The organism is Pseudomonas sp. LBUM1651 (assembly GCF_059716135.1).
Genome location: NZ_CP166805.1, coordinates 3,776,810 through 3,890,316 on the forward strand (window position 1 = coordinate 3,776,810; position 113,507 = coordinate 3,890,316).

Consider the following 113,507-nt stretch of genomic DNA (forward strand, 5'->3'; position numbering starts at 1 on the left):
ACGGCTGCCTGCGGAATTACACCTATTAGCTGTTGCGCCGCGAGTGCAAACGGCTTTTTAAGAGGGGCCAGCCATGCACAAACAGTCGAGCACCCGATCCGAACTGGCCGACGCGCTCTTTCGACTTCGCCGCAGTTTTTACTCATTGGCAGGATTCAGCGGCGTCATCAACGTCATGATGTTGACGCCAGCCATTTACATGCTGCAGGTTTATGATCGGGCCTTGGTCAGTCGAAACGTCACAACGTTGACGATGTTGACCTTTCTGGTGATAGGCCTGTTCTTGCTGATGGCCACGCTGGAAATGTTCCGCACCCGCGTGCTGATCCGGGTCGGCAACTGCCTGGACATGGACCTCAATCGACGTATTTTCACCGCGGCATTCGAGCGTAACCTGAGCCGCGCCGGTGGTAATCCGGCCCAGGCCCTGCAGGATCTCGCGCAGGTGCGTCAATTTATTACCGGCAATAGCCTGTTCGCTTTCTTTGATGCGCCATGGACGCCGATCTACCTGCTGGTCGCCTATCTGATCCACCCGCTGCTCGGACTGGTCACGCTAATCGGCTCGTTGATTCTGGTGGGCCTGGCTTATCTCACCGAGAAGGCGACGCAAAAGCCGCTGGCCGAAGCCAATCAGGCCGCCCTCTCCTCCGCCAGCTACGCCAACAACAACCTGCGCAACGCTGAGGTCATCGAAGCCATGGGCATGCTGCCGTCGATCGGCAAGCGCTGGTACCAAAGCCATTTGCGCATTCTGGAAATGCAGACCCTGGCCTCCGACCGTGCCGCCATGATCAGCAGCACCGGGCGCTTCGTGCGGATCACTTTGCAGTCGCTGATCCTCGGCGCCGGCGCGCTGCTGGCGATCGAAGGCAAGATCACCCCCGGGATGATGATTGCTTGCTCGATCCTCACCGGCCGCGCGCTGGCCCCGGTGGAACAAGTCATCGCGTCGTGGAAGCAACTGCTCGGTTGCCGTTCGGCTTGGGGCCGCTTGAACGAAATGCTGAACGACTATCCGCGCCGGCCACCGAGCATGTCGCTGCAGCGGCCGTTGGGCATGCTGGCGGTGGAAAATGTGTATGCCGGCGCCCCCGGCACCAGCAACACGATTCTGCGCGGGGTGAGCTTCAACCTTTCCCCCGGGGAAAGCCTTGGCATTATCGGACCATCCGCCTCGGGCAAATCCACCCTCGCCCGCCTGTTGGTCGGCGTCTGGCCGGCACAGGCCGGCAAGGTGCGCCTGGACGGCGCGGACATATTCACCTGGAACAAGGGCGAACTTGGCCCCTGGCTCGGTTACCTGCCACAGGACGTGGAGCTGTTCGAGGGCACCATCGCCGACAACATTGCGCGCTTTGGCGAAGTGGACAGCGACGCAGTCATCCGCGCCGCCAGAACGACTGGAGTGCACGAGATGATCCTGCGTTTCCCGCAGGGTTATGAGACTCGTCTGGGCACCGATGGCAGCCCGCTTTCCGGTGGCCAGAAGCAGCGCATCGCCTTGGCCCGCGCGCTGTATGGAGACCCCAATCTGATTGTGCTGGATGAACCGAACGCCAACCTCGACGACGTCGGTGAAAAGGCCTTGGTCGATGCGCTGGCTCAATTAAAAACCCGCGGCGCCACCGTCATTCTGATTTCCCACCGTCCCAATGTGCTCTGCGCCGTCGATAAGGTGCTGATGCTGCGCGACGGCGGTGTGCAGATGCTCGGGACTCGCGATGAAGTATTCGCAGAGCTGCGCAAGGCCAGGGTGATGCCGACAGGCCCATCGACTCCGCTGGCCTCCGTCAAAGCACGGGAGTGACCGATCATGCAAATGAACCAACACACCGACATGATTCTCACCGACCCCAGGCACCTCGTGGATCTGGACGTCGGCAAACCCATGCGCTGGGGCATGTGGCTGGTGCTCGCCGGCTTCGGCGGCTTCCTACTGTGGTCCTGGCTGGCACCGCTGGATGCCGGCGTGGTCGCGACAGGCACGGTCAAAGTCACCAGCAATCGCAAAGCCGTGCAGCATTTGAGCGGCGGCACCGTGGAGGCCATTCTTGTTCGCGAAGGCGATGCAGTAAAAAAAGGCCAGGAGGTGGTCCGCCTCGACTCGCTGCGTGCCCTTGCCGAACAGGGTGCGGTCAGCGCTCAGTACATCGTCAGCAAAACGGTGGAAAACCGCCTGGAAGCGGAACGTGACGGCCACGATGTGGTGATCTACGATCCCGAACTGCTCAAGCGCTTCGGGAATGACCACCGCCTGGTGGCCGCCATGAATCTGCAACAACGCCTGCTGGACACCCGGCGCGCCGGCCTCGCTGGCGAAATCAGCATCCTGCAGGAAAACCTCGCGGCATCGGCGGTGCAGCTCAAGGGCCTGCAGCAGGTCTATGGCGCCCGCGCCTCTCAGATCAACTTCCTCAACCAGGAACTAAAAGGTACCCGCGTGCTGGCGGCCGAAGGCTATGTGCCGCGCAACCGCCTGCTTGAGCTGGAACGCAGCAATGCCGACCTCTCCGCCGGCCAGGCCGAGAACCTCAACAATATCGCTCGCGTGCGTAGCCAGACCACCGAAATCAAGCTGCGCATCCTGCAGCGCCAACACGATTACCAGAAGGAAGTCGAATCGCAGCTCACCGACACCGCCAAGGAAAACACCACCCTGGCCGACCGCTTGCGTGCGCTGGACTATGAAGTGACCCACACGGTGATTCGGTCGCCCATCGATGGCATGGTCCAGTCCCTGGCCATTGCTACCGTCGGCGGGATCATTCAGCCCGGCTTCAAGATCATGGAAATCGTGCCGGACAACGAACCACTGCAGGTCGACGCGATGATTCCCGTGCAGGCCATCGACAAGATGGTCCCCGGCCTGGCCGTGGACATTGCCTTCCCGGCCTTCAACCATGCCCAGACGCCCAACATACCCGGCCGCGTGAAGACCGTCTCCGCCGACCGCCTGCTCGACGAGGAAAGCAAGCAACCGTTCTACCTGGCTCAGGTAGAAGTCACGCCTGATGGCATGAGCCTTCTTGGCAGCAATCACATTCGTCCCGGCATGCCCGCCAGCGTCACCATCAAGACTGGCGAGCGCAACATGATGAGCTATCTTCTCAAACCAATGCTCGAACGTGTCGACAGCTCCTTCAAGGAACAATGAAATGGACCGTCATTGCCTGTTCTTCTGCCTGCTAGCGGTGTCCCTCCCGGCCAGCGCCATGGACCTCAAACAAGCCTGGGATCTGTTGCAGTACCAGGGCCCCATCTACCGCGCCGCTGTGCATGAAAAAGAGGCCGGCCTGGAAAACCGCGCCATCGGCCAGGCCGGCCTGCTACCGCAGATCAGTGCCTCGGCCTACGACAACAAAGTCAATGGCACCCAGCGCCAGAGCGGCGTCGAAAGGGATCTCGACTACGACTCCAAGGGCGCTAACGTGCGCTTGCGGCAGCCGCTGTTCAACAAACAGAAAATGGCCGAGTACCGCCAAGGTAAACAGCGTGCCGACTACAGCGTCGCGGTGTTCGATGCCAAGAGTCAGGACGCCGCGGTGCGCCTCGCCGAAAGCTATTTCGACGTGCTTTTGGCCAGCGAAACCATCGTCCTCGCCAAGTCCAAGCTGAGCGCCTTCGATGAGCAACTCGCCTCGGCGAAACGGCGCATGGAACTGGGGGCCGGCACCGTCACCGACATCGACGAGTCGATCGCTCGCCGCGACCTCGCCGAAGCCGAACTGATCGAAGCGCAGGACAACCTGATCAATGCGCGCCGCAAGCTTGAGGAATACATCGGAGAAACCCCCGAATCGCTGACCACCTTACGTCCGAGCTTCGATACGCCACCGCTGCTACCGGGCAACCTGCAGGACTGGTTGGTCAAGGCTCAGGCCGATAGCCCGCTGATCCATGCACGCCGTCATAGCAGCGACCTCGCTGAAGAAGAAGTGAAGCGCGCCAGGGCGGGTCACTGGCCGACACTGGATTTCGTTGCCGGCTACACCGCGGGCGAGAGCCAATCAATCTCCGAGCTGAATCAACGCAACCGCTACGCCTCAATCGGGCTGGAAGTCAATGTCCCGCTGTACAACGGTGGCGGTACCAGCGCGCTGACACGCCAGGCCAGCGCCAATAGTTTCAAGGCCCTGGACGAACTCGACGCCACGCGACAGGAAGTCATCTCCGGCACCACCCGCGAGTATGCCGGCGTACAGAGCGGCGCCAGACGTATTCAAGCACTGGAGCGGGCCGTGGAGTCCAACGAACGCTCACTGACTTCGACACGCAAGGGCTTCAAGGAAGGAGGCACCAGCACCAACTCGGACGTCCTCAATGCCGAAGAGCTGCTCTTCGTTGCGCGTCACGACCTGTTCGAGGCGAAGCTGCGTTACTTGATGTCGCGCCTGCGCCTGGCCTCTTCGGTGGGCAGTCTGGGCGACGACGACATCGACCACATCAACAACTACCTCGGCCCGGAACTGTTGGTCACCAACTGACGTTCACTCCCACAGGGATTTGCGGTGTTTTTACGACGAGTTTGAGCACGGTTGCCTCATGCTCACTCGTTCAAGTCCTTGATCAGGTAGCTGTCGGCAATTTGCGCAATGCCCGTCAATGCAGTCCGTAGCAGCTCCGGTTCAGTGCGATAGCGCAACGGCTCGTAGCCATAGGTGTTGGCGCCGTTGAAGGCGGTGATGGGCTCATTGCGTTGCCAGATCAGTTCATCGCCGCGCTTCATGACACCGCTCACTGCAATCGTTGGGTACACCACGCTGCTGAAGCCTTGAGTCAGGGCGAAACCCCAGTTGAGGACGGTCAACTGAATGTCCGCATCGGCCTGTTCGTTTTCACCGACGATCTTGAAACGGCCGGTAGCCGCCAGTTGTTCCTCGAAACTCTTTTTGACCAACCTGGCCAGATCGATATCAGCCGTTTCCATGTTGTAAAGAATCGCGTCGACCGTCGACATTGAAGCCAGGTCACCGGCCTTCAGGCCTGCGGCAAATCCGGCCCCACCCAACGCGGCCTTGCCCAGGCTCGATGCGCCGGCCGCCATACCTACACCGGCGCCAACACCGGCGCCCAATGCCGCGCCCCATGCTTGTTCACGGCCCATGTAACTCATTTCCCGGGGTTTCCACGAAACCGGGAGAATCTTCACGGTGTGTATCTGCGCACGGTATTCGGGCTTGAACTTCTGGTTGGCACATCCAGCGAGGAAAAGAACGGCAAACAACAGGACAGCGATCTTTTTCATGAACGACTCACGACACGAAAGGAATGTGCTTACGTTGTCGTCCCTGTCGGGAAAATCTGAAGAACGAAAACAGACGCTGCCACTCCGGTTTTCTATCGTCGGTCGTGACGCTTATCTCTGCCTTTACCTGAGCAGCCGCTAATCGTAGAACGACTCAACCGACGTCCGACTCCCAACAAAAAAGCTATCTGCAACCAATCGCAGCGGCTGGAGATCCAGGTCACTGGCCTTGTCGCCAACCAGCTGTTGAAAATGTCGATAGACCGCGGCGTACTCGCCCTCCTCCGATACGGTCTGGCGCACGCCGTCGATACTCAACAGTGCGCCGCCGTTGTCCAGTCGCAGGATGCCTTCGGCGCAGCGAATCTCGATGCTCCAGAGCTCGTCATGACCGTGGTCGAAATCGAACTCCGCACGGACATCGAGGTGGCGCGCGTCAGACATTTTGATGGAAGCGGCGATAGGTGACTGGCAGTTGCCGGGGACCCGCAGTTCGGCAGACTCGACAAACAGCGGCAGCGCCAGCAGATGGGTGGCAATCGACAAGGCATTGATGCCGGGATCGAAGACGCCCAGGCCTCCGGGTTGCCAGATCCATGCCTGGCCGGGGTGCCACTTGCGCACGTCTTCCTTCCAGTCGATCTGTACGCTTTGCAGGGTGCGGGTGGCCAGCCAGTCACGGGCGGCTTCGATGCCGGGCGCGTAGCGTGAATGCCAGGCGAACAGACCGCTGACGCCTTGCTCACCGGCCTGATTCACCAACGCCATTGCTTCGCCCAACGTGGCGCACGGCGGTTTTTCAACCAGCACGTGCTTGCCTGCGGCCAGCGCTTGTTGCACCAGTGCGAATCGTCCTTGCGGCGGTGTGCAAAACGCAATCGCATCCACAGGCGGGCCGTTTTCGAGCAGCTCACCCAAGGACTGAAAGTTCTCTACCCCGGCACAGGGCTGCCCTTGCGTTGCGACAGCGACCAACTGGAATGCGGGGTTGGCGTTGATAGCGGGGACGTGTTGATCCTGGGCAATCTTGCCGTAGCCCACCAGACCGAGACGGATCGGTTGCATCAATGACTCCTGGTTTTGTTCTTGTCTTGGGAAGCGAATCAACAAGACTACGTTTGTCTGCCGGGGAAGTCATTGATGACGTGCCGGGGTTTCGTGATCAGTCCCTTCGCGCACAAACCGTCTGACCTCAGCCTGTATGGCATAAGCCGGCGCCTCCACCACATTGAAATCCTGTGTATAGCGCTGGGCAAATCCTTCTACCCCCCATTCCTGAAACTGCTGCACATGCTTCAGTTCGTGAGCCCAGAGCGCGACGTTCTGTTCTGCGGTTTGGGCGTCCCGAAAAAGGATGATGTCGATCAGCGTCACGGCACCGACATCGGGGTTTTGCAGCATGGCAGTGGCGGCGCTGAACTGGCCGTTGTCGCTGACTTTGTAGTGCGCGGCATCGAGGACGCCGGGGTCGTACCAGCGCAGCAGTTGCTCCCGGATGTGCGGTGGAATGGGTTGAATGCCGGCGTTGGCTGCTTCAGCTCGGGCTTGGGTCAGCCACAGCGCCAGGGCAGGTGCCGCGATCTGATAGATGCCATCAGGCACGGGGCCGAGCACCTGTCCGAGGTCTGGCAGGCAGATGCAGCTGTCCAGGCACACTTGTTTCTCGCCAGCCGGGCAGGCGCTGTTCTGGGCTGGCACTTCAAGCGTCAGGCAAAGAACCAACAGCGCCACCAGGCGCGTGGTGATGGGCGGCATTCGGACCTCCAGGAACGGAAGCGGCGCGAACAGTGGACCACAATTGATCGACGACCCGCATCGCTTTAGCGTATCCCTATCGGCCGCTTCGCGATGACCGCTTTGGGTCGAACAAATGGCAGGCAACCGCAGAACCCACCCATTTGCGTGCCCCTAAACAACAGCTTTCAGATGCAAATGTATCCAGACCGCCATCGCCGCCACGGCCATCAGAACCAGGATGCCTTCGCGCTTGAGCATGTGCCAGGGCAACCGCTCGACCTTCAGTTTGATTGCTCGCAATGCCCTAGCCCCCATCGAGACCTTACCGCCACTCAGCGCTGAATTCGTGAAATAAATCGTGCCGAGGAACACCACCACCGGGCTGACCCACCGCAGCCACGGCACAGTATCGGACCATGCGCACGCTACGGCTGCGGGCACTGCACTGGGGAGTATGTGGCGGAGCACCAGGAGCCCGGCGCCCTGCCGGTACCAACGGCGCGGGAGTAACCATCGGCTGAGCAGCACATCCAGCTGCCCCGCCGCCACGGCCACCATGGCCCAAACCTGGTAGGCCTTCATGCCGAACCACATCAATACCGGCATCATCAGCGGCAATACCACCACGGCGCCCAGCCCATTCCTTTTCGTCGGCACAGCAAGCAACGAAGAAACAACCAAAGCAGACAGCGCCAGCCACAGGAAAAGGTAGACCCCTCGATAGCTTGAGGCCGGCAACCAGTCCCGCCAGTTGTCGAGTGGCTGCAGCCCAAGACGTTGGGGCAACTCGGGGTATTGGTATTCGATGGATTGAGCGAGCTGTGTAAAGCGTTGCCAGTCGAGGCCGGTAAAGTAGTCGGCCATTCCACGACGACGGCGATCACTCATTGGTTTGAGCAGCAAGGCGGCTGCCTGCCCATGGATTTTATCGGCGTCGAATCTGGCCAGATCGCCGCGTACGGACTCCTCCATGGCTTGCACCTCGCACCGCCGGATCAGGCTGTCCCAACGCCAATACTCGCAAGGAAGAGTGCCCTGGGTTTCGTCCCATCCCATGGCCTTGCACACGCCATCGAAGAAGGCTGGCGTCCATTGCGGAGCGGATTCGAGCCAATCCAATACGCTCTGCTCGAACTGCTGGCGTCGCTCGAAGGGCATTAGCCAGTCGCTGGCCATCCAAACGCGCAGCGCGTCCACGACCTGACGATCCTTACCCTCGGCCAACCACTGCTGCATCTGCCCCAGGGACGGTTCTGGAGGGCTGATGGCGGTTGGGATATCGACGTGTTCCAGGGGGATGACCAGCGGGGAGACTCCCGCTGGCTGGGGGCATTCCGGGGTTGGCGCGCTTACGGCTAACGGGGCATCAACAACTTTCTCATCAGCCTGCGCGCGCCAACGAGCCTCGGCCAGCGAGGCTTCATAGGCTTCACGCAGGCGCTGGAACTCATCGGGGTTTTCGTCCGGGCGGTGGGTTTTGAGCAGCCGCGCATAGGCGCGCTTGATGCTGCGTTCGTCCGCGTCCGGGGTAAGGCTGAGCAATTGCCAGTGGTTCATGGTGGCTTAACCCTCTCGCTCGAAATGAGCAAGGCGCTGCGTAATGTCGCTGCGGGCTTCGCGTATCTGACGTTCGTCCTGAGTGTCGAGCATTTGCTGGAAATGGTTCGCCAGCCCGGCAATATAATGCCGACCATCGCCGAGGCTTTCCTGATACAAGCGGTCCAGTCGGGCCAGCAGCAGGGTGTTGATCTGCTGATCGCGGGGGTGCACTTTCAGCGCTTCGAGGGCGGCCAGCCGCTGGGCGATTTCTTCTGGAGCCAGTACACCCGGGTTGTTCTCGATGACCAGCCGGCGGGTTTCGCCGTTGATCGGCAGGTGCACCTGGGCTTCGAGCAAACCGTTGTTGTCGTAGGTGAAGCGGACATCCAGGGTGACTTCACCGGCCTTGCGCGGCGGCACGGAGATTTCCAGCTCACCCAGGAAAATATTGTGGCTCACCAAGCGGTTTTCGCCCTGATAGATACCCAGGTGGACCACCTTCTGGTTGTCACTGAGGGTGGAAACCGTACGGGAGCGGCTCACCGGCACCACGGTGTTGCGCTCGATGATCGGCAGGTAGTGACCGCTTTGGAAACCGGCACCTAGCGGTACCGACGTCTCGATTCCCAAGGTGTAAGGACATACATCGGTGAGCACCACTTCTTCAAGGGAGGCATGGCGCGCCAGTAGCGCCGCCTGAATGGCCGCACCCTGCGCGACCACTTCGTCCGGGTTGAGCTGCATCGCCGGGATTCGCCCGAACAGGGCCGCGACCAGCTTGCGCACCAGCGGCATGCGCGTTGTGCCGCCCACCAGCAAAATTTCGTTCAGGTCCGCGACCTTGATCCGGGCGTCGCGGAGTGCGCGTTCGATCGGAGCGCGCAAGCGGTCCAGCAAGGGACGGAAGATGTCCGCAAGGTCGGCCTGGGTCAGTTCAATGCTCCACTCACGCGTTTGCTCGCGAAGGGTAAAGCGTGCGATCTGCGCCTGCCCCAGGGCGTGGCGAACCCGCTGTGCTTCACGCCGCAACCGCTGCGCCATGGCAGGGAGGGCCGTGTCTGGCAGGTCAGCGGCGCCGATTTTAGCGATGAAGTGCTCCACGAGCAGGTCATCGAAGTCTTCACCGCCAAGGAAGTTGTCCCCCGCGCTGGCGCGAACTTCCATGACGCCTTCGAACAGCTCCATTACGGACACGTCAAAGGTGCCACCGCCGAGATCGAACACCAGAAAGGTCGCTTCGTTTCGCTGTTGAAGGCCATAGGCCAAGGCTGCAGCGGTGGGTTCGTTGATCAGTTTTTCAACTTTCAGCCCAGCCAGTTCGCCAGCGATACGCGTAGCCTTGCGCTGAGCATCGCTGAAATACGCAGGCACGCTGATCACCGCTTCGTGAACAGGCTCGCCCAAGGCACGCTCGGCGTCGGCCTTGAGACTGCGCAGCAGCATCGCCGAGAGTTCTTCCGCGCGGTAGGCGCGCCCGCCGAGTAGCGTTTCACGGGCGCTGCCCATGTAGCGCTTGAACAGAGACGCGGTGAGGTGCGGGTGGGTGTGCAACCGCTCGCGGGCGATATCCCCGACGACCAGTTGACCATGGTCGTCGAGGCCAACGACGCTAGGCGTGAGTAGGTTGCCCAAGGCATTGGGGAGTATTCGGGCATGTTCGCCATCCCAGGCAGCCACGAGGCTGTTGGTGGTGCCCAGGTCGATACCAATGATCACAGTCACTTTTCCTTAAATGACGCGGCCGGGCAGCAGAGCGCATGGGTCGCAAGGTCAGTCATTACAGGCGTACCGGCGGTACGCAAGTCTATGGCTGGGAATATCGGCAGCGCTGGCGGTAGCTTTAACATGCTCGAAGATACAGTGAAGCCCTGTCACTACCTGGGCTTCGTGCGCAAACCTCTGTCATCATTGAAGAACTGACAAGCCGAGTAAAAAACATGAATCGTCAAAAAAAAATAAAGCAGTTACTAAAGGCGCACGCGAAAAAGGCCAGCGCCAAATTGGCACCGCAAAACAAGTCTAAATACATTAGTAAGGCTGACCGATTGAAACTGGCTGCTGAACCCGATCCAGACTCAATCATTTCCCCTGAGAGCTGATCTACATAGCCTGAACACCACCAGCGCTATGGCAATGCTTTGCCGCTCCCGGCAAGCGTATGCCACCGACTCACCTCAGTGCCCCGTCAACGCCCTGAAGGACAAGACACTCAGTGAATGGCCCGACTTTTGCTCTGCTACTCGGTTACCAACCAGGGAGTGTCAAAATGATCGGAAGCAACTTACCTCCGCTGCCTTACGTAGATGGCCTCAGAAGGTCTTTGGAGAGTGGCAAGGTGACCGCCGGCAGGATCGAGGTCGCCAATGCGACACCGGAAATCCAGGCAAAGCTCGATGAAAGTTTTCGCGAGTCAGAACGCGATCTGGAACAGCTGATAGCCCGCTATAAAACTGATCCAGGCCGGGCGACGTTCGACGCGAAAAGCAACCCTATTGAACTGCCCGATGTGCAGTCCCTCAGCAAAAGTGACGCTTCACATGCGCCGGAAGCCCTCCAGCCTCTGATCGAGACCGGACGCCTTGAAGAGCAAACCATCAACGCTACCAATAGCGACTTATCGATCACCAGCACTGCGGTCTATCAGGAGTGGCTGCTGACTCGTGTGGGTGTTGATGTATCTGTGTAGGCCGTAACCGTAAATGTGAGGGGCGCTTGAGTAACCCTGTGAATGCATAATTGGTACTGCACGTAAGTGTTTGCCACACAGCTTGCCCCTCCTGAACCAATGCCTCACCTGATATAAATCATGCGAAACAAGCCTGGCGATTGCCCATAAGACATTTATCGATAGGCCGGTGAGAAGCGGCCCGCATGGCATGTCTCGAAGGTGAGTTCTCCTCTTCTCTGTCAGCATTCATTTGCCGAAAGCAGGACCCCTTGACCTGTTAAAACGCAATACATCGGCAACGACTAAGCTTTTTTGAATGAACCTCGTCTCTCAAGGTGATCGCCATGAGCGCCGCGCCCCTGTCCGAACTCGATGCCGCCCTGCCCGGTCTGGCCCGCAAGATCCGCGTGTTAGATGCCCTGGCCTGGCCAGACGGGGTCGAGGAAGTATTCCTGGAGCGTTGGCGCGCCGGGCATGCGGAACTGCCCAAGGTCGAACTGCGCCCGCGCGAGCACAGCGCCGACATCGCCGCTTTGGAAGCCTTTATCGGCCGTTGCGATGAGGGGCATCCGGCCGGGAACTACCTCGCCATGACAGCACGTAGCTATGCCACGGCCGGACGTATGCTCGGAGCCATTGGCACCCCCGCCTTTACTCAGTATTCGTCCGCGCTTTACCGGCGCCCGGACTTCTACTACCCGAGCCAAAAGCTGAGCATGCTGGACGCGGCACAATTTTTCCTCAAGACCACCGACGCCCTTCTGGGCGGTGCCCGGATTCCACCGAGCCCGGCAGAGATCCCGGCCGAGGCGTTCGCCGCCTGGATGCAACCGGAACTGGACCGTTTCTTCGGACCGGGCCGGATCACGGTCGTGCTCGATCCGACCCTGGCCTCCAAGGCCATTGCCGGGGCGAGCCGCATCCGCCTGCGTGCCAGCGCTCTGTTCTCGGAACTGGACAAGAATCAGCTATTGCAGCACGAGGCCTTCGTGCATGTCGCCACGGCACAAAACGGCGCGCTCCAACCCAACCTGAAAAGCCTGGGCCTGGGGGCGCCACGCACGACCCAGACTCAGGAAGGCATCGCCACCCTGGCCGAGTTGTTCACCGGCAGCATGGACATCAACCGCCTGCGCCGCCTTGCCCTGCGCGTGCTCGCGGTCCAGCAGGCGCTGGATGGCGCCGATTTCATCCAGGTGTTCGAAGGTTTTCTCGCCGCCGGTCAGTCGCAAGAGGAGTCATTCCGCTCGACCCAGCGGGTTTTCCGCGGCGCCGACCTGCGCGGCGGTTCGGCGTTCACCAAGGATGCCGCCTACCTGACCGGTTTGCTCGGCGTTCATACCCTGCTGCGCATCGCGATCCGCGACAACCGACCGGAACTGGTGGGCCATTTGTTCGCCGGGCGCCTCAGCCTGGGTGATACCGTACGCCTGGCCCCGCTCTTTGAGTCCGGCTGGCTCCAAGGACCGGTCCACGTCCCGGCCTGGGCCGCCGATCTGCGCCTGCTCGCCGCCAACCTGGCCTTCTCCGCTTTTATCGCCAGGATCAAGCTGGATGTACTCGATCTTGAGGTGCTCATGGCCTTCGCCGACGAACATGAAGCCGATGCCAGCGCCTAGTCTGAATCTCAAGCGGCGTACCGATCTCACTGCGCAGCCGTCGCTGTCCGGTAAGGAGCGGACATACGCAAGCAACAGGAAAACGGTACCCTGAGACCAGAGATCGCATCGCTGAAATGACTGGGTTTCTCCGCTTTGGGTCGCAAACGGTCTCTCACGAAGGCTGTCAGCCAATCTCGCCCTTTGAACCATGACCCGTCCTGAATATCACGCTCTACCCCTTAACCTGGAGAGTCCAAAGGCTTTCGTATAAAACCTGGCGCGCGCGGCCAATGAGTTTTTTTATCATGCAAAGGAGCGCAGAATGAGCAGCTTGGCGTTCGAATGACGTGCCGCAGGCGGCTGGCGTTTAGTCATCGTGCACCACGGGTAGGGACTTTCTCGGGGACGATGAGCGCGCTTGCTGTCGACGGCAAGGGCTGGAGAGGCGTTTTGAAACCATTCCCGCTCAGACCTGGCGCCTCACTGGACATGTTTCTTCAAGCGTGTCTGCCACGCCGTGACGCTGTTCCGCCAACCTTGACGGAAAAAGCTGTCATCCCGGGCATTCCCGATGCTCGCTACAGGCTGGACCACGACCTGACGCCTTTCATTGAAGATGCGGTTCAGTCCAACAAACGTGAGAGCGAGGTTCTCGCCAAGGCCGGGAAGCCGAACAATATCCTTCCGCTGGCAAATATGCTGGCGGTTTCCGGTGGCGGAGATGCGGGCGCATTCGCAGCGGGACTGATTGCTGGATGGACGACGCATGGGACTCGCCCCATGTTCAAGGTCGTCACAGGCATTAGCGCGGGTGCCCTGGTCGCCCCGTTCGCTTACCTGGGGTCCGAGTACGACGGCGTGATTCGGTATGTCTCCAACGCAATCGGTCCAAAAGACATTTTTCATTCGCGAAACGTGTTAACCCGTTTTGCCAGCGACGGTATTGCGGACAGCAAGCCACTGTCGCGGCTCATCGCAAAATACGTCACTGCGGAGATTCTTGGGGCGATCGCGTCGGAATACGCCAAAGGACGAATTCTGATGATCGGCACAACCGACCTTGATTCGGGGCGGCCAGTCACTTGGAACATGGGCGCGATTGCCTCCAGCCAGGCACCGGGAGCGCTCGACCTTTTTCGCAACATCATGCTCGCGTCAATGAGTATTCCCGGTGCAGTCTCACCCGTCATGATTGATGTGGACGTTGACGGCAAACAGTTTCAGGAAATGCACGTAGACGGAGGGGTCATCACTCAAGTGTTTCTATACCCACCCAGCACCGTGATGGCGCTGAGCAAAGCCACCGGAGCACCTTTGCGACTCGACCGTCATTTCTATGTCATTCGTAATGGAACACTGGAGCCGCAGTGGTCTGGGACCAAGCGCCGCACATTGAGCATCGGCGGTCGAGCCATCAGTGCCTTGATTCAAACTCAGGGGATCAGCGACCTGGAGCGTATTTACCGTATGGCGCAACAGGATGGAGCGGATTTCAATCTTGCATATATCGGCTCCGACTTTTACTTTCCGCACAATCGGAAATTCGATGGCGAGTACATGAAGCGTTTATTCGATTACGCCTTTCAACTCAGCGCGAAGGGCTATCCGTGGCATAAATTGCCGTACTTGGAAAACACTAAACGATGAAACAACCGCTGAAAGATCGAGGCAATCTGGTGCATTGAGCGGTTGAGTCCACAGTCGATTGCAGCGCTTTATAACAGGCAGCATTCGGCCGATTCTGTTGAAAAAGTCGGTCTGCCCAAACTGCCTGATCATTGACTGGTGAAAACGCCTTTTTTGCACGCTGCTACGTGAAATCCGAGTCCGGAAGCCTCTGCCAAAAGCAAAGATTTTAATCTCGGACGCATACTTTTCTGATGCGCAAACTACGGTCGACTTTTTCAACAGAATCGGCCATGAGCAGACATTCGCCTGCTGCTTTGATGTCCTGCTCCGGACTTTACTGGAGCTCCCTATATGGACTATCACTCAATTAGTTCGCTTCGCTGACCGAGGACGGTTACAGTTGTGGGCAAAGCTTAATCGTCATATTTATGAGGTCATATGCAAGCTGGAGACATAGTTACCACAACAGGAAATCGCTTTATTCAGGTATCTACGATAAGCAATATAGGTGAATGCCAATATATAAAACAACACAAAGCATCAATTTTATGCATGGATAGCACCCTAATTAAAAGCTGATTAAATATTATTTTTATTTCCAACCTACCATACGTCGTCACGCGAAAAAAAATTCAAACTTTTCAAAAGCGGGTGACTCTCATCAATACAGTCATAAAGGCTGCATATACATTTTCTGATTGATTGTTGATTGTTGATAGGAGATAGCAATGAACTATGAAGATCGCGATACCTATGGCATGTACAAAACCAACCTCCTACGAGATGCCGGCTCCGAGGAACAGGGGCCTGGGCCCGACCTGATGGGTGCAGACACGCTCATTGGAAATGATGTTTATAACCATAATGAAGAGGACTTGGGAGATATTAAGGAAATCATGCTGGATGTTCGCAGCGGTAGAGTGAGTTATGCCGTTCTATCCTTTGGTGGCTTTCTTGGCATGGGAGAAAAACTGTTTGCGGTACCTTGGAATGCATTGTCACTCGATACACTCAATAAGCGCTTCGTACTAAATATAGAGAAAGAGCGCTTGGAAAATGCACCAGGCTTTGACAAGGACAGTTGGCCTAATATGGCCGACGAGTCTTGGGCAACAGAAATCCATTCTTTCTATGGAACTAAACCCTTCGATTACGATACTATCCAGAGACAAAGTATCGACAAGAGCTAACTATTCATATCCGAAACGAAGAGTGATGCGCGCCGAGCAAAACAACGACATGGTGTTTACGAAGTTGTCAGGGTGAAATCAGGGGCTTAGCACCTAGGCCAACTCAGAATTTCCTGCCAAAACACAGTCATTGGTATAAAAATTGGTACGGGACTCCCTTCTCTCGCAACACATAAAAAGCCCCGCTCCGGCTGTAGCCGTGCGGGGCTTTTTCACAATTAGAGCTGATGTTCTGAACGCTGGCTGGAAGGCAACTATCGGCCGATTCTGTTGAAAAAGTCGGATTTTCAGTTCACCTGAACTCAGGCACGACCACCGCCGGAGAACCTACTCCCCACATTGAGTGGTTTCTCGGCCCTTCGTTGACCTTTGCTGCTCTGTTATTGGGTTAATTTGAGGTTTTTTGCTTCGTGCAGGCGCACCTATCCCGTGACCGGTGGCCCTTGAGAGGTAAATTTGGCCAGCCGTCGCAGGTTCTGCACCGCGGCGGCCAGCGTGAACTCATCGGTCGCGCCACTCATGCCACGTAGTCGCAAGCGATCCAATTTCAGGATGCGCTTGAGGTGGGCGAACAACATTTCGACCTTTTTACGTTCGTGGCGAGAGCGCTGATACGCCGGCGTTGCTGCGATGCGCCGAGCCGCATCCCGAGCGGCTTCATGGACGCTGCGAGCAATCTTGCGGAACGCGGTGTTCGGGCAGCACTTGGCTTTCATCGGACACGCTACGCAGTCGGTGCCGGGATCGGAAGATGATGGTGTTGGCTTTCGTGACGTGCGAACGCTCATTCTTGAAGGCTCGCCATTCGCTGCGCAATGCATTGCCGGTTGGGCAGCGGTATTCCTCAGTCTCCTCATTCCAGTGGAAATCGTTGCTCGAGAAACTGTCGTTGTTGCGCTCGGTTTTGTCCCACACCGGCACATGCGGCTCGATGTCTTTTTCCTCCACCATCCAGGCCAGCATCGGCGCGGTTCCGTAAGCGGTGTCGCCGATGAGGCGATCCGGCTTGATGTCGAACTGCGCTTCGATACGCTCGATCATGGTCTTGGTGCTCTCGACCTCGGCCGTTCGATGAGCCGGTGTGGGTTCCACATCCACGATGACGCCGTGCTCGGTATCGATCAGATAGTTTGTGGAATAGGCGAAGAACGCCGGGCCGCCTGGAGCTGCGGTCCATCGGGCCTGCGGATCAGTCAGCGATAAACGCTTCGGTAGCGTTTCGGCCAGGGCTTCCTCATCGAGCGCTTCAAGGTACTCACGCACGGCGCGGGTGCTCAGGGACGGATCGCTCCAGTTGACCTGTTCATCACCCGGTACGCCGCGCTGGCGACTGGCATCCGCTTTGATGATGCTGGCGTCCACGGCAAAGCCTTCGCCTTTGACCAGGCCTGCGTCCATGCAGCGACGCAGTACTTCATTGAACAACCAGCGAAACAGATCACTGTCCCGAAAACGGCCGTGTCGATTTTTGGAAAACGTCGAGTGGTTGGGGACTTCATCGTCAAGGCTCAACCGGCAGAACCAGCGATAGGCCAAGTTCAAATGGGCCTCTTCGCACAACCGCCGCTCGGAGCGGATGCCATAGCAGTAGCCCACGACCAGCATGCGGATCATCAGTTCAGGATCAATTGAAGGGCGCCCAATCGGGCTATAGAAATCAGCGAGGTAATGGCGCAGGTCGCTCAGATCGAGACACCGATCAATGCTGCGCAGAAGGTGATTGGCTGGGATGTGATCTTCAAGGTTGAACGAGTAAAACAGTCGCTCCTGCCCACTCGATAACTGTCCCATCATGCTGTGTGATCCCCCGCCGGCCAATGAAGATATTTTGCCGTAGGCCAGACAGGGAGCTACTTTTTCAACAGAATCGGCTAAAAGCAGACTCTCCGAGGCGTCTCCTTTCTCCTTCTATGAGCAACCGGGTATCTAAGAAATCAGGGGCGAATCAATTCCCGTTTAAGCCACTGTCGCGTGTCAAAAGCCGTTGTTTCCAAGAAATTTCCTTGAGTCTCATTTCTTCCTTGCCGGTGTGCTTGTCAGCGATTTCAAGGATGCTGAACCTAAAATTTTCAGCAAAGGATTCCCCGCGCTTCTTGTGAAGGTCACGGAAAACCAGGGGGGCAAACCTCATCCAATAAACAGTATGCCTAGGCACTGATCGGCCAGGAGTATCCGATCAAACAGTAAGTGCGGCCACACGGTGCTGGTGGCAGCTGTAAGTGCCAAACGCATGCAGATGCGCTACAACAATACATAGAACTCTGGGGGCCTGACAGGAAGCGAGCCAATGTGGATGAAACACAAACTCTGCGTCGTCAGGCTGGTTCGGTTCGCATCCGTTTCCCTCATCATAGTAGCCCCCGGTGCAGTCGCAGAGGATCTCGAACCCAGGTCCTACGCCAATACGCCGGTCGGTATCAATTTCCTGCTCATAGGCTACAGCGATCTCCATGGCAGCGTGACAGCCAACCCCTCAGTCCCGCTCCAAGATGCCAAGCTCAACATCAAGACTGCCGTGTTCGCCTTTGCCAGATCCCTGGACGTCTGGGGCCGCTCCGGGAAGTTCGATATTATCGTGCCTGAGGCAAGATTGACGGGCTCTGCTCTGTTCGCCGGTGAACCCAAGGAGCGTAATGTTACTGGGTTGATCGATCCAAGATTCCGGTTCTCGGTCAACTTATATGGCGCCCCGGCGATGTCCCTGGCGGAATTCCCCAGCTATCAACAGGATGTGATTATCGGCGCCAGCCTGGCGATCACGGCGCCACTCGGCCAATACGACGCTAGTAAGCTGGTAAATCTCGGCAACAACCGCTGGTCATTCAAGCCCGAACTTGGGATTTCCAAGCGCCTGGGACCAGTGACCTTGGAATTATCCGGCGCGGGAACCTTTTACACCGACAATGACGAGTTCCTCGGTGACCACACACTTTCCCAGAACCCGATTTACCAGGTACAGGGGCATCTTATCTATGCCTTTAGCAACGGTGTTTGGGCTGCGCTAGATACAACCTACTTCGCTGGCGGGAGTAGCTCAGTCGATGGGGTCGGTAACCACGATTTTCAGGAAAACACACGCTACGGATGCACCCTTGCGCTGCCGTTGAACCGGAACCACTCGCTAAAGCTGAATGCGAGTAAGGGCGGGCATACCCGTACGGGCAGCGAATTCGATGCCATTGGCATAGTCTGGCAGTATCGCTTCGGCGGAGGGCTTTGAAACTTAGGACTTACGCTACATTTGATTCATGCGTTCGTGAGACATTTGTCTGATGCTGGTTGTTACCTTGCCATTTGTGACAGGCAGTTTTCGGCCCAGGCTGTGTAAAAACGCAGGCACCGTTTTAAAGTCTGCGTTGCTACGTAAAATCTGCCAGTCCTTGGTTAATCAGCAGACCTGAAATTTGCGTAGGAACGCGATTTTCGTTCTGGTTCTGAACGTCAACCCTGCGCTAAAACGTTTTTACACAGCCTCGGCCAATAGCGGACGTTGGGACCAAGTCCGCTTCCGGCAAACTCGGACATTCATAGGTACCACGCTTGAGCCTAAGCAGATCCATAGCTAGACAGAACTAGAAAAATTTGCGGGTCGATCCAAAGTCTTAAAATTCATCGTGGGAAGGAGCGACGCCGAATACGGCGTCGCGATCAATAGGATTGATCCGACTATCACGTAGATTATTGACAGTCGCCTGTCATCCGGCAAAGCTGGATCAAACCTGAACGCGCGCCTGACGGCAAACGCATCCGGACTATGGAAGTCGTAATGCCGAAAGATAAAAATAAAACGGTTAGCGCAAACCCTGATTCGCAACCGACGACGATTAACAGCTATCTGTTCCCCGTCACTATCGGCGTTCTGCTCATGGCAGTTGTGGGCATCGGCTGGTTCCTGTTCAGCAGCAAACCTGCTCCCGTGGCGTATGCGCCGGTTGGCACGCAGGTCGTCCAACCGACCAAGCCACAACCGGTTGCCGTAGTGCAAGAAATAGCGCCGGCAAAAATGGTCGATGAGCAGCAATGTCAGGGTTGCCACAGCGCCCAGGTCAAGGCCTGGCAAGGTTCCCATCACCAATTGGCGATGCAGGTAGCCAACGCTGAAACCATGCTTGGCGACTTCAATAACGTCACCTTCAAGGCGGAAAAAGAAACCACCCGTTTCTCCCGCAAGGGTGACGGATTCTGGGTCAACACCCCCGGCATCGATGGCAAGAACGCGGACTTCAAGGTCGCTTACACCTTTGGGATCGCGCCGCTACAGCAATACCTGATCGAGGTTGGCGACGGTCGCTTGCAAGCCTTGGGTGTGGCCTGGGATACCGAGAAACACCGCTGGTTTCACCTCTATCCGGGCCAGAGCGTGACCTTCAAGGACCCGATGCACTGGAGCAAACCGAGCCAGAACGCCAATTTCATGTGCGTCGAGTGCCACACCACTGGTTACAAGCGCAATTTCGATGCGGCAAAAAATACCTTTGACAGTCATTGGAACAGCCTCGGTGTCGGCTGCCAGGCGTGTCATGGCCCGGCCTCCAATCACTTGGAATGGACGGCGAAAAAAGATGACTTGATCCACGCCGGGTTTGCAGTCGACCTCAAGGACAAGAATGCCACCGTCGAAATCGAAACCTGCGCACGCTGCCACTCCCGCCGCGCGCCGCTGGGCGATGGTTTCACCGTCGGCAATCGCCTGATGGATGACTACCTGCCGAGTCCCCTGACCCGCGAACTGTATGCCCTAGACGGCAAGATCAAGGACGAAGTGTTCGAACATGGCTCCTTCGCCCAGAGCAAAATGTCCGACAAGGGTGTGCGTTGCAGCAATTGCCACAATCCCCATAGCACCCAGCTCAAGATGCCGGGAAATGGCGTCTGCCTGCAATGCCACAACACCGTCGGCAAGACTTCGGTGGAAGGTGTCGATGGCAAGGGCCTGCAAGCGAAGAATTACGATTCCATCGAGCACACCCGCCATACCATGGGCCAACCCGGCTCGCAGTGCGTGGATTGCCACATGCCCGGCAAGTTCTACATGGGCAATGACTTTCGGCATGATCACAGCTTCAGCATTCCGAACCCCGAACGCGCGAAGAAACTCGGCACGCCGGATGCCTGCCTGACCTGCCACCAGGGCAAGGTCGGCGATAAGGTCACCAAACAGTTCAAGCTGTGGACTGGCGCGAATGCGGCACAAGCGCGACGTTACGACGAGAGCATGTGGCTGATCCGCAACGGCTTGCCCGGCGCGGCACAAGCCTTGTACGAGCAATTGCAGCGCATAAACCTGCCGGCCATTCAACGGTCGACCCTGCTCACCGAGTTGCCGTCATATCCCAGCGAACAGGCGCTGAAACTGGCAACTAACGATCTAAGCCACCCGGCACCGCAAGTGCGTGAAAGCGCCGTGCGGGCGATCAGCGCGTTCCTCCCGCCACCGGAGCGTGCGCCGCTGCTGACGCCGTTGCTGAGCGACCCGGTGAAGGGCGTGCGCATTGCGGCGGCGCGAGACTTGCTCAGTCTGGCGCGAAACGGTCTGGGCAATGCTCAGAACGCGTGGAATGCCGCCATTGGCGAGTATGAAGCGGTCCAGAAGAACTTGGCCGAACGCGCCGAAGCCAACCTGAACCTGGCCATGCTGTATCAAGCCAATGGACGCAATGGCGATGTCGAAGGACTGCTACGTACTGCGCTCCAGCATGATCCTGATTTCCACCCGGCGCTGGTGACGCTGGTGCAATGGCTGGAAGCCAATGGGCGCAGCCAGGAGGCTCAAGCGCTACTCACGCAAAGCCTGAAGGATCACCCGGAAGCCGCCCTGTTGCAACACACCCAGGGCCTGTCACTGGTGCGCGCCGGGAAATCGGACCAAGCCATGTCCTTCCTGCGCAAGGCCGCGCAACTGGAACCGCATAGTGCTCAATACGGCTACGTCCTCGCAGTTGCACTGCATGACAGCGGCAAGGTTGAGGCGGCATGTGAGGAATTAGAAAGGCTGTTGAAGGTGCAGCCCGCCAACCGCATTGCGCGGGTGGCGTTGATCCAGTACTACCTCGAAGGCGGGCAGGAACCGAAGGCTCAGATGCTCTTGCAGGGCTGGAAGAAAATGAACATGGATGACCCATCGTTGAAATGATCCGTCGCGTCTGAAGCTGCCGAGCAGGGAGAAGATGCGTTCGGCAAATCGATGCGCGCCGGCATGTTGTTTTATTTAACTGCTGAATTACATGACCCAATACTGGGGCATCGCCTTACTCACTGGCGTTCCGCACTGGCCCTTGGCTCTTTGAGGGATAACAACTTGAATTTTCGTTGTGCGCGGGTTTATTCGCTGTCGCGAAGTCGCAACAACCAATAGGCGACCGGTATGACCGCCAACTCTTCCCTGCATAGAGTTGAAGCAGCATCGAGGGCAATCCATCAATTATGAAGCTAATTAAGCGACCAAGAACAAGTCCACTGCAAAAAATGAGGACCGTGAAGATTGCGACTTTGTGTAATTTCGGTTGAAAGGCACAGACCAGCCAGAAGGTACCTAACGCGAGATACAGGCACATTACAGCTCGGAGAATGTGAGCGATGTTGATGTCGAGTACGTCCATACCGAAAAATTTAAGGGCGAACCACGTTGGGCTTACGCCGTAGCTCAGCGCAATGCTGCCTACGGTGAGGAATGAGATGATCAGAAAGTATTTTTTCAGTGCAGCGTTCATGACAGTCCTTTGCAGGTGTTGAATGGGCGCGTCCAAGCAACGGGCGCGCCAAGGTTGCTGACCCTTTAGCGGGATTAAGCGCGCAGTCCAGTTACTGCTTTGTACCCGGCAGTAGTTCGAAGTCCGGGGTGAACGGCGTCATGGCGGCTATCAGCAGTTCGAACGGTTTGTGATTGCCCTCGAAGCTAGCCTTGCCGTCCTTGACGAGCTGATCGAAGCTGGTTTTTCTCGCCATCACGCCTTCAAGCGCAGTGCGATCAAGGGTGATGGTCAGGTCGGCGTTTTTGGCCTGCTGTCCCTTGATGCTGGTCAGGGTCGAGTTACTCAACTCGACCACGAATTGCTCACCATTGTCCGGCGTCTTGAGGTTGAGGATGAAGTGTTGATCCGCGACTTTGCTGCCATCCAGGCTGATGCCAAGGTACTCCAGCCACAACTCTGTGCTCATGGCGCGGATGATGTCAGGTCCACCAGATTTTGGCGGTACGCCCTTGGGCACGCCGTTGCGCAGTTCGTAGGCCGCTGCAAGGAAGCTGTTGCGCACGCCGGCACTTTCCTTCTGATAGCCGACCTGCTCGTAGACGTCCGCCAGCAGGTCCTTTGCCTGGTTGTTTTGCGGCTCGGCATACACCAGTTTATTGAGGATCTCATAGGCTTCGTGATATTTGCCCTGGTCGAACAAGGATTTGCCCTTGGCCATGATCTTGTCTGCACCGCCCATCATTTCGACATACAGCGGTGCCGAATCTTTTGGTGACAGCGGCATCAGCGTCGCTGGGTTGGCATCCCAATAGCCCAGGTAGCGGTTGATCACGGCACGGCTATTGTGCTCTTCCGAGCCGTGGTAGCTATGGGTCGCCCAATTGTTTTTCAGGCTTTCGGGCAACTTGTAGACGTTTTGAATCTCGTTGATGGTGACGCCCTGGTTAGCGGCGTGCAGTACGGCATTGTTCAGGTTGGCGTAGGCATCGCGTTGCGCGCGCATGACGTCCTGAATCCGCTCATTGCCCCAACGTGGCCAACTGTGGGACGCGAGCATGACATCGGCCTGTTGTCCGTAACGATACAAGGCGTTGTTGATGTTCTTCGACCAGACCAGCGGATCACGGACCAGGGCACCGCGCAGGGTGTAAATGTTATGTATGGTGCCGGTAATGTTTTCGGCTGCCCAGAATGCCTTGAATTGCGGGAACCAGGTGTTCATCTCCGCTGGCGCTTCGGTGCCGGGTGTGCTTTGAAACTCCATTTCCACACCGTCGATGGTCAGGGTCTCGAAATCTTTCGCGATATAGCGATTGGGCTCAATCAGCCCCATGTTGCCAATGGAGGCATTTTTACCAATGGCCATGTCGACATGGCCATACGGGCTGTGCGGCAACATCACACCATATTGGAAGAACGCGCGCCGGTTCATGGCATTGCCGGCGTAGACGTTTTCAGCCACGGCATGTTCCATGAAACCTGTCGGTGCTATCAGCGGGACCTTGCCGCTGCGCACATCTGCTTCATCGACCACTCCGCGGATACCACCGAAATGGTCGGCATGGGAGTGGGAGATCACGACCGCTACGACCGGGCGCTTGCCGAGTTTTTCATTAATGAAGTCCAAGGCAGCCTTGGCGGTTTCCTTCGACATCAGGGTATCGAAAACAATCCAGCCCGTATCGCCCTTGATGAAGGTGATGTTGGCCAGGTCAAACCCACGCACTTGGTAGATCTTCTCCGGAACGACCTCATACAGACCGAAGGCCATGTTGAGTACCGCCTGGCGTTGCAGGGACGGATTGATACTGTCGTAGTCCTTGCCTTCCAGCAGGAAGTTATAGCTGCCCATGTTCCAGGCGACGTTGCCCGCTTCGGCCATGATCCTGGTGTAGGACGGTGCAGCGATGAAGCCTCTTTTGGCCTCTTCATAATCACGCTTGTCTGCAAACGGAAGTGCCTTGCGCACACCGTTCTGCAATGCGACGGTGTAAGACGACGGCGCCTTGCCTTTGTTATCGAAATGCCCGTTTTGCATCGCAGCCGACTCGGCAGTTGTTTCGGCAGCAAAAATGGCCGGGCTGATGCCCGTAGACAGTGCGATTGTCAGGGCGCAATAGAGGGTCTTGTTATACATGAAGTGTTCCTTCGCCAAGGGGTGTCGATGCCGTTAATGGCGCGGGTTTGCTCTTGCTCATCTTGACCCGCCGGACAAGGAATAGCATATTCATCCGATTACGAAAAATTCCATTTCAACACGTTTCGATAACATAGAGGTTATGACATGACCCCGCGTCGTTTGCGCCAGTTTCTGGCGCTGATTGAACATGCGCACTTTGGTCGGGCGGCCAAAACTCTGGGGGTTTCCCAACCGGCACTGAGTAAAAGCATCCAGCTGCTGGAACAGGAACTCGGGGTCACGCTGTTCGATCGACGCACCGAAGGCGTCGTGTTGACTGCATTTGGTCAAGTTCTTCATGAAAAGAGCCGGCGCTTGTTGATGGCCGAAGAGGATCTGCGGCGCGACATAACCCTACTGGCAGGCGGAGATATCGGCGCACTCAAAGTAGCCTTGGGGCCGTACCCCAGCGTCATCAGCGGCTATCCCGGCATTGCCCGATTGCACGCCCGACATCCGCACCTCAAGGTGACGGCCCATGTCGCAGGATGGCGTGACGTAGCGCACCAGGTCGCCAACGGTGTCGTGGATCTGGGGATCGCTGAAATCAGCGCCTTGCAAGACCGGAAGGAATTCAATTGTGAGCTGTTGGGTGAACATCAAGGACGATTGTTTTGCCGGCCCGGACATCCGCTGCTTTCGCAACGCACTCTGAGCCTGGCTCAAACGCTCGATTACCCTTGGGTAGCTTCGCGTATTCCGTTACGCCTGGCCGGTCATTTGCCGCCCGCGACGTTGGGGTGCGCCGGCGCGTATGACACGGTGAATGGCGATTTCGTGCCTGCGATTGAAATTGACGTACCCATGCAGATTGTTCAATTCGTCGAGAACAGCGATGCACTGGCGGTAGGCACTTTGTCGACCTTTGAGCGGGAGTTGATCGCGGGTGAAATTGTACCCCTGCCGATTCACGATCAGGCGCTGTACACCCGTTACGGTTTTATCTATCTCAAAGAGCGTTCGCTGCCGCCAGCCGTGCAGGCTTACATGAACGAAGTGCGGGCCGTAGAAGAGGAAATTACCCGGCGTGAACGTCAGCAGGCCGAATTTAAGATGAAGTAGCGGAGGGGTTTACAGGTAGAACTTCCCTGAAACATCACACCCTGAAATGCAACGCTGTATTAATGAGCTATACCCAATATTCCGTCACGCACTTCTCCACTATTGGAGGTTGTAATGAATCCCGGCACAACTCTGGCAGTAATATTGGTCACCGCGAGTCTATTCGGCTGCACCCATTCACCAAACCAATCGGTGAATCTGTCTTTGGCAGCGACACACAAAAACCCCGGTCAGATCGCCAAGAGCACATTGACCAGCACGGGCAATCAAACCAATTTCGATTTCTACATCACCGGAGTTCCAAGCGGAACCATCTTGCCCCCTCGAATATACACGTTCATCAACAGGGGCAGCTGCCAGCAACCGGGGCCCGCCGCGTACGCCATGAACGATAAGGTCAACACTGAAAGCAATGCCGGTACCAGTGGCTGGAGCTTTTACAGAAGCGCGCCGATATCACTGTCCGACTTGCTGTCCGACAAGTACTCCATCGTCGTACGTACAGCACCTGAGGATGGCAGCGTGGATATATTCTGCGGCGATATAAAAAAAGCAAACTAGTTGAAAAGAAAAGGTCAGTTATCACTACGTCGATGCTGAAAAACGATGGGGTTGTAACGGTGATGTAACACGCCTTCTTCGATCAGGCAATGTCTACCCTTCAAATTTAAGAAACCGCACTAGACTGTGTCGTGGGCCTTCATTGGAACTTGATCATGCGCAGGGGGAACGTGGTTCTGTACCCGTATCTAGGCTAATGACTCGGTGGTAAATGCACGAAGGGTTTGTTGATGTGCACTCATCACCCTTGCGAACACCACGGAACAACGAGGAATCCTGGTATGGATAAGTTATCGAATCACTTCAGGCTGTCGATCGCATTTGCTGCGCTGCTGTCATTGAATGGGGTCGCCCACGCGGCTCAGACGGAAAAGACCAATATCCTGTTTATCGTCTCCGACGATACCGGCTACGGCGACCTCGGGCCGTATGGCGGAGGCGTCGGCCGAGGTATGCCTACGCCGAGCATCGACGAACTGGCGGCGGAAGGTATGACTTTTTACTCTTTCTATGCCCAGCCCAGCTGCACTCCGGGCCGGGCGGCCATGCAGACCGGACGAATCCCCAATCGTAGTGGGATGACCACCGTGGCCTTTCAGGGCCAGGGTGGCGGCTTGCCGGCAGCCGAATGGACACTCGCGTCGGTGCTTAAAACCGGTGGGTACGACACCTATTTCACCGGCAAATGGCACTTGGGCGAAGCTGAATATTCGCTTCCCAATGCCCAGGGTTATGACGTCATGAAATACGTCGGCCTATACCACCTCAACGCCTATACCTACGCCGACCCCACGTGGTTCCCGGACATGGACGCGGAAACTCGCGCGATGTTTACCAAAGTGACCCAAGGGGCCTTGTCAGGCAAGGCGGGCGAAAAAGCGATCGAGGAGTTCAAGGTCAACGGCCAGTACGTGGATACGCCTGTGGTAAATGGCAAGCCCGGTGTGGTGGGCATTCCCTACTTCGACAACTATGTCGAAAAAGCCGCACTGGAGTTTCTCGATACGGCCGCCAAATCGAACAAGCCGTTTTTCATCAACGTCAACTTCATGAAAGTGCACCAGCCGAACATGCCGGCACCGGAGTTCGTTCACAAGTCCATTTCCAAGTCCAAGTACGCCGACTCTGTGGTGGAACTGGATACCCACATTGGCCGCATCATGGCCAAGCTAAAAGCGCTTGGCATGGATAAAAACACCTTGGTGGTTTACACCACGGATAATGGCGCCTGGCAGGATGTCTACCCGGATGCCGGCTATACGCCGTTTCGCGGGACAAAGGGCACGGTGCGCGAAGGCGGAAATCGGGTGCCGGCGATTGCCCTCTGGCCAGGCAAGATCAAGCCCGGCGTAAAAAACCATGAAATTATCGGTGGCCTTGATTTGATGGCAACGTTTGCTTCTGTGGCGGGCGTGAAGTTGCCCGAGAAAGATCGTGAAGGTCAGCCCATCATATTCGACAGTTACGACATGACCTCTGTGCTGACCGGCGCTGCGCCCTCCCCGCGTAAAGAGTGGTTCTACTTTACCGAAAATGAATTATCGCCTGGCGCTGCCCGGGTGAATCAATTCAAGGCGGTATTCAACTTGCGGGGCGATAACGGTGCCCAGACCGGGGGACTGGCTGTGGACACCAACCTGGGCTGGAAAGGGCCGACGAGTTACGTTGCGACCATTCCGCAGGTGTTCGACCTGCTGCAAGACCCGCAGGAACGCTACGACATTTTCATGACCAACTTCACCGAGCATACCTGGTCGGTCGTGCCGATCAGCGCCGCGATCATGAAATTGATGAAGACGTACGTCGACTACCCACCGCGCAAATTGCAAAGCATGGGTTATGACGGGCCGCTCGAACTGTCCCAATACCAGAAATTTGAAAGCGTACGGGAAAGCCTGAAAAAAGAAGGTATCAACTTGTCGATGCCCAACGGCAACTGATCAATCAGGCAAGCATGGCGGTCTCCTCGGGGCCGTCATTTTGCTACCTGAAGTTATGAGTATTCGCTATGCGTTAATAACTCACTGCCAGGAGCACCAATATGAAAACTGCCTATCAATGGCTTGTCAGTGCCGCTTTAAGTAGCCTGCTGATTGCTGGCTGCACCTCCAAAATTACAGATAAAGAGCAATTTTCGGGTTTCCTCTCCAGCTATGAAGGCTTGCAGCAAGTGGCATCACCCAGTGGCCATCCGGTGCTTCGTTGGGTCGCGCCCGATTTCAAGCCCTCGGCCTATGACACTGTGGTGTTCGAACGCTTGCAGATGTATCCGGCGCCAAAACCTGGCGAGCGGGTCAATATGCAAACCCTGCAACAGATACAAGCGTTTACCAGTGACAGCGTCAAGAACGTACTCTCGCAGAAATATCAGGTCGTGCCCAACGTCCAGTCTGTGCCGGACGGTTCGCGAGCGATGGTCATGCGCGCGGCAATTACTGGCGTGAGCGCTTCCAATGAGGGCATGCGCTGGTATGAAGTGGTGCCCATCGCAGCAGTGGTGGGTGCAACCCAAGCCGCTACGGGTCATCGCACTCAGGACACTGAGTTGTTTGTCGAGGCTGAGTTTGTCGATCCCGCTTCCGGTAAGCCCTTAGCGAAAGTAGTGCGGAAAATATTTGGCACAACGCTGAAAAATGACAGCCAGGAAATTACCGCCAATGATTTCAAAGCAGCGATCGGAGACACGATGCGTGACCTGCAAACGTTCCTGAAATAGAAATTTGCAGGCGGCTTCGGCGCATCTGGTCAGTCCCTACAGTTACGGCTGGCCAGTCGCGCATGAAGCTCCGGGCAGACATCGCAGTAGATATTCCCAGTTCAGGTTCTTGGCTGGATAGTGGTAGAGAGGAAATCTAATGAACAACATCAAATCACCTCGGTCGTCGTTGCGTTGGTACTGGCTTATCCTGTTGTGGCCGCTACTGCTGCAAGCTGCCGAACCCTTACCATCTTGGCAAGAGGGTCCTTCCAAACACGCCATAGTTGAATTCGTCGAGGCAGTGACGACTGATGGCTCCAAGGATTTTGTGTTACCGGCTGCACGCATTGCAGTGTTCGATAACGACGGAACGCTGTGGAGCGAGCAGCCCCTTTATTTTCAAATGCTATTCGCCCTTGAGGAGGTCAAACGCCTGGCGCCACAGCATCCAGAATGGAAAGAGCAGCAGCCATTCAAGGCCGTGCTGGAGAACGATCAGAAAACCTTGGCAAACAGCGGTATGGAGGGACTGCTCAAGATCATCGATGCCACCCATACCGAGATCAGTACTCAAGCGTTTTTAGCTAATGTCCGAACATGGCTGGCCAAAGCCGTGCATCCCAAAACTAATAAGCCCTACACCGAAATGGTGTATCAGCCAATGTTGGAGTTGCTTGCCTATCTCCGAGTCAATGGTTTCAAAACTTACATCGTTTCGGGTGGTGAAGTGGAGTTCATGCGCGCCTGGACGGAGGAAGTGTATGGAGTACCTCCGGAGCAGGTGATCGGCACGACCTTCACCGGCGAGTATCAGTACAACGAAGGCAAGCCAGTGATCATGCGCATGCCCAAACTTGCCCATAACGACGATGGGCCCGGAAAACCCGTCAGTATTGATGCGGTTATTGGCCGCCGCCCCATCTTCGCCTTTGGTAACTCCGATGGTGATCAGCAAATGTTGCAATGGACCGCGGCGGGTGACGGCAAGCGCTTCATGGGGCTGGTGCATCACACAGATGCACAGCGCGAATGGGCTTATGACCGAGAATCAAAGGTAGGGAAACTGGACAAGGCATTGGATCAGGCCAAGGCTCAGAATTGGACGGTAGTTGATATGGCGAAAGAGTGGAGCCGAATCTATCCCTTCGATACTGCTGTGCCGTAATGACGGTCGAAAAATGTCCGGTCACTACAGCTGGAAACCGTTATGACACGGTCAATAGAGACGCGGTTGTAGTGAAGTATTGATAAAAAAACACAGTTCGGGGCTGGGCAAACAGGGTGTATCACTTGGGGAACAGCAGTGTAAACGCTACACGAAACCCCCAGCCTTCAGCGCCATCTTTCGGGGTATCAACCCAGTAGCGCGGCCCCACTTGAAGGCTCATGGGCTGATGACCCACCTTGAACAACTGGGAAACGAACAGGTTAATCGGCACGGACCATTCGCGTGTCTGCCAGTCGTAGGTGGATTCGGTGTTGATGCCGTAGGTGGTATAGGTATGCGTGGTGAAGCTAAAGAAAGGTTGCAGAAAGGTCTGGTTGATCTTGTCCTTGTCATCAGGCGGGCTGTTTTCCAACGACCAGATGTGGTTGGCCAGAATGCCGCGAGTCCAACCATGGCTTTGTTTGAGGGCAACCACCGTTGGACCGGCCCCCCATTGCTCACCGCTCAACAGTTTGTCGCTGCCGGTGGGCAGTAAAACTGCGGGGCCTGCACCCCATATCCAGCCGCTCGCCGTGGGGTGCTTAGGTGAAAAGAAGAAACTCTGGGTCACGTCACCAACGCCCGTTTTATCCGCTTGTCCACCAGGTACCAAGCCATGCTGGTCAATGATCGGCAAGATAGTACGGGAAATCAGATTCCATTTGTCGTTTAGGCTGAATGGCAGTACCGGCTGGATATTGGTGACACTTTGGTAGCCTTCGCCACTGGGCCCAAGCTTTTGGTTCCAATTGTATTGAATGGGGACGCTGTAGAGAGCGGCGACTGGATTAAGCGCTTGCTTGGCCAGTTCTGCCTGGCTATCGGCGGTGAGTCCGATTTCGGGGCAGAACACTATCAAGACCATAAAAGGAGCTACTTGAAACCCTTTGTTCATCAGAAGCTCCCTTCTCAAGTTCGAGACTTTGGACTTCCACGTTACGGATGAATGGCTGCTTAGGAGGACTACTCGTTGCCCGTATAGCTTAGTTCAAATTCTCTACTAAAGTTATGCTCTGGTGCTGCTAACTCCAACTAATCTACGACTCAGAACTGCGAGCGGCCCCATCTTCAAGGATCGACCGCAAAAGCAACCGTTCTTCACCGATGGATATCTGCCGAGGTTATTATGCCGACCAGTACAGCTGCGCTATCTGCCCTCAGCTTGTTAGGACTGTGCTGCCAGCCAGTCTGGGCTGGCGGCATCATGCTTTACGAAATCGGCACGGATAACACTGGTCTGGCCAACGCCGGCGCTGCGGCCCGCGCTCAAGGCCCTTCGACCATCGCCAGTAATCCGGCGGGCATGAGTTACCTGCCGGGCACGCAGATCACCGGCGGTTTGCAGGTGCTTTACGGCAACCTCAAGTTCAATCGCGACGACGACACCAACGTGGCGGGCAGCAGCAGTGGCAACGCTCTCGATCCGATTCCCGGCGGCAGCTTCTTCATCAGCCATGAACTGGATGACCACTGGAGCGTCGGCTTCGGCCAGTACGGCGACTTCGGGCTGGCGGTCAATTACGACAACGAATGGTCGGGGCGTTACTTCGCGCAGAACGCCAGCCTGCTTGGTTTGTCGATAGTGCCGAGCGTGGCGTACCGCTTTAACGAGCAGTGGTCAGTGGGGCTCGGCGTGAGAGCCATGTACGGCATGTTGCAAGCACAGACCGCCATCGACCGCTCGCCGTTCGGCTTCACCGACCGCAGCGACGGGCAGTTCAAGTACAAGGACAAGGATTGGGGTTTTGGTGCCAACGTGGGCGTGATTTATGCCCCGCAACCCGGTACGCGCATCGGTCTGACTTACACCAGCAAGGTCGACCTGGAATTCGAAGACGGGCTGGACGTCAAGGGCGATGGCCGGTTGCTGGAGCGGGTCAATGGCACCAACACCCAACTGGATATGACGGTGCCGCAAACCGTCACCCTGAGTCTGTTCCAGCAACTCGACCGGCAATGGGCGTTACTGGCGTCGGTCAACTGGCAGGACTGGTCGGAGTTCGGTGACATCGCCGTGCAGGTCGATACCACGGCGCTGGGATCGCAATCGAGAACCGTGGACGCCGACTTCAAGGACACCTGGCACCTCTCCCTCGGCGCGCAATACCAGGCCACCGAGCAACTGTTGTGGAACTTCGGTGTGGCCTACGACAGCAGCGCCGTCTCGGACAGCAACCGCACCGTCACCATGCCCATGGGCGAATCCTGGCGCATTGCAACGGGGGCTACCTATGCTCTAAACAAGGACACCGATGTCAACGTTAGCTGGGTCATGGCTTGGCTCGGCGACCAGCCGGTGGATCAGACCAAGTCAACGTCGGGCAATCGAATCTCCGGTCAGTTCGACAGTGCCTGGATTCAAGCCGTGACCGGAAATATGACCTGGCGTTTTTGACGCTCAGCGATAGACAGTCTAACTCATCGAAGCTGCTTGCTTTCAACCCCAGAAGTCGGCAGTTTGAACGTCTGCTATGGGTCCAGGCTGTGTGAAAACACACTTGATACGTTCAACGCTGAGATTTTTGTTTGGATTGCCTGCGAAGTCGGTAGTAGAAAGTACAGATTGGTCCATGCGGCCAACATCGGCGCTCATATGGCTGTTGGGGCCGCGTCAGCAGTCCCAACAGCTTTACCGACGATCCAGCGGCCAGATCACGCCCTGATCGCTTCAAGCAATCCCAAGATGCCAAAGATGTTCATCATTCGTTTGAGGTTGTAGGCGAGCACATGAAGGCTCATCTCAGTGCTCACCCTCGGCAGAGTTTTGGTCAGGAAGTGGGTAACATCATGTCGCGCCCTAAAGGCCTGTTTGAGGGTCGCCTAGGTCCGTTTGCGGCCGGCAGAAATCGGCCAAAAGCGGAAGTTCATTGCGATGGGCAATCACTGTGTACTCGACAACGGCCCGAAGAACATACGTATGACTTTGTCCCTGCCAATCACACGCACCAGCTCGCGCATCGTGCAATACATCAGCACCAGTACCAGCAGCAAAATCTGAATGGCCCAGAAATGTGGCCACACGATCTGCTCGAGCAACTTTTCATTAGCAGCGGTCAGACTGCCGACCTCTCGCCAAAAATCGATGAGACGCTCCAGATAATGAAAAAGCATGGCTATCAGTGTGTAGATCGTTGTTTTCCAGGCGACGTTGTACGCTAAGGGCTTTTGCGGGTAACGATTAATGAGTGGCAGTAAGTCCGCGATCACCACCGCCTTGCCCAGAATCAAGGCTGCCAGCATTACCGACGCGGTCGTACCCAGCGTGACCCCTGTTTGCTTAAGCATCAGCAGACGAATGAAAACAACAATATGCAACGCAACGAAGAAAAAGACGGTAGGCGGAATCACTGCTGCGATCTCTTCTTTGACCTTCTCGGTGAGTTTGCTCATGACTTTTCCTCGGCTGTAATCCAGTGCCTCTCAAGGTGGATGTTAGCGTCGCCTCTACCAATCCATTAGCGGAGGATCTCGGCCAGTGCCTGGCGCATCGGCTCACCGGAGACATGGACGAGGCCGGAAAAGGGCGAGTCCAGTTCCAGAATCATCATGACGCCTCCGGAAACTGCCACTGCACATAGGCAGAACACGGCTATGGTCGTGGCATTGCGAGGAGCGAACAAACCGAAGCTGGCAAACACCAGGCCAAGCCAGAAAATCAGCAGAATCAGGAACGGCATCGGAATATTGCTTGTACGCTGTTCCGCCAGCAGCCAACGCGTCTGCAACAAGTCATCCGAGAGCCCAAGCGCCTGCGAGCGCAACCAGCGCTGTCTCGGATCAGTTGCAGTAAGTATTAGAATCGACTCCTGTACTGCCTCCATCATCTGAACTGTCGTTTCGGTCGAATGTAAGGGTTTACCCGTCGCCGGAAACAATTCCTGCGTTTTCGCTCTCGCATAGATGCGCAGCTGAGTGCGAACATCCTCCGCTTCTGATCCGTAACGCTGCATCATGCGGTTGATACGGACGATGTCGACGGCGATCCTGGACACTTCACTCGAGCGTGTTGAGAACGAACTGTTCGCCGTCGAGATCATCAGGCTGATTACCAAGGCCGAAAGTGTGCCTACAATCGCCGCCGAAACGGAGATGGCATTGCGAGATTCATTGCTGAGGTGATGCTCGGGCAGCGCTCGCGCGGCAAAGATACCAATAAGAGCGCCGCCGAAGGTCGCGACGAAGGCGATCAATCCGATAGCGATATGGTTCATGAGGGAAGATCGCGCATCACATCACCTTGGTATGCTTGCTGACGGCGGGGTGATTTATCGTTTGGCAGAGTCCCTTACAAGATTGGGCAAGTTGGTAAATAAAAGGACACCATCGGTTGCTTATCCCGGGTTTCTACCAGGCGCGCCGGTCAACTCCTGTGTGCGGAGCTGACCCGGCTACGCTAAAAGTGCCAGCGGCTCGTCACTTCAGGAACGTCTGCAAATCGCGCATTGTGTCCCTGATTGCTGCTTTGAAGTCGTTGGCGGTAATTTCCTGGCTCTCATTTCTCAATGTCGTACCAAAGATCTTGCGCACGACTTTCGCCAGTGGTTTTCCGGAAGCGGCGTCGACAAATTCCGCCTCGACATACAGTTCAGTGTCCTGGGTGCGATGCCCCGTAAGCGCCTCGGTGGTGCCCACCACCGCTGCGATCGGCACCACTTCATACCAGCGCATTCCTTCATTGGAAGCCGTCACGCCGGTTATCGCCGTACGCATGATCATCGCTCGGGAACCACTCGGTACTGCTTGGAGATTGGGCACCACCTGATACTTTTGCGCGAGCACGCTATGGACGCTGTCGCTGGCGGACGCCTGGATCTGTTGCAGGGTTTGCATATTCACCCGCTCATTGGGTTTTGGCGTTGGATGCCACTGCAGGCGATCGAACACCACGGTGTCGTAAGCCGAAGGCTTAAAGTCCGGCGTAACCCAACGAAGCACGGGATGGCCACTGGGTGAGGTCACTTGTTGCAAGCCGTCGTAGCTGGACAAGAAACCCGAAAACTGTTCTTTCTCGGTCACTTTGGAAGTGCAACCGGCAATCAGCAGGCTGCACAACACAATAGCAACAAGGCCTTTACCAACTGTTTTCATCATGATGCTCCCGGCAGTGAGTTGCGACGCTTCGCGCCATCCGCTGAAACAGATTGTCAGTTTTACTTAACCAGTTCGACCTCACTCGGCCGCCACTCTTTCGTAAAGAACGATTCAAGCGGGCTGTAGAGGCGCAGGAGCGTAAACCATCCTTTGTCGGGCGTGGTTTGAATCCAGTTGCCTGCCTTGGCGTCTGCGGGCTTGGAAGGGCCGAAGTAGATGGTCGTTGACCCGTCCGTGTTCTCTGTGGCGGCTGGTGTAGGGTAGGTCTGGCTGCCTGCGCGCGGGTAACGCTGCGGCGTCTGGAGCATTGACCGCGTCTGGTTGTCGTAGACGGTGAACGACCAGAACTTGGCCGCGGGAATCTTCGGCGGCAGGGTCACCTTGTAGGTCTTGCCACCATCGAAGGGGTTCTTTTCAGCATCAGTGAAGCCCATGAGGTACTGTGAGCCAACGTTGGGCAGTCGCATGATCATGCCCGGCGAATCCATGGTGTAGCCGTAGTAAAAGGCCGCGCGGGAATCGAGGGTCCGCGCGCCAGTCGGTGGCGCCGCTTTGAACAAGCCTTCCTTGGTGATCGTCGGCGGCGGTGTCTCGAAGTCGAAGCCACCTTGCCACAGCATGTTGGCCCACATCGAGTTCGGATAAAGGGACCACCCCGGATAGTCGGCGGCACGCCAATTCAGCGCTCGCCCAGCCGCGTTGCCCACAGCCGCAGCGTCGGTGAGAATCTTCTTCATTCGGGCGTCGGGGCTGAAAGGTTTGCCCTTCACGATGCCAATGGCCGCCAGTTGGCCAATGAGTTCCGGGTTGAAAGAGGTGGCCGGTTCCAGCTGCACGAGCTTGTCGAGCATCTCGAAATAGGAGAAGTCATTAGGCGCGATGGTGTTGAAGGACTTGCCGCTTCCCTCAACGAACTTCGTCGGCGGTATTGGTGGATTCGGCGCAAGCCTGACGTTGCCTTCGAGCGCCGTGGCAATGCTGGTGCCAAACCCGCCTGGGGTGTAGGGGTAGATCTTCAGCGATTGTTTGATCGCGGCCACAGCAGGTTTCGGATCGTTGTTCTCCATGAAGGCGCGAACGGCGTAGAGAACATGATTGGTTTTTGATCGGCCCACGAAGAAGCCGCTGTCTGGAAGAGGACCGTCGTAGTCCGGCGGCACGATCAGGTATTTGCCTCCTTCGCCCCGATCAGGGCCGGGCGCGCCGATGTCGATGATCCAGCCGAACCACATGTCATTGAGCGTGCCGAGTGCCTTCGGTGGCACCTCAACCACTAACGGCCCCTTCGTCAAATCGAGGACCGCGAGCGTATAGATCGTATCGACGTTGGCGGTGAGAAAGAGCGATTTTGAGTCCATCAACTCAGAGAAGATAACCACTGAGTTGTCCTCAGCCCCGATGCTGTGGAAGCCCTCGCGAACCGCATAGGCCGAGGCGCCCGAAAAACTGTTCATGAACGCGTCTACACCCCGCGTGAAGGCCAGGGTGTCGTAGACGTCCTGAGCGGTTTTTGCGCTCGGCGCGCCGTCCTTGAACTCCAGCGTGCCAATACGGGTCTCCAGGCGATCGGGCGTGGTGATCGCCGGGGGGATTTCGGTGGTAGTCTGCGCCTCGGCCATTACAGGAATGGCCAGCGCGACGAAGGTCGCCAGTACGGCGAGTGGTCCGAGCGTGTGCGTCATAGTGCTCTCCTTGAGAGACGTCTATTGCATTGACTACCCAAATGAACCTGGTGGTGGAAGTGTGCTTTCACGACGCGGGTTGTCTCGTGCGAGTTGGCCCACGTGCCTTTCTAGTCTTTGTTGCCGACCTTGTTCTGGGCTGCCTCCTTGCCCGCGACATTCAACTGCGGCGGTTCGAGTTTGACGGTGAGTTTGTGCAGCGAGCCGTTGAACGCGAACGGCACTTGGTAATCCTTGTCATCGACGGGGGTACCGGTGTCGGAGCCGACGTCGAAACTTTCATCCACGCCGAAGACGAATGGAACGCTGTTGGGGATCGTACGGCTCGCCACTTGCTTGCCATCCACCGAGAGCACGCCGGTGCCGCCTTTTCCGAATCCCGGCCCAGCGTATTTAAAATCGAAGCTGATGCCGTGCTTTCCGGGAGTGAGCGCCTCGGTCCCTTCCCAACGGAATTGCGCCACGCCCTCAAGGTTGTAGTTGAAAACAGGCTTGCCTTTGAGGAGGTAGAGGGCATAACCACCAAAGCGGCCGCCGTCGGTCACCAGCACACCGTCGCCCCCGCTGTCCGGAACGGTAACGTCAGCCGAAATGACGTAGGATTTGTTCAATATATTGGGCTCGTTGCCTGGAAGAATGCCGGTGACTGGCGACAAGTAATTGAACTCGGTGCGTCCGGCCACGATGCTCGGGCGCTGCGCAACGACGCGCGTGAAACCGGAGGCGTCGAGCGGTAACACTTGATACTTGTTCGCTTCCACCCAGAACAAATCCTGGAGTTCCTTGAGTTTGGCAGGGTTGGCTGCTGCGACATCGTCGTTCTGCGTCCAGTCCTTAGTGATGTCGTACAGCTCCCATTTGACGCCATTGATGATGTCCTTGGGTGGCTGCGCGGTGATGTCCCAAGGTGCGCGGTAGGGCGTCGTCGAAGCCATCCAACCCTCGTGGTAGAGCGCGCGCAGGCCGAGCATTTCGAAATACTGCGTGGTGCGCGTGGACGGCTTGTCGGCATTCGGCTTGTCAAAGAGGTAAGACATGCTCGTGCCTTCGATGGGCTTTTGTGCAATGCCGTCTACCTGGAGCGGCGCGTCAATGCCGGTGGCTTCGAGGATCGTCGGCTCGATGTCAATGACGTGGTGAAACTGGTTTCGGATGCCGCCGGCATCCTTGATCCGGTCCGGCCAGGAAATGGCCATGCCCTGGCGCGTGCCGCCAAAATGTGACGCCACTTGTTTGGTCCACTTGAAGGGTGTGTCCATGGCCCAGGTCCAGCCTACGGCCATATGCGGATAGGTCTGGTCCGAACCCCAGGCGTCGAGATATTTCATCTGATCGGCTACCGGTACGTTGATGCCGTTGAAGGTGGTCATCTCGTTCGGTGTGCCATTGGGTGTGCCTTCTGCGCTACCGCCGTTGTCGCCGCTGATGTAGATCACCAGCGTGTTATCGAGCTTGCCCATGTCATCAATCGCCTGGATCACCCGGCCGATTTCATGGTCGGTGTATGCGAGATAGGCCGCATAGACCTCCATCTGGTGGGCATACAGTTTTTTCTCGTCCGCCGGCAGTTCGTCCCATTTCTTCAGAGAATCCGGCCACGGCGTGAGCTTGGCTTCCTGCGGGATGACGCCGAGGCGCTTCTGATTGGCGAAGATTTGGTCGCGCGCAGCGTTCCAGCCCATGTCGAATTTGCCCTTGAACTTCGCGATCCATTCGGGCGTCGGGTGATGCGGCGCGTGGGTACCGCCGGGCGCGTAATAAAGAAAGAACGGCTTCTTCGGATCGAGTGCGTTCAATTCATTGACGTAGCCGACGGCGTCATCCGCCATCGCAGTGATCAGGTTCCAACCCGGTTTGCCAACATAAGGATGGATCGGTGTGGTGTTGCGCATCAGATTACCCGGTTGCCACTGGTTGGTTTCGCCACCCATGAACCCGAAGAAGTAATCAAAGCCCATGCCGATGGGCCATTGGTCGAACGGGCCGGCCTGGCTGATCTGGAACGACGGCGTGTTGTGGTTCTTGCCAAACCACGACGTTGCGTAACCGTTGTCCTTGAGAATTTTGCCAATGGTCACCTTGTCCTTGGTAATGACGCTGTTGTAGCCGGGATAACCCGTTGAAACTTCCGTGATGACACCGAAACCGACGGAATGGTGATTGCGTCCGGTAATCAAGGCCGCGCGCGTCGGCGAGCACAGCGCCGTCGAATTGAATTGCGTGAAGCGCAATCCGGCTGCCGCGACGCGATCCATGGTCGGCGTCGGGATGAGGCCGCCGAACGTACTGGGCGCACCGAAGCCGACGTCATCGGTGATGATCAACAAGATATTCGGCGCGTCTTTGGGCGGTACGACGGTCGGGGACCAGTAGGGCGTCGAGGTCGTGGCGTCGAGGTTGATAACTCCGCCGAATGCTGCGGGAGGGTTCGGGAGATATCTGCCGTCGATGGTCGTGGTCGCGCTCGGTGAACCGGGCGTGCCGTTGACTTCCTGTGTCGCTGCATTGGCGCAAGAGAGCGAAAGCATGGCAAATGCCAGACCTGCACCGAGCCGCTTGTGCAGCCATAATGATTGAGTCCAGTACGCATTGGCCATGGCCAGCTCCTGTAACCCCCCGAAACCCCAAGTTCGGAGTGTAGAACCGTTTTTTTCTCTCGCCAGTCCATCTCATCGTTAACCCGAGTGGCCGTTGACTTTAGTGGAGTGGTGTCTATACCTGATCTTGATACCAGGCAGGTTCAGCATTGGCCGCAGCCTGAAATCAAGAGGAGCGCAAATGCTTATCAGGAAACGGCGTTTTGGTATCGTCATCGTCTGCGCCGGGATCGTGTCGGCTTGCCTGGCGTTTGTGGTGTATCAGCACCTTCGCGGTCCAGTGCCGTTGACTCTGGGTGATGGAAAAAATGGCCCCCTGGATATGGTCTGGCTTCCTGCTGGCGAATTTTTGATGGGCAGCGATCATAAGCAGGCACGGCCCAATGAGGGGCCGGCCCACAAGGTTCGACTCGACGGGTATTGGATCGACCGCTACGACGTCACCAATGCCGAATTCGCCCGTTTCATTTCTGAAACGCATTACGTCACCACCGCCGAACGCAAACCCAAATGGGACGATCTGAAAGTCCAGTTGCCACCGGATACTCCTGAGCCGGACGACAGTGTCATGGTGCCTGGAGCCTTGGTTTTCGTGGGCACAGACAGACCCATTCCACTGAATGATTTCAGTCAGTGGTGGGCATTTGTCCCGGGAGCCGACTGGCGCCACCCGTTGGGCCCCGACAGCACAATCGAGGGCAAGGACACCCATCCGGTCGTTCAGGTTTCACGCGAGGATGCACAGGCGTATGCAGCGTGGGCTCATAAGCGCCTGCCAACCGAGGCCGAATGGGAATACGCCGCAAGAGGCGGACTGGAACAATCGAACTATGCGTGGGGGAATGATTTCGCGCCGGGCGGCGAAAAGATGGCCAACACCTGGGATGAGGCACAACCGTTTCCTGTGACCGGGTCCAGCAATAAATTCAAGATCGGCACCAAGCCGGTAGGCAGTTACAGACCCAACGGCTACGGGCTATACGATATGTCCGGGAACGTTTGGCAGTGGGTTGCCGATTGGTATCGTGCTGATGCATTCAGCGTAGGGCTCAAGCGTCAGTCGGCGGGTGAAGGCGTGTTTAACCCGGTGGGTCCATCCGACAGCTATGACCCGGATCTCGGGGTAACGGCCAACGCACCGCAGCGCGTGATTCGAGGTGGATCCTTTCTATGTAGCGACAGCTACTGCACGAGCTTTCGAACCAGTGCCAGGCAGGGCGCGGACCCTATGAATTCCATGTCGCATCTCGGCTTTCGCCTGGCGATGAGCAAAGAGCAATGGGAAAACAATCGCTGATTGCAATATGCACGCGGGTGCCATGCTTTCCCGACGACGGCAGGAATGCCAAGGTGATGCGATGCGCAAGTTTCTCTCATGAACCATTTCGCTATCGGACTGATCGCCTTCGTCGCTATCTTCGGGGGCGCTCTTATTGGCATCTTTGCTGCGCGGGCTCTGCCCGAGCATCACCTCAGCAATGAGTCGCGCAATACGATCTCCGTTTCGGCAGCGATTGTCGGCACGCTTTCGGCCTTGGTGATCGGACTAATGATCTCGACGGCGAGCAGTTCATTCTCGACACGCTCGAGTGAAGTGACCAGGATCGCCGTCGACATCGTCCGCATCAACCGCGTGATGCAACGTTACGGACCAGAAGCGGATGATGCCCGCGTTAAGCTGCGCACCTACGCGAGGGCGAAAATGCAGGAGTTGTTCCCAGCGGCAGGGGTACCATTACAGTCAACCGAAGCGACTGTCCGGATGATGGAGGCGACACAAGAATCGATTCTATTGCTTGTTGCGACTGATCCGAGACAGCGCTGGCTGCGCTCGCAGGCGCTCACGCTTTCGGACGACGTGTTACAGGCGCGCTGGCTGCTGGCGGAACAGCGTGCAAGCAACATTCCGATGCCGTTCCTGATCCTGCTGATCTTTTGGCTTAGCCTTGTTTTCGCCAGCTTCGGCTTGTTCGCACCTCGCAATGCCACGACTATCGCCGTTTTCTGTCTCTGTTCGGTTGCGGTTTCGGGAGGCATCATAATGATTCTGGAGCTGGATTCGCCCTTCTCCGGACTTGTCCATGTCTCCAGCGAGCCGATGCGCCAGGCGCTGGTCGAGATCATCCGTTGATCAATTAGTCGAGGATAGGGTCGGTCAGCACATAAAATTCGCCTAACTGAAGACCTCATTTTCCGCGGAACTGAGACACTCGAATATCTCCTTTTAGCGGTGACTGCATGGCCGGAGTGGGTCGGATAGCGCCCCCCACGCACTGTGACTGATCCTCCCTTGTCCTCCCTCAACGTGGAGGACAAGCCATGAACACTATTGCTACATACAGCCATCAGCCTTGGAACAAGGGAAAGCTTGTCGGGCAGAAAGCCCCGCTCCGAGTCAGAGAAATCTGGGCCATCCGGGTCAGACTCGAGCTCGCGGAGAAGACACGGGATCTGGCTCTCTTCAACTTGGCTATCGACAGTAAGCTGCGTGCCTCTGACTTAACCAATTGTAGGGATCGGCGACGATCACATCGGTGAATGGAAAATAGATCGCCGCACGCTGGTACGCCGCTTCGAGGGTTGCATCGATGGTGTGGGGTGCCTCGGCTTGCGCCAGCAGGTTTTCCTTCGGCTCAAAGGCGTAAGCCTGCTTGCCATCGTAGTAGAACTCGGTTGCCGGGCCATCACCCGAGGTCAGCACGCGCAAGCGGTCGGGGCGCTGCACATTGACCAGTGCCACGGTGTTGTAGGCCAGGGGCGGCCCCAGCCGGCTGGGTTTCTCATACGTGGTAATGGCTTTGAAACTCATTCCTTGCGTACCCGCCAACCTGGCACCCATGGCCTTCAAGACCTCGAGTGCCTTGCGCTAAAGTTGACCCGCCAGGGGGATCAATGGAAGCGGTTTGAGTCGCGTACAAGGGCGCTGCAAACGCACCTATGACCAACCCGAGAGAGAATAATCGGACACGCTGTAGAAGGTATGACATCGCTTGATCTCCGCAGAGATCAGGTCAGGGTTTTAATCGTAGCAATGGAAGTGGAAACGCAATGGATTAATTTGCCGTGCAGGTAACCACCTGAGCGGCCAGGCCCGTTTTTTATGTCGAGTAGCATCCCATCAATGAAAGACCGGTGACTGCGGCTAAATCGACCTTTTTTGAACGCTTATTACTGGATATTTCACCGTTCAAACCTACGCTGTTCGCGGGGGATCCAATTTTTAAGACGAGCGGGGGGGGGGTCGTCTCAGAAGGCTCACGCAAAGCGCACAGGATCTCGACATGAACCGGACAAAGTTATCCTTGATATTCGCTCTTCCCGTACTGTTGACCACAATGGTTATGCCCGGACTGGCTCAAGCAGCCGACAAGCCACCGAACATTGTAGTGATCATGGGTGACGATATCGGCTGGTCCAATATCGGCGTTTACAACCAGGGCATGATGGCCGGTCGAACGCCCAACCTGGACCAACTCGCCAATGAGGGCATGCGCTTTACCGACTACTACGCCGAGGCCAGTTGCACGGCCGGGCGCGCTAACTTCATCACCGGTGAACTACCGATCCGGACCGGGATGACCACGGTCGGTCAGGCCGGCTCTCCCATTGGTATTCCCGCCGAAGCCGTCACCATCGCTACCGCACTTAAATCCATGGGGTATGCCACCGGCCAGTTCGGCAAAAACCATTTGGGTGACTTGAACGAGTTCCTGCCCACCGTGCATGGCTTCGACGAGTTCTTCGGTTACCTCTATCACCTCGACGCCATGGAAGATCCGGCACACCCCAACTATCCGCAGGAACTGCTCGCGACCGTTGGCCCACGCAACATGGTCCACAGTTGGGCTACAACGACTGACGATACGACCGTGATGCCGCGCTGGGGCAAGGTCGGCAAACAGAAAATCGAAGACGCCGGCACCCTCTACCCAGATCGCATGAAAACCGTCGACGACGAAATCCGCGACAAGGCCTTCACCTTCATCGACAAGGCCAAGCAGGACAACAAACCGTTTTTCCTCTGGCTCAATCCGACCCGCATGCACATCGTCACGCACCTGTCCGACAAGTACGAAGCCATGCGCAATGCACAAAATGGCTGGTCGGAACAGGAAGCCGGCATGGCGCAGCTCGATGACATCGTCGGCGATGTCATGGCCAAGCTGAAAAAGGACGACATGGATGACAACACCATCGTGATTTTCACCACCGACAACGGCGCGGAAAACTTTACCTGGCCGGATGGCGGCACCACCCCGTTTGCCATGGGTAAAGGCACAGTGATGGAGGGTGGCTTCCGGGCACCGGCGATCATTCGTTGGTCGGGCAAGGTACCGGCCAACCAGATCGCCAACGGCATCATGTCCGGTATGGACTGGTTCCCGACCTTGGTCGCAGCGGCAGGCAACCCGAACATTACAGCTGAATTGCTCAAAGGCAAGCAACTGGGCGACAGGACCTACAAGGTGCACCTGGACGGTTACGACCAGACACCGATGATCACCGGCAAAGGTCCGTCCAATCGCCATGAAATCTTCTACTTTGGCGAAAGCACTCTGGGCGCGATTCGTATCGATGACTTCAAGTACCGCTTCATTGACCAGCCCGGTGGCTGGTTAGGGGCAAAAACCACGCTGGACATGCCGATCCTGACCAACCTACGCCTGGACCCGTTCGAGCGCGCCGGGTGGCCGGAAAACATGGCGGCCAATGGCTCGCTGGAGTATTTCGAGTGGTTCAAATTCCAGTTCTGGAGATTTGTGTTTGTGCAGCAGCAGGTGGTCAAACTGGCTGACACAGCGATCGAGTTCCCGCCCATGCAAAAAGGCGCGAGCTTCAACCTCGAAGCAGTGAAGGCCAAGATCGAAGCGGCCCGGGGGGCCATGGCCAAATAAGCAGTCGAGTTCACGGGTGGCCAGTGCTGGCCACCCGCGTTCGTGACGGACATTTGCTGAGGTGACCCCATGCAGATAAAAACATCCGCCCTGCCCGCCTGCACTCTGCTTGCGCTGTGCTGCCAGCAAGCCTACGCCGGCGGCATTATGCTCTACGAAATCGGCACGGATAACGCCGGTCTGGCCAACGCCGGTGCCGCCGCCCGGGCTCAAGGCCCCTCCACCATCGCCAGCAACCCGGCCGGCATGAGTTACTTGCCTGGCACGCAAATCACCGGTGGCTTGCAGGTGCTCTACGGCAACCTGACCTTCAATCGCGATTCCGACACCAACGGCACGGGCAACGGCAGTGGCAATGCCCTCGACCCGATTCCCGGCGGTAGCTTTTTCATCAGCCATGAACTGGATGAGCACTGGAGTGTCGGTTTCGGCAACTACGGCGACTTCGGCCTCGCGGCCAATTACGACAACGAGTGGTCCGGGCGCTACTTCGCGCAGAACGCCAGCCTCGCCGGTTTGTCTTTTGTACCCAGCGTGGCTTACCGCTTCAACGAGCAATGGTCGGTGGGCCTCGGTGTGAAAGCCATGTACGGCATGCTGCAAGCCCAAACCGCGATCGACCGCTCACCCTTCGGTCTCACCGACCGCAGCGACGGCCAGTTCAAGTACAAGGACAACGATTGGGGTTTTGGCGCGAATGTGGGGGTGATCTACGCCCCGCAACCCGGCACGCGCATCGGTCTGGCCTACACCAGCAAGGTCGATCTGGACTTCGAAGACGGGCTGGACGTCAAAGGCGACGGCCCTCTGTTGCAGCGCCTCGATGGACTCAACACCAAGCTCGACATGACGGTACCGCAAACCGCAACCCTGAGCCTGTTCCAGCAACTCGACCGGCAATGGGCCTTGGTGGCCTCAGTCAATTGGCAGGACTGGTCAGAGTTCGGCGACATCGCCGTGCAGGTCGACACCACGGCGGTCGGCGCCCAATCGACCACGGTCGACGCCCACTTCAAGGACACCTGGCAACTGGCGCTCGGCGCGCAATACCAGGCCACGCCGCAACTGTTGTGGAACGTCGGTGTGGCTTACGACAGCAGCGCCGTTTCGGACGGCAACCGGACTTTTACCGTGCCCATGGGCGAATCCTGGCGCATTGCGACGGGGGCCACCTATGCTCTGAACAACGTCACCGACATCAACGTCAGTTGGGCCATGGTCTGGCTTGGCGACATGCCGGTGGACCAGACCAAATCCACGTCGGGCACTCGAACTTCCGGTCAGTTTGACAATGCCTGGATTCAAGCCGTGACCGGAAACATGACCTGGCGCTTTTAACGCACTGCTACTGAAAAAAACGTCTTAATCCATGGAGCACACACCACTATGAACCTGTCCCGAAAATTGTTCGTTGGCGCGGCAATAGCCGGCCTGTTGCTAGGCGGTTGCACCTCAAAAGTGACCGAGAAAGAACAGTATTCCGGCTACCTGTCCAACTACAACAACCTGGAAGAAGTGACGACCACCAGTGGCGAGAAGGCCATGCGCTGGGTAAGCCCGTCATGGAATCCGAATGCGTACGACACGGTGGTGTTCAACAAACTGGAACTCTATCCGGCGCCCAAGCCCAACGAGCAGGTCAACCAGCAGACGCTGGGCGAATTGCAGACCTACATGACCAGCAAGGCCAAAGGCGTGCTGGGCCAGAAATACCGGGTGGTGTCGAGCGAGAGCGCAGCACCGGCCGGATCAAAACCCCTGATCCTGCGCGCAGCGATCACCGGAGTGAGTGCCTCCAACGAAGGCATGAAGTGGTATGAAGTGGTGCCGATCGCGGCCGTGGTCGGGGCGACACAGGCAGCCACCGGGCACCGGGACCAGGACACTAACCTGTTCATCGAAGCCGAGTTCATCGACGCGAAAACCAATCAGACTGTGGCCAAAGTGGTGCGCAAGGTGTTCGGCACCCAACTTTCAAACGCTAGCCAGCAAATCACCACCAAGGACTTCAAGGCTGCGATTGACAAATTGAACGCGGATCTATGGGCCTTCATCCGTAGCTAAGCCTTGCTCCAATCGCCAACACTCGTTGGCGGTTGAACAACCCTCAACGAGAGGACAACTGACATGTGGGCTTATTCGGCCCAATGTGCGGTTGGGCGAAATCCTGATCGATGCCAGTATCGATCCTGCGCCGCCCATCACGGAAGTCGAACAGAAACTACATGAACAAGCAGCCACACTAGGCGCAAATGCGGTGGTAGTCGTATATGACCAGATTCAGCCCGTCGCAGCCTACGTGACAGGCCCGCTGTGGAGCCGCGACATAGAAACAATCCAGGGACGCAAGTTGAAAGGCATTGCCATCCGATATCAATAATGAGGTGAACAGCAATGAAAGCAATCTTGTCCTGGCTGACGCTCACGTTGGTGACTGTGCTGATCAGTGCCTGCTCCGCTGTAGGATCAACCGATGGCGGTGCCGGCGAAATCGAGATTCGCTCAGGGAAGATCGAGCAGATCTCGCTGACTCAGATGCAGACTAATCACGACAGTGGTGTTGGTGCTGTACTCGGTGGCCTTGGCGGTCTAGGTATCGGCAGCCTGATCGGTCGTGGCACCGGACGCGATGTCGCGATGGTTGCCGGCGCTCTCGCCGGCGCTGTTGGCGGTAATTACGCAGAGAAGAAAAAGTACGACCAACCGATAGAAGCGCAACAGATCATCGTGCGCGTAAGAAGTGGTGTACTGGTATCGGTCACCCAACCGATCAATTCATCCTTGGGTAAAGGCATGAACGTTTATATCCAAGGCTCAGGTAATGAAGCCCGAGTGGTACCACAAGGGGGCTAACGTTTATCTCGGTATTCGGCGCTAATCCGGCCGGTGTGCTTCTGACAGTAACATTCGAAAGCCACTGTATGAACTACCAGTGGTGTAGCGAAATAGCAGGTGAATTGTCACTCTCTCCCTAGGCGAAAGAAGATCTCTGACCGGCAGCAATGGGTCGTTTGCACCCCTTCGTGATAATCGACCAAGAGCATCCAACACCAGTCATCGGCTCCCTTCAATAAACCCTAACGCCCCATCAGCGAACTCGCCAGCAACGCCTCCAACCCCATCGGCTTGGCAAAATAGTAACCCTGGGCCTGCCCTGCGCCCATTTCGCGCAGCAAGTCCAGCGTCGCTTGATCCTCGACACCTTCGGCCACCACACTCAGGTCCAGCGATTCGGCCATCCGTACAATCGCCCGGACGATTGCGCGACTGCGAGGACTGGTGGTCAGTTCGAGGATGAACGACTTGTCGATCTTCAAGCCGCTGAAACGGTATTGATGCACATAGCTCAGGGATGAAAACCCTGCACCGAAGTCATCGAGCACCACCGACATGCCGTTGTCAGCCAATTGCTGCATGGTCAGTCGGGCAATCGCCGGCTCAGCCACCAGCGCTCCTTCGGTCAACTCCAGGCAGATCCGCGACGGCTCGACCCTGTGCCGCGCCAACAGGGCAAGCACATCACTGGCGAAGTCCGGACGCGTCATGCTGTAGCTGGAACAATTGACGTGCACCGGAGGCCAATTGGCGTGCTCGGGCTGTGCGAGGATCACGGCGATGCTGGTCAGCATGTACAGGTCCAGGCGACCGATCAGGCGCAAACCCTCGACATCCGGCAAAAACTCGCCCGGCGCGATCACCCGGCCGCCCGGCGGATGCCAGCGAATCAGCGCTTCAAGGGCCAACAGTTCGCCGCTTTCGACGCTGACAATCGGCTGGAAATACGGCAGCAATTCGTCGGTACGTTTGAGCGCATTGCGCAAGGCCCCTTCACGCTCAACCTGGTCCGAGACTTCACGACGCACTTCCTGATTGAACACCGCGTAGCTGTCGCGCCCGGCACTCTTGACCCGGTACATCGCCGCATCGGCATCGCGCAGCAGGTCGGCTGGCTCGTGATGGAACTGACTGTCGGCGCTGACAATTCCGATACTGCAGGACGAAAAAACTTCATAGCCATTGATCAAAAACGGCAGGTCAAACGCCACCAGAATCCGTTCGGCGATGTCGATCACCACGTCCAGCGGCGCCTCGGGAGCCAGCACCGAAAACTCATCGCCCCCCAGGCGCGCCAGCATGTCGGTGTCGCGCAGACAACCGCGCAAACGGTGGGCGGCCTGCATCAACAGCAGGTCACCAAAATGGTGGCCGAGGCTGTCGTTGACCAGTTTGAAACGGTCGAGGTCGATGAACATCACCGCCAGGTGCCCGCCTTCGCTGCCGAACTGCGACCAGGCCAGATTGAGGCGCTGTTGCAGGTAGGTACGATTGGGTAGCCCGGTCAGCGCATCGTGGGAGTTCTCGTGTTGCAACTTGGCATTGGCGTGATCGAGCTCGCGGGTTCGGTCGTGCACCCGGGCTTCCAGCTTGAGGTTGGCGGCATGGATCGCTTCGGCGGCCGTGCGTCGCGACAACGCTGTGTCAATGTGCCGCGACACGAACGTCAGCAGTTCCTGGTCACGCAGGGTATACCGCACCTGCGAGGTATAGGTTTGCACCGCAAGCACGCCACGCACCACAGCGCCATCGAACAATGGAATGCCCAGCCAGGAGTAGGATCGGACATACTCCTCGTCCAGTTCGATTTCGCCGTGCACAGACAATCGCTCAGCCTCGCTGGCGTCAATCAGGCAAGGTCGACGCTGACGGATAACGTACTCGGTCAAGCCCCGGCGTCCTCGCCGTGCCACCGGGCAGGTCGTCTGCCGCTCATCGACGAAATACGGAAAGGTCACTTCACTGGTCGCGTCGTCGAACAGCGCAATGTAGAAGTTCCGCGCGAACAGCAGATCGCCGACGATGCCATGCAAGGTTTCAAACAACTCAGCCATTTCGCCAGGCTGGCTGGATAGCTCGGCGATCTGGAACAGCGCGCTCTGCAGATGTTCGGCGCGCTCTCGTTCTGCCACTTCCTGCCTCAAGGCGTCGTTGAGTGCCGAAAGCTCAAGGGTGCGACGCATCACCGTCGCTTCCAGATCCTCTCGGTGCAGAATCCGGTCCAGCGCCATGGCCACGTGGCGGGCCACCACCAGAAACAGCGCGCGATCCTCAGCGCTGTAGGTACGAGAAACGTCGTAGACCTGCATCGCAAGCATGCCAAACACCTCATCCGAGGCATTTTTCAACGGTGCGCCCATCCAGAACTCGGGACGATCACCCACGCAGTAAAAACGCTCCTCGGTCTGAGCTGCGAGAATGCCGGCGGCGTCGATCAGCAACGGCTGGCCAGTGGTCAATACCTGGCCGGTCAACGACAGGTGCGAAAGGTCAAGGTATTCGTAGTGCGAGGACTCCACGGCATCAACGTCGATGATGTCGACGTAATACGGGTAGTCAATCTTGCCGCTGTGCGGGTCATACAACGCGAGATAGAAATTCTCGGCGTCGATCAGGCTGGCCAGCAGCTGGTGAACCCCCACCAGAAACACTGACCGGTCGCGGGTCGAGCTGGCCAGGTAGGTAATTTCATACAGTACACGCTGAGTAATCTGCGCACGGGCAAGGGTATTGGTCTGCACCTGAATGCCCAGGCGCTGGGCAAACCCGGCGAGCGCCGGTTCCGCGGCAGCCTCGACTGGCGCGAGTAACCAACCCAGCACACTTTCGCCGCTGCCGGTCGGCCAGCGGTGCAAGTGCCAGGTCAGGCAAAAGGTGTCGAACTCTTCATTTGCAACACTTGATGGCCACTGCGCTCGTGGGTCGCCCTGCCCGACCAAATGCATTTGTTCACCGGCACGGTAAACCACCCACGCGGTGGTGTGCGCCCAGTTGCGCGCTGAGCCCAGCAATTGTTCAATCGTTTCCGCGTTGCCAGCGTCAGCCATGCCGAGAGTGTCCGAATTCCCTTTAAGCTGAGATGCGACAACGTCGCAATCGTTCGGTTGCCGCGCAGAGTCGGTTAATGGACGAACACTCATCAGCGCTCCCTGAGCCAGTAACTGGCGATACTCACTGAGTGGTTACTAGCAATGTGCCAGTAAGCTTCCCGTCTTTAGAGTTTTTATTCAATAGGTTTTTTCGGTTTGGACACGTTAATCGACGACCTGTATCTGCGTCAGCCCTACCCGCTCAGCCTGCTCCAGAATCTCCGCTGGCGTGGCATCCGCATTGGGCATGATCAGGCTGTTCTCTCCATCCCCAAAATGCAGCTGCAGCAGGTGCATCGCCGCCTCGTGTACGGGTAGCCGAGGCTGCTTGAACTCGAACAGGTGAGTGCGGGGCTCGCCGTTGAACAGGTATTCCACAGTGTAGTGGCGCATGGCGGGATCCTCATGGTGAGCGTAGTGCACGCGGCTGAACTGCTAACCTTCAATTGCAATGATGCCCAGCATGCCCTCATCCGAGGAAGTGAAAATGAAACTCGCATTCGTCGCTGCCGCAGTCGCCGTCATGCTCACCTCATCGCTTCCCGCCAATGCGGTTGCCGCCGAAGATACCGAAGCCATCCGGCCCTTCGAAATCCACGTTCCTGACCGCGACCTTGCGGATCTGCGTGACCGAATTGCGGCGACCCGCTGGCCGGATAAAGAGACGGTTTCCGATCGGTCCCAGGGCGCTCAACTGGAACAATTGAAGGCGCTGGTTCACTACTGGGGCACGAGTTACGACTGGCGCAAAGTAGAGGCCCGGCTCAATGCCTTGCCGCAGTACGTCACGACGATCGATGGGGTCGACATCCATTTCATCTGGGTGCGCTCTCCCCGTCCGAACGCTTTGCCGTTGATCATGACCCACGGTTGGCCAGGCTCCATTCTCGAGTTTATTAATGTCGTCGGCCCGCTCTCCGACCCCACCGCTCACGGGGGCAACGCGGCGGATGCATTTGATGTGGTGATTCCGTCCATCCCTGGCTATGGCTTCTCCGGTAAACCGACGGGTATTGGTTGGGACCCGGATCATGTTGCACGGGTCTGGGCGCAGTTGATGAAACGCCTCGAGTACACGCGCTACGTCGCCCAGGGTGGCGACTGGGGTGCCCCGATCACCAGCGCGATGGCGCGCCAGGCACCGGCCGGATTGCTCGGCATTCATCTCAACCTGCCGGCCACCCTACCGCCGGAAGCGACTGCGGCACTCGCTGCCGGTGGGCCGGCACCGGAGAACTTCTCCGCGCAGGAGCGCGCAACCTTTGACGCCGTTGCCACACTGATCAAGCAGGGGAACCTGGCGTACAGCGCAATGATGGCCGCAAGACCGCAGATGATGGGCTACGGCGTGGCGGATTCACCGACCTTTCTCGCTGCGCTCCTGCTCGTTCACCCGGGATTTGCAAAATGGATGTACGGCGCCGACGCTCAACAGCTGCCGACAAAGGATCAGGTGCTGGATAACTTCACGTTGTACTGGCTAACGAACAGCGCCGCTTCGGCAGGACGGCTGTATTGGGAAAACATGGGACGCAGCCCTCTTTCCTCAGCCGCACAGAAGACCACCGAAATTTCCCTGCCCGTGGCGGTCACGGTGTTTCCAGATGACGTTTATTACCCTCCGGAATCCTGGGCCCGACGCGCCTACAGCCATCTGATCTACTTCCATCAAGCCGACAAAGGCGGTCACTTTGCCGCCTGGGAACAGCCGCAACTCTTTACTGAAGAACTTCGTACAGCGTTCAAGTCCTTGCGTTAGCGGTGTCTGTAATTTGTGAGAGGATGCTGGCGGCCAGGAGCGGACAGGTGTTCCTCTGCACAATGATCCAGGTTGTTTTACCAGGGAGGGAGCGTAGTTATGAAACCCGTCAGAATTCGGACTCTGGAAAGCACTGATGCTGAGGCGTTGCTGACATTTGAATTGGATAATCGCGAGTGGTTCGAGCGCCACATTGACGCGCGCGATGCTGCTTTTTACTCGACGCAGGGTGTCACCGAGCACATCACGGCTTATTTGTCTGATTATGCCGCCGGAACCTGGCACCCCTTTGTCATCGAAGACTCTGGCGGAAAAATAGTGGGGCGAGCGAACCTGAAAGACATCGACACGTCCCAGCGGTCGGCAGAAGTAGGCTATCGGATTGCTCAAAGTGCTTGCGGACAAGGACTGGCCACACAGGCGGTGGAGCATCTGGTCCAGGAGGCGCGGTTGCGTTGGAACCTTAAACAACTGGTTGCCAACGTATACGCTGCAAATATCGGCTCGGCAAAGGTACTCAAGCGCTGTGGCTTCTTGATCGAACATCCATCCGGGCAAGAAGGGACAGACCAGGAATATCGATTTGGCCTGTCGATTTAGCGGAGTGGAAAAGCAGCTATTGTTCATTCGCAAAAAAAAAGCCCCGCAACCAAATGGGGTGCGGGGCAGAAAATTGGTTGGTTGCGGCCAACCAAAGGAGCTCTGTAGAAAACGTTTACGGGCCGGGGTCAAATGCAATCCTGTGCGGCACGTTCAAAACTCGAAGGCAACAAGTTCGAGGCCAGCAAGTGCCGCTCGTAGATGAACACCTTGCCGCCGTTCCCGGCCTTGTAGGCTTCCAGCACGTTGTCCGCCGAAACTTTGCTCGGCACCACGATCCGGTAGCTGCGCTGGGTCTGCGAGACGGTCGGGTTCAACGCATTGCCCTGCAATTTCGGTACGACGCATTCAGCGTATTGGGCCGGGGTCTTGCTGGTCTGCAAGGTCAGGGTCGGGTCGTTCGGCGCGGAGGCACAACCGGTGAGCAACAAAGCGCCAAACGCCATGGCAGGCACAAATAAAAGACGCATCGGTCTCATCCTGAAAGGTTCGTTCATCAAATCACGCAAATTTTCGTGAGTGGTGTGTCGTTGGAGGTGATTTTCCGGCTATTGCCATCAAAGTAGAACTTGCGTTTCTTGATGGTCACTATTACCTCTAGCAATAGTTGCGCGCCGCGCAGGCGGATACACACTCAATCACCACTGGAAAAGATGGATGAGGATCTCTCCTTGAGAACTTTTGACTTGATCCGCGACGCTGTTCTGCCCGATTTTCGTGACCGGGTGGCCGAGTACCTGGTCCAGTACGAAACCGTATTGTTGTGCGAACACGTGCCCGACCCGGAGCTTGCGTGGGCCACCGCCAATCAGTTGCGCGGTTATTTGCGCGGGTTGAACACCACGCGGGTGTTGGGCATGGCGGATTGGGAGGAGCTGGATCGGCGGGTGGTGAATACGTGGCTTTAACGACCTACCGATGACAGGTTAAAGTCTTGCGGCCGGCAGAAGCAGCACACAAAGCAGAAAAGGAGTTTGCGTCATGACCGACGAACCAAAAGTAAAAGGGCCTGCGTCGTACTTCCCCTCTATTGAAAAAAAGTATGGGCACCCAATCACCCACTGGCTAAACCTGCTCGAAACAGTCAGCGGCAAGAAGCATATGGAAATGGTTGCCTTGCTCAAAACCGAACACGGCATGGGCCATGGCCATGCCAACGCTTTGGTTGCGTACTTTTTAGCGAGCGCTAGAACCGACTGACGAGACTGATCAAGCACAGCGCGCTCGATGCGTCCTCTTGTCGAGGCCGCTTCCGACCCAAGCCGACCGGGCGCCACACACCTGACTGTTGCTTTCAACATCGATATCGCTCAATAGCCGGCGCTCGTGGAGGCCGCCTTTCACTGCCCCTCCAAAACCTGCACAATTGCCGGCTTTTTTCGCGACAGGAAGTCCCCCATGCAACGGATTGTCATTCTGGGCAATGCCGGTAGCGGCAAATCTACCCTCGCCCGCGCCCTCGGCAAGCGCCTGAGCCTGCCCGTGGTTCACCTGGACACGCTGTTCTGGGAGCCTGGCTGGGTCGAACCCGACGCAGGCCAGTTCCGCGCGCGGGTCCGCGAAGCGATCGCAGCGGATGCCTGGATTTGTGAAGGCAACTATGCGCGGCGAACCTTCGACCTTCGCCTGCCCCGTACCGACCTGATCATCTGGCTCAATACATCGCGACTCACCTGTTTTACCCGGGTGATCATGCGCAGCGTCATGAACCGCCCTCGCCCTGACCTTGCAGCAGGCTGTACAGAGAAGCTCGACCGGGCGTTCCTGACCTTTCTGAACTTCGTGCGGAATTTCGATCGTGGCTACCGCCCGGGAATCGAAGCGGTGCGCCTGGCCATCGGCCCGCAAATTCCTGTGGTGCACTTGCGCGGTACCCGGCAGATTGCCGCCTTTCTCGAAAGCTTGCCCGCAACGGCTGAGATCTGCCTTGAATAGAGGGTGACTTTCGCTATCCCGGCGGTCGATCCACTACAATACATACCTGCTGGACTACGACCGCAGCGCGATGGACACCACGTTCGCAGGGCCTGCACGTTAGGGTTTTTGTTTGTATTTCATCCTTTCATTTGAAATGACTGTTAATCACTGGGTCCCTGGTTCGAGTCCAGGTCGTGGAGCCAGACAAAACAACGACTTAGGCTCACCTTGCGGTGGGCCTTTTTCGTTTCTGGAGTCTTTCGTGTCTGGATGGTGTCTGTAAGACAGGCATCGTTGCAGGGCCTTGTCGTTTCGGGTCGGGGTTACTCTGGGGTCACGCTGCCGCTGGTCGGCACACCGACGACTACTGCGTAATTGCATGCCACTTGACCACCCAGTATTTCCACTGACCGCCGAAAAGGCGACAGACAGAGAACGGCAAAAAGCCGCCGTTGCCGATAGAGTGACAGCGCAGTTTTTTCGAGTGAAGACCTGGCTCAGTTTCACAACGACACGCAGGGAGCTTTGGACAAATTGAGCCGCACAGTAGAACCAGCGCTCGATGAAATTACTCAGCCATGATCGCCTGATACTGCTTCTGGTACTCGGCATAGGGGAGGTTTTGATCCATCAATGCTTTGACGCGTGCTTCTTTGTACTGAGCAGGGGTCAGCATTCCAACCGGAACGGAGGTGAGCGTAGAAGCTGTGGTCTGGTTAGCTGGCGTAATGTTTCCGATGCATTGATATTTGACGATCATCTGGCCAGCAGTGCAGTTACCCCAGCCATCGAGAACCTGGCAATTCTGGGTTTGCCCACCGAAAGGTTCGGCGCGGTTGTAACCCCAAACCGCACATTTACTATTTGCAATCGATTCTGCTTGCTTATAGTCAACGATCGGAGTCCCAAAGGGTTTGAAGTCGTATGCCATGTCGATCGAGCCGTCCGCCCGGCTCCCACCGGTTGCGTAAAAGTCTTTACGGCTGGAGCAGCCTGTTACTACAACAGCCAGCATTACCAGAAGAAGTAGCTTACGCATGGAGAAAATCCTTTTCAGGTACAAGAAGCGCGATGATGGCAATGCGCCTTGCCGCTGTCTACAAAAACGATTATTTAATGGTCAAACGATTTAGATAAGGAAGGCAGCTATCAGCCCAGGCTGTGTAACAACGTAGGCACCGTTTTAAAGTCTGCGTTGCTACGTAAAATCTGCCAGTCCTTGGTGACCCAGCCAGATCTCAAATTTGCGTAGAAACGCGATTTTGGTTCTGTACCTCAACCCTGCGCTAAAACGTTTTTACACAGCCTCAGCCAAAAGCAGCCAGTCGAATCAGATGATCGCTCCCATTCAAAGCGTGGGAGCGACCTTGCTTCATCAGACCTTGAAATGGCTGACCATCACTTGCAGCTGGGTGCCCAGCCGTGCCAGCGCGACGCTGGAGGCGGCGGTTTCGTCGCTGGCGGCAGCGGTCTGCTCGGAGACGTCGCGCACATTGATGATGCTGCGGCTGATTTCGTCAGCCACGATGCTTTGTTGCTCGGCGGCGGCCGCGATCTGCTGATTCATCGATTGGATGTTCGATACGGTACGGGTGATGTTTCCCAGTGAGACACCGGCCTTGCGAGTCAGCGCCACGCTGCTGTCGGTCAGGCTGCGGCTGTTGCTCATGATGCTGGCCACCTGCTGGGTACCACTCTGCAAACCGGCGACCAGCCCTTCGATTTCCTCGGTGGACTTCTGGGTACGCTGGGCCAGACCGCGAACTTCGTCGGCGACCACGGCAAAACCGCGACCGGCCTCACCGGCACGGGCGGCTTCGATGGCGGCGTTGAGGGCCAACAGGTTGGTCTGCTCGGCCACGGCCTTGATCACGTCCATGACACTACCGATTTTGTTGCTTTCCTGCTGCAAGAGGGTCATAGCCTCGGTAGAACGCACCACTTCCTCAGCCAGGCGTTCGATCTGCACAATCGCTTCCCCCACGACTTTGTTGCCTTCGCGAGCCTCGCCATCGGCCGTTGTGGCGGCTTGCGAGGCCTGATCGGCGTTGCGCGTGACGTCCTGCACGGTGGCGGTCATTTCGTGCATGGCAGTAGCGACCTGATCGGTCTCGACTTTCTGGTTGTTGACCCCGACGCTGGTTTGTTCGGTGACGGCCGACAGCTCCTCCGCAGCGCTCGCGATCTGTGTCACGCCGTTGCGAACACCGCCGATGAGGTTGCGCAGGGTCTCACCCATGTGCTGGATACCTTGTTGCAGCACGCCCAGCTCATCGCGGCGGGTGACCACCAGGTTCTGGGTGAGGTCGCCAGCAGCAATGCGTTCGACGACGCCGAGGGTTTCGCGGATCGGACGGGTGATCTGGCGAGTGATGATGACGGCGGCCAGAATGCCAAACAGCAAGGCCAATAAGGTGCTGCCGAACAGCAACGTGCGAGTCTGGGCGATTTCGCTGGCGCGGCTGTCCAGTTGTATCTGGTACAGGCCGTCGCTGCGGGTCAATAAATCGAGCCCCTGGTCGACCAGTTCTTTGCTCGCCAGGGTAACGACGCTGCTAGCGGTTTTGTAGGCCTGCAAGGCCGTGCGGTAGTTGCCCAGGGCACTTTCGAACTGGCGCAATGCGTCCTGCTGGGTAGCACTGAAATACTCACTAAGCTGTTTCAAGCCGTCAATCGCTTCATTCAGTTGCTTGACAGCCTTCTGCTCAGTATCCGGGGTGCTGTTTGCGGTGTAAGCGCTGACTTCGTAACGGGTCAGCAGAAACTGTTCCTTGGCGCGGCTGATGGTCTGAAAACGTTCGAAACGGTCCGCGTCGCCCGGAGGTAATTGCAGCACGCGGCTGTAGATCGCCGTGATCTGCTTACCGGCTGCTTCGGCGTTACTACTCATGGCCTGCCGTGCGTTGTTTGCGGCGCGATACGCGTCGCGCATTTTATTCAGCGATTGCTGGAAATTGCTGATAATGGCCGCTTGTTCTTTGAGCAGCTTGAGGTTCTCCGGGCGAGTAAACGCGTTGATCAGTTTTTGCTGCTGGGCGATGAACGCATCCAGGTTGGTTTGCACGTTCTGGGCGGCGCCTTCATCGCCATTGGACAGTAGGTATTGCAGACGGGCCTCGCGTGTTTTGCTCAGCAACGTGTTCAACTGGGTGATATCGCCCATTCGGTCGCTGCGCCACACCAGTTTGTCCACGCTGGTCCAGCCGGCTAAAGCCAGGACGGTGGTTAAGGTCAGAACCAGGCCGAATCCCAGGCCCAGCTTGAGGTTGACGCTAAGATTACCGAGAAATTTACTCATTTCATTCCTTGCAGGGGCAAGCTGCTCTAGAGTTCGGGTATCTGAGGGGCTGCCCTCAGGCCGTGATGCCTCATAGCCATTATCGCTAGATATGTGACTGCTTAAACGTTTCTCTTATGTTTTTTCTTGACTTTTTTGCATCATTTCGGTGCAAAACTCTCGATAATTACTCCACCTAGCAGAGAGGTACGTGGATTGCCGAAGTGCGTTGTTGGATGATCGAATCTCTTCGCCCTAAATACAGGCATTAGTCGATGCCCTAGCCGCCAAAAATCATCGCAGACCCACACACCGCTTCAGCATTGCAGGAAGTTTCTTGCGTACTCACCGGAACGGTTTGGGTAAAGCCGTAACCTGCATTGAGTCTGATTAACGATTGCATCGGATTGACCGGCGCACTTTGTGACCATGATTGGCAAAGAACTTTCGATTTGCTGCCGTGGAGACAGGCAGCTATCGGCCGATTCTGTTGAAAAAGTCGACCGTAGTTTGCGCATCAGAAAAGTACGCGTCCGAGATTAAAATCTTTGCTTTTGGCAGAGACTTCCGGACTCGGATTTCACGTAGCAGCGTGCAAAAAAGGCGTTTTCACCAGTCAATGATCAGGCAGTTTGGTAGACCGACTTTTTCAACAGAATCGGCCAAAAGCAGTCACTCCCTTCCATTTCCGAATTGAATATCAACTCAGTTTGAAGCGCATGACTACCTCATTCAGGCTAATCGCCAGTCGAGACAATTCGTGACTAGCGATCGCGGTCTGGTTTGCACCATCGGCACTTTGGCTGGCCAGGTCTCGGATACTCATAAGGTTGCGATCTACCTCATGTGCAACATGCGCTTGCTCTTCCGACGCTGTAGCAATCTGCAAATTACGCTCATCTATCTGGACTATAGCCTCAGCAATGACCTGCAAAGCACGACCTGCATCATCTGCTTGTCCAAGAGTGAGTTTGGCCTGGTCTATGCTGATCTCCATGGCCCTGACGGCGCCTGTACTACTACTCTGGACACCGGCGATCATCTGCTCAATCTCTGTCGTCGACTGCTGAGTCCGATGAGCCAACGCTCTTACTTCATCAGCGACCACAGCGAAGCCCCGACCTTGTTCACCGGCACGTGCGGCCTCGATAGCAGCATTAAGCGCCAGAAGGTTGGTTTGTTCTGCGATAGCACGAATAACATCGAGCACTTTGCTGATTTGTTGCGCCTGGCTGGCCAACCCATTGATCTGGACGGCTGTAGCCTGCACATTTTCTGACAGATTGTGGATAGATAAAATAGTTTGCCCTAAACGCTGGTGCCCACTCTGCGTTGCTTCGTTTGAAGCTTTTGCGGCCTCGGACGCAGAGGCCGCATTACGGGCCACCTCGTCCACAGCGGCACTCATTTCATTGACCGCCGTGGCAGCCTGATCAATTTCGGTATTTTGTTTCAGTAACCCGTGACTGCTTTCCTGATTGATCGTGGCCATTTCTTCTGCTGCCGATGCCAGGCGCTCTGAAGAGGAGGCGATCAGTTTCAACGTATCACGAAGATCTTCCTGCATCGTTTGAAGCGCAATAAGTAAATCAGTTGCTTCATCTTGACCATCTACCAATATGTGCTCTGTGAGATCACCTTTGGAGATCCGCTGGGCGACGGCAACGGAACGGTATAGTGGCTGGGTAAGGCTGCGCGTAAACATCCAGGCAAGAATGATTGTATAAATCACGGCAGCGGTGATCAGAATTAAAAGTGCTGTGCGTGTTTGCGCATAAATCTTGCCCGCCTGCTCGCCCTGAAGAGCGGCAAGACGCTCGTTGAAGGCTGCCAGGTCAGACAAGCCCTTGCTAATGGCACGCCCTATCACTGGAACACCTTGCTCCGCGGTAAACTTCACCATCTCTGTGACCTGCCCCGCGTTCAACATCTGCTGTTGCTGGCTCTGCAAACGCAGGTAATCATCGAAGGAAGCTCTCAAAGGCGTGAAGATTGCCCTCACCTCTTCGGTCTCAACCAATGGCGCGAAGTCACTCAGCCCTTGCTTGAGGTTTTCCCGAAACCCATCCAAACGCTTATTTGTATCCTGGATATCAGTGGGGTCTTTAGCGGTAATCAGTCGCTGCGTCTCCAAACGCATGGAAATCAACGAAGCGTTGATCTTTCCTGTGACATTGATACTTCTTAGTGAACCTACTTCAATCTGTTGTTGGATCTGCCTAAGGGTCGCGGTCTTATCCAGGAAAAACGCACCAACAATTATCAGCAAGAGGGTGAATGAAGCAAAGCAATAGCTTGATCTGGAGGCGATTTTCAGATTCCGCAGCAGCATACTTGAGACCTTATTTTTTGAGTATGACTTTCAGAGACCGCACCCTCACAGCATGGGCGTCAGTCCGTTGACGTATTCGTAGATAGCCAGAACGTCTGGCTTTGGTCGTTTTCTGCCTGTCATAACAGGCAGCTCTGGGTCGATTCCTGGCTACTCTCGAAAAAGGTTTTATTTCAGTGTGAAACGCTCCTCAATCCTTGTGTCCTCAGCGCGATAAACAAGTGCAATAACGAGCGGAATAACAGATCCGCGCGGAAGTCTGAGCAGCTTGGCAACCTGAGGGGCAGAAAAACCTTCCATGGGGCAGGAGTCAATTCCTTTCGCGGTCCACTGGCGACCGCCTATATGACCGATGGGGATCAGGGATAACGTGGGACGAATCAGTGCCGCGAGGAGAACAAGCGGTGACCACAGCGCGGAAGATCCAACACCCAGGATTTTTTGAAACATCCCTACTTGTTTGCGGTAGTAAGCTTTCGAGTCCTGTCCCAGCGCCGGGGAGCTTTCAACATTCGCGAGCTGCGCCTGGGCTGTCCCAAGGACGTCGGACTCTTGTGTGTTCATGGTTCCAAGCGCGTTGTGCTTTCACGCCTAAGATCGTAAGTTAAAGCTTATATTTTAAAAACTCATGTTCTGGGGCCTTCTTTGAGCAATAGCCGATCGACCGTCACCCCCAGGAAAATCCCGGCCCAGGCGCGCTCCCGTGCAACCGTCGATGCGATTATTCAAGCGGCGACTTACATTTTGACCAAGGGGGCTGGGAGAGCCTGACGACCAACGCAATTGCAGAGCGTGCGGGCGTCAATATTGGTTCGCTGTACCAGTTCTTCTCGAACAAGGAGGCCGTGATTGCTGAGTTACAGCGCCGTCACGCCGTGGCAACGCGTGCCGATCTGCTTAAAGCGTTAGAGGTCTTGCCGCAACAGCCCTCTCTTCGAAAAGCGCTGACTCTGATCGTAGAGATGATCGTCAATGAGCATCGCGTTGCGCCGGCGGTACACAAAGCCATTCACGAAGAGTTGCCGCGCACGATAAGGCACATGGCGGAGGACAATAACCAGCTTCGCAGGCGGTTCTCGGAGGTACTCAAACCGTTCATGAAGAACGTACCTGACCCCGATCTTTCGATCTATCTGATGAGCATTGCTGCGCATGCGATCATCCACACCGTTACTGCGGATCAGCCAAACCTGCTTGAACATCCAGTTTTTGTTCTAGAGCTCGTCATCCTGCTGGAAAACTATCTCTGCCGTACACAGCTGAAAGATGAAACGCAAACACTCGAGGAACTGGCAGACTGAATCCGGTGCACGCGCAACGTTTGCATCCAGGTCTGACCGACCGTTTTGGGTCGGTTGCACCCCTTCGTGACCGCCAGCAATCGGCCGATTCTGTTGAAAAAGTCGGCCTTGGTCTCCATGGCAGAAAAGTACGCGTCTGAGATTGAAATCCTGAATCTTCGCAGAGGTTTTCGGGCTGAGATTTCACGTAGCAGCGTGCTAACAAGGCGCTTCCACCGATCAATGTTCCGGCAGTTTGGGAAAACCGACTTTTTCAACAGAATCGGCCATTAGCAGTCACTGGTTGCGTCTCAAATCCGCCATCAGCAAACGTCCACCCAACCCGCACAAACCGTCATGACGCCTGCTGACGCTCTATTCAGACGCTTCATTGCCTTCGGTGACTGGATGGCCCGCTTGATTCGCGACGCGGTAACGAGGTAAGTCAATTGGACGGTGAGATCGATCCCGATGCCGAGCGCGGTAATGAAGATGACTTCTGGCTAGGACAGAGCCGTCAGATCAAATGCATGGGGCAACACCGCGCCGAAAAATACGACGGCTTTTGGATTACTCAGAGTCAGCACGACTCCGGCGAGAAGGCCCGCGCCTGCTGAGCGCTTTGGAGATGCCTGCATTTGTTCGGTGTTCTTTGACCATAAGTTCCAGGCGATGAACAGGATAAAGGCAACGCCGAGCCATTTCACCGCGATGAAGACCGACTCGAACTGCAGGGCCAGTGCGGCAAGTCCGAGGGTGGCGACCAGCAGCCCAGGCAAACTGATCTACAGGCCGCGTTGACGTCGATGTGCGTGGCTAATCCAGGATGAACAGGTCCCCTTCCACATCCGTATCGCCGTGTTTACGACTCTCCGCCGCAGAGTCGTAGACGATCAGCAGAGCCTCCCCAGGCTGCTCGCCCGATTGGAACAGACACATGCCCTCAGCGTGATCGTTGCCTTGCCCGAAAGGCACCTCCAGCACCTTCTCCAATTGATCGGTGAAGACCACGCTTTCCTCGTCGGACGCGAAACCGCCGCGCCAGCGGAAGACCGTTACCGGACCGTCCTGCTCCATGGTGGGGCCCGCCAGGATCAGCAGATCGTCACCGCGGATGCACAGGTCACGCAAGCCCAGGCCATTGAGCGCGAAGAAGTGCTTGCGGTAGCGGCGCCCATCCGGACCGATCTTCTTCAGCACCAGCGTGTCAGACGAGGCGTCATTCAGCTCGGGTTCGATCTCCAACAACACGGCCCAGCCGCGTAGAACCGGTCCACGCAGCCCCAGCAGAAGGCGCGATCCGATCACCACCAACCCTTCGATATCGAAGCCGTTGTCCTTACCCGGGATACGCAGGAAGTCGCGTAGCTGAGGATCTTCAGCAATCGCCGCGGTCAGGTCGTTACCGACTTCGTTGCCCTGCAACTGCGCCGCCGTACGTCCATCGGCATCCACTTTCCTGGCGAGTACATAGCTGTCGTTCTGCTGCACCACAGGGATGCGGGCCAGCAGAAAGCGATTGCCGTCCGCCTCTATCGTCGACAGGCGCTTGATATTCTTCTGTGCAGAAGTGCCGGCCTCGGCCTTCTTGCGCTTCAGGCTATGGGAGCCCACCACCCAGAGGTAACCACTGTCATGGACATAGGCCAAGCCCTCGATATCGATCTCGGCGTCTTGTTTCGGTAGGGGCAGATCCAGATAGTCCAGGAGTGGAAATGATTGGTGCTCGTCGCACCTTACGACGCCGCCGGGCGTAGCATCCTGGATTTTCAGGCGTTCCAGGCTCGTGGTTTCGTCGTTCGCCACCCAGAGTGTGTCGTCAATCTGCCGAGCGACCGAAAGGCCATCGCGCAACGACGCAAACGCCGGATCAAAGCTCAACAGCGCAAAATTGCTTCGGTCGCTCATGAGCGGTCTCCTGTCTTTATGGCGCGGCGCGCCGGTTATTCAGAACCAGATTCTGCGCGTGTTCTTCGTCCAGTGCATGCACTCGTCCTGGCCGACCGGTCCACCGCTGATGGCTTAGGTCCCTTCGCTGCCGCTGCTAAGCCAACCCGCAATAGTTCCGTCAACTCCCAAATAGCCGACTAACGGTTACCCCCGTGGGCACAAAGCCTGCAATAACTCCATCGACGAACATTTGACGTCAATCTACCACCATACGAATTTCCTAATCAGCAGACCCAACTGACACAGCTCAATAGCGCAGGTTCGAGCGCAACTGTGGCCGCAACATTCTCCGCATACAGGATTCTTGACATGATCGACCTCGCCACCTGGAATTTAAGCATCCCTGAAGGCAGTCCACCGGCCACCATAGAAACGCCTCGACTGGCGCAAGGGTTCAAGGACCAGTATTTCAGTTCTGAAGCCGCTACCCTTTCCTTCTGGGCACCTGTGACCGGTTCCAGGACGGCCAACGCTATTTACCCGCGTAGCGAGTTGCGGGAAACCTATAGCGATGGAACGCTGCGCAACTGGCAGTATTCAGCGGCGGATAACACCCTGCGGGCGAGTCTGGCCGTCAATCAGGTTCCGAGCACCGGCAAGATCGTGATTGGCCAGATTCACAACAAGGACAGCAACAGCCCCATGGTGAAGCTGGAATACCAGTACAAAACGTCGACTTCGACGGGAAACATTGTCGCCAAGGTGCGCATGCGTCCCGACGATGAAGAAGGCCAGGTCATTACCATTGCGACGGGTGTGCCGCTCAACCGCAACTTTTCCTACCAGATCCACCTCAGCCCGAAGGGCGCGCTGGGCATCAGCGCAGCAGGATACAACTGGAGAACCACCATCGACCCGAGCTGGAAGACCAAACCACTGTATTTCAAAGCGGGTGCGTATGTGCAGGACAACACCGGCTATCCCACCGAGGGCGGAAAAGTGACGTTCAGGATGCTGGAGATCCATCACAAAATTTAGTCGCTTCTTTAGGTCACTACCGTTGGCACGCCGATCCGAAGGGTGAAGACTTTAGTGGATTTCCTCGTCGATCGGCTACCAAGTGGCTAGCTGTCAGTGAACTCAACCGCGCAGGCGGCAGATGCCCTCGAAGCCTTTCAAAACCATTGCGTGCGCATACAGTGGGATACGCTGCTATCGCAGGCGGGTGTCGAAGGTGGCGGCACGCATCCTTACATGGTGCGATCACGTTCACTATCGCAAAAAAGGCGAGCGGGACGAGGAATGCATCAGATTGGTGGCGGAGGCTTCCCAGAGAAGAGTTATCCTGAATTCCCAGCCAATCACCTTCTGCGCAGCATTGATCGGTGTCTCGATCTGAGCGACCTGCGCCATTACCTCGCCGATTTTTATAGCCCGATTGGGCGTCCATCGATTGATCCTGAACTGATGATTCGCATGCTGATCGTGGGCTATTGCTACGGCATTCGCTCAGAGCGGCGGTTGTGCGAAGAGGCCCATTTGAACCTGGTCTATCGCTGGTTCTGCCGGTTGAGCCTTGACGATGAAGTCCCCAACCACTCGACGTTTTCCAAAAATCGACACGGCCGTTTTCGGGACAGTGATCTGTTTCGCTGGTTGTTCAATGAAGTACTGCGTCGCTGCATGGACGCAGGCCTGGTCAAAGGCGAAGGCTTTGCCGTGGACGCCAGCATCATCAAAGCGGATGCCTGTCGCCAGCGCGGCGTACCGGGTGATGAACAGGTCAACTGGAGCGATCCGTCCCTGAGCACCCGCGCCGTGCGTGAGTACCTTGAAGCGCTCGATGAGGAAGCCCTGGCCGAAACGCTACCGAAGCGTTTATCGCTAGGACATCCTGTTCAGCTTTGACCCGGAGCGCGGTCTGGAAGGCATGCTGCACAACAAAATCGCCATGGTGGCGTACGCCCGTGGCCTGGACTTTTCGGCGCATTCGATCACGCCGGCGGAGCGCTTCGACTTCCAGAAGCCCTATGTGGAAGCATGGCTGCAATTCATCGGCGTGACCGATGTGCATTCGGTGATTGTGGAGAAAACCATCCTGGAGGAAGACGTTGATCGTGGCGCGCGCGAGGCTTCTACTCAGCAGGCCAGGAGATTGGCAGATGATATATGTCGCTGACGCTTCAGCATCAGGCCCCCAACCGCTACTGCATGCCCAACCCCATTCGCCCATCAACATTTGTCCTATCCTTTATCCAACCCACAACGCCGGTCGCCGCTATGCCCGCCCCCGAATCCACCCTTCTCCAAAGCTGGCACCTTAACGCCCGATCCTGGATCGAAGCCATCCGCGCCGGCACCATAGAAAGCCGCCACACGGTCACGGATCAGGCGATCCTGCTGGCGGTGCTGGGCCGTCAGCCCGAGCGCGTGCTTGACCTGGGCTGCGGTGAGGGCTGGCTGTTGCGTGCGCTGACTGAACGTTCCATCGAGGCGGTCGGCGTGGATGGCAATGCGACGCTGGTCGAAGCGGCCCAGGCGGCGGGAACTTCTGAGGTGCATTTGGCGAGTTATGAAGCGTTGGTGGAGGCGAAAGTCGCTATCGGTCGTGACTACAACCTGATCTGCGCCAACTTCGCTTTGCTGCACCAGGACATCATCCCTCTGCTTGCCGCCATGAACACCCTGCTCGCCCCTGACGGTGCGCTGGTGGTCCAGACACTGCATCCGTGGACCGCAGCGGCGGGTGATTATCAGGATGGCTGGCGCACAGAGACCTTTGCCGGGTTCGAGGGGCAGTGGCAACCCATGCCCTGGTATTTCCGCACCTTGTCCAGCTGGCTCAATGCTTTGGACATGGCCGGTTTTCGGCTGGCCGGCCTGCAAGAGCCGCAGCACCCGCAAAGTCCTGTGCCGCAGTCGTTGCTATTGATCGCCGAGCCTGTCCGCCGAGGGTAAGCGATGGCGCCCGGACTCACCTTCGCTTCTGCCGCGCCTGTTCCTCCTCCGCCAACGCCTGACGAACCAGCGCCTTCGCCGCCCAGGCGGCGGTGTCGAGTGATTCTTCAACGCTCGCGCCACTGATATCGCGCACGGCGATCAACGCCTCGGTGCCGATGACGATCGACAGCGCCTGCTTCAGGCGTTTGCGCGCCCGGGGTGAGAGCACGTCCTTCAACGAGTCGACGATCGGCTCGATGTAGCTCATGCGCCGGCCCGGCCGCAGGGGCTCGCGGGTCTCACTTTCCAGCCACACCGACATGAACGAACGTTCCATCACGTGCAGGCCGATCTCGTCGTCGATCAAGAGTCTGTTCAACGCGTTCGCGGCCAGGCCAATGCCCTTTACCGGATCGTCTCCCGGCCGCCAGAAGCTTTCCAGCGGTTTCATTTCGCGATCGGCCGCCATCTCGCTGATCAACGCCTCGGTCGAGGGAAAGTAGCGATATGCCGTGGCACGGGAGACCATCGCGCGTTCGGCCACTTGCGCAACCGTCGGGTGATGGCCCTCGTCGCGCAAGGCGATGGCGGCATCGATCAACGCCTGGCGCGTTCGCAGCTTCTGGTTGGCGCGGCCTTGGGGATCGCCGTCGGGGTTCGACGGGCTTGACTTGGGGATCGACATGGAATATATGAGACTCTGTCTTGTCATGAGACTTGGTCTCATAATAGACACACGGCAACCAACCTACAAGGGTCGCCCATTATGTTTCAGCAACTGAACGCGCCCCAGGGCGCATGAGGTGTATGCCATGAATCACAACCCCCGTTCGCGGACCTGGTTTCGGCTCGCTGCACTCTACTTTGCCATTGGCGTGATGCTGGGCGTGGCGATGGGCGCTTCCGGCGACCACTCGCTGTTCGCGGTACATGCCCATGTCAATCTGTTGGGATGGGTGTCGATGGCCCTGTTCGGCATCATCGGCACCGCGCACCCGTCAATCACCGAAGGGCGCGTTGCGGCAGCCCAGTTCTGGACGTACAACGTGGGCGTCCCGGTGATGCTCGGCGCACTGACGCTGCGCCTCAAGGGCTTCCCGTCAGTCGAACCATTGATTGCTGTCGCCTCCATCCTGATTGGCTGCAGTGTGCTGCTGTTTGCGTGGCTGGTGTTCTCGCGCATCGGTGTCACGGCTGAGCGCTTGAGCAGGGCGGCACGGGAATCGCGCCTGTCATAACGCGCCCCCCCTGTAGGAGCCGGCTTGCGGGCGATGGCGGACTGCCAGCCAATAAATCAATCGCCTGACCCACCGCTATCGCCAGCAAGCCAGCTCCTACAGTTCTAACGGCAGCGTCACGACGAACTCGCTTCCTTTACCGTCACCCTCGCTCATGCCCGTCACGGTGCCGCCGTGGGCTTCGACCAACTCCCGCACCACGGTCAGACCGATGCCAAGGCCTGCGCCGTTGAAACCGACGGCATGAACATCTTGCACAAAGGGTTCGAAGATAAACGGCAGCGCGTTGGCGGAAATACCGATGCCGTTATCGCTGACACTGATTTGCAGAAGATCGCCTTCTGCGGTAACCGAAAGCATGACCGCCCCGCCAGCCGGCGTGTACTTGGCCGCGTTGCCCAGCAGGTTGCCGAGAATCTGCGTGAGTCGTGCGGGGTCGCCGTTCACCGCCAGCGCACCTTCAGGCAATTCAGTCGTGAAGTGCAGGTGCTGAGCGATCATCACCGGACTGCACACAACGATGGCCTCCTGGATGATTTGCACCATGTCGACGATGCTGCAATCGAGGCGCAGCTTGCCGGTGCTGGCGCGGGAGACGTCGAGCAAGTCATCCACCAGGCGTGACATGTGCTGTACCTGGCCTTCGATCAGTGCCTGCATACGCGGCAACTCTTCACTCGGCACCCGCACCAGTCGACCGGCGATCATGCTGATCGGCGTCAACGGGTTGCGCAGTTCGTGGGCCACCAGGGTGAGGATGTTTCGTTGCTGTGCCAGGCTGTGTTCGGCCGAGGCTTGCAAGTGTTGCGCACTGAGGACGGCCAGCACCAATTGTTCGTTGGCTTCGCGCATTTCCAGGAAACGCTGTTGTTCCTTGACCGATCGCTGGGGCTTCTCCGCATCCGACTGGGCCAACAGAATCGCCAGGACCAATTTCTGATTGGCCTCGATCAGTTGCTCGACTTGCAAGCTGTCGGCGAGCTGGGTATTGGCGTCGTTCAGTTCCTTGTTCAACGCCGCCAACACCGCGCGCGCCTCGACAGTTTTCTGACCCAGCAGGAACAGTTCGCGAGCGGCATTGGCCACCGTTTGCTCGTTCTTGCCATTGGCCTTATCCATGATGTTTGCTCATCCGTCGTCTTTACCTGGGCGCTGACGCGTAGGCCGGCCGCCGAGCAGTCCTTCCTGATCCGGTAACATGTCGCCGATCTGCAAGCCACTTTCGTCGATGCGATACAGCCGCAGTTCATCGGAGTGAGCACTGGCCCGGACCTTGACCACGGCCATGATGCGCAGCAAACGACTCTGCACTTCGATGTAGCGCTGGACGATGATCGCGTCTGTGAGAAATGCCGTGCCGTAAGGGCTGAAGCGCAGGTCGGTGTAACGGTCTTCCAGTTCCGAGGTTAGCAGTACACTGACGCCGACGCTGGTAAGGGCAGTGACCATGCGCGACAACGACTCGCGAAAGTCTTCACGGAAGGTCGGTGCCAGCGCCAGTTCGAAACCAGACAAAGAGTCGATCACCACGCGGCTGGCTTTCAGCCGGGCGATCTCACTCAACAGCAACTGCACGATCTCGTCGATGGACAGGTCAGGAGCGCGGCTGTCCACCAGGCCGACCTGCCCGCTCTGGATCAGGCGCGCGAGGGTAGCGTTCTGGGAATGATTGGGTCGTTGCTCGAACACCGCGATCACGCCGGTTTCACCGTTGCGCGCACCTTCGGCGAGGAAGGTCGAGGCCAGAATGCTTTTGCCCGAGCCCGACGGCCCGGCCACCAGCAAGGAATAACCACGGGGCAAGCCTCCACCGAGCATCTCGTCGAGCTGTGGCACGCCCATTTTCAGGCGCTTGATCGGGAACTCCAACGATGCTTCAACCGGGTTGAGTGCTGCTGGCGCAAATACCTTGATGCCTGAGGTGGCGATGCGGAAGGTGTGCAGCCCGGGCAGTGTCGGCTGGCCGCGCATCTTCATGATTTCCATCTTGCGCACCATAGAGTTGCGCTGAACGCTTTGACGCAGCCAGATCAGGCCATCGGCCACAGTGAAAATCGGGTTGGTGTCGGTTTCAGTGAAATATTCGCCAATCAGGAAGGTCGTCGCCTGCCAGGTGGTCATCAACATGCCCAGGTGCTGAACGAATTGCGGCAGGTTGTTGTTCGGGTTGTCCTGGGTCTGGCTGGCCAGCACCACGGAACGGAACGAGTCGACGAACACCAGCGCCGGAGAGTGCGCCTCCACCTCGCTGACGATGCGCCGCAGCACCTCGTCCAGATTCCCGGCCAGGGTGTCGGCAGCCAGGTTGATGTAGCGGATCGACCGGTTGATCGCTTCGCTGTCGAAAAAGTCGAATTGCTGCTGATAACGCAGCATCTTCAGCGGCGGTTCGCCGAGCACGGTAAAGAACAGCGCCGGACGCTCGGGCGTCGCGAGGGCGAACATCATCTGGTGTGCCAGGGTCGTCTTGCCGCAGCCTGGCGGACCGGCGATCAGGTTGAACGAAAACTCCGGCAAACCTCCGCCCAGCACCTCGTCCAGTCCTGGCACGCCGGTGGCCAGACGGTTGATAGTCACTTTGGTGCTCATGGCGAATTTTCCTGCGAAGGGGTGTCGCTCAAAGAAGGTTCCCACACGCCACGAAGCAAACGTGCGGTGAGCGAGGGCCCGATCAGCGTGGTCAGCAACTCGTAATAAGTTATCAGCAATGCCTCACCGAAAAACCACGCATCGGCTTCGCTTTGCTCAACGAGTACGGATTTGAGGGTCGTCGGGTCCTGGGAGGCCTGCACACTGTCACAGCTGCCGGCCAGGCGCGGATGTTGGGAGGCGCACAGATGAAGGCTGCGGCGATAAAGCGCGGCAACCCCTTGCTGGCCAATGATGGGCGTGAGGGCGACGTCCATATCCTGCAAGGTTGAAACAATCGCCTGGGCGATCCTTGCAGTGTCAGCGTCGGGGCCAACACGGTGCGCCAGAGAAGCTACGATCTGGCGGCTCTCTTCGCTTAGCGCGGGCATGGCTAACTGATATCTGATGGACAGATATTGATACTACACCCTATGGCGGGTTGCCGAGACTTAATTGGGCGCCGTCTATAACTACGAGCGCAGAAACACCTTCATTGAGTGGTTGAGCATGGCCAACTCAGTTGAAAAGATGCTGCCTCTCGCATCACAAAGGCAGCGGCCGATCCTGCACACCCCCTTCATCACCAGCGTTGAAGTCAGCCGCTGCACATTGGGCAACGTCGAAAGGCTCTCGTCGTAGAGCCCGGCAGATCCTGAGTGATGACGTGCAGCAGGTAGTCCGGCTCGCCGAACAGCCTCTGGGCATCGACCACCTGCGGGATGTCAACGAGCGCCGTCTCGAAAGCCTCGACAGCTTGCCGGTTTCCCTCGCGCAGCGTGACAAACACCATGGCGGAAAAATTAAGGCCCAATGCGCCCGGGTCCAGTTGTGCTCTGTAGCCGAGTAACACACCCGACTCTTCCAGAGCCCGTACCCGTCGATGGCAAGGGGAAAGGCTCAGCCCCCACGCGCTCGGCGAGCTCGGTGACCGACAGGCGACCGTCCTTTTGCAGCTCTGAAAGAATCTTTCGATCAATCCTATCCATTTAGAATAATCTCCCACTCTGTAACGACGTTATGACCATCTTTGAAAATAAACTCTAACAACATTTCATTATTCTTCCTTGCACCCATTATTTGTCGGAGCAGGACGATGCACCAAAGCGATGTGTCATCAACGGGAGTGGACAGCGCCATGACCTTGAGTGTTTTTGCTGCCTTCTAGGCAGTGTCGATTTTGTTCGTCATTACGCCCGGCGCAGATTGGGCTTACGCGATTTCAGCGGGCCTGAAGGGCCGAGTCGTCATACCCGCCGTGGGCGGGCTATTGTCCGGCCACTTGATAGCCACCGTGATCGTCGCCGGTGGTGTCGGCACGCTGGTGGCCAACCACCCCGTTGCCTTGTCGGTGATGACCGTTGCCGGGGCGGGCTATCTGCTTTGGCTGGGCATCAACATGCTTGCCCGCCCCGCTACGCCCCATGCTGATGACATTCAGGCGTCAGGCTCCTGGAAACGTTGGGCGATCAAGGGCCTCTGCGTGAGCGGGCTGAATCCGAAAGTGTTCCTGCTGTTCCTGGCGCTGCTACCTCAATTCACCGACGCTACGGCGGCCTGGCCTGTGCCGATGCAAATGATTGCACTGGGGCTCATCCACACGGTCAGTTGTGGCGTTATCTATTTGCTGGCGGGATTTGGCTCGCAGGTCGTACTGCAAGCACGTCCAGCTGCGGCGCGTTTTGTCAGCCGTTTCTCCGGCGCGGCCATGATCGTCATCGCGGTCGTTCTGTTCATCGAGCAGATTCGGGGGTAAACACTGTTCAACCTCCAAACACTCGATAAAAACAAGCAGAGACTCACTCTGAATGGATAAATGGAGAAATGGAGAAATGGAGAAATGGAGAAAAAAACAGATGCTGGAAAAACATCCAACACAAACACCAGTACCACTGGCTCCGAGTTCACCGCAACTTATGGATCTTTATAAGATTTTTATCCTTTCACCCCCAATCCTTTTAACAATTTACTAGACGTCAAACTAGGCTTCCTTCATTGCTGGAGGGAATGCCATGGACTTCATCTTTTTAGTACTCGGAGCGCTGTTTTTTATCAGCCTGGTGGGACTGGCGCGCGGCTGTGCGGCGCTTAACAGGAGGCGGTCATGACGGGCTTCTATCTATTCGGCAGCCTCGTAGCAGCCGGGTTACTGATTTATCTCGTCTGCGCGCTGCTGTTTCCGGAGGACTTCCTGTGACTATTCAAGCCTGGGTCCTGCTTGGGGCTTTTCTTCTGGCGCTCGGCATTCTGGCCTGGCCCCTTAGCCGTTGGCTGACCACCGTGATGGAAGGCCGGTTTACCTTCGGTTCGCACATTGAGTCGCCGCTGTATCGCCTTGCCGGGGTCAAACCTGAAACGCAGATGAGTTGGCTTCAATACGCAATCGCCTTGATCGTGTTCAATGCGCTGGGTTTGCTGGTCGTTTATGCGTTGCAGCGGCTGCAAGGGGTTCTGCCATTTAACCCGCAAGCCATGGGCGCCGTGAGTCCGGATTCGTCGTTCAATACCGCCGCCAGTTTTGTCACCAATACCAACTGGCAAGGCTACAGCGGTGAAGCAACGATGAGCTACCTGACCCAAATGCTCGCGCTGACCGTGCAGAACTTCTTGTCCGCCGCCACCGGCATCGTGGTGGCGGTTGCCCTGATCCGCGGGTTTGCGCGCCACAGCGCGGACAGCATCGGCAACGCCTGGACCGATCTCACCCGCATCACCTTGTGGGTGCTGTTACCGCTGTCGCTGATTTTCGCGTTGTTCTTCGTGAGCCAAGGCGTGATCCAGAATCTTGACCCCTACAAGGAAGTCACGACGATGGAGGTCATGCGGTACCAGGTTCCGGCACTCAATGACGCCGGTCAGCCGACCCTTGATGCGCAAGGCAATCCCGCATTGAAAAGCATCAGCAGCGACAAGCAGACGATTGCGATGGGGCCGGTTGCCTCACAAGAGGCCATCAAGATGCTGGGCACGAACGGCGGCGGTTTCTTCAACGCCAACTCGGCCCACCCCTACGAGAACCCCACCGCCATTACCAACTTCCTGCAGTTGATCGCGATTTTCCTGATTCCAACGGCGCTGTGTTTCGTCTTCGGCCACATCGTCGGCGACATACGCCAAGGCTGGGCGCTGCTGGCGACGATGACGATCATCTTCTTGATCGCGGTGGTGGCTGTCACCCATTACGAACAAATCGGTAACCCGCAATTTTCAGCGCTGGGCATCGATACGGCGGCGGGCAACATGGAAGGCAAGGAGGTGCGCTTCGGCATCAGTGCATCCAGCCTGTTCGCGGCCGTGACCACGGCGGCTTCCTGCGGTGCAGTCAATGGGATGCATGACTCATTCACCCCACTGGGCGGCGCGGTGCCGTTGGTGCTGATGCAACTGGGCGAGGTGGTGTTCGGCGGCACCGGCTCAGGCCTTTACGGCATGTTGGTGTTCGCCATCCTCGCGGTGTTCATCGCCGGCCTGATGATCGGCCGTATTCCTGAGTATCTGGGCAAGAAAATCGAAGCCTACGAGATGAAGATGGTCGCCATCGCGATTCTGGTGACGCCATTGCTGGTGCTGTTTGGTACAGCCATCGCCGTCATGGCAGAGGCCGGCAGGCTGGGGATCGCCAATCCCGGTGTCCATGGCTTTTCGGAAATTCTCTACGCCTTCACCTCGGCGGCCAACAACAACGGCAGTGCATTCGCCGGCCTGTCGGCCAACACACCGTTCTACAACACGATGCTGGCCCTCATGACCTGGTTCGGCCGGTTCGGCGTCATCGTGCCGGTGCTCGCGGTCGCCGGCAGCCTGGCTGCGAAGAAACGTCTGGCGGTCACCGGAGGCACGATGCCCACCCACGGGATGCTGTTCGTGGTGCTGCTGATCGGCACCGTGTTGCTGGTCGGCTTATTGAACTACGTACCGGCGCTCGCGCTGGGTCCCATCGTTGAACACTTCATGATGATCAAGTGAGATCACGAACATGACACGCAAAGCGTTCTCCTTGTTCGACCCCAAGCTCATACGCCCTGCCATGGTCGAATCCATGCGCAAACTCAGCCCCAGGATCCAGTGGCGTAACCCGGTAATGTTCGTCGTTTACATCGGCGCCATCATCACCACCGCTCTGTGGGTTCAGGCCCTCAGTGGCAAGGGCGAGGCCAGCACCGGCTTCATTCTCGCGATTGCCTTGTGGCTGTGGTTCACCGTGCTGTTCGCCAACTTTGCCGAGGCTCTGGCCGAAGGCCGTAGCAAGGCTCAGGCGGCGTCTCTGCGCGACCTGAAAAAGGAAACCTGGGCCAAGAAACTGCTCGAGCCGCACTACGGCGCTGAGTGGCAACTGGCTCAATCGAGCGACCTGTGCAAGGGCGATGTGGTAATGGTTGAAGCCGGCGACCTCGTGGACTCGGTGATTCCCGCCGACGGCGAGGTCATCGAAGGTGCCGCCTCAGTGGATGAGTCGGCCATCACCGGCGAGTCGGCCCCGGTGATACGAGAATGTGGCGGCGACTTCTCGGCGGTAACGGGCGGGACTCGGGTTTTGTCGGACTGGATCGTCATCCGCGTGACCACCAATCCCGGCGAAACCTTCGTCGACCGGATGATTGCGATGGTCGAGAACGCCAAGCGGCAAAAGACCCCCAATGAAATCGCTCTGTCGATTTTGCTGGTTGCACTAACGATCGTGTTCCTCGGCGTGACGGTGACCCTGCTGCCCTTCTCGCTGTTTGGTGTCGCAGTGGCGAAGGCCGGCGTGCCGGTTTCGATCACCGTCCTGATCGCACTGCTGGTGTGCCTGATTCCCACCACCATTGCCGGATTATTGTCGGCAGTCGGTGTGGCGGGCATGAGCCGCATGATGGAGGCCAACGTCATTGCCACCTCAGGCCGAGCCGTGGAAGCCGCCGGAGATGTCGATGTTCTGTTGCTCGACAAAACCGGGACGATCACGCTGGGCAACCGTCACGCCTCGGCATTTATACCGGCTCCAGGCATCAAGGAAGCCGAACTGGCGGATGTGGCGCAATTGGCCTCCCTGGCCGACGAAACACCCGAGGGACGCAGTATCGTCGTACTGGCCAAGCAGCGTTTCAATCTGCGGGAACGCGACATCGGTGCACTCGACGCTCACTTCGTGCACTTTTCGGCGCAAACGCGCATGAGCGGAGTCAACCTGGGCGACCGGCAAATACGCAAGGGGGCTGGCGAGGCGATCCTCAAGCATGTCCAGGGTCTGGGCGGCAGCTTTCCCGAGTCCGTGCAAACCAGCATTGAGGAAGTGGCGCGCCGAGGCAGTACCCCGCTGGTGGTTGCCGATGGGGTGAAGGTGCTGGGCGTGATCGAACTCAAGGACATCGTCAAGGGTGGAATCAAGGAGCGCTTCGTCGAACTGCGGCGCATGGGGATCAAGACAGTGATGGTGACGGGTGACAACCGGGTCACCGCTGCGGCCATCGCCGCTGAAGCCGGTGTTGATGACTTTCTCGCCGAAGCGACTCCCGAACAAAAGCTCGAACTGATCCGCAGCTATCAGGCCGAGGGCCGGCTGGTTGCGATGACTGGCGACGGCACCAACGACGCTCCGGCATTGGCTCAAGCGGATGTCGCCGTGGCCATGAACTCGGGGACTCAAGCCGCCAAGGAAGCCGGCAACATGGTTGACCTGGACAGCAACCCGACGAAGTTGATCGAGGTAGTGGAAACCGGCAAACAGATGCTGATGACCCGTGGGTCGCTGACCACCTTCTCGATTGCCAACGACATCGCCAAATATTTCGCCATCGTGCCGGCGGCCTTTGTCACCACTTACCCGCAGCTCGCGGCACTCAACATCATGGGCCTCACCAGCCCGAACTCGGCGGTGTTGTCAGCGGTAATCTTCAACGCGTTGATCATCATCTTCCTGATCCCACTGGCGCTCAAAGGCGTCAAGTATCGCCCGGTCGGTGCGGCACTGCTGTTGCGCCGCAACCTGCTGATCTATGGGCTGGGTGGCGTGATCGTTCCATTCATTGGCATCAAAGTGATCGACATGGCGCTGTTCGCCGTCGGTCTGACTTGAGGGAGCACTGTCATGGCTTCTCTGCTGCGTCCGGCGTTGACCCTGCTGATTGCACTTTCGTTGCTCACGGGTCTGGCTTATCCACTGGTCACGACCGGGATCGCCGGGCTGGTGTTCCCCTCTCAGGCCGCAGGCAGCCTGATCGAAAAGGATGGTAAAACGGTGGGTTCTTCGTTGATCGGTCAGGGCTTCAGCGATCCCGGGCATTTCTGGAGTCGCCCGTCTGCAACCGGCCCCATGCCCTACAACGCGGCCGCATCATCGGGGTCAAACCTGGGGCCTCTGAACCCGGCACTGGCGGACGCGATCAAGGGCCGCATCGATGCCTTGCGTGCAGCCGATCCCGGGAACACCGCCACGGTGCCCGCCGACCTGGTCTACAGTTCGGCTAGCGGTCTTGATCCGCATATCAGCATCGCAGCGACAAGAACCGTACGCTGACCGAATTCGATCTGGACGCCGCGCTGTTGCGCAAACCCGAGCTGATCCTGATCGACGAGCTGGCCCACTCCAACATCATCGGTTCCCGCCATCCAAAACGCTGGCAGGACGTAGAAGAGCTGCTCAGCGCCGGTATCGACGTCTGGTCCACCATGAACGTTCAACACCTTGAGAGCCTCAATGACATCGTCGGGGGCATCACCGGCATCCGGGTTTGGGAGACCGTACCCGATCATGTGTTCGACACGGCGGATGAAGTGGTCATTGTCGACTTGCCGCCTGACGATCTGCTGCAACGCCTCAAGGAAGGCAAAGTCTATCTGGCCCATCAGGCCGAACGCGCGGTGCAGAACTTCTTCCGCAAAGGCAACCTGATCGCCTTGCGCGAACTGGCACTGCGTCGTACCGCCGACCGTGTCGACAGCGAGATGCTGCAATACCGAATCAGCAGTGCAGTCAAACCAGTCTGGGGCACCCGCGACTCGCTGCTCGCCTGCATCGGCCCGCATGAAAAAGGGGAAAAAACCGTACGCTCGACAGCTCGTCTGGCTGCTCAGCTCAACGTGCCCTGGCATGCCGTGTATGTCGAGACCCCCGCCTTGCAGCGTCTGCCCGAGACGAAGCGCCGTCGCGTTCTGGCGACCCTGAAGCTGGCCCAGGACATGGGGGCGCAGATCTCGACCCTGGCCGGTCAGGATATCGCCGAAACGCTGGTTAAGTACGCACGGCAGCACAATCTCTCCAAAGTCGTGCTGGGGCGCGACGAACACCCTCGTCATCGTTTCTGGCGGCGGGTACTCGCGGATCGAATTGGTGCTCAGGGCGCTGACCTGGACGTCATTCAAGTCTCTCTTCCAACCGACCAGCGTACACAAACCGAACCCAGCGCCACGAAGACCGAGACTCCGGTGATGTGGCGGTCCTATATCTGGAGCGTAGCCCTCTGTACGGTGACGACCTTGCTGGTCATGCCCCTGGCTCACGTGCTGGAACAGGCCAATATCGTCATGATATTCCTGCTGGCCGTCGTCGCCGTCGCCGTTCGCTTTGGACGCGGCCCGGCGATTCTGGCGGCCTTTTTGGCAGTGGGTGCGTTCGACTTCTTTTTTGTGTCGCCGCGCTTTTCGTTTGCCTTCACCGATGCCCAGTACCTGGTGACTTTCAGCGTCATGCTCGTGGTCGCACTGGTAATCGGACAAATGACCGCCGGCCTGACCTACCAGGCACGTGTGGCGCAACGGCGCGAAGACCGCATGCGGGCGCTGTACGATATGTCGCGCCTGTTGTCGGCCGCACTGATGGCCGAGCAAGTCGCCGACATCAGTGCACACTTTCTCTCCGCCGAGTTTGGTGCAAGGTCAGCGCTGCTGGTCGCTGACGACAACAATAAACTGCAAGCTCCGCTGATCACTGGGGATGCACCGCAAGTGGATGTTGCCATTGCCCAGTGGTCCTTCGATAAAACCGAGCCGGCCGGCTATGGCACCGATACCCTGCCCTCAAGTTCAACGCTTTATCTGCCGTTGTCAGCCCCTATGCGGGTGCGCGGTGTACTGGCCGTGCAACCGCGAGACACGAGCCGGCTGGTGGTGCCGGAACAGCGACGCCTGCTCGACACCTGTGCGTCATTGCTGGCCATCTCGCTCGAACGGATTCACTACATCCACATTGCCCAGGACACGACAGTGCAGATGGAGTCCGAACGCTTGCGTAACTCGCTGCTCTCGGCCATCTCCCACGACCTGCGAACACCATTATCCGTTTTGGTAGGGCTTGCCGAAGCGCTTAAGCTGACCAAGCCACCCCTGACCGGCGAAGCCGCCGAGATCGCCACGGCGGTGGGTGAATCGGCGTTGCGCATGAATACGCTGGTCAACAACCTGCTGGACATGGCGCGCCTGGAATCCGGAAAAGTGGTGTTGAATCGGCAGTGGCAACCCATCGAAGAGGTGGTGGGCAGCGCCCTGCGAGCCATCCAGCCGATTCTGGGCGGACGTTCGGTTCAGGTCGCTCTGGACGATGATTTACCTCCCGTACAAATCGACGCGGTACTGATCGAACGCGTCCTCATCAACCTGATCGAGAACGCCGTCAAGTACACACCGCAAGGTACCACCATCGGCCTGGGCGCCAGGGCCACGCCTGACAGCTTCGAATTGTGGGTCGCCGACGAAGGACCAGGGTTACCGCACGGTCACGAAGAGGAAATCTTCAGCAAATTCATGCGTGGCAAGAAGGAAAGCTCGATACCCGGCGTCGGGCTGGGCCTGGCCATCTGTCGAGCCATCGCACAGGCTCACGGAGGAACCATTTTGGGGGCTACACGCCCAGAGGGTGGTGCGCGCTTCACGTTACGTCTGCCCAGTGAGGAGCCGCCAGTCATCAAACCCTTTGCTGAGCAAACAGGCGAGGAGCAACCATGACCGAATCGGTGCTGCACGTCCTGATCATTGAAGACGAAAAGGAAATACGACGTTTCGTGCGAATGGCCCTGCAAGCTGAAGGCTTGGAAGTGCTTGAAGCCGATACCTTTCACCGAGGCCTTATCGATGCAGGGACACGCCATCCGGACCTGATCGTGCTCGACCTCGGACTGCCCGACGGCGACGGTGTTGACCTTATCCGGGACGTACGGAGTTGGTCAGAGGTGCCGATCATTGTGTTGTCTGCCCGTGGTGCGGAGTCGGACAAAATCCTCGCACTGGACACGGGCGCCGATGACTATCTGGTGAAGCCGTTTGGCACCGGAGAACTGCTGGCTCGCGTCCGCGCAATGCTACGCAGACACGTAAAAGATACCGAGAACCATGCGGTCCTGGCTTTTGGCGACGTCCGGATTGATATGGAAAGGCGTGTCGTGGAACGCTCCGGCGCCCCACTGCATTTGACACCGCTGGAGTATCGTCTGCTGGTCCATCTTTGCTCACACCCGACCCGCGTCCTGACGCATCAGCAACTGCTCAAGGCTGTGTGGGGCCCATCGCACACCACCGATACGCCTTACCTTCGAGTATTCATGGGAGGCCTGCGTAAAAAAGTCGAAGCAGACCCTTCCCAGCCGCGACACCTCATCACCGAAACCGGTGTTGGGTATCGTTTTATTCCTTGAGCATATGAGCACAGGAGCAAGCGGCCTTGTTATCGCTACATCTCGACCTGCGTGCCCAGCTCTATCACCCGATTCAGCGGCAACTTGAAGTATTTCAAGTTGCTATTGGCGTTCTTGAGCAAAAACGCGAACAGACTTTCTCGCCAGCGGGCCATACCGATGCGTTTGGTCGGTATGACCGTTTCACGGCTAAGAAAATAGGTTGTGCGCATCGGGCTGAAATCCAGCACGCTCAGATGACAGAGACTCAACGCCAAGGGAACATCTGGCTCTTCGATAAAGCCAAAGTGCAGACTGACCCGGAAGAACCCTTCGCCATAAGCTTCAACCTCAAACCGCCGGTCAGCAGCCACACGCGGACTGTCTTCAGACACCACGGTGAGCAACACCACTTGCTCATGCAAAACCTGGTTATGCAGCAGGTTGTGCAGCAGTGCATGAGGAACAGCATCTGCCCTGGCCGTAAGAAAAACCGCCGTACCTTTCACCCGATAGGGAGGCTGCGTACGGATGCTACCGATGAACAGTGGCAGGGGAAGCGCGGTTTCATCCAACCGCTCAACAACTATCTTCCTGCCCCGCTTCCAGGTCGTCATCAAAATGAACAAGCCAATGCCGGCAATCACCGGGAACGCACCGCCCTGAAAAATCTTCGGCGCATTGGCCGCGAAATACAGGCCGTCTACCAGCAAAAATCCAAACAGCATTGGGATGGCCAACCAACGTGGCGTTTTCCATAGGAGCAGGACGACTGCCGAGGACAAGATGGTGGTGATCAACATGGTGCCCGTCACCGCGACTCCATAGGCAGCCGCCAAAGCACTGGACGACTCGAAACCGATGACCAGCAGCACAACGCCGACCATCAATGCCCAGTTGACCGTGCCGATGTAAATCTGTCCCTGCTCCTGACTGGAGGTGTGCTGGATAAACATGCGAGGGACATAACCCAGCTGAATAGCCTGGCGAGTCAGGGAGAAAGCACCGGAGATCACTGCTTGAGACGCGATGATGGTGGCCAGTGTGGAGAGTGCGACCATCGGCAACAGTGCCCAATCTGGCGCCAGCAAATAGAACGGGTTGCGCACAGTCTCCGGGTCTCCCAGGATCAAGGCGCCCTGGCCAAAGTAATTGAGCACCAGGCCGGGCAGCACGAGAATAAACCAGGCACGAGAGATCGGTTTGCGGCCAAAGTGGCCCATGTCGGCATACAGTGCTTCAGCGCCGGTCAATGCCAACACGACAGCACCCAGAATCGCCACACCCATTCCCGGATGAACCACGAAGAACCGCACTGCCCAAACAGGATTGAGCGCTTGCAGCACTTCCGGACGCTGCAAAATGCCGTAGATCCCAAGTGCACCCAACACCACAAACCACAGCACCATGACCGGGCCAAACAGGATGCCGATGCGAGCCGTGCCATGTTTCTGTATCAAAAACAGCGCCACCAGCACGATCACTGACAAGGGCACAACCCAGTGTTCGATTCCGTCAAATGCCAGCTGAAGTCCTTCAACCGCTGAGAGCACCGAAATAGCCGGGGTGATCATGCTGTCCCCGTAAAAAAGTGCCGCACCGAACAGGCCGAGCAGTACCAGTACCTTGCTCAGGTACGGATAAGGTGCTGCCGCGCGGCGGGCTAACGCCGTCAACGCCATGATGCCGCCTTCGCCCTGGTTGTTGGCTCGCAGGATGAACAGCACGTACTTGATCGAGACCACCCATATCAGTGACCAAAAAATCAACGACAGAATGCCCAGCACTCCGTCGTGATTTACCGGAACTCCGTAGTGGCCGGAAAAAACTTCTTTCAGTGTATAAAGGGGACTGGTGCCGATGTCCCCGTATACCACGCCGACAGCGGCGACGAGCAAGCCCACTCCTGACGTTTTGGAGTGGGAGTCTTCGTGTGCATCGGTCGCTGTTTCACTCAAGGGTCGCTTCTCTCAAATTGCGGGGAGGATATGCATACCATCCCTGGGCAATACGGTTTTCCAGGGCCATTGATAAAGCCAGGCGCATGGACGATCTAAAATCGCGGCCAGTATCGTTGCGAGTAGAAACACCTAGCGTAAAGAAAGCGTAAAAATTTTACGGTGGCCTAACGCCCAAGCGCCGCTTCAATCGCCGCAACATCGATCTTCCCCATCTCCATCATCGCGTCGAATGCGCGCTTGGCCGTCGCTCGATCGGGATTGTTGATCGCCGCCGTGAGGACACGCGGGGTGATCTGCCACGACAGCCCCCATTTATCCTGGCACCAGCCGCAGACGTTTTCCTGGCCGCCGTTTCCGACAATCGCATTCCACAAGCGGTCCGTTTCGGCCTGGTCGTCGGTCGCCACCTGGAACGAGAAGGCCTCGTTGTGCTTGACCCCCGACCCGCCGTTCAGCCCGAGACACGGGATGCCCATCACCGTGAATTCGACGGTCAGGACATCGCCCTGCTTGCCCGCCGGATAGTCGCCGGGCGCGCGAAGGACAGTGCCCACCGCGCTGTCCGGGAACGTCTTGGCGTAGAACGTCGCGGCGTCCAGTGCGTCGCCGTCGTACCAGAGACAAATGGTGTTTTTGCTGGTCATTTCGGTTCTCCAACAGTGGGCTGACACTTCATTCTAGCCAAGCAGTCAGTCAGGCAAGTGGCGCAATACTGACGCTCGCTACTCAACGTCTTCGAAGGTTCCTGTTTGCACGTCGCCGCTGCGTACGTAGCGGGTGATCAGCACACCGCCCGGCGTGGTGGTCGAGTGTGCCAACGTGAAGGCCGACGCGAGTGCGCTGTCGTCGAACAGGCGCTTGCCGCGCCCCAGCACGATGGGAAAAATCATCAGCCGAAGCTCGTCCACCAACCCGGCTGCCAGCAGTTGGCGCACCAGATCGCCGCTGCCCTGCGTCAACAGCCGGGCGCCGTCCTGCTGCTTGAGCGCGCGAATCGCGTCGACAATGTTTCCCTTCAGCGCATGACTGTTGTGCCACTCAAGCGTATCGGCTCGATGTGTGGCCACGTGCTTGGGCACGCGATTGAATGGGTCTGCGATTGCGTGGTTATGGATGCGCGGCCAATACGCCGCGAAGATGTCGTAGGTGCGACGCCCCAGCAGCAACTCGAACGGCTGTGAGAACAGATCCGTTATGGCCTGGCCGGTGGCTTCGTCGGCGTAGGGCACGATCCAGCCACCGAAACGGAATTCGCCGCTGAGATCCTCTTCGGGCCCGCCAGGCGCTTGCATGACGCCATCCAGACTGATGAACGCGGCAACGGTGAGTGTGCGCATGGTCTTCTCCCGATTGGTCTTCGTGAACGTTCTTGTGCAGGGAACGCCGGCGATCACAGCGACCTTCCGATTCATTCCCTGCCCCCTAGTCGAACGAGACGCTGCGAAATCGACAGAGCGATGTACGCCAGCAAGCCCGGCTCGCCACCGGTTATTACAGCGGTCCGGCGGATCAGAAAAAAACTGGAAAGACCCGTTCATCAATGACCCTTTCGGTCGAGCCACAGCGGCGCTGGCTTTTATGGACAACATGAGCCCTGAAGAAAAAGCCACCCCTGAGTGGCTGTCCCAGCACTTGTCGCTGGAAGCGGCATTGAATCAGAGCGGTGGCACGGACCCCGCCGAGAAGAAGACCGGTCACTTTCACAATCTGGCTGAAATCCTCGTGGGTGTCGTGACGGACGGATCGGACAGCGAACAATCCAGCGCAGCCAGGAACGCAGATCCGAGCGCCGAGATTCTGAAGAAGCTTCAATCGCTGACGTCGTGACACCGGGCGAACGCGGGCTTGTTGGCGAAGCGATCCTGACATTGGCGTGATGCCCTCGCACCCTTCGTGCGCCCTACTCCTCAAAACGCCCCGTACCTTCACGGTCGCGCTCGTACCGCCTCGTGAGCGGAAACGGCGGCAACCAGGACTCGCGACGGGTGATCCAGCTTTCGTAAGTGGGCGTCAGTTGGTCAGGAGCATCCAGGGATCCCAGGTTCACTTCGATTTCGTCGTCGGAGCGGGCGAAAACCGAAGAGCCGCAGCGCGGACAGAAAAACCGCCCGGCGTAGTCGCGTGTTTCGCCAGTGATCATTACCGCGTCCTCGGGGAATATCGCGGAAGCGTGAAACAGCGCGCCATGATGCTTGCGGCAGTCGAGGCAGTGGCACAGGCCGACCCGGTAGGGGCGTCCCGACGCTTCAATTCGGACGTTGCCGCACAGGCAACCGCCGGTAAATCGGTCCATGCTGCGCCTCCTCTCATTCGTACGGTCGGAAGGCTTATAACGATAGCAGCCTCCACTGGTCGCGATGAACTTGCTCTATAGACGCTTATTACCTAGCTTTGAATCTATGGATTCAAAAGGAGGTATTGGACATGGCCGTTGCCCTCCAGCAACAAGCCTTTAGCAAGCGCCAGTGTGTGACGGGCCTGCGTGCCGCTGTCGGCATCCTCGAAAAATGGGGGGCGTCGAGCGATCAGGCCTGCCGTATCCTGCGCATATCCCGCAGCACCTACACCCGCGCACGGCAGCTCGATCCCGATTGGGCCGTGGCGCTGGACGCGGACCAGATGCAGCGCATCAGCTTCGTGCTCAACATCCACGCCGCACTGCGCCTGGTGTTCGACAACCCGGAGAACGTCTACGGCTTCCCGTCGATGGCCAACGATAACGAATTCTTCAACGGTCGCTCGCCGCTCGAAATCATGGCTCAGGGCGATATGATTTCGTTGTATGAAACCTTCCGCCGCATCGACGTGCTGCGTGGTGCGCAATGGTGAGGCTGAGCGAACTGGCAGAACTTGCCGGTGAGTCATTGCAGGCCTATCGACTGGTCAATTCCAGGTTCCCACCGGTGGCGTTGTTTGATGACGTTGCCGACGCGGACGAGTTCGAGGTGCTGTATCAGATACAGGAACTCACCAACCCCAGGTTGAAAAATGAAGTGGGTCGCGTTGAGCTGATTCGCCGCAGTGAAATCCCGTTCGGTATTCCGGGCTGCTCTTACGCGACAGCGCCGTTCACCCACGTCAACCCGGCAGGTTCGCGATTCAGCGATGGCCGTTTTGGGGTGCTGTATCTGGCGGACACCATGGAAACGGCGTTGGCCGAAGTGAAGCATCACCAGAGTCTGTATTGGTCGAACGTGCCGAGCCTGAACTATGAGCGGTTTGTTTTCCGGGGGTTGTCCTGCTCTTTTGTGGAGGGCGGGATGAAAGATGCGACGTCCATTGCGATGACCGATCCTGTTTATGATGCGGACGATTACACCCATTCCCGGCGTTTGGGTCAGTTGGTCAAAGACGCGGGTTGTCCCGGGCTTCGTTATAACTCGGTGCGAATGCACGGCAGTCATTGCTGGGCGTTGATGACGCCGAAGCCGGTTTTATCGGTTATTCAGGCGGCGCATTACGAGATGATCTGGAATGCGCAGGTGACGAGTGTCAGTCAGATCAGTGAGGCTTGATTGCGTCATGCCGGAATGAAAACGGGCGCCTTGATAGGCGCCCGTTTTTTTGTGCGGGGATGTTTTACCAGCTGCCGTAGGGGATGCCGTATTTTTCGATATAGCGTTTGGACTCGTCGGACAACGGGTAATAGTTGCCACCTGATTTTCCGAGGTGTGGCCCCAAGGGTTCTATTTCTGCTTGAGCGCGAGCAACCTTGACTGACTTCAAGCATTTGTCAGTCACCCACACCTGGACGACGCCGCCGGGGGCAAGTCCGAGATAAACCATGGTTATGTAGTTGGCAGGCTCGTTGGGCGTTGCCGGACAGCGCTCATTTACAGAAGCGTGCATGATCTGCCGCGCTTCTTCGGGTATATCGACCCAGGTACGATAGGTCTTCGACTCGACAACCGACTGCCATCGAACAAAGATTCGTTTCGGTAGATCTGCTCCGACTACGCCACGGATACCGCTGCTGATATATCTACTCCAGCCACGAGCTGCTTCGGTACCGTCTTCGGAGTCATGGCTACCCGCTGTGCCTCCACCGGTGCGATTAAACAACTTGCCGTTGATGTCTTCCACCGCAGAGCTTTCCACCCAAACCTTCATGTAAGCAGGCTCAACGAAGCTGAGGCTCCACCACTGATCTTTTGGGTCGTTTTCGCCAGATAGCGGGTCGGCTGCCTGACATCCCGCTACTAAAAACGCGCCCAGTAAAATTAGGATCGAGCGCATTAAAACGTTCTCCAGTTAGAGTCAGACACATGAGGATGTCGCACCCGAACGCCATCGTCAGTGGGGGCGTTGGTGTAACGAACAGTCACGCCGCGCTCGCGGCTTGCGCCAATAGGATTGCTCCAATTGGCAGAAGCATGAATGTATTTGAGTTTCAATAATTTATCTTCGCCGGGATCAAGTTGGTAATTCCCCGCGAGTATCTTGTCGCAAATTGGCTGAAGCTCAGAGGGTAAGCTGTATGCGGGATCGTTCTCATCAAGGGCTTCAAACTGAACGCCCTTCTCTTTAGCCAATTTGTACATCAAGCGTAGATACACCAACGATAGTTTGCCGCTGACTGTCCGCTTGAGTTGCACTCCTGCATACACCCGCAGTTCTTTTGGTCCTAACGTCCCTTGCTCCTTGTCATGTGCCAATGTTGGCTTTGGAGTGACCACATCCAGCATCGTTTCAGGCCAACCGTCGGCAACCATTTTTGCCTTTTGCTGCATCGCATCCCGGTAGATAGATGTAGTTTTAACATCGGTGCCATTGGGTACCGTAAGTGCCTGCATAGGGCTGACCAGCACGCACTCCTCCACTTCCTCACGGTAACCACCGCCAATATCGGAGTGCACCCCTGGTACCGGGATTTCAGTATGAGCAGGAATCACCGTGCTCAACGCAAAATTGGCACGGCGTTCATCACGGGCGGTAATTTGAACGACATCGGTAAAGTATTTACGATCCAGATAAAGCTTGATTCCAGGAGCGACTGGACTCTGGATATTCCCCAGATTGGTGAATCCCGCGACAGAGGGAACGGTATCGAACAGACCGATGAAGCCCATCAGAATTTCGCTGTTGTACTGACCTGAAAAGCTGGCGCTGAAGCCATTGGGATTGCTGCGCAACACCTCCCCCAGTGGCCCCTGCTGGCAGCGCACGACCTCATTTGCAAAATGCCTGGCCGCTGCAGCACCTCGACTGAAACCAAAGGTATCGAAGGTCAGTGAGGTAATTTCACTGCCGGGGTTTTGATCGACTACTTGTTTGATCAAGGCTTTCAGCCGAGAAAATGCGTTTTGGACCTTGCTCGCTACACCCGTTTCACCGCGTCCGGTTGCGGCATTACCAAAGCTGTCCTTGTTCCCGCTTTCCGTACCGATTCCGTCGACGTACAGGCTTCGTAACGCCAGTGTGGCCGAACCTTCCCCCTTCACGTCTTTGGTGGCCGGATACAGCTCATACAATCTGAAAACATTACTCACATCATTCCCATAACTCCCCTCCGGATCTGCCATATACGGCTTGCAGCTCGCATCGACGTCTTCCGGGCGAATCGGATGATGGGCGCCACACAATAATCCTGAAGCCGAGTTGCTGGCATTGTTCAGCGTGCCATCGAAAAAAACGCCAATGCGCAACGCGACGCGGACTTTTTCCTTCGCAGCCGCCGGTGCCTTGCCGTATTTCTCATACTCGGCCCAGCGCTTGGCGTGGATGTCGACGGGTTTGGCTTCGTCGTATCGGAAGTTTTTCGGGGGGTTGGGTACGTATCCACTCATTCCTTGATCACCTGCTCCTTGGTGCAACGGGCGCTGAGGGTGCCACCGTGGATCCAATCAAGCAACGCGTAGCCAGGTGCCATCACTCGGACAACAGGGAACGTCATCCATCCATTGGTTACGTCAATAGTCACCATTAATTCAATGAAGTTCTCTTAAAAATTCTGCGGCGTAACATCGCCTCCATACCAAACAACTACACCCCGGAGCACACCATCATGAAACGCCAACTCTTCCTCAGCATCGCTTTCTCGGTTTTTGCAGTTAACGCTTTCGCCGCTTCTTCTGCTCACCCGGTTGTCGCTGAAGGCGGCTCGGATCGTCTGATTGAAAGTCGTGTGGCTGAGGGTGGTTCGGATCGTTTGATCGAGAATCGCGTGGCCGAAGGTGGCTCTGATCGTCTGATCGAAAACCGTGTTGCCGAAGGTGGCTCTGATCGCCTGATCGAAAACCGCGTTGCCGAAGGTGGCTCTGATCGCCTGATCGAAAACCGCGTTGCTGAAGGTGGTTCCGACCGTCTGATTGAAAGCCGCGCTGTATGAATGAATGTCTCTAGCGCAGTCTTCAACAAAAAGCCCGGCCTCATCAGCCGGGCTTTTTCGTGCCGCGTTTAGTGCTTGTTTAGCCAAGACACCGGAATTTCGGATGACTCTTACAAACCTTGTAGGCAAACTCTGAATCTCGCGTTTGGGCACTTTGATGCCTTGTTGCGCTTTTCTTTGACGGGATACTCTCCGGCGTCGCTGACCATTCAGCGATCGGGTGTGGTAACCCGGCGAAATTAGCGCAACAGCGCCCTCATCTCGAACACAGACATTTTAATGTCTGCGATTTCGCGTTACGGCGGCTGTGCGTGGGACGCCCTTGGGCGTGCCGGTTTCCTTGGTTTCCCGGTTTACCACCCTGCGCACAGCTGCCACCCTTTTCGTGTGGTAACGAGAACTGGCAGCTCCTCGACCCCAGGTGTGAAACCATGAAAAAAACAAATCCGTCCGCCCCCTCAGAACTAAAGACCATCGGCCTCACCCCCTTCATCTACTGCTCAAACCAGGCGCTGTTCCGTGTCAGCCGAGACGTTCCCCTCGGTGACGCGCTCGCCATGGCCTCTGATTTTCTGTTCCTGGCCAAAGAGCTGACCAGAGAGGCGGCCTTTAACCGTGATACTGACCGCCACATCTGGGCCGCGCATTATCTGACGGCGATGAGCAAGGCAGTGGTTGATGACGCAGCGAAGGTTCTACAGCGACCTGCTCCGACAAAGACCGAATTTAAAGAATAATTGCCTGTACAGGCGCAACGCTTACGGAACAGCCCCATTACCGCGCGGTGATGGGGCTTTTTAATTCGTCCCCCAACCCCTGCTCGCTCCCACAGAGATCGGGGTCATTCAAGAAAATGGGTAACCCACCACAGCAGGTGCTTCGCTGGATTTCAGGCGGTTCGTCAGCCAACTCGAATTCATCACCCGGACTTCGGTCGAACCGGAATCAGCGCTCACTCATTCCGGAGATCGACCCATGTCCAACTTGCAAACCGTCACCGCTCCAGCAAAGCGACTGCTCCTCGAAGCCAACGCCTGGGTCCCCAATAACCCGCGCCTGCCAGTGCTCATTTACCCCAAGGCCATTGCAATTGAGAGCAGCGATCCGGCGGCGCTGTTCGAGAAAACGTTCAAGGCCAATGGCTGGCCACCGCAATGGCGTTACGGGGTCTACGACTTTCACCACTATCACACCGAAGGCCATGAAGTGCTTGGCATTGCCAGCGGTCATGCGCGCTTGATGCTGGGCGGTCCGGACGGTCATGTGCTGGAAGTCAGTGCGGGTGATGTGGTGCTGCTGCCAGCGGGCACCGGCCACTGCAACCTGGGTTCAAGCGACGATTTTCTGGTAGTCGGTGCCTACCCGCCCGGGCAGCACGCCGATATTTGCCGCGTGGCGCCGAGTGCTGCCCAACAGGCGAGCATCGACACGCTGCCGTTTCCCGAGCGCGATCCGGTCCAGGGCGAGGATGGAGCGGTAGGCCAACACTGGGTCATCCAGCGTCAGCCATGACAACCTCGCCCTCCCCCCAGCGAGAGAGGGCGAACGCCAACCCTAGGTGTGATGTATTTCCCGATCCTTGGTTTCCGGCAGGAAGAACGTACCGAGTATGGCCGTCATCACCGCGATGACGATCGGATACCACAGCCCGTAATAGATATCCCCCGTAGCCGCGACCATGGCAAATGCCACCGTCGGCAGGAAGCCGCCGAACCAGCCGTTGCCGATGTGGTACGGCAGCGACATTGAGGTGTAGCGGATGCGCGCCGGGAACAGTTCCACCAGCCAGGCAGCGATCGGGCCATAGACCATGGTCACGTAGATCACCAGGATGGTCAGCAGTAACAACACCATCGGGTAATTGGTCTTGGCCGGGTCAGCCTTTTCGGGGTAGCCGGCTTCCTTGAGGGCGGTGCCGAGGGTGGCGGTGAAGGCGTCGTTGCGGGTCTTGAAGTCGGCAGCCGGCATGCCGGTGCCTTCGAAGCTCGGGATCACCTTGTCGCCGATACGGACTTGCGCGATGGCACCAGGCTCGGCCTTCTCGTTCTTGTAGGGGATCGCCCTTTTCGCCAGCACAGTCTTGGCGAGGTCGCAGGAACTGGTGAATCTGGCTTTACCCACCGGGTCGAACTGGAACGAGCACTGGTCTGGATCAGCGATCACTGTGACCGGATTCTTCTCCTGGGCGATGAACACGTCGGGGTTACCGTACTGGGTCAACGCGTGGAAGATCGGGAAATAAGTCACCGCCGCCAGGATGCAGCCGGCCATGATGATGCCCTTGCGGCCGATGCGGTCGGACAGGCTACCGAATATCACGAAAAACGGCGTGCCGATCAGCAGTGAACCGGCGATCAGCAAGTTGGCGGTCTGCGCGTCGATCTTCAGCGTCTGCAGCAAGAAGAACAGCGCGTAGAACTGCCCGGTGTACCAGACGACGGCCTGGCCGGCGGTGCCGCCGAGCAGCGCCATGATGACGATTTTCAGGTTGTCCCAGCGGGCGAAGGATTCAGTCAGCGGCGCCTTGGAAGACTTGCCCTCAGCCTTCATCTTCAGGAACACCGGCGACTCACTGAGTTGCAGACGGATGTACACCGAGATGATCAGCAGCAGGATCGACAGCAGGAAAGGTATCCGCCAGCCCCAGGCCTCGAAAGCTTCAGTGCCGAGGATCGTGCGGCAGGCGAGGATCACCAGCAGCGACAGGAACAGACCGAGGGTCGCGGTGGTTTGAATCCACGAGGTGAAATAACCACGCCTGCCCTTCGGCGCATGCTCGGCCACGTAGGTCGCCGCCCCGCCGTACTCACCACCGAGGGCCAGGCCTTGCAGCAGGCGCAGGCTGATCAGGATGATCGGCGCCGCCACACCGATGGTCGCGTAGCCGGGTAGAAAACCGACGATGGCGGTGGAGATACCCATAATGACAATGGTGATCAGGAAGGTGTGCTTGCGCCCGATCATGTCGCCCAGTCGGCCGAACACAATCGCGCCGAAGGGCCGTACGGCAAACCCCGCCGCGAACGCGAGCAGCGCGAAGATGAAGGACGTGGTCTCGTTGACGCCGGCGAAAAAGTGCTTGGCGATGATCGCGGCGAGGGAGCCGTAAAGGTAGAAGTCGTACCATTCGAACACGGTGCCCAGAGACGAGGCGAAGATGACCTTGCGCTCCTCCCTGGTGACGCCGTGGTTGGGCGCGTTGCCCGTGGTGGTGGTGTCGATTGCGGCCATGAGTATTCTCCGTCTTGCTCTTGTTGTAGGCCGGAGCACCTTACTGACACTGCCGCACCCAGGCCCTGGGCTGAAGTCATCGGACTACGGATTTCATGAAGCCTGGCAACAGGCTGACCGCCTCACATCGCTGCAAGGTTTCCTGAAGCATAATCACCTTCGCGCAGATATCCACTCGCCATCATGTTTCGACCCCGACAGACACGAAGCAAGGAGTTGCTCGATGCCTGCAAACGGGCGCCCCGCCGCCCGTTCCATGAGGGTTTACCCCTGACAGCAGCGTGCCCCGACACGGCAAAAACACGAGGCGGTGATTTCCACATCGGCCCGGGCCATGGCCAGGTCGAGGCGGCTCCGGGCGGCCGCAGCTTCGGCGTCCCGACCCAGTCGCGCCAGGCATTCCACGTAACCGTGGAGGGCCCACACGTTGTCCAGATGCCAGGACGCGCGGCTGAGCGTGTTGTCCAGCCCAAGATCGGCGCGATAGGCCTGCAAGGCTTCTTCGACCCGACCCTGTTCCAGCAGCAGCGCACCCAACGCATGCCGCACCGGTTGCATCCAGCCCCAAGGCTCGTCGTACGGCAAGTTGTCGTCCAGTGACAGCGCCTCGCGCAAGTGCGCGAACGCGCTGTCGTAGTTGCCTTTGCGGTACTCGATTTCCCCGCGCAGCATCGCGCCGGCCACCGCCAGGATGTCGGTGCATTTATTGTTGAAGAGGTAACGCGTTTGCGGCACGCGGGTCAGTGCATTGATGAATAGCCGCTGTTCGGCTTCCGCGGCGGCGATATGCCCGCTGGCCGCGTGCGCCACGCCTCTGGCGTAATGCAGCATCGCCGTGGTCACGCAGTACAGTTCCTGGTCATTGGGCAATGGAGTGGCAAGGATGTCCTGCCATTTGCCGAAGCGGATCTGCACGTGGACCTTCATTGACACGAAGCTTTCCAACCAGTCGGCCATCGGCGGTTGTTCGACGCGCAGCAGTTCTTCCTTGATGGTCGACATCAGTTCGGCGGCGGCGTCCAGCGCCGGTTGGTATTGCCCGAGGAACATCGCCGAGTAGAGTTTGAAGTGGTAGTTGTGGCATCGATACAGGGTGTAGAAGTTGAGCGGCCCTTCCCGCTCCAGGAATTTGCTGTCGGCCAGGATCGCCCGGCTATTGGTGATCATGGCCCCACGGTAATCGCCACAGAGCACGTCGATGTGCGACGGCATGTGGCGCAAGTGCCCGGCGTCCGGCACCAGGTCACGCAGGACATCGCCGGCGCGCAACGCTCGTTCGGGATGGGGCGACATTTCCAGGGTGTGGACGTACATGTGCAGCACGCCGGGGTGCGGCGCATCGCCGTGCTGCTCTACCCGTCGCAGCGCCTGCTCCAGCACAGCCAGCGCTTCCAGGGTGTCGGCACCCGGCGCGGGTTCGCCGGTTTTCAGATCCCACAGCTGCCAGGGTGTGCGGTCAATCAAGGCTTCGGCAAACAGCGCCGCAACATCCGGATCATCAGGAAAGGCTTTATAGACATCGCGCATCGACGCCGCGTAGGCATCGTTCCAGTCGAAAAGTTGTTCAACGCTGGCGGCCTCGTCGGCCTGATAGCGTTGCTCAAGCGCCCGGATCAGCGCCTGCTCCACCGGTTTTGCACCGTCGCTATGCGCCAGCGCGGCACGCGTCGCCAGTCGGGCCTGGGCGACGGCGTCTTTCAATTCCTGTTTGATAAACGCGTCCCAGCGCTTGTTGTAATTGGGGCCGGAGGCGTAGGCGATGCCCCAGTAGGCCATTGCGCAATCGTGGTCGTGTTCGATCGCCTTGCGGAAACAGCGGATGGATTCATCGTGGTTGTAGCCGTAGCACCATAACAATCCACGGTCGAACCAGAGCTGAGCCTGTGGTGAATGGGTCGTTACGGAACGGCTGTAGGTGCCCAAATCGTAATAGTCGTGCATCGGTTTACCCTCTCGATCAGAGCCTGGAACCTCGCAGGAAACGCCTTGCCACGGTCTGATTTCCTGGAGACCGTCGATCGTTCAAGAGATCCAGCATACGCCGCAGGTCCGGGCCGAGCGCTGCAACCGACGACAGGCTGGCGCATTTGCAGTTTGAGTACCATTGCCAACGTCGATAGTCACCATCAATTCAATGAAGTTCTCTTAAAAAATCCGCGGCGTAACATCAGCTCCATACCAAACAACTACACCCCGGAGCACACACTCATGAAACGCCAACTCTTCCTCAGCATCGCTTTCTCGGTTTTTGCAGTTAACGCTTTTGCCGCTTCTTCTGCTCACCCGGTTGTCGCTGAAGGCGGCTCGGATCGTCTGATTGAAAGCCGTGTGGCTGAGGGTGGTTCGGATCGCTTGATCGAGAATCGCGTTGCCGAAGGTGGTTCCGATCGCCTGATCGAAAACCGCGTCGCTGAAGGTGGCTCCGATCGCCTGATCGAAAACCGTGTGGCTGAGGGTGGTTCGGATCGTCTGATCGAGAATCGTGTGGCTGAAGGTGGTTCGGATCGCCTGATCGAAAACCGCGTTGCCGAAGGTGGTTCGGATCGCCTGATCGAAAACCGCGTCGCCGAAGGTGGCTCGGATCGTCTGATCGAAAACCGCGTTGCCGAAGGTGGTTCCGACCGTCTGATCGAAAGCCGCGTTGCCGAAGGTGGTTCCGACCGCCTGATCGAAAGCCGCGCCGTGTGAATGAATAGCCCTACCGCGGTACTCAACAAAAAGCCCGGCCTGACCCGCCGGGCTTTTTCGTGCACAAATAAAATCGGCTCCCCCTTAATGCCTCTGTCGCACCTGTGATACATAGCACCTGATTGCGAGTCCCGTACCCAATGAGGTTTGCCCATGTTGTGTTGCCCACGCCTGCCGCTGCTGCTGACCTGCGCCCTGTCCGGTTTACTCGCTTGCGGCGCGCAAGCCGGCACGCTTCCCCCAGCGCCCGCCAGTCTGCAACCGCTGCTGGTGACGATGAACGAACGCCTGAATATTGGTGATCTGGTGGCGCTGACCAAATGGGACAGCCGCAAACCGATCCAGGACAGCGCCCGGGAAGCGCAAGTCATCGCCAACGCCCGGAAGCAGGCGGTTACCCGCAAACTCGACCCGGACGAAGTCGCCGAGTTGATCGCCGCACAGATCGAAGCCAACAAGCTGGTGCAATACGGACTGCTCGCGCAATGGCAAGCGGCGGGCAAGGCGCCTGACACGCCACGGCCCGACCTTGCCAGGCAAATCCGCCCACGGCTGGATGAGCTGCAAAACCGCCTGTTGCAGCACTACGCCGATTTCGCGCCCTATCGCAAAGACCCGAACTGCGCCCAATGGCTGGCCAAAGAGCGGTCCGCGCTGATCAAGGATGGCCTGCATGGTCAGGCACTGATCCGCGCCAGCGGGGATTTGTGCGTGACGAATTGATGGGCTACTGCGGCTGAAACGTCTGCAAGTACGCCAGCACATCCTCGATCTTCTCCGGATCACTGAGCCCCCAGAAAATCATCCGGGTGCCGGGCACCACTTTCTTCGGTGCTTCGAGGTAAGCCGTCAGGGTCTCGCGGGTCCAGACAATGCCGGCGGATTTCATCGCGTCGGAGTACTGGTAGTCCGCCACGCTTGCCGAAGGACGCCCGAAAATGCCATTGAGTTGTGGGCCGAAACCACCCCGCGCCGACTCGCCCACTTGATGGCAGCCGCCACAGATCCGCGTGAACAGTTTCGCCCCGGCTTCAACATCCCCCGCCGCTGCCACCGGTGTGCAAAATGCCCCTGCCGTCAGTGTAAGGACGAAGGTGAGGGCTACAGCTTTCATCATGTTCGGTTCCAGTGAGGTCAATCGGCGCACCCGGTGCATTTTCGCGCCTACCTTACCCGATTGCGAACGCCCGACGGGCACTGGTCACTCAAACATCGGCGTGCGTGTGAATCTCCTAAAATGAATCGTGAGACTTGAACCGTTGCCAGACCCTGGCAGCACCATCGCGAGAGGAGGTGTTCGAGATGCAACTCATCACGCAGAAAATCGATAAGCCGCAAGAGACGAATTTCATTCTGGGCCAGACCCACTTCATCAAATCCGTCGAGGACATTCACGAAGCGTTGATCAACGCGGTGCCGGGCATCCGCTTCGGCGTAGCCTTTTGCGAAGCCTCGGGCAAATGCCTGGTGCGATGGTCCGGCACCGATCCCGCCATGATCGAACTGGCCCAGAAGAATGCAAAAGCCATCGGCGCCGGGCACAGCTTCATCATTTTCCTCGGCGACGGCTTCTACCCGCTGAACATACTGAACACGGTCAAGACGGTTCCAGAGGTGTGCCGGATCTTTTGCGCAACCGCCAACCCCACCGAAGTGGTGCTCGCCGAGACAGCACAGGGACGCGCGATTCTCGGTGTGGTGGATGGCTTCTGTGCCACGGATATCGAAGGCGATGAAGACATCCTGTGGCGCAAGAACCTGTTGCGGCAGATTGGCTACAAGCTGTGAATTTAGCGGCTCATAAGGACTTGCAGTTTTCAACAGTAGGCTAAGCTTGGATCAGCTCATTGCTCACGATGCTCGATTCTGCAGGGTTTTGGTTGTTCTGGAGAGCGTCTGCAACAGCTATCTCAGACAGGCCCAACCTTTTCACGCAGGATTGACGTGATGACCGAGCCCCTCCTCAGTTTTGATGCGCTCAAGCGCGCTGCTGCCGCTGGTGAAATCGACACCGTATTGGTCTGCATGGTCGACATGCAGGGACGCCTGGTCGGCAAGCGATTCCAGGTCGAATTTTTCATCGACAGTGGCCACGAAGAAACCCACTGCTGCAATTACCTGCTGGCCGACGATATCGACATGGAGCCAGTGCCGGGTTACGCCGCGGCCAGTTGGAGCAAGGGCTATGGCGACTTCGTCCTCAAGCCTGACATGTCCACGCTGCGGCGCGTGCCCTGGCTGGAATGCACGGCGCTGGTGCTGTGCGACGTGCTCGATCATCACCATCGAAAAGACTTGCCCCACAGCCCGCGGGCAATTTTGAAAAGGCAGGTCGAGCGCCTGCGCGAACGCGGCTACACCGGCATGTTCGCCTCGGAGCTCGAGTTCTATCTGTTCGATGAGAGCTACGAGGCGATCCATCAGCGCAACTATCACCAACCGAAAACCGCCGGCCATTACATCGAGGATTACAACATCCTGCAGACCACCCGCGAGGAACCGGTGCTGCGGGCGATTCGCAAGCATCTGCAGGCCTCGGGCATTCCCGTGGAAAACTCCAAAGGTGAATGGGGACCCGGCCAGGAAGAAATCAACATTCGTTATGCCGATGCCATGACCATGGCCGACCACCACGTCATCATCAAGCACGCCTGCAAAGAGATCGCGCAGTTGCAAGGCAAGGCGATCACCTTCATGGCCAAGTGGCGCTATGACGCCGCCGGTTCCAGCAGCCATATCCATAATTCGCTGTGGGACAAGAACGCGAAAAAGCCGTTGTTCTTCGACGCGAAAGCCGAGTTCGGCATGTCGAAACTGATGCGCGCCTGGGTCGCCGGGCAGCTCAAGTACGCCAACGACATCACCTGCTTTCTCGCGCCGTACATCAATTCATACAAGCGCTTCCAGGCCGGCACCTTCGCACCGACGCGGGCGGTGTGGAGCCGGGACAATCGCACCGCCGGCTTTCGTTTGTGTGCCGAAGGCAGCAAATCCATCCGCATCGAATGCCGCATCGGCGGCGCTGACCTCAACCCTTACCTGGCCTTCGCTGCGCTGATCGCGGCGGGCCTGGCCGGTGTCGACGAGAAGCTCGAACTCGCGGCGCCGTTCGAGGGCGATGCCTACCTCGATGAGCATTTGCCGGAAGTGTCGAAAACCCTGCGCGACGCCTGCTCCGCACTCAAGGGGTCAAGCATGTTGCGCGAGGCGTTCGGCGATGAAGTGGTCGATCACTACGTGCACACCGCCGAGTGGGAGCAGAAAGAGTACGACCGGCGAATCACCGACTGGGAACTGCAGCGCGGCTTCGAGCGCTATTGAGAACATCATGACGGCCAAGGTTCAGCTCATCTCACCGGTCGATGGCCGGGTCTATGTCGAACGCGATTGCGCCGATGCGGCGCAGGTCGAGCAGGCCCTGTCGGCAGCCGCCACCGCCCAGGTTTTATGGCAGCGCCGACCGCTGAGCGAACGTGCTGCTTTGTGCAACGCTGCCGTTGACGCGATGCTGTCGATGCAGGCGGACATCGTGCCGGAACTGGCCTGGCAGATGGGTCGCCCGGTGCGTTTTGGCGCCGGTGAACTGCGTGGTTTCGCCGAACGCGCTCGCCACATGATCGCGATAGCGCCTGACGCGTTGGCAGCTGTGGAACCCGATCCTGTTGCGGGTTTTCGGCGCTTTATCAAACGCGAACCGTTGGGCACGGTGCTGGTGGTCGCACCGTGGAATTATCCGTACCTGACGGCGGTGAATACGATCATCCCGGCGCTGATGGCCGGCAACAGCGTGATCCTCAAACATGCCACGCAAACGCTGCTGGTCGGCGAACGTTTTGCCGAAGCCATGCGTCGCGCCAGGTTGCCCGACGGCCTGTTCCACAACTTGCTGCTCGACCATCAGCAGACGTCCGCGATCATCGCTTCGGGCCGCGTGCACCAGGTTAACTTCACCGGTTCGGTCGAGGCCGGCAAAGCCATGGAAACCGCTGCCACGGGGCGTTTCATCGGCGTAGGCCTGGAGCTCGGCGGCAAAGACCCGGCCTACGTTCGCGCCGACGCCAACCTTGAGCACGCGGTGGAGAATCTGGTGGATGGCAGCTTCTTCAATTCCGGGCAAAGCTGCTGCGCGATCGAGCGCATTTATGTCGACAGGAAAATCTATCCGGCGTTTGTCGAGCGCTTCGTCAACCTTACTGGCCAATATGTGTTGGGCAACCCACTGGATGAAGTCACCACACTGGGTCCGCTGGTCACACCCGGTGCCGCTGATTTTGTTCGTGGACAAATCGCCGAAGCGCTCACGCAAGGCGCCAAAGCGTTGATCGATCCAAAGGCTTTCCCCGCCGACGCACCGGGCAGAGCCTACCTCGCGCCGCAGGTGTTGGTCGATGTCACTCATCAAATGTCAGTCATGCGCGACGAAAGCTTTGGCCCGGTAGTCGGCATCATGCCCGTGGCCAGCGACGACGAAGCCATCGCCCTGATGAACGACAGCGCGTTCGGTCTCAGCGCTTCCCTGTGGACCCAGGACCTCGCCGCCGCCGAACGCCTCGGCAACGAGATCGCCACCGGCACCGTGTTCATGAACCGTTGCGATTACCTGGACCCGGCGCTGGCCTGGACCGGAGTCAAGAACAGCGGACGCGGCGTCACCCTCTCGCGCCTGGGCTACGAGCACCTGACCCGCGCCAAATCCTTTCATCTGCGCCACGAGGTGTAGGCCATGAACCTGACTGGAAACTGGAACTACCCCACCAGCATTCGCTTCGGTGTCGGCCGCATCGCCGAGCTGGCCGAGGTCTGTCGCAGCCAGGGTATTGAGCGACCGTTGCTGGTCACCGACAGTGGCCTGGCGCGCGCGCCGATCACCACGGCGGCGCTGGAGGCCATGCGCGCTGCCGGCCTGGGCGTCGCGCTGTTTTGTGACCTCAAGCCCAATCCGGTCGAAGCCAACCTCGCCGGCGGGCTCGAAGCATGGCGAACCGGCAAGCACGATGGCGTGGTTGCCTTCGGCGGCGGCAGCGGCCTGGACATGGGCAAACTCATTGCGTTCATGAGCGGCCAGACCCGACCGGTGTGGGATTTCGAAGACATCGGCGACTACTGGACCCGTGCCGACGACAGCCACATCGCCCCGGTGATTGCGGTGCCGACCACGGCGGGAACCGGTTCCGAAGTCGGCCGCGCGGCAGTGATCATCGACGAACGCACCCACACCAAACGCATCATCTTCCACCCGAAAATGATGCCGCGAGTGGTCATCAGCGACCCGGCGCTCACGGTCGGCATGCCGGCAAAAGTCACCGCCGGCACCGGCATGGATGCGTTCGCCCATTGCCTGGAATCGTACTGCGCCCCCGGTTTTCATCCGATGGCCGACGGCATTGCGGTGGAAGGCATGCGCCTGGTGGCCAGTGCCCTGGTGCGCGCCGTGCATACACCTTCGGACCTTGAGGCGCGGGCGCAAATGCTCGCGGCGGCGGCGATGGGTGCCACCGCGTTTCAGAAAGGCCTGGGCGGCATGCACGCGCTGTCGCATCCGGTGGGCGCGCTGTACGACACCCATCACGGCATGACCAATGCCACGTTCATGCCTTATGTCCTGCAGTTCAATCGCAAGGCGATCGAGGAGCGCATCACCCGCCTCGCGGCTTATCTGCGCCTGCCCTCCCCGGGCTTCGACAGCTTTCTGGCCTTCGTCCTCAAGCTGCGCAAGGACATCGGCGTGCCGCATACGCTGGTGGAACTGGGCGTGGATGACCGGCAGGCCGATCTGATCGCCGACATGGCAATTGTCGACCCCTCGGCCGGCGGCAACCCGCTGCCGTTGACCAAGGACGGCGCGGCCCACATTTTCGATGCGGCTTTTCACGGCCGTCTCTAGATCCGGAGCAGTCAGTGGTATCGGTTGGAAAAAGGAGCAGTACGACAAGGTGTTGAAGGCCAGCCCATTGCGCACACGCCAGTGGTTTGAATCAAAACCTGATGGGGTACACAGCATGAACCCAGCAAGCCAGCCTGGCACCGACGCGCACGACGATGACGTCAAGGTGCTGCACAGCATGGGCTACGCCCAGCAACTCTCGCGACGAATGGGGGTTTTCTCCAACTTCGCGATTTCCTTTTCGATCATCTGCATCCTCTCGGGCGGCATCAACTCACTGGCCCAGGGCACTTCGGGCGCAGGGGGGGCGTCGATTGGCATCGGCTGGCCCATCGGGTGCCTGATCTCCGGGGTGTTTGCCATGGCCATGGCGCAGATTTCCTCGGCCTACCCCACCGCTGGCGGTCTTTATCACTGGGGCTCGATTCTTGGTAACCGCTTCACGGGCTGGCTGACGGCCTGGTTCAATCTGTTGGGATTGGTCACGGTGCTGGGCGCGATCAACGTCGGCACTTACTACTTCTTTTTCGGTGCCTTCGGACCGGCCCTCGGTATGGAAGACACCACCACGGTCAGGGTGATATTTCTGGCGATCCTGACCGGTATCCAGGCCCTGTGTAACCATCTGGGGATCGGCCTGACCGCGAAGCTCACCGACTTCTCGGGCTACCTGATCTTCGCCACGGCGCTCGCCTTGACCATCGTCTGCCTGATCTCGGCACCGAGTTATGAGTTCGCCCGTTTGTGGACCTTCGGCAACTATTCAGGCGAAGCCGGCGGCAGCGTCTGGCCACAGGTTTCGAACAGTTGGGTGTTCATGCTCGGCCTGCTGCTGCCGATCTACACCATCACTGGTTATGACGCTTCGGCGCACACCTCCGAAGAGACCCGCAATGCGGCCATGTCGGTACCGCGCGGCATGGTCATGTCCGTGGTTTGGTCGTTGCTGTTCGGCTGGGTGATGCTGAGCGCGTTCGTCCTGATGCTACCGAGCATGGACGAAGCGGCGAAACAGGGCTGGAGCGTGTTCTTCTGGGCCATGAACACCCAAGTGAACCCGAACATCAAACTTGCGCTTTACGTGGCGATTTTCGTCTCGCAATTTCTCTGCGGGCTGGCGACCGTGACCTCGGTGTCACGCATGATATTCGCCTTCTCCCGTGACGGCGGCCTGCCCTGCTCGAAAGCTTTGGCCTCAGTCTCCCCGAAATATCGCAGCCCGGTGGCCGCCATCTGGACCGGCGCCACCCTGGCGGTGTTGTTCGTTTGGGGATCGTCGGTGATCTCGATCGGGGCAACGCCGGTGTACACCATTGTGGTCTCGTGCACGGTGATTTTCCTGTTCTTCTCTTTCATCATCCCCATCGTGCTGGGCCTGTTCACCTACGGGACCGCGAAGTGGCCGACCATGGGACCGTGGAACATGGGGCGCGGGTTGTATTCACTGTTCGCCATTCTCTCGATCCTGTCGATGGTGGTGATCTTCGTCATCGGCATCCAGCCACCGAACGACTGGGCGCTGTACATCACCATCGGTTTTCTGGTGCTGACGGCCATCGTCTGGTTTGGTTTTGAGGCGCGGCGTTTTCAGGGGCCGCCGATGGGCGATCTGATCGTCAAGCGTCAGGCGGAAATTGCGGCGGCTGAAGCGGCGCTGAACAAGCAGGTGTGAAGCTTTTACCTGTGGGAGCGAGCCTGCTCGCGATGGACGTTAACGAAGACGCGTGTTTTCTGAATAAACGCGCCGTTCTCGAGTCCATCGCGAGCAAGCTCGCTCCTACATTTGTATCGATCTGTATTTTCACGGGGAGATCTTACACAGCGTTACACAAGTGCCGGATCAGGACACATCCGCACTACATGAAGGTGAAAAAGTGGGCCGCATCGGACAGTCAGACGTTCTCCGATGACCAGCGATATAGAAGAGCCCAAAAACCTGAGCAGGAACCCGCCATGATCAATCAAATCGACACCGTGCTTTACACCGGCAAGACCCACACGACCGGAGGCCGTAACGGCGAGTCGCGAAGTGACGATGGACGTCTGGATATCAAGCTTTCCGCCCCTGGATCTTCAGGCAGTGGCACCAATCCTGAACAACTGCTGGCCGCAGGCTGGTCCGCCTGCTTCATCGGCGCCATGGGTAAAGCGGCGGTTGCATTGAAAGTGACGTTGCCGACCGACGTCGCAGTCGATACCGAAGTGGACCTGGGCAAGACCGAAAACGCCTTTTTCCTTCAGGCGCGTCTCAACGTGAGCCTTCCGGGCCTTGATCCTGCGGTTGCGAGAGCAGTGGTGGATGCCGCGCACCAGACCTGCCCGTATTCGAAGGCGACCCGTGGCAACATCGACGTCGTGATCAATCTGGTTTAACCGGGGCGACAAGCGCGGCCTGCCATTGCGGCAGGCTGTGCTGGTGACCGCTTACTGAACGTTTTTCAGCTTGACCACATCACCGGACACCTTGGTGGTGTAGCCGGTCAGGACCCAGGCCCAGAACCACTTTTCCTGCACTTGGGTGTTGATCAGTGCGTCGCCGCCCTTGGCCTTGATCGCCGCGTCTTGCGCGCGAACGAAACGGCTGTTCTGGCGGATCGGGATGACGCCGAACAGCATCAGGCCGGTGGCACTGGCTTCGCTGTGGCCAACGACGGTGTATTGGCTGGCATCGTATTGCTGGGTCTTCATCGGCGCGCCGGTGCAACCTGCCAGAACCAGGCCAAACAGGGAAACGGCAACCACTTTGCTGAGGTAATTCACTGAGTAACTCCATGGGAAAACGCCCGGGATCCATCTCTCGAGCGGCGCACACTTTACCGGAGGTAGTGGCCAATTGGTATCAGGCTAGGCAGCAGCCTGGACGCCCATCAAGTTGCTGGCCAGGCAGGCGCACGTCCATTCCCCCCGCACCGACGCCAAGGCCTCGATCATGATTGCCCGGTAGGCACAGGGTGGCCGCATCATCACCAGGCGTACTGGCCGGGACGCTTCGATCTCAAAATCCTGCGCGGCGATCCAGACCAGCGGTTCACGCCAGATGATCCGGCCACGCTGGGCGCCGGGACTGATTTTCCGCTTGGCAATCACCACGTCCAGTCGCCCCGCTTCGTGGTCCGCCAGCAAGTCATGGCTCAGGCCGGTGGTGAGCTCCAACTGGACGTCGGGATACAAGGTACAGAAGCGCGACAACAACTTCGGAAGCTGGGTGAGCACGAGGTTTTCAGAGATGCCCAGTCGCAGGAGATCGACCGGGCGGGCGCTTTGATTTCCCGCATGAAGCTGTCGACATTCACCATCAATTTGCGCGCGCCCAGCAGCAGTCGTTCACCGTCCGGGGTCAGGGTCAGTGCGCGGCTGGTGCGCTCCCTGTAGGAGCACAGCTTGCTGGCGATGGCGCCCGTGAGACCGCCATCGCTGGCAAGCCAGGCTCCTACAAAAGGCACTTCAATCAGAGGCATCTGAAATGACCGAAAGCATCAATCAAGGACTCACCCACACCTGTAGGAGCACAGCTTGCTGGCGATGGCGCCCGTGAGACCGCCATCGCTGGCAAGCCAGGCTCCTACGAAAGGCACTTCAATCAGAGGCATCTGAAATGACCGAAAGCATCAATCAAGGACTCACCCACACCTGTAGGAGCACAGCTTGCTGGCGATGGCGCCCGTGAGACCGCCATCGCTGGCAAGCCAGGCTCCTACAAAAGGCACTTCAATCAGAGGCATCTGAAATGACGGCGACCTCGCGCTTATGTCATGACCGAAGACGGGGAACGTATCGCGGCGTTGGGACGGCGCATGGAGAGCGAATCCTTCGCGGTGCAGCGCACAGCGCTCGCGGGGCAGGAAAGCTACAGCGGCGAAGTCACGGTCAGCGCCCCGCCGGCGCTGGCCTGTGCCTTGATCGCACCGCGCATCAATGCATTGCGCATGAAGCATCCGCAGCTGTCGTTGCAGTTGATTGGCAGTCTGGGCAGCGCGTCGTTGTCGCGACGGGAAGCCGATATCGCCGTGCGCCTGAGCCGTCCAAAGGAGCCAGACCTGGTAGCGCGCAAGGTCGCGACGGTGACGTTTTACCTGTATGGCTCGACGGATTATTTATCCAGGACAGCTGCGCAGGATCGGGTGTTCATCGCTTACGACGAGTCCATGGAGCAAACCCCGCAACAGATCTGGCTCAAGCAGCAAGCGGGTGACCGGCCGATCCTGCTGCGCAGCAATGATCTGAACATCCAGGCCACCGTCGCCCAGGCAGGCGCCGGTGTCGCCGCCCTGCCCTCATTCCTGGGCGAGCACTATGGCCTGCAAGCGATTGAGACAATTGGCGCTGGCCTTGAGCGTGAAGTGTGGCTGGTGGTGCACAGCGATATCCGGCACACCCCGGCCGTGCAGGCGGTCATGAGTTTTCTGGTGTCGTGCTTCGAGCAATGAATCAGGGTTGCCCTTCAAACCGCTTCAACGAAAACGCCGACAAATCCAGATCGCTGCTGCCACGCACGCACCACTGCGCCACCGCCTCGCCCAACGCAGCAGAATGTTTGAAGCCATGCCCTGAACAGGCCGAGACCACCAGCGTGTTTTTCAATGTCGGATGCTCGTCGATGATGAAGTGCGAATCCGGCGTGACGGTATAGGCGCACACCGCTGACTTGACCACCCGCGAGGTCACGCCGGCAATCCTGCCGCGCACCTGTGTCTCGAACATGTCGTGCGCTTCGGCGGCGCTGACGGTGCGGTCCAGGGTATCCGGGGAAGACTCCGAAAACTCAAGGGCCGAAAAAACCTTCAGCGCAGGGTGGAATTGCGCGGCCATAAAACGTCTTGGCACTGGCAACGCCCCCTTCATTGGACATACCATGCCGCGCATTCACTCCATCCCCATCAGCAAACGGCGGTAACAGCATGATCGAGGTCACCGAGGTTTCCATTGCCGAACTGCGCGCGGCGCTCGAATCCGGCCAGACCACTGCGGTGGAACTGGTCCAGGCCTATCTCGCCAGAATCGACGCCTACGACGGCGCCGACACGCCCACCGCCCTCAACGCGGTGGTGGTGCGCAATCCCGAGGCGCTCAAGGAAGCGCAGGCCTCCGATAGCCGGCGAGCGCAGGGCAAAACGCTGGGGCCACTCGATGGCATTCCCTATACGGCCAAGGACAGTTACCTGGTCAAAGGGCTGACCGCCGCCTCTGGCAGTCCCGCCTTCGCCAACCTGATTGCGTATCGCGATGCGTTCACCATCGAACGGCTTCGCGCCGCCGGGGCGATCTGCCTGGGCAAGACCAACATGCCACCCATGGCGAACGGCGGCATGCAGCGCGGCGTTTATGGCCGTGCGGAGAGTCCGTACAACGCCGACTACCTCACCGCGCCTTTCGCCTCGGGTTCGTCCAACGGTGCCGGCACCGCAACCGCCGCCAGTTTCGCGGCATTCGGTCTTGCTGAAGAAACCTGGTCGAGCGGTCGCGGCCCGGCCTCGAACAATGGGCTGTGTGCCTATACGCCGTCGCGCGGGGTGATTTCGGTGCGCGGCAACTGGCCGCTGACGCCGACGATGGACGTGGTCGTGCCGTTCGCCAGAACCATGGCTGACCTGCTCGAAGTGCTCGACGTGGTGGTGGCGGAAGACCCCGACACCCGCGGCGACCTGTGGCGGATGCAGCCCTGGGTGCCGATTCCGAGTGTCACCTCGGTGCGCCCCGCTTCCTATGCCCAGCTGGCCGCGAAGCCCGATGCCCTCGCCGGCAAGCGCCTGGGTGTTCCGCGCATGTTCATCAACGCCGATCCCGAAGCCGGCACCAGCGAGGCGCCGGGGATTGGTGGGCCGACGGGGCAGCGCATCAACACCCGGCCTTCAGTGATGGGTCTCTGGGAAGAGGCACGCAAGGCACTCGAAGGCGCGGGCGCCGAAGTGGTCGAAGTCGATTTCCCGCTGGTCTCCAATTGCGAGGGGGATCGTCCGGGCGCGCCGACGGTGTTTACCCGGGGGCTGGTATCCAAGGAGTTCCTGCATCATGAGTTGTGGGACCTGACGGCCTGGGCGTTCGATGATTTTCTGCAGGCCAACGGTGATCCGAAACTGAACCGCCTGGTCGACGTCGACGGGCCGCTGATTTTCCCCCACGACCCGGGCACCCTGCCCAACCGCGAAGGCGACCTCGTCGCGGGCATGGACGAGTACGTGCGGATGGCCGAGCGCGGCATCACGCCGTGGGACCAGATCACCACCGTTCCCGACGGACTGCGCGGACTTGAACAGACCCGTCGCATCGACCTTGAAGACTGGATGGACCGGCTGGGCCTCGATGCGGTGCTGTTCCCGACGGTGGCCGACGTCGCGCCGGCGAATGCCGATGTCGATCCGGCCTCCGCGGATATCGCGTGGAGCAATGGTGTCTGGGTCGCCAACGGCAACCTCGCCATCCGTCACCTCGGTGTTCCGACGGTCACTGTGCCGATGGGCATCATGCCGGATATCGGCATGCCGGTCGGGCTGACCTTTGCCGGTCGTGCCTTTGACGATTCGGCGCTGCTGCGCTTTGCTTCGGCGTTTGAATCGATCGGATCGAAGCGCGAAATCCCGCCTCGAACCCCGCCGTTGTCAACGGGTAAATAATGGAAAAAACGGGATTGGGGCGCACGCTCCAATCCCGTTTTTTTCAGCCGGCCCACACTTCATCGGCCGTGGTAATCCTCCCCCGCGACCGCACGCAAATAAGCCTCGTCTCCCTTCGTGCGCAAGTCTCGCCACTCCTCCCAATCGATGATGCCCTGGCGATCCATTTCATCCGCCTGCCGCTGCAGTTCCTCATGGTAGGCATCCGGGCAGTCCATGCGCAGCGAGCAGTTTTCGAGCGCACGGTGCCAGGCATCCAGCGCATGAAGTTTTTGCTCCTGAGCCCTCGTCAGCAGGTTTCTGAATGAATTCATGGCGGCGGGTTCCACGGTCGTTTCTGAATGGAGCAGTCGGAAACGGCACAGGTTCATCACGACCGACCAGAGGTGAGTATGTCATCGGGTTGTCGACCATCGTGGGCAAAAATCTCGAACTCGCGGGTGACCGTCGCATCCAATGTGTAGGCAAACGGAGGTACGCGACATGAACAATGATGACCGTGACAACGCACGCGAAACCCAAGCGACACCAAACGCTCCGCCCACCGATTCGTCGGGCAAACCGGTGAATGTGGTCGAGCGGGATTTACAGGACAGAGACGGTGAAGCCCAAGGTGTCGATCAATCCATCACGCCCTCTTCCACCCGAACCAAGGAGCAGGACACCGAGGAACTCCAGCGGAAAATAGACGAGATAGAACGCAAGGTCGCCGACGGTAATTAACCACCGGCATGCAGTGTTTTTCAGCGGATAAGAAGCGGGAGGTCAGTGTCAGACCTCCCGCTTTTTTACGCCCCTTTACGAAGTACCCAGACCTTGTGACAGATCGGCTGACGTGGTCGATCCGCTACGCTGCTCCCCACCCGGCGTGACGGGCACATCCGAATGATCCGTGGTTTTCGTCACGGTATCGCGCACCGCCTCAAAGCCCTCCCGGGCCTGTTGCTTGACCTTGTCGGTGAGGTCCGCACTGGTTTTGCCGAGGTAGCGCTGCTCGGTTGCCGTCGAAGGAAACGCGGCGCCGATCATGGCCCCTAACGCGATCCCCGCAGCGGCTACCATCAGCGGCTGCTCCTTGAGCAAATGATTGAACTGGTTGCTCATCACTTGCGTGCTGCGCAGCAAACGGTCGCCGGCATCATGCACCGCATGGCTGATATTTTCAGTGGCAGCCCCGAGGTTATCGCTCAGGTGCGCAGCCTTGCCCTTGACGCTCTGGTAGCCGTCCTTGAGGGTGTCAGCCGTCTGGTGCAGATGCTCACGCGCACCGTCGATGCTATCGGCCAGTCCGTCGGCCCATTCCCCGACCCTGTCCTGATCCGGACCGGTCCGATAGCCCGGACGGGGTGATGGCGGACGATTCTGACTCATCATCAACCACAACAATCCGACGGATGTCAGCACCGCCGGAACCGGATTATTGCGCACGCTGGTGCCCAGGTTGGTCAGGAAGGTGGTGCCGTTGCTTTGCATCAAACCCAACGCCTGATCGAACATCTGACCGGGGGTGAACTTGCTTTCCAGGGCATCGACAATGTTGCCGATACTCGCCCGCTGCGCATCGATTTCACGTTCGATGGTTTCGGGGCTTTTTCCCGTCTCGGTGATGTATTCATTGTTCATGAGACTTTCCTCCGCAGCGCTTCCTGGTCTTTGTTCAAGGCGTCCAGCGTGCGTTCAGGCTTGAAGTGAGACGGCTCGAACTGTTTTTTCCCGGACTGCAGCATGGCGAACCCGACAATCATCACGAGCACGCCGACAATCAGCGCGGCCAGCCACGGCGCCATCACCATGCTCAAGCCGTAGACCGCGGACATCAGCAGGATGATGAACCCCGCGAGCAGCACAATCGCACCGCCCGCAACCCCGGCGATGCCGGCCTTGAGTGTCGTGAGGCTGGCCTGCAATTCGGCTTTGGCCAACGCCAGCTCCTTGCTGAACAGCTCGGGCACTTCACGGGACAGTTGACGTAACAGGCCGACGACCGAAGCATCGTGTTCAGGTGCGGGAATCGGTCTTGCGCCCGGTAAATCTCGATCTTCTCTGTTCATCACACAGCTCCTTTGAAGGTGCTCGAACCCGGTGTCGAGGTCGTTGCGAAGTCTGATGGGTGGTCCTGTTCACTTGGCGCGGCCGGCGTGATGCCCGTGGCCAGGCCGGAGCCTTGATCGTCGCGTGGCGGCACTGAAGTTTCGTAGGGTTGGTGGGCGCCGAAGCCACCCGACGGTGGCATCGAGTGGCCTTCGGCCGGATCACGGGAGCCGGTAACGGTCGATGCCGGTGCGCTACCGGCTTTCAGAAACCGCGACAGGCCGAAGCCCAGCGCAATGCTGCCGGCAATGAACAGTGCCGGATTGTTACGCGCCAGTTCCGCGCCATCGTGCAGCAGCTGTTCGGCACTTTTCCCGCGCAGATTGCCGGCCAGGCCGCTCATGGAATCCGCCATTTCGGCGAGGTAGTCGGACATGCCAAGGGTGTCTTTGCTTTCCAGTTCGGAAACGACGGATTTCGCGCCCTTGGCCAAGGCTTCGATCTGATCGGCTGCGGTGTCGCGGTACTGCCCGAACTGCGCGTCCGCCTGTTGTCGCGCGCCACCGAGTGCTTCTGTGACTTCCTCCTTCAAGTGTTGAAGATCATGCTCCGGTCTTGCGGGGTTGTGTTGATTCCCGGTCGTAGTGTCTGAAGTATTCATGTCGCCCCTCGCCTTCTGGATGAAAAAGCGTTATCGGGTTCGCCACGAATTACCCGTAGCATCCCCTCAGTTCAGATGACGAAGGGACGTGATGGGGAGTTCCAACGGAATGATGAGTGATGTGTTTGGGCCGACGTTTGAATGGTGGTCAGCTTATTTTTGAGCGGGGGGCATATCCGTTTCTTCGGTAACGGCTGCTGGCGGGTGGGATTGGTGTACATATCCATTTCTGCGGTAACGGCGACTTATAATTCCGCCGAACCCGACTGCAACACATCGTCGAGGGTCATATCACGCTCCCACTCGGACTGATCACCGGCGTTACGTACCTTGATATCAATCCTCTTCAAATACACGACGACGCCTTCAACCCCGGCACACCCAAAGGCGCGAAATCATAGGTGTATTGCCCAAAATTCGTCTGCTTGCCTGCACGGGTAAAGCTCTGGATCATGCGGTCCATAGGCAAGTAAACACTGCCACCACCCGCCCCTTTGTCAACCAGCTGCCCTGGTTGGGCTGGACGAAGTTGCTGCCGTCACCCACTTGCTGATGTCCCCGCGATGCCGGAGCCGTCGCCGCCGATGGCACGGATCACGTTGGCGCTGCTCGTCTTGCATACTCCCGCAGTGGTATAGAATCGGATCGGGTGGCATCCTCGCTGATGGACGGCAGCTACTCAAACCAGTTCAACAGCCCGATCGGCAATCAGTAGCGTGCCCACACTCTGAGAGGAATGACCTATGACGACACAAACCGAAACCGCCATTCTGGCTGGTGGCTGCTTCTGGGGCATGCAGGATCTGCTGCGGCGCTACCCCGGCGTGCTGTCCACGCGGGTGGGTTACTCAGGAGGCGATGTGCCGAATGCGACCTATCGCAACCACGGAAACCACGCGGAAGCGATCGAAATCGTGTTCGACCCGCAGCAGATCAGCTACCGCCAGATCCTCGAGTTTTTCTTCCAGATCCATGACCCGACGACCCCGAATCGCCAGGGCAACGATGTCGGCGCCAGCTATCGCTCTGCCCTCTTCTACCTCAGCGCCGAGCAAAGGGAGGTTGCCGAAGACACCGTGGCTGACGTCGAAGCGTCTGGTCTCTGGCCTGGCAAAGTGGTCACCGAAATCACCCCGGCCGGACCGTTCTGGGAAGCCGAACCGGAACACCAGGACTACCTCGAACGCCTGCCCGATGGCTACACCTGTCACTTCATCCGGCCAGGCTGGAAATTGCCCGTGCGCGGGTAGTCACGCAACAGAGGCGGCTCGAATGAGCCGCCTCTGTCATTTCATGCCCGGTCGCACTTTCTCCCTCATCGGTGCCGGCAACCAAGATACTCAAGCGTCTGCGCCGTACTCCACGGTGCATTGGCGATGTAGCGATAGTTGATCAATGCCGCCAGATAACCATCGCCCTCGGGGGTCGTCGGGCCGGCCGTCGCGTCCCGGACCACGGCCTTTTCAAATCCGAGTTCCAGCAGTTCGCGAAGGTGCGACTCGACGCAGAGGTTCGCCGCCATGCCGGCCAGAATGATCTGCGAAACGCCATGCTTGCGCAGTTGCAGCGCCAGGTCGTTGGTTTCCGGACCGTACACCTTGTGCGGCGAAGCGATAATGGTCTTGCCATCAAGAATGTAGGGTTTGTACTCGGGCATGAAGTCGGCGCCGGAGTTTTCGAAACCGTCGAGGCTCAGCGGCCCCTTGCGATCAAACATGCAGATGCTGTGCATCACCTTCTCGAGTGGCCCGCCGAAATGCCAGTCGTGGTCACACGGATAGTAGTAATGCGGAGACACCGCGACCGTGATGCCGGCGCTCTTTGCTGCAGCAAACAGCTGGCCAATGTGCTTGACCGTATCGTGCTCGACAATGCTTTTGCCAAACACGGACCAGCTGACCCCCTCCGGGCTGAGGAAGTCGATTTGCGGATCGATGACCACCAGCGCGGCGCGGCCGAGGTCCAGTTTCATGCCGGGGCCCGGCAAGCCCGGCTCCGTCGGGTCGGCGTACGGGGAAATGATCTGAGGTAAAGGGTTGCTCATGGCGGTGGACTCCGGTCGACTATAGGCATTAACGCGTTCCGCCATGGCGCCCGGGAGGGCCGTTGTCTACCATCGGCGAGAACTTCATCCTATTGCCGCGCACAGCTTCGCTTTTGCCAGAACGTGCAGAGTCTTTACCCGGTCGTCCCTATTATGGATATCCTCTCCGAGTTCTTCGAGCGCACCCATCTCCAGGGTCGGCTGTTCTTCTCCGGCCGGGTCGACGGCACGCTCGTGCTTGATAAGCCACCGGGCATGGCGTTCATCCACGTCATCAGTCAGGGCGGTATCGACATGATTCAGCCCGGGCTGCCGAAGATATCGATTGTCGAGCCCTGCGTGCTGTAGGAGGTTCCCCTGGTGACGGCACGCGTGCAGCATAGCGAGTCGGACGACGCACTTTAAAATGACTTGCCCCTCCCACTTAAGAGAGCAAAAACGTGATCACTTGTTATCTGAAATACGTGCTTGATCCGTACCAGATCGAAGCGTTCGAACACTATGGAAAGCTCTGGATTCCCCTCGTGGAAAAATTCGGCGGCCAGCATCACGGCTACTTCCTGCCGTCCGAAGGCGCTAACAATATCGCCATGGCGATGTTCAGCTTTCCAAGCCTTGCAGCGTACGAGCGTTATCGGCAGGACTCCATGAAAGATCCCGAGTGCATTGCGGCGTTCAAGTTCGCTGAAGAGACAAAATGCATTCTCAGTTATGAGCGCAGTTTCTTCAGGCCCGTGTTTGGTGATCAGGCGCAGCAACCGGCCTGATGTCGGTCGGCAGTCTGTAGCCCTTCCCTTACCCAGGAGAAATCGCATGGGTTCTTCCTGCAAAACCGCACGATCCTGGCTGCAATCACTGCTGCTCCTGACCATCGTCATCCCCGCCATGACCAGCGCCGAGCCACGCCCCGAACACATGGTCTACTTGCGCACGATTGATCCGACCATCGAGCAGGACATTCGCTACGCCAGCGCCCACAACTTCACCGGTCATCCACTCGACGGGTACGCCGCCGCCGAGTGTCTGTTGACGCTGGACGCGGCTAAAGCGCTCGCACGGGTGCAGGCATCATTGCAGGCGCAAGGCTACGGCTTGAAGGTGTTCGACTGTTATCGACCCAGTCGTGCAGTGGCCGATATGGGCCGCTTCGCTTCCGTGCCCGGCGACCCACGCAAAGCCGAGTTCTACCCGCGCGTGGACAAGCAGAATTTCTGGCGCCTGGGGTATGTAGCGCGGGTATCGAATCACTCCCGCGGCTCGACCGTCGACTTGACACTCACCGGCCCGAACGCAATGCCCGCCGCCACATGGACACCCTCGGCCGGGCAGGTCCACTGTACGGCGCCCTACGCTCAGCGCTGGCACGACGGCGCGCTCGACATGGGCACCGGTTTCGACTGTTTTGATGAACAGGCGCATACCGCCAACCCGACAATCAGCGCGGCCGCGAAGGACAATCGTCAGCGGCTAAGCAGTGCGATGGAAAAAGAAGGATTTTCCGGTTATTCGAAGGAGTGGTGGCACTTCACTTATTCCGGCGCCGGGACGCCGAACGAGGTCATGGATTTCCCGATTACGCCGCTCAGCGTCAGCGAAGCACTCGACACCAGCCATCAACTGATCGTGGTCACCAGTAAAAACTGGGACGACATCCAGGGCACCGCCCAACGCTATGAACGGGATGGCAAAACCTTTCGAAAATCGGGTAATGCGTTTGCCGTAGTGGTCGGCAAAAACGGCATGGCCTGGGGCAAGGGTTTGAGCAGCGCAGAGCCAGGCGACGGTCCGGTGAAACGTGAAGGTGACGGAAAAGCGCCGGCCGGGGTATTCAAGCTCGGAACGGCATTTGGCTACGACAACACGACCGAAACGAAACTGCCTTACCTCGTCCTGACACCGACCATCGAATGCGTGGACGACAGCCACTCCGCACGCTACAACGAACTGGTCGACGGCTCGAAGATCGCAAAGGACTGGAACAGCGCCGAACGCATGCGCAGCGAGGAAGGCTATCGCAAAGGCATTGTCATCGAGCACAACACACCGGCGTCCCCCGCCTCGGGCTCGTGCATCTTTTTTCACATCTGGCGCAGCCCGACCTCGCCGACGGCGGGCTGCACGGCCATGGATCAGGCGGACATTTCCCGTTTGTTCGACTGGCTCGATCCTCGCCAGTCTCCCCTGCTGGTGCAAATGCCCGAGGCGCAATACGAACACTTGCGCGAACGCTGGAATCTCCCTGAGCGGTGATGCATCAGCCCTGCTTCAAATCGAGGCAATAGGTGTAGTAACCCGTTTCGCGCACGTAGCCCAAAGATTCATACAAGCGTTGTGCGCCGTGATTGTCCGTGGCCGTTTCCAGCACCATGCCTTTGGCGCCGGTCAGCAACGCAAAGGATCGCGCGGTGTTCATCAGTTGCGTT

At 58.0% G+C, this 113,507-nt stretch carries 101 protein-coding genes and 13 pseudogenes (1 of these 114 cut by a window edge); 62 read left to right on the plus strand and 52 right to left on the minus strand.

Annotation, left to right across the window (positions count from 1 at the left end):
* The first annotated feature begins 73 nt into the window (after positions 1–73).
* Genes ACA066_RS17530 through ACA066_RS17540 form a run of 3 tightly spaced genes read left to right on the plus strand, consistent with a single transcriptional unit; the run spans position 74 to position 4,487 of the window.
* Complete coding sequence (locus ACA066_RS17530; protein ID WP_497695946.1) at positions 74–1,810, plus strand: type I secretion system permease/ATPase; 1,737 nt, start codon at positions 74–76, stop codon at positions 1,808–1,810.
* Positions 1,811–1,816: 6 nt separating this feature from the next.
* The gene (locus ACA066_RS17535; RefSeq protein ID WP_497695947.1) at positions 1,817–3,157 is read left to right on the plus strand and encodes an HlyD family type I secretion periplasmic adaptor subunit; all 1,341 of its coding nucleotides are present in this window, start codon (positions 1,817–1,819) and stop codon (positions 3,155–3,157) included.
* Position 3,158: 1 nt separating this feature from the next.
* Positions 3,159–4,487, plus strand: coding sequence for a TolC family outer membrane protein (locus tag ACA066_RS17540; protein WP_497695948.1), 1,329 nt, complete (start codon positions 3,159–3,161; stop codon positions 4,485–4,487).
* 62 nt (positions 4,488–4,549) lie between these two features.
* On the opposite strand, the gene ACA066_RS17545 is transcribed toward ACA066_RS17540, so the two are convergent.
* The 5 genes from ACA066_RS17545 to ACA066_RS17565 form a co-directional block, all read right to left on the minus strand.
* Positions 4,550–5,248, minus strand: a complete 699-nt coding sequence (locus tag ACA066_RS17545; protein ID WP_497695949.1) for a hypothetical protein — start codon at positions 5,246–5,248, stop codon at positions 4,550–4,552.
* A 138-nt stretch (positions 5,249–5,386) separates the two neighbouring features.
* A complete protein-coding gene (locus tag ACA066_RS17550; RefSeq protein WP_497695950.1) occupies positions 5,387–6,313 on the minus strand; it encodes a Gfo/Idh/MocA family protein in 927 nt (308 codons plus the stop codon).
* A 69-nt stretch (positions 6,314–6,382) separates the two neighbouring features.
* Positions 6,383–7,003 carry an eCIS core domain-containing protein gene (locus ACA066_RS17555; protein ID WP_497695951.1) on the minus strand — a complete coding sequence of 207 codons (621 nt, stop codon included), beginning with the start codon at positions 7,001–7,003 and terminating at the stop codon, positions 6,383–6,385.
* A 153-nt stretch (positions 7,004–7,156) separates the two neighbouring features.
* The gene (locus ACA066_RS17560) at positions 7,157–8,542 is read right to left on the minus strand and encodes a J domain-containing protein (RefSeq protein WP_497695952.1); all 1,386 of its coding nucleotides are present in this window, start codon (positions 8,540–8,542) and stop codon (positions 7,157–7,159) included.
* Positions 8,543–8,548: 6 nt separating this feature from the next.
* Positions 8,549–10,240, minus strand: a complete 1,692-nt coding sequence (locus ACA066_RS17565; protein ID WP_497699905.1) for an Hsp70 family protein — start codon at positions 10,238–10,240, stop codon at positions 8,549–8,551.
* A gap of 221 nt (positions 10,241–10,461) precedes the next feature.
* Here ACA066_RS17565 and ACA066_RS17570 point away from each other — a divergent pair, with 221 nt between their 5' ends.
* The 5 genes from ACA066_RS17570 to ACA066_RS17590 all read left to right on the plus strand — a co-directional run bounded on the left by ACA066_RS17570 (position 10,462) and on the right by ACA066_RS17590 (position 15,612).
* The gene (locus ACA066_RS17570) at positions 10,462–10,623 is read left to right on the plus strand and encodes a DUF2986 domain-containing protein (RefSeq protein WP_497695953.1); all 162 of its coding nucleotides are present in this window, start codon (positions 10,462–10,464) and stop codon (positions 10,621–10,623) included.
* Positions 10,624–10,790: 167 nt separating this feature from the next.
* The gene (locus tag ACA066_RS17575; RefSeq protein WP_497695954.1) at positions 10,791–11,210 is read left to right on the plus strand and encodes a hypothetical protein; all 420 of its coding nucleotides are present in this window, start codon (positions 10,791–10,793) and stop codon (positions 11,208–11,210) included.
* Between the two features lie 326 nt (positions 11,211–11,536).
* Positions 11,537–12,811, plus strand: coding sequence for a peptidase MATCAP family protein (locus ACA066_RS17580; RefSeq protein WP_497695955.1), 1,275 nt, complete (start codon positions 11,537–11,539; stop codon positions 12,809–12,811).
* 432 nt (positions 12,812–13,243) lie between these two features.
* Positions 13,244–14,440 (plus strand): patatin-like phospholipase family protein, encoded by a 1,197-nt coding sequence (locus ACA066_RS17585; RefSeq protein ID WP_497695956.1) that lies wholly within the window; start codon positions 13,244–13,246, stop codon positions 14,438–14,440.
* Positions 14,441–15,150: 710 nt separating this feature from the next.
* Complete coding sequence (locus ACA066_RS17590; RefSeq protein WP_497695957.1) at positions 15,151–15,612, plus strand: PRC-barrel domain-containing protein; 462 nt, start codon at positions 15,151–15,153, stop codon at positions 15,610–15,612.
* Positions 15,613–16,034: 422 nt separating this feature from the next.
* Here ACA066_RS17590 and ACA066_RS17595 read toward each other — a convergent pair whose 3' ends face one another.
* Both ACA066_RS17595 and ACA066_RS17600 read right to left on the minus strand, forming a co-directional pair.
* Positions 16,035–16,535, minus strand: a complete 501-nt coding sequence (locus ACA066_RS17595; protein ID WP_497695958.1) for a transposase — start codon at positions 16,533–16,535, stop codon at positions 16,035–16,037.
* Positions 16,528–17,406 (minus strand): annotated as a pseudogene (locus tag ACA066_RS17600) (transposase); the annotation flags it as partial. The gene ACA066_RS17595 and the pseudogene ACA066_RS17600, both read right to left, overlap by 8 nt.
* Positions 17,407–17,905: 499 nt before the next feature.
* On the opposite strand from ACA066_RS17600, the gene ACA066_RS17605 reads away from it, so the two are divergent.
* Both ACA066_RS17605 and ACA066_RS17610 read left to right on the plus strand, forming a co-directional pair.
* Entirely contained in the window at positions 17,906–18,832 is a 927-nt protein-coding gene (locus ACA066_RS17605; protein WP_497695959.1) for a transporter, read from the plus strand.
* Between the two features lie 546 nt (positions 18,833–19,378).
* A complete protein-coding gene (locus ACA066_RS17610) occupies positions 19,379–21,745 on the plus strand; it encodes a tetratricopeptide repeat protein (RefSeq protein ID WP_497695960.1) in 2,367 nt (788 codons plus the stop codon).
* Positions 21,746–21,860: 115 nt separating this feature from the next.
* On the opposite strand, the gene ACA066_RS17615 is transcribed toward ACA066_RS17610, so the two are convergent.
* Both ACA066_RS17615 and ACA066_RS17620 read right to left on the minus strand, forming a co-directional pair.
* Positions 21,861–22,322 carry a DUF4345 domain-containing protein gene (locus tag ACA066_RS17615; RefSeq protein WP_497695961.1) on the minus strand — a complete coding sequence of 154 codons (462 nt, stop codon included), beginning with the start codon at positions 22,320–22,322 and terminating at the stop codon, positions 21,861–21,863.
* 91 nt (positions 22,323–22,413) lie between these two features.
* The gene (locus ACA066_RS17620; protein ID WP_497695962.1) at positions 22,414–24,441 is read right to left on the minus strand and encodes an alkyl/aryl-sulfatase; all 2,028 of its coding nucleotides are present in this window, start codon (positions 24,439–24,441) and stop codon (positions 22,414–22,416) included.
* Positions 24,442–24,588: 147 nt separating this feature from the next.
* Here ACA066_RS17620 and ACA066_RS17625 point away from each other — a divergent pair, with 147 nt between their 5' ends.
* The 5 genes from ACA066_RS17625 to ACA066_RS17645 all read left to right on the plus strand — a co-directional run bounded on the left by ACA066_RS17625 (position 24,589) and on the right by ACA066_RS17645 (position 29,969).
* A complete protein-coding gene (locus tag ACA066_RS17625) occupies positions 24,589–25,545 on the plus strand; it encodes a LysR family transcriptional regulator (protein WP_497695963.1) in 957 nt (318 codons plus the stop codon).
* A gap of 114 nt (positions 25,546–25,659) precedes the next feature.
* Entirely contained in the window at positions 25,660–26,106 is a 447-nt protein-coding gene (locus ACA066_RS17630; protein ID WP_497695964.1) for a hypothetical protein, read from the plus strand.
* A 281-nt stretch (positions 26,107–26,387) separates the two neighbouring features.
* A complete protein-coding gene (locus ACA066_RS17635; RefSeq protein WP_497699906.1) occupies positions 26,388–28,046 on the plus strand; it encodes an arylsulfatase in 1,659 nt (552 codons plus the stop codon).
* Positions 28,047–28,147: 101 nt separating this feature from the next.
* Complete coding sequence (locus tag ACA066_RS17640; protein ID WP_497695965.1) at positions 28,148–28,822, plus strand: DUF3313 domain-containing protein; 675 nt, start codon at positions 28,148–28,150, stop codon at positions 28,820–28,822.
* A gap of 139 nt (positions 28,823–28,961) precedes the next feature.
* On the plus strand, positions 28,962–29,969 hold the full coding sequence (locus ACA066_RS17645; protein ID WP_497695966.1) for an HAD family hydrolase: 1,008 nt from the start codon (positions 28,962–28,964) through the stop codon (positions 29,967–29,969).
* Positions 29,970–30,090: 121 nt separating this feature from the next.
* Here the strand turns inward: ACA066_RS17645 and ACA066_RS17650 are convergent, their stop codons facing one another.
* Complete coding sequence (locus ACA066_RS17650; protein ID WP_497699907.1) at positions 30,091–30,876, minus strand: transporter; 786 nt, start codon at positions 30,874–30,876, stop codon at positions 30,091–30,093.
* Positions 30,877–31,137: 261 nt separating this feature from the next.
* Between ACA066_RS17650 and ACA066_RS17655 the strand changes: the two genes are divergently transcribed.
* The gene (locus tag ACA066_RS17655; RefSeq protein WP_497695967.1) at positions 31,138–32,406 is read left to right on the plus strand and encodes an OmpP1/FadL family transporter; all 1,269 of its coding nucleotides are present in this window, start codon (positions 31,138–31,140) and stop codon (positions 32,404–32,406) included.
* A gap of 257 nt (positions 32,407–32,663) precedes the next feature.
* On the opposite strand, the pseudogene ACA066_RS17660 reads toward ACA066_RS17655, so the two are convergent.
* The 6 genes and pseudogenes from ACA066_RS17660 to ACA066_RS17685 form a co-directional block, all read right to left on the minus strand.
* Positions 32,664–32,792 (minus strand): annotated as a pseudogene (locus ACA066_RS17660) (hypothetical protein); the annotation flags it as partial.
* 99 nt (positions 32,793–32,891) lie between these two features.
* Entirely contained in the window at positions 32,892–33,401 is a 510-nt protein-coding gene (locus tag ACA066_RS17665) for a hypothetical protein (RefSeq protein WP_497695968.1), read from the minus strand.
* Positions 33,402–33,466: 65 nt separating this feature from the next.
* Positions 33,467–34,222, minus strand: a complete 756-nt coding sequence (locus ACA066_RS17670) for a bestrophin-like domain (protein WP_497695969.1) — start codon at positions 34,220–34,222, stop codon at positions 33,467–33,469.
* 202 nt (positions 34,223–34,424) lie between these two features.
* Positions 34,425–35,099: a DUF3313 domain-containing protein gene (locus tag ACA066_RS17675; RefSeq protein ID WP_497699908.1), complete on the minus strand. Its 675-nt coding sequence runs from the start codon at positions 35,097–35,099 to the stop codon at positions 34,425–34,427.
* A gap of 62 nt (positions 35,100–35,161) precedes the next feature.
* Positions 35,162–36,784, minus strand: coding sequence for a DUF1254 domain-containing protein (locus ACA066_RS17680; RefSeq protein WP_497695970.1), 1,623 nt, complete (start codon positions 36,782–36,784; stop codon positions 35,162–35,164).
* A 110-nt stretch (positions 36,785–36,894) separates the two neighbouring features.
* The gene (locus ACA066_RS17685) at positions 36,895–39,381 is read right to left on the minus strand and encodes an arylsulfatase (protein ID WP_497695971.1); all 2,487 of its coding nucleotides are present in this window, start codon (positions 39,379–39,381) and stop codon (positions 36,895–36,897) included.
* Between the two features lie 181 nt (positions 39,382–39,562).
* Between ACA066_RS17685 and ACA066_RS17690 the strand changes: the two genes are divergently transcribed.
* The 3 genes and pseudogenes from ACA066_RS17690 to ACA066_RS17700 form a co-directional block, all read left to right on the plus strand.
* Positions 39,563–40,678: a formylglycine-generating enzyme family protein gene (locus tag ACA066_RS17690; protein ID WP_497695972.1), complete on the plus strand. Its 1,116-nt coding sequence runs from the start codon at positions 39,563–39,565 to the stop codon at positions 40,676–40,678.
* 78 nt (positions 40,679–40,756) lie between these two features.
* Complete coding sequence (locus ACA066_RS17695) at positions 40,757–41,512, plus strand: bestrophin-like domain (RefSeq protein WP_497695973.1); 756 nt, start codon at positions 40,757–40,759, stop codon at positions 41,510–41,512.
* 188 nt (positions 41,513–41,700) lie between these two features.
* Positions 41,701–41,913 (plus strand): annotated as a pseudogene (locus ACA066_RS17700) (integrase); the annotation flags it as partial.
* Here ACA066_RS17700 and ACA066_RS17705 read toward each other — a convergent pair.
* The gene (locus ACA066_RS17705; protein WP_497695974.1) at positions 41,852–42,220 is read right to left on the minus strand and encodes a DUF2092 domain-containing protein; all 369 of its coding nucleotides are present in this window, start codon (positions 42,218–42,220) and stop codon (positions 41,852–41,854) included. The pseudogene ACA066_RS17700 and the gene ACA066_RS17705 sit on opposite strands and share 62 nt — an antisense overlap.
* 442 nt (positions 42,221–42,662) lie before the next feature.
* Here ACA066_RS17705 and ACA066_RS17710 point away from each other — a divergent pair, with 442 nt between their 5' ends.
* From ACA066_RS17710 to ACA066_RS17730, 5 genes and pseudogenes are all read left to right on the plus strand, one after another.
* Positions 42,663–44,276 carry an arylsulfatase gene (locus ACA066_RS17710; RefSeq protein WP_497695975.1) on the plus strand — a complete coding sequence of 538 codons (1,614 nt, stop codon included), beginning with the start codon at positions 42,663–42,665 and terminating at the stop codon, positions 44,274–44,276.
* A 69-nt stretch (positions 44,277–44,345) separates the two neighbouring features.
* Complete coding sequence (locus ACA066_RS17715) at positions 44,346–45,614, plus strand: OmpP1/FadL family transporter (RefSeq protein WP_497695976.1); 1,269 nt, start codon at positions 44,346–44,348, stop codon at positions 45,612–45,614.
* 48 nt (positions 45,615–45,662) lie between these two features.
* Positions 45,663–46,340 carry a DUF3313 domain-containing protein gene (locus ACA066_RS17720; RefSeq protein ID WP_497695977.1) on the plus strand — a complete coding sequence of 226 codons (678 nt, stop codon included), beginning with the start codon at positions 45,663–45,665 and terminating at the stop codon, positions 46,338–46,340.
* A gap of 76 nt (positions 46,341–46,416) precedes the next feature.
* Positions 46,417–46,656 (plus strand): annotated as a pseudogene (locus tag ACA066_RS17725) (hypothetical protein); the annotation flags it as partial.
* Between the two features lie 14 nt (positions 46,657–46,670).
* A complete protein-coding gene (locus ACA066_RS17730; RefSeq protein WP_497695978.1) occupies positions 46,671–47,129 on the plus strand; it encodes a glycine zipper 2TM domain-containing protein in 459 nt (152 codons plus the stop codon).
* A 224-nt stretch (positions 47,130–47,353) separates the two neighbouring features.
* Here the strand turns inward: ACA066_RS17730 and ACA066_RS17735 are convergent, their stop codons facing one another.
* Together ACA066_RS17735 and ACA066_RS17740 are read right to left on the minus strand one after the other, a co-directional pair.
* Positions 47,354–50,251: a sensor domain-containing phosphodiesterase gene (locus tag ACA066_RS17735; RefSeq protein ID WP_497695979.1), complete on the minus strand. Its 2,898-nt coding sequence runs from the start codon at positions 50,249–50,251 to the stop codon at positions 47,354–47,356.
* A 114-nt stretch (positions 50,252–50,365) separates the two neighbouring features.
* On the minus strand, positions 50,366–50,593 hold the full coding sequence (locus ACA066_RS17740) for a hypothetical protein (RefSeq protein WP_497695980.1): 228 nt from the start codon (positions 50,591–50,593) through the stop codon (positions 50,366–50,368).
* Positions 50,594–50,687: 94 nt separating this feature from the next.
* On the opposite strand from ACA066_RS17740, the gene ACA066_RS17745 reads away from it, so the two are divergent.
* Together ACA066_RS17745 and ACA066_RS17750 are read left to right on the plus strand one after the other, a co-directional pair.
* Entirely contained in the window at positions 50,688–51,959 is a 1,272-nt protein-coding gene (locus ACA066_RS17745; protein WP_497695981.1) for an epoxide hydrolase family protein, read from the plus strand.
* A gap of 99 nt (positions 51,960–52,058) precedes the next feature.
* Entirely contained in the window at positions 52,059–52,559 is a 501-nt protein-coding gene (locus ACA066_RS17750; RefSeq protein ID WP_497695982.1) for a GNAT family N-acetyltransferase, read from the plus strand.
* Positions 52,560–52,687: 128 nt separating this feature from the next.
* Here ACA066_RS17750 and ACA066_RS17755 read toward each other — a convergent pair whose 3' ends face one another.
* The gene (locus ACA066_RS17755) at positions 52,688–53,029 is read right to left on the minus strand and encodes a hypothetical protein (RefSeq protein WP_497695983.1); all 342 of its coding nucleotides are present in this window, start codon (positions 53,027–53,029) and stop codon (positions 52,688–52,690) included.
* Between the two features lie 201 nt (positions 53,030–53,230).
* On the opposite strand from ACA066_RS17755, the gene ACA066_RS17760 reads away from it, so the two are divergent.
* From ACA066_RS17760 to ACA066_RS17770, 3 genes are all read left to right on the plus strand, one after another.
* A complete protein-coding gene (locus tag ACA066_RS17760; protein WP_497695984.1) occupies positions 53,231–53,467 on the plus strand; it encodes a hypothetical protein in 237 nt (78 codons plus the stop codon).
* 73 nt (positions 53,468–53,540) lie between these two features.
* Positions 53,541–53,759: a DUF4287 domain-containing protein gene (locus ACA066_RS17765; protein WP_497695985.1), complete on the plus strand. Its 219-nt coding sequence runs from the start codon at positions 53,541–53,543 to the stop codon at positions 53,757–53,759.
* 198 nt (positions 53,760–53,957) lie between these two features.
* Entirely contained in the window at positions 53,958–54,494 is a 537-nt protein-coding gene (locus tag ACA066_RS17770) for a P-loop NTPase family protein (protein WP_497695986.1), read from the plus strand.
* Between the two features lie 550 nt (positions 54,495–55,044).
* On the opposite strand, the gene yecR is transcribed toward ACA066_RS17770, so the two are convergent.
* The 6 genes and pseudogenes from yecR to ACA066_RS17800 all read right to left on the minus strand — a co-directional run bounded on the left by yecR (position 55,045) and on the right by ACA066_RS17800 (position 60,649).
* Positions 55,045–55,515 (minus strand): YecR family lipoprotein, encoded by a 471-nt coding sequence (gene yecR, locus ACA066_RS17775; RefSeq protein WP_497695987.1) that lies wholly within the window; start codon positions 55,513–55,515, stop codon positions 55,045–55,047.
* A gap of 336 nt (positions 55,516–55,851) precedes the next feature.
* Entirely contained in the window at positions 55,852–56,715 is an 864-nt protein-coding gene (locus ACA066_RS17780) for a methyl-accepting chemotaxis protein (protein WP_497699909.1), read from the minus strand.
* Positions 56,716–56,757: 42 nt separating this feature from the next.
* Positions 56,758–57,774: pseudogene (locus ACA066_RS17785) on the minus strand (methyl-accepting chemotaxis protein); the annotation flags it as partial.
* A 679-nt stretch (positions 57,775–58,453) separates the two neighbouring features.
* Positions 58,454–59,446: pseudogene (locus ACA066_RS17790) on the minus strand (methyl-accepting chemotaxis protein); the annotation flags it as partial.
* A gap of 99 nt (positions 59,447–59,545) precedes the next feature.
* Positions 59,546–60,085 (minus strand): annotated as a pseudogene (locus ACA066_RS17795) (MCP four helix bundle domain-containing protein); the annotation flags it as partial.
* Between the two features lie 168 nt (positions 60,086–60,253).
* The gene (locus ACA066_RS17800) at positions 60,254–60,649 is read right to left on the minus strand and encodes a hypothetical protein (protein ID WP_497695988.1); all 396 of its coding nucleotides are present in this window, start codon (positions 60,647–60,649) and stop codon (positions 60,254–60,256) included.
* Between the two features lie 218 nt (positions 60,650–60,867).
* Here ACA066_RS17800 and ACA066_RS17805 point away from each other — a divergent pair, with 218 nt between their 5' ends.
* Positions 60,868–61,386 carry a TetR/AcrR family transcriptional regulator gene (locus tag ACA066_RS17805; protein ID WP_497699910.1) on the plus strand — a complete coding sequence of 173 codons (519 nt, stop codon included), beginning with the start codon at positions 60,868–60,870 and terminating at the stop codon, positions 61,384–61,386.
* Between the two features lie 482 nt (positions 61,387–61,868).
* Here ACA066_RS17805 and ACA066_RS17810 read toward each other — a convergent pair whose 3' ends face one another.
* The gene (locus ACA066_RS17810) at positions 61,869–62,144 is read right to left on the minus strand and encodes a LysE family transporter (protein ID WP_497695989.1); all 276 of its coding nucleotides are present in this window, start codon (positions 62,142–62,144) and stop codon (positions 61,869–61,871) included.
* 37 nt (positions 62,145–62,181) lie between these two features.
* Positions 62,182–63,273, minus strand: coding sequence for a DUF3616 domain-containing protein (locus ACA066_RS17815; RefSeq protein ID WP_497695990.1), 1,092 nt, complete (start codon positions 63,271–63,273; stop codon positions 62,182–62,184).
* A 351-nt stretch (positions 63,274–63,624) separates the two neighbouring features.
* On the opposite strand from ACA066_RS17815, the gene ACA066_RS17820 reads away from it, so the two are divergent.
* From ACA066_RS17820 to ACA066_RS17835, 4 genes and pseudogenes are all read left to right on the plus strand, one after another.
* Positions 63,625–64,293, plus strand: coding sequence for a polysaccharide lyase family 7 protein (locus ACA066_RS17820; RefSeq protein WP_497695991.1), 669 nt, complete (start codon positions 63,625–63,627; stop codon positions 64,291–64,293).
* A 315-nt stretch (positions 64,294–64,608) separates the two neighbouring features.
* Positions 64,609–65,151, plus strand: a pseudogene (locus ACA066_RS17825) (transposase); the annotation flags it as partial.
* Positions 65,144–65,434, plus strand: a pseudogene (locus ACA066_RS17830) (NAD(P)H-dependent oxidoreductase); the annotation flags it as partial. The pseudogenes ACA066_RS17825 and ACA066_RS17830, both read left to right, overlap by 8 nt.
* 101 nt (positions 65,435–65,535) lie before the next feature.
* Positions 65,536–66,213 carry a class I SAM-dependent methyltransferase gene (locus tag ACA066_RS17835; protein ID WP_497695992.1) on the plus strand — a complete coding sequence of 226 codons (678 nt, stop codon included), beginning with the start codon at positions 65,536–65,538 and terminating at the stop codon, positions 66,211–66,213.
* 16 nt (positions 66,214–66,229) lie between these two features.
* Here the strand turns inward: ACA066_RS17835 and ACA066_RS17840 are convergent, their stop codons facing one another.
* Entirely contained in the window at positions 66,230–66,880 is a 651-nt protein-coding gene (locus ACA066_RS17840; RefSeq protein WP_497695993.1) for a TetR/AcrR family transcriptional regulator, read from the minus strand.
* A 127-nt stretch (positions 66,881–67,007) separates the two neighbouring features.
* Between ACA066_RS17840 and ACA066_RS17845 the strand changes: the two genes are divergently transcribed.
* Entirely contained in the window at positions 67,008–67,433 is a 426-nt protein-coding gene (locus ACA066_RS17845) for a hypothetical protein (protein ID WP_497695994.1), read from the plus strand.
* A gap of 96 nt (positions 67,434–67,529) precedes the next feature.
* Here ACA066_RS17845 and ACA066_RS17850 read toward each other — a convergent pair whose 3' ends face one another.
* The 4 genes and pseudogenes from ACA066_RS17850 to ACA066_RS17865 form a co-directional block, all read right to left on the minus strand.
* Positions 67,530–68,552, minus strand: coding sequence for a sensor histidine kinase (locus ACA066_RS17850; RefSeq protein ID WP_497695995.1), 1,023 nt, complete (start codon positions 68,550–68,552; stop codon positions 67,530–67,532).
* A 9-nt stretch (positions 68,553–68,561) separates the two neighbouring features.
* On the minus strand, positions 68,562–70,022 hold the full coding sequence (locus ACA066_RS17855) for an ATPase domain-containing protein (RefSeq protein ID WP_497695996.1): 1,461 nt from the start codon (positions 70,020–70,022) through the stop codon (positions 68,562–68,564).
* Positions 70,019–70,453, minus strand: a complete 435-nt coding sequence (locus ACA066_RS17860) for a hypothetical protein (RefSeq protein WP_497695997.1) — start codon at positions 70,451–70,453, stop codon at positions 70,019–70,021. The genes ACA066_RS17855 and ACA066_RS17860 overlap by 4 nt, the downstream gene beginning before the upstream one ends.
* A gap of 154 nt (positions 70,454–70,607) precedes the next feature.
* A pseudogene (locus tag ACA066_RS17865) lies at positions 70,608–71,050 on the minus strand (Lrp/AsnC family transcriptional regulator).
* Positions 71,051–71,232: 182 nt separating this feature from the next.
* Here ACA066_RS17865 and ACA066_RS17870 point away from each other — a divergent pair.
* The 6 genes from ACA066_RS17870 (at position 71,233) to ACA066_RS17895 (ending at position 79,666) form a co-directional block, all read left to right on the plus strand.
* Entirely contained in the window at positions 71,233–71,817 is a 585-nt protein-coding gene (locus tag ACA066_RS17870; RefSeq protein ID WP_497695998.1) for a LysE family translocator, read from the plus strand.
* A 437-nt stretch (positions 71,818–72,254) separates the two neighbouring features.
* Complete coding sequence (gene kdpA / locus ACA066_RS17875; RefSeq protein WP_497699911.1) at positions 72,255–74,027, plus strand: potassium-transporting ATPase subunit KdpA; 1,773 nt, start codon at positions 72,255–72,257, stop codon at positions 74,025–74,027.
* 10 nt (positions 74,028–74,037) lie between these two features.
* Entirely contained in the window at positions 74,038–76,116 is a 2,079-nt protein-coding gene (gene kdpB, locus ACA066_RS17880) for a potassium-transporting ATPase subunit KdpB (protein ID WP_497695999.1), read from the plus strand.
* Positions 76,117–76,128: 12 nt separating this feature from the next.
* A complete protein-coding gene (gene kdpC / locus ACA066_RS17885; RefSeq protein WP_497696000.1) occupies positions 76,129–76,557 on the plus strand; it encodes a potassium-transporting ATPase subunit KdpC in 429 nt (142 codons plus the stop codon).
* A gap of 26 nt (positions 76,558–76,583) precedes the next feature.
* Positions 76,584–78,980, plus strand: a complete 2,397-nt coding sequence (locus ACA066_RS17890) for a DUF4118 domain-containing protein (protein ID WP_497696001.1) — start codon at positions 76,584–76,586, stop codon at positions 78,978–78,980.
* Positions 78,977–79,666: a response regulator gene (locus ACA066_RS17895; protein WP_497696002.1), complete on the plus strand. Its 690-nt coding sequence runs from the start codon at positions 78,977–78,979 to the stop codon at positions 79,664–79,666. Before ACA066_RS17890 ends, ACA066_RS17895 begins: the two co-directional genes overlap by 4 nt.
* 35 nt (positions 79,667–79,701) lie before the next feature.
* Here ACA066_RS17895 and ACA066_RS17900 read toward each other — a convergent pair whose 3' ends face one another.
* The 3 genes from ACA066_RS17900 to ACA066_RS17910 form a co-directional block, all read right to left on the minus strand.
* A complete protein-coding gene (locus ACA066_RS17900) occupies positions 79,702–81,603 on the minus strand; it encodes a potassium transporter Kup (protein WP_497696003.1) in 1,902 nt (633 codons plus the stop codon).
* A gap of 167 nt (positions 81,604–81,770) precedes the next feature.
* Positions 81,771–82,250 carry a VOC family protein gene (locus ACA066_RS17905; RefSeq protein ID WP_497696004.1) on the minus strand — a complete coding sequence of 160 codons (480 nt, stop codon included), beginning with the start codon at positions 82,248–82,250 and terminating at the stop codon, positions 81,771–81,773.
* Between the two features lie 78 nt (positions 82,251–82,328).
* Positions 82,329–82,943, minus strand: coding sequence for a dihydrofolate reductase family protein (locus ACA066_RS17910; RefSeq protein ID WP_497696005.1), 615 nt, complete (start codon positions 82,941–82,943; stop codon positions 82,329–82,331).
* Between ACA066_RS17910 and ACA066_RS17915 the strand changes: the two genes are divergently transcribed.
* On the plus strand, positions 82,942–83,433 hold the full coding sequence (locus ACA066_RS17915; protein WP_497696006.1) for a hypothetical protein: 492 nt from the start codon (positions 82,942–82,944) through the stop codon (positions 83,431–83,433). The two genes, ACA066_RS17910 and ACA066_RS17915, sit on opposite strands and share 2 nt — an antisense overlap.
* 73 nt (positions 83,434–83,506) lie before the next feature.
* Here ACA066_RS17915 and ACA066_RS17920 read toward each other — a convergent pair whose 3' ends face one another.
* Complete coding sequence (locus ACA066_RS17920; RefSeq protein ID WP_497696007.1) at positions 83,507–83,899, minus strand: GFA family protein; 393 nt, start codon at positions 83,897–83,899, stop codon at positions 83,507–83,509.
* Between the two features lie 131 nt (positions 83,900–84,030).
* On the opposite strand from ACA066_RS17920, the gene ACA066_RS17925 reads away from it, so the two are divergent.
* Together ACA066_RS17925 and ACA066_RS17930 are read left to right on the plus strand one after the other, a co-directional pair.
* A complete protein-coding gene (locus ACA066_RS17925; RefSeq protein ID WP_017338284.1) occupies positions 84,031–84,435 on the plus strand; it encodes an antitoxin Xre-like helix-turn-helix domain-containing protein in 405 nt (134 codons plus the stop codon).
* Positions 84,429–85,121 carry an RES family NAD+ phosphorylase gene (locus ACA066_RS17930; protein WP_497696008.1) on the plus strand — a complete coding sequence of 231 codons (693 nt, stop codon included), beginning with the start codon at positions 84,429–84,431 and terminating at the stop codon, positions 85,119–85,121. The genes ACA066_RS17925 and ACA066_RS17930 overlap by 7 nt, the downstream gene beginning before the upstream one ends.
* A gap of 64 nt (positions 85,122–85,185) precedes the next feature.
* On the opposite strand, the gene ACA066_RS17935 is transcribed toward ACA066_RS17930, so the two are convergent.
* Positions 85,186–85,842, minus strand: coding sequence for a DUF2931 family protein (locus ACA066_RS17935; RefSeq protein WP_497696009.1), 657 nt, complete (start codon positions 85,840–85,842; stop codon positions 85,186–85,188).
* Positions 85,842–87,392 (minus strand): T6SS phospholipase effector Tle1-like catalytic domain-containing protein, encoded by a 1,551-nt coding sequence (locus ACA066_RS17940; RefSeq protein ID WP_497696010.1) that lies wholly within the window; start codon positions 87,390–87,392, stop codon positions 85,842–85,844. Before ACA066_RS17940 ends, ACA066_RS17935 begins: the two co-directional genes overlap by 1 nt.
* Positions 87,393–87,610: 218 nt before the next feature.
* Here ACA066_RS17940 and ACA066_RS17945 point away from each other — a divergent pair, with 218 nt between their 5' ends.
* The 3 genes from ACA066_RS17945 to ACA066_RS17955 all read left to right on the plus strand — a co-directional run bounded on the left by ACA066_RS17945 (position 87,611) and on the right by ACA066_RS17955 (position 89,446).
* The gene (locus tag ACA066_RS17945) at positions 87,611–87,934 is read left to right on the plus strand and encodes a hypothetical protein (protein WP_223415689.1); all 324 of its coding nucleotides are present in this window, start codon (positions 87,611–87,613) and stop codon (positions 87,932–87,934) included.
* 431 nt (positions 87,935–88,365) lie between these two features.
* Positions 88,366–88,671: a DUF3077 domain-containing protein gene (locus tag ACA066_RS17950; RefSeq protein ID WP_497696011.1), complete on the plus strand. Its 306-nt coding sequence runs from the start codon at positions 88,366–88,368 to the stop codon at positions 88,669–88,671.
* 238 nt (positions 88,672–88,909) lie between these two features.
* Positions 88,910–89,446 (plus strand): cupin, encoded by a 537-nt coding sequence (locus ACA066_RS17955; RefSeq protein ID WP_497696012.1) that lies wholly within the window; start codon positions 88,910–88,912, stop codon positions 89,444–89,446.
* Positions 89,447–89,488: 42 nt separating this feature from the next.
* Here the strand turns inward: ACA066_RS17955 and ACA066_RS17960 are convergent, their stop codons facing one another.
* Together ACA066_RS17960 and ACA066_RS17965 are read right to left on the minus strand one after the other, a co-directional pair.
* Entirely contained in the window at positions 89,489–91,165 is a 1,677-nt protein-coding gene (locus ACA066_RS17960) for an MFS transporter (protein WP_497696013.1), read from the minus strand.
* Between the two features lie 264 nt (positions 91,166–91,429).
* Complete coding sequence (locus ACA066_RS17965; protein ID WP_497696014.1) at positions 91,430–93,106, minus strand: tetratricopeptide repeat protein; 1,677 nt, start codon at positions 93,104–93,106, stop codon at positions 91,430–91,432.
* Positions 93,107–93,373: 267 nt separating this feature from the next.
* Between ACA066_RS17965 and ACA066_RS17970 the strand changes: the two genes are divergently transcribed.
* Positions 93,374–93,853: a phage infection protein gene (locus ACA066_RS17970; RefSeq protein WP_497696015.1), complete on the plus strand. Its 480-nt coding sequence runs from the start codon at positions 93,374–93,376 to the stop codon at positions 93,851–93,853.
* Between the two features lie 153 nt (positions 93,854–94,006).
* Positions 94,007–94,576: a chorismate mutase gene (locus ACA066_RS17975; RefSeq protein WP_497696016.1), complete on the plus strand. Its 570-nt coding sequence runs from the start codon at positions 94,007–94,009 to the stop codon at positions 94,574–94,576.
* A 4-nt stretch (positions 94,577–94,580) separates the two neighbouring features.
* Here the strand turns inward: ACA066_RS17975 and ACA066_RS17980 are convergent, their stop codons facing one another.
* Positions 94,581–94,970, minus strand: coding sequence for a c-type cytochrome (locus ACA066_RS17980; protein WP_214377162.1), 390 nt, complete (start codon positions 94,968–94,970; stop codon positions 94,581–94,583).
* A 185-nt stretch (positions 94,971–95,155) separates the two neighbouring features.
* Between ACA066_RS17980 and ACA066_RS17985 the strand changes: the two genes are divergently transcribed.
* The 6 genes from ACA066_RS17985 to ACA066_RS18010 all read left to right on the plus strand — a co-directional run bounded on the left by ACA066_RS17985 (position 95,156) and on the right by ACA066_RS18010 (position 102,110).
* On the plus strand, positions 95,156–95,641 hold the full coding sequence (locus ACA066_RS17985) for an adenosine-specific kinase (RefSeq protein WP_497696017.1): 486 nt from the start codon (positions 95,156–95,158) through the stop codon (positions 95,639–95,641).
* 159 nt (positions 95,642–95,800) lie between these two features.
* Entirely contained in the window at positions 95,801–97,174 is a 1,374-nt protein-coding gene (locus ACA066_RS17990) for a glutamine synthetase family protein (protein ID WP_497696018.1), read from the plus strand.
* A 7-nt stretch (positions 97,175–97,181) separates the two neighbouring features.
* The gene (locus ACA066_RS17995; RefSeq protein WP_497696019.1) at positions 97,182–98,573 is read left to right on the plus strand and encodes an aldehyde dehydrogenase family protein; all 1,392 of its coding nucleotides are present in this window, start codon (positions 97,182–97,184) and stop codon (positions 98,571–98,573) included.
* 3 nt (positions 98,574–98,576) lie between these two features.
* Positions 98,577–99,737, plus strand: coding sequence for an iron-containing alcohol dehydrogenase (locus ACA066_RS18000; RefSeq protein WP_497696020.1), 1,161 nt, complete (start codon positions 98,577–98,579; stop codon positions 99,735–99,737).
* 115 nt (positions 99,738–99,852) lie between these two features.
* Positions 99,853–101,409: an amino acid permease gene (locus ACA066_RS18005; protein WP_497696021.1), complete on the plus strand. Its 1,557-nt coding sequence runs from the start codon at positions 99,853–99,855 to the stop codon at positions 101,407–101,409.
* A gap of 281 nt (positions 101,410–101,690) precedes the next feature.
* Positions 101,691–102,110 carry an organic hydroperoxide resistance protein gene (locus ACA066_RS18010; RefSeq protein ID WP_497696022.1) on the plus strand — a complete coding sequence of 140 codons (420 nt, stop codon included), beginning with the start codon at positions 101,691–101,693 and terminating at the stop codon, positions 102,108–102,110.
* A 51-nt stretch (positions 102,111–102,161) separates the two neighbouring features.
* On the opposite strand, the gene ACA066_RS18015 is transcribed toward ACA066_RS18010, so the two are convergent.
* Together ACA066_RS18015 and ACA066_RS18020 are read right to left on the minus strand one after the other, a co-directional pair.
* The gene (locus ACA066_RS18015; protein WP_462009825.1) at positions 102,162–102,497 is read right to left on the minus strand and encodes a hypothetical protein; all 336 of its coding nucleotides are present in this window, start codon (positions 102,495–102,497) and stop codon (positions 102,162–102,164) included.
* Positions 102,498–102,581: 84 nt separating this feature from the next.
* Positions 102,582–102,950 (minus strand): LysR substrate-binding domain-containing protein, encoded by a 369-nt coding sequence (locus ACA066_RS18020; RefSeq protein ID WP_497696023.1) that lies wholly within the window; start codon positions 102,948–102,950, stop codon positions 102,582–102,584.
* A 539-nt stretch (positions 102,951–103,489) separates the two neighbouring features.
* On the opposite strand from ACA066_RS18020, the gene ACA066_RS18025 reads away from it, so the two are divergent.
* On the plus strand, positions 103,490–104,164 hold the full coding sequence (locus ACA066_RS18025; RefSeq protein WP_497696024.1) for a LysR family transcriptional regulator: 675 nt from the start codon (positions 103,490–103,492) through the stop codon (positions 104,162–104,164).
* Between the two features lies 1 nt (position 104,165).
* Here ACA066_RS18025 and ACA066_RS18030 read toward each other — a convergent pair.
* Positions 104,166–104,489, minus strand: a pseudogene (locus ACA066_RS18030) (FAD-dependent oxidoreductase); the annotation flags it as partial.
* Between the two features lie 146 nt (positions 104,490–104,635).
* Here ACA066_RS18030 and ACA066_RS18035 point away from each other — a divergent pair.
* Positions 104,636–106,348 (plus strand): amidase, encoded by a 1,713-nt coding sequence (locus tag ACA066_RS18035; RefSeq protein ID WP_497696025.1) that lies wholly within the window; start codon positions 104,636–104,638, stop codon positions 106,346–106,348.
* A 59-nt stretch (positions 106,349–106,407) separates the two neighbouring features.
* On the opposite strand, the gene ACA066_RS18040 is transcribed toward ACA066_RS18035, so the two are convergent.
* The gene (locus tag ACA066_RS18040; protein ID WP_497696026.1) at positions 106,408–106,662 is read right to left on the minus strand and encodes a hypothetical protein; all 255 of its coding nucleotides are present in this window, start codon (positions 106,660–106,662) and stop codon (positions 106,408–106,410) included.
* 169 nt (positions 106,663–106,831) lie between these two features.
* Here ACA066_RS18040 and ACA066_RS18045 point away from each other — a divergent pair, with 169 nt between their 5' ends.
* Positions 106,832–107,071: a hypothetical protein gene (locus ACA066_RS18045; RefSeq protein ID WP_497696027.1), complete on the plus strand. Its 240-nt coding sequence runs from the start codon at positions 106,832–106,834 to the stop codon at positions 107,069–107,071.
* Positions 107,072–107,146: 75 nt separating this feature from the next.
* On the opposite strand, the gene ACA066_RS18050 is transcribed toward ACA066_RS18045, so the two are convergent.
* The 4 genes and pseudogenes from ACA066_RS18050 to ACA066_RS18065 all read right to left on the minus strand — a co-directional run.
* Positions 107,147–107,971 carry a DUF3618 domain-containing protein gene (locus ACA066_RS18050; RefSeq protein WP_497696028.1) on the minus strand — a complete coding sequence of 275 codons (825 nt, stop codon included), beginning with the start codon at positions 107,969–107,971 and terminating at the stop codon, positions 107,147–107,149.
* Complete coding sequence (locus tag ACA066_RS18055; protein WP_497397772.1) at positions 107,968–108,399, minus strand: phage holin family protein; 432 nt, start codon at positions 108,397–108,399, stop codon at positions 107,968–107,970. Before ACA066_RS18055 ends, ACA066_RS18050 begins: the two co-directional genes overlap by 4 nt.
* On the minus strand, positions 108,399–109,040 hold the full coding sequence (locus tag ACA066_RS18060; protein WP_497696029.1) for a hypothetical protein: 642 nt from the start codon (positions 109,038–109,040) through the stop codon (positions 108,399–108,401). The genes ACA066_RS18055 and ACA066_RS18060 overlap by 1 nt, the downstream gene beginning before the upstream one ends.
* 257 nt (positions 109,041–109,297) lie before the next feature.
* Positions 109,298–109,598, minus strand: a pseudogene (locus ACA066_RS18065) (OprD family outer membrane porin); the annotation flags it as partial.
* Between the two features lie 185 nt (positions 109,599–109,783).
* Between ACA066_RS18065 and msrA the strand changes: the two are divergent.
* Positions 109,784–110,290, plus strand: coding sequence for a peptide-methionine (S)-S-oxide reductase MsrA (msrA, locus tag ACA066_RS18070; protein WP_497696030.1), 507 nt, complete (start codon positions 109,784–109,786; stop codon positions 110,288–110,290).
* Between the two features lie 65 nt (positions 110,291–110,355).
* Here the strand turns inward: msrA and ACA066_RS18075 are convergent, their stop codons facing one another.
* Positions 110,356–111,084 (minus strand): cysteine hydrolase family protein, encoded by a 729-nt coding sequence (locus ACA066_RS18075; RefSeq protein ID WP_497696031.1) that lies wholly within the window; start codon positions 111,082–111,084, stop codon positions 110,356–110,358.
* Positions 111,085–111,237: 153 nt separating this feature from the next.
* On the opposite strand from ACA066_RS18075, the pseudogene ACA066_RS18080 reads away from it, so the two are divergent.
* The 3 genes and pseudogenes from ACA066_RS18080 to ACA066_RS18090 form a co-directional block, all read left to right on the plus strand.
* Positions 111,238–111,429: pseudogene (locus ACA066_RS18080) on the plus strand (AraC family transcriptional regulator); the annotation flags it as partial.
* A gap of 95 nt (positions 111,430–111,524) precedes the next feature.
* Complete coding sequence (locus ACA066_RS18085; RefSeq protein ID WP_497696032.1) at positions 111,525–111,851, plus strand: NIPSNAP family protein; 327 nt, start codon at positions 111,525–111,527, stop codon at positions 111,849–111,851.
* A gap of 46 nt (positions 111,852–111,897) precedes the next feature.
* Positions 111,898–113,334 carry a M15 family metallopeptidase gene (locus ACA066_RS18090; RefSeq protein ID WP_497696033.1) on the plus strand — a complete coding sequence of 479 codons (1,437 nt, stop codon included), beginning with the start codon at positions 111,898–111,900 and terminating at the stop codon, positions 113,332–113,334.
* A 4-nt stretch (positions 113,335–113,338) separates the two neighbouring features.
* Here the strand turns inward: ACA066_RS18090 and ACA066_RS18095 are convergent, their stop codons facing one another.
* Positions 113,339–113,507 carry the end of a GNAT family N-acetyltransferase gene (locus ACA066_RS18095; RefSeq protein ID WP_497696034.1) on the minus strand. Its footprint extends 290 nt past the window's final position, so the window shows 169 of its 459 coding nt (coding positions 291–459); its start codon lies off the right edge, out of view; it ends in the stop codon at positions 113,339–113,341.

Excerpts from the sequence above, each read along its gene's own strand:
- ACA066_RS17530 (WP_497695946.1), top strand. The coding sequence starts at position 74 with ATGCACAAACAGTCGAGCACCCGATCCGAACTGGCCGACGCGCTCTTT.
- ACA066_RS17535 (WP_497695947.1), top strand. The coding sequence starts at position 1,817 with ATGCAAATGAACCAACACACCGACATGATTCTCACCGACCCCAGGCAC.
- ACA066_RS17540 (WP_497695948.1), top strand. The coding sequence starts at position 3,159 with ATGGACCGTCATTGCCTGTTCTTCTGCCTGCTAGCGGTGTCCCTCCCG.
- ACA066_RS17545 (WP_497695949.1), bottom strand. The coding sequence starts at position 5,248 with ATGAAAAAGATCGCTGTCCTGTTGTTTGCCGTTCTTTTCCTCGCTGGA.
- ACA066_RS17550 (WP_497695950.1), bottom strand. The coding sequence starts at position 6,313 with ATGCAACCGATCCGTCTCGGTCTGGTGGGCTACGGCAAGATTGCCCAG.
- ACA066_RS17555 (WP_497695951.1), bottom strand. The coding sequence starts at position 7,003 with ATGCCGCCCATCACCACGCGCCTGGTGGCGCTGTTGGTTCTTTGCCTG.
- ACA066_RS17560 (WP_497695952.1), bottom strand. The coding sequence starts at position 8,542 with ATGAACCACTGGCAATTGCTCAGCCTTACCCCGGACGCGGACGAACGC.
- ACA066_RS17570 (WP_497695953.1), top strand. The coding sequence starts at position 10,462 with ATGAATCGTCAAAAAAAAATAAAGCAGTTACTAAAGGCGCACGCGAAA.
- ACA066_RS17575 (WP_497695954.1), top strand. The coding sequence starts at position 10,791 with ATGATCGGAAGCAACTTACCTCCGCTGCCTTACGTAGATGGCCTCAGA.
- ACA066_RS17580 (WP_497695955.1), top strand. The coding sequence starts at position 11,537 with ATGAGCGCCGCGCCCCTGTCCGAACTCGATGCCGCCCTGCCCGGTCTG.
- ACA066_RS17590 (WP_497695957.1), top strand. The coding sequence starts at position 15,151 with ATGAACTATGAAGATCGCGATACCTATGGCATGTACAAAACCAACCTC.
- ACA066_RS17595 (WP_497695958.1), bottom strand. The coding sequence starts at position 16,535 with ATGTGCCGGTGTGGGACAAAACCGAGCGCAACAACGACAGTTTCTCGA.
- ACA066_RS17605 (WP_497695959.1), top strand. The coding sequence starts at position 17,906 with ATGAAACACAAACTCTGCGTCGTCAGGCTGGTTCGGTTCGCATCCGTT.
- ACA066_RS17610 (WP_497695960.1), top strand. The coding sequence starts at position 19,379 with ATGCCGAAAGATAAAAATAAAACGGTTAGCGCAAACCCTGATTCGCAA.
- ACA066_RS17615 (WP_497695961.1), bottom strand. The coding sequence starts at position 22,322 with ATGAACGCTGCACTGAAAAAATACTTTCTGATCATCTCATTCCTCACC.
- ACA066_RS17620 (WP_497695962.1), bottom strand. The coding sequence starts at position 24,441 with ATGTATAACAAGACCCTCTATTGCGCCCTGACAATCGCACTGTCTACG.
- ACA066_RS17625 (WP_497695963.1), top strand. The coding sequence starts at position 24,589 with ATGACCCCGCGTCGTTTGCGCCAGTTTCTGGCGCTGATTGAACATGCG.
- ACA066_RS17630 (WP_497695964.1), top strand. The coding sequence starts at position 25,660 with ATGAATCCCGGCACAACTCTGGCAGTAATATTGGTCACCGCGAGTCTA.
- ACA066_RS17635 (WP_497699906.1), top strand. The coding sequence starts at position 26,388 with ATGGATAAGTTATCGAATCACTTCAGGCTGTCGATCGCATTTGCTGCG.
- ACA066_RS17640 (WP_497695965.1), top strand. The coding sequence starts at position 28,148 with ATGAAAACTGCCTATCAATGGCTTGTCAGTGCCGCTTTAAGTAGCCTG.
- ACA066_RS17645 (WP_497695966.1), top strand. The coding sequence starts at position 28,962 with ATGAACAACATCAAATCACCTCGGTCGTCGTTGCGTTGGTACTGGCTT.
- ACA066_RS17650 (WP_497699907.1), bottom strand. The coding sequence starts at position 30,876 with ATGGTCTTGATAGTGTTCTGCCCCGAAATCGGACTCACCGCCGATAGC.
- ACA066_RS17655 (WP_497695967.1), top strand. The coding sequence starts at position 31,138 with ATGCCGACCAGTACAGCTGCGCTATCTGCCCTCAGCTTGTTAGGACTG.
- ACA066_RS17665 (WP_497695968.1), bottom strand. The coding sequence starts at position 33,401 with ATGAGCAAACTCACCGAGAAGGTCAAAGAAGAGATCGCAGCAGTGATT.
- ACA066_RS17670 (WP_497695969.1), bottom strand. The coding sequence starts at position 34,222 with ATGAACCATATCGCTATCGGATTGATCGCCTTCGTCGCGACCTTCGGC.
- ACA066_RS17675 (WP_497699908.1), bottom strand. The coding sequence starts at position 35,099 with ATGAAAACAGTTGGTAAAGGCCTTGTTGCTATTGTGTTGTGCAGCCTG.
- ACA066_RS17680 (WP_497695970.1), bottom strand. The coding sequence starts at position 36,784 with ATGACGCACACGCTCGGACCACTCGCCGTACTGGCGACCTTCGTCGCG.
- ACA066_RS17685 (WP_497695971.1), bottom strand. The coding sequence starts at position 39,381 with ATGGCCAATGCGTACTGGACTCAATCATTATGGCTGCACAAGCGGCTC.
- ACA066_RS17690 (WP_497695972.1), top strand. The coding sequence starts at position 39,563 with ATGCTTATCAGGAAACGGCGTTTTGGTATCGTCATCGTCTGCGCCGGG.
- ACA066_RS17695 (WP_497695973.1), top strand. The coding sequence starts at position 40,757 with ATGAACCATTTCGCTATCGGACTGATCGCCTTCGTCGCTATCTTCGGG.
- ACA066_RS17705 (WP_497695974.1), bottom strand. The coding sequence starts at position 42,220 with ATGGGTGCCAGGTTGGCGGGTACGCAAGGAATGAGTTTCAAAGCCATT.
- ACA066_RS17710 (WP_497695975.1), top strand. The coding sequence starts at position 42,663 with ATGAACCGGACAAAGTTATCCTTGATATTCGCTCTTCCCGTACTGTTG.
- ACA066_RS17715 (WP_497695976.1), top strand. The coding sequence starts at position 44,346 with ATGCAGATAAAAACATCCGCCCTGCCCGCCTGCACTCTGCTTGCGCTG.
- ACA066_RS17720 (WP_497695977.1), top strand. The coding sequence starts at position 45,663 with ATGAACCTGTCCCGAAAATTGTTCGTTGGCGCGGCAATAGCCGGCCTG.
- ACA066_RS17730 (WP_497695978.1), top strand. The coding sequence starts at position 46,671 with ATGAAAGCAATCTTGTCCTGGCTGACGCTCACGTTGGTGACTGTGCTG.
- ACA066_RS17735 (WP_497695979.1), bottom strand. The coding sequence starts at position 50,251 with ATGAGTGTTCGTCCATTAACCGACTCTGCGCGGCAACCGAACGATTGC.
- ACA066_RS17740 (WP_497695980.1), bottom strand. The coding sequence starts at position 50,593 with ATGCGCCACTACACTGTGGAATACCTGTTCAACGGCGAGCCCCGCACT.
- ACA066_RS17745 (WP_497695981.1), top strand. The coding sequence starts at position 50,688 with ATGAAACTCGCATTCGTCGCTGCCGCAGTCGCCGTCATGCTCACCTCA.
- ACA066_RS17750 (WP_497695982.1), top strand. The coding sequence starts at position 52,059 with ATGAAACCCGTCAGAATTCGGACTCTGGAAAGCACTGATGCTGAGGCG.
- ACA066_RS17755 (WP_497695983.1), bottom strand. The coding sequence starts at position 53,029 with ATGCGTCTTTTATTTGTGCCTGCCATGGCGTTTGGCGCTTTGTTGCTC.
- ACA066_RS17765 (WP_497695985.1), top strand. The coding sequence starts at position 53,541 with ATGACCGACGAACCAAAAGTAAAAGGGCCTGCGTCGTACTTCCCCTCT.
- ACA066_RS17770 (WP_497695986.1), top strand. The coding sequence starts at position 53,958 with ATGCAACGGATTGTCATTCTGGGCAATGCCGGTAGCGGCAAATCTACC.
- yecR (WP_497695987.1), bottom strand. The coding sequence starts at position 55,515 with ATGCGTAAGCTACTTCTTCTGGTAATGCTGGCTGTTGTAGTAACAGGC.
- ACA066_RS17780 (WP_497699909.1), bottom strand. The coding sequence starts at position 56,715 with ATGGGTGAGACCCTGCGCAACCTCATCGGCGGTGTTCGCAACGGCGTG.
- ACA066_RS17800 (WP_497695988.1), bottom strand. The coding sequence starts at position 60,649 with ATGAACACACAAGAGTCCGACGTCCTTGGGACAGCCCAGGCGCAGCTC.
- ACA066_RS17815 (WP_497695990.1), bottom strand. The coding sequence starts at position 63,273 with ATGAGCGACCGAAGCAATTTTGCGCTGTTGAGCTTTGATCCGGCGTTT.
- ACA066_RS17820 (WP_497695991.1), top strand. The coding sequence starts at position 63,625 with ATGATCGACCTCGCCACCTGGAATTTAAGCATCCCTGAAGGCAGTCCA.
- ACA066_RS17835 (WP_497695992.1), top strand. The coding sequence starts at position 65,536 with ATGCCCGCCCCCGAATCCACCCTTCTCCAAAGCTGGCACCTTAACGCC.
- ACA066_RS17840 (WP_497695993.1), bottom strand. The coding sequence starts at position 66,880 with ATGTCGATCCCCAAGTCAAGCCCGTCGAACCCCGACGGCGATCCCCAA.
- ACA066_RS17845 (WP_497695994.1), top strand. The coding sequence starts at position 67,008 with ATGAATCACAACCCCCGTTCGCGGACCTGGTTTCGGCTCGCTGCACTC.
- ACA066_RS17850 (WP_497695995.1), bottom strand. The coding sequence starts at position 68,552 with ATGGATAAGGCCAATGGCAAGAACGAGCAAACGGTGGCCAATGCCGCT.
- ACA066_RS17855 (WP_497695996.1), bottom strand. The coding sequence starts at position 70,022 with ATGAGCACCAAAGTGACTATCAACCGTCTGGCCACCGGCGTGCCAGGA.
- ACA066_RS17860 (WP_497695997.1), bottom strand. The coding sequence starts at position 70,453 with ATGCCCGCGCTAAGCGAAGAGAGCCGCCAGATCGTAGCTTCTCTGGCG.
- kdpB (WP_497695999.1), top strand. The coding sequence starts at position 74,038 with ATGACACGCAAAGCGTTCTCCTTGTTCGACCCCAAGCTCATACGCCCT.
- kdpC (WP_497696000.1), top strand. The coding sequence starts at position 76,129 with ATGGCTTCTCTGCTGCGTCCGGCGTTGACCCTGCTGATTGCACTTTCG.
- ACA066_RS17895 (WP_497696002.1), top strand. The coding sequence starts at position 78,977 with ATGACCGAATCGGTGCTGCACGTCCTGATCATTGAAGACGAAAAGGAA.
- ACA066_RS17905 (WP_497696004.1), bottom strand. The coding sequence starts at position 82,250 with ATGACCAGCAAAAACACCATTTGTCTCTGGTACGACGGCGACGCACTG.
- ACA066_RS17915 (WP_497696006.1), top strand. The coding sequence starts at position 82,942 with ATGGTCTTCTCCCGATTGGTCTTCGTGAACGTTCTTGTGCAGGGAACG.
- ACA066_RS17910 (WP_497696005.1), bottom strand. The coding sequence starts at position 82,943 with ATGCGCACACTCACCGTTGCCGCGTTCATCAGTCTGGATGGCGTCATG.
- ACA066_RS17920 (WP_497696007.1), bottom strand. The coding sequence starts at position 83,899 with ATGGACCGATTTACCGGCGGTTGCCTGTGCGGCAACGTCCGAATTGAA.
- ACA066_RS17925 (WP_017338284.1), top strand. The coding sequence starts at position 84,031 with ATGGCCGTTGCCCTCCAGCAACAAGCCTTTAGCAAGCGCCAGTGTGTG.
- ACA066_RS17930 (WP_497696008.1), top strand. The coding sequence starts at position 84,429 with ATGGTGAGGCTGAGCGAACTGGCAGAACTTGCCGGTGAGTCATTGCAG.
- ACA066_RS17935 (WP_497696009.1), bottom strand. The coding sequence starts at position 85,842 with ATGCGCTCGATCCTAATTTTACTGGGCGCGTTTTTAGTAGCGGGATGT.
- ACA066_RS17940 (WP_497696010.1), bottom strand. The coding sequence starts at position 87,392 with ATGAGTGGATACGTACCCAACCCCCCGAAAAACTTCCGATACGACGAA.
- ACA066_RS17945 (WP_223415689.1), top strand. The coding sequence starts at position 87,611 with ATGAAACGCCAACTCTTCCTCAGCATCGCTTTCTCGGTTTTTGCAGTT.
- ACA066_RS17950 (WP_497696011.1), top strand. The coding sequence starts at position 88,366 with ATGAAAAAAACAAATCCGTCCGCCCCCTCAGAACTAAAGACCATCGGC.
- ACA066_RS17955 (WP_497696012.1), top strand. The coding sequence starts at position 88,910 with ATGTCCAACTTGCAAACCGTCACCGCTCCAGCAAAGCGACTGCTCCTC.
- ACA066_RS17960 (WP_497696013.1), bottom strand. The coding sequence starts at position 91,165 with ATGGCCGCAATCGACACCACCACCACGGGCAACGCGCCCAACCACGGC.
- ACA066_RS17965 (WP_497696014.1), bottom strand. The coding sequence starts at position 93,106 with ATGCACGACTATTACGATTTGGGCACCTACAGCCGTTCCGTAACGACC.
- ACA066_RS17970 (WP_497696015.1), top strand. The coding sequence starts at position 93,374 with ATGAAACGCCAACTCTTCCTCAGCATCGCTTTCTCGGTTTTTGCAGTT.
- ACA066_RS17975 (WP_497696016.1), top strand. The coding sequence starts at position 94,007 with ATGTTGTGTTGCCCACGCCTGCCGCTGCTGCTGACCTGCGCCCTGTCC.
- ACA066_RS17980 (WP_214377162.1), bottom strand. The coding sequence starts at position 94,970 with ATGATGAAAGCTGTAGCCCTCACCTTCGTCCTTACACTGACGGCAGGG.
- ACA066_RS17985 (WP_497696017.1), top strand. The coding sequence starts at position 95,156 with ATGCAACTCATCACGCAGAAAATCGATAAGCCGCAAGAGACGAATTTC.
- ACA066_RS17990 (WP_497696018.1), top strand. The coding sequence starts at position 95,801 with ATGACCGAGCCCCTCCTCAGTTTTGATGCGCTCAAGCGCGCTGCTGCC.
- ACA066_RS17995 (WP_497696019.1), top strand. The coding sequence starts at position 97,182 with ATGACGGCCAAGGTTCAGCTCATCTCACCGGTCGATGGCCGGGTCTAT.
- ACA066_RS18000 (WP_497696020.1), top strand. The coding sequence starts at position 98,577 with ATGAACCTGACTGGAAACTGGAACTACCCCACCAGCATTCGCTTCGGT.
- ACA066_RS18005 (WP_497696021.1), top strand. The coding sequence starts at position 99,853 with ATGAACCCAGCAAGCCAGCCTGGCACCGACGCGCACGACGATGACGTC.
- ACA066_RS18010 (WP_497696022.1), top strand. The coding sequence starts at position 101,691 with ATGATCAATCAAATCGACACCGTGCTTTACACCGGCAAGACCCACACG.
- ACA066_RS18025 (WP_497696024.1), top strand. The coding sequence starts at position 103,490 with ATGACCGAAGACGGGGAACGTATCGCGGCGTTGGGACGGCGCATGGAG.
- ACA066_RS18035 (WP_497696025.1), top strand. The coding sequence starts at position 104,636 with ATGATCGAGGTCACCGAGGTTTCCATTGCCGAACTGCGCGCGGCGCTC.
- ACA066_RS18040 (WP_497696026.1), bottom strand. The coding sequence starts at position 106,662 with ATGAATTCATTCAGAAACCTGCTGACGAGGGCTCAGGAGCAAAAACTT.
- ACA066_RS18045 (WP_497696027.1), top strand. The coding sequence starts at position 106,832 with ATGAACAATGATGACCGTGACAACGCACGCGAAACCCAAGCGACACCA.
- ACA066_RS18050 (WP_497696028.1), bottom strand. The coding sequence starts at position 107,971 with ATGAACAATGAATACATCACCGAGACGGGAAAAAGCCCCGAAACCATC.
- ACA066_RS18055 (WP_497397772.1), bottom strand. The coding sequence starts at position 108,399 with ATGAACAGAGAAGATCGAGATTTACCGGGCGCAAGACCGATTCCCGCA.
- ACA066_RS18060 (WP_497696029.1), bottom strand. The coding sequence starts at position 109,040 with ATGAATACTTCAGACACTACGACCGGGAATCAACACAACCCCGCAAGA.
- msrA (WP_497696030.1), top strand. The coding sequence starts at position 109,784 with ATGACGACACAAACCGAAACCGCCATTCTGGCTGGTGGCTGCTTCTGG.
- ACA066_RS18075 (WP_497696031.1), bottom strand. The coding sequence starts at position 111,084 with ATGAGCAACCCTTTACCTCAGATCATTTCCCCGTACGCCGACCCGACG.
- ACA066_RS18090 (WP_497696033.1), top strand. The coding sequence starts at position 111,898 with ATGGGTTCTTCCTGCAAAACCGCACGATCCTGGCTGCAATCACTGCTG.